The sequence below is a fragment of the Nonomuraea sp. NPDC049309 genome (assembly GCF_043196965.1).
Taxonomy (GTDB): Bacteria; Actinomycetota; Actinomycetes; order Streptosporangiales; family Streptosporangiaceae; genus Nonomuraea; species Nonomuraea fastidiosa.
This window is the reverse complement of record NZ_JBICSH010000005.1, coordinates 1-114606: the sequence shown is the minus strand read 5'-3', so window position 1 is coordinate 114606 and position 114606 is coordinate 1. Positions and strand designations below refer to the sequence as shown.

General features: G+C 73.0%; 93 protein-coding genes and 2 pseudogenes (1 of these 95 only partly in view). 51 read left to right on the top strand and 44 right to left on the bottom strand.

Annotation, left to right across the window (positions count from 1 at the left end; translation table 11 throughout):
* Positions 1 to 641, bottom strand: the 5' portion of a protein-coding gene (locus ACGFIM_RS28910; protein ID WP_393206219.1) for a low temperature requirement protein A. 523 nt of this gene lie to the left of the window's left edge; 641 of the gene's 1164 nt are visible here — the first part of the coding sequence; it begins with the start codon at positions 639 to 641; its stop codon lies beyond the left edge, outside the window.
* Between the two features lie 476 nt (positions 642 to 1117).
* Here ACGFIM_RS28910 and rph point away from each other — a divergent pair, with 476 nt between their 5' ends.
* The 6 genes from rph (at position 1118) to ACGFIM_RS28880 (ending at position 8536) form a co-directional block, all read left to right on the top strand.
* The gene (gene rph / locus ACGFIM_RS28905) at positions 1118 to 3718 is read left to right on the top strand and encodes a rifamycin-inactivating phosphotransferase (RefSeq protein ID WP_393206216.1); all 2601 of its coding nucleotides are present in this window, start codon (positions 1118 to 1120) and stop codon (positions 3716 to 3718) included.
* 86 nt (positions 3719 to 3804) lie between these two features.
* Complete coding sequence (locus ACGFIM_RS28900) at positions 3805 to 4929, top strand: hypothetical protein (protein WP_393206213.1); 1125 nt, start codon at positions 3805 to 3807, stop codon at positions 4927 to 4929.
* Between the two features lie 138 nt (positions 4930 to 5067).
* A complete protein-coding gene (locus ACGFIM_RS28895) occupies positions 5068 to 5709 on the top strand; it encodes a hypothetical protein (protein ID WP_393206210.1) in 642 nt (213 codons plus the stop codon).
* A gap of 517 nt (positions 5710 to 6226) precedes the next feature.
* A complete protein-coding gene (locus ACGFIM_RS28890) occupies positions 6227 to 6970 on the top strand; it encodes a FadR/GntR family transcriptional regulator (protein ID WP_393206207.1) in 744 nt (247 codons plus the stop codon).
* Between the two features lie 28 nt (positions 6971 to 6998).
* Positions 6999 to 7472 carry a hypothetical protein gene (locus ACGFIM_RS28885; RefSeq protein WP_393206204.1) on the top strand — a complete coding sequence of 158 codons (474 nt, stop codon included), beginning with the start codon at positions 6999 to 7001 and terminating at the stop codon, positions 7470 to 7472.
* 95 nt (positions 7473 to 7567) lie between these two features.
* Entirely contained in the window at positions 7568 to 8536 is a 969-nt protein-coding gene (locus ACGFIM_RS28880; protein ID WP_393206202.1) for a U32 family peptidase, read from the top strand.
* 379 nt (positions 8537 to 8915) lie between these two features.
* On the opposite strand, the gene ACGFIM_RS28875 is transcribed toward ACGFIM_RS28880, so the two are convergent.
* Positions 8916 to 9641 carry an MBL fold metallo-hydrolase gene (locus tag ACGFIM_RS28875; protein WP_393206199.1) on the bottom strand — a complete coding sequence of 242 codons (726 nt, stop codon included), beginning with the start codon at positions 9639 to 9641 and terminating at the stop codon, positions 8916 to 8918.
* A 60-nt stretch (positions 9642 to 9701) separates the two neighbouring features.
* Here ACGFIM_RS28875 and ACGFIM_RS28870 point away from each other — a divergent pair, with 60 nt between their 5' ends.
* Positions 9702 to 10319, top strand: a complete 618-nt coding sequence (locus ACGFIM_RS28870; RefSeq protein ID WP_393206196.1) for a WHG domain-containing protein — start codon at positions 9702 to 9704, stop codon at positions 10317 to 10319.
* Between the two features lie 148 nt (positions 10320 to 10467).
* Complete coding sequence (locus ACGFIM_RS28865) at positions 10468 to 11325, top strand: universal stress protein (protein WP_393206193.1); 858 nt, start codon at positions 10468 to 10470, stop codon at positions 11323 to 11325.
* A gap of 49 nt (positions 11326 to 11374) precedes the next feature.
* On the opposite strand, the gene ACGFIM_RS28860 is transcribed toward ACGFIM_RS28865, so the two are convergent.
* Positions 11375 to 12211: a universal stress protein gene (locus ACGFIM_RS28860; protein WP_393206190.1), complete on the bottom strand. Its 837-nt coding sequence runs from the start codon at positions 12209 to 12211 to the stop codon at positions 11375 to 11377.
* 141 nt (positions 12212 to 12352) lie between these two features.
* Between ACGFIM_RS28860 and ACGFIM_RS28855 the strand changes: the two genes are divergently transcribed.
* The 5 genes from ACGFIM_RS28855 to ACGFIM_RS28835 all read left to right on the top strand — a co-directional run bounded on the left by ACGFIM_RS28855 (position 12353) and on the right by ACGFIM_RS28835 (position 16223).
* On the top strand, positions 12353 to 13216 hold the full coding sequence (locus ACGFIM_RS28855) for a universal stress protein (RefSeq protein ID WP_393206187.1): 864 nt from the start codon (positions 12353 to 12355) through the stop codon (positions 13214 to 13216).
* Positions 13213 to 13683: an HPP family protein gene (locus tag ACGFIM_RS28850; protein ID WP_393206184.1), complete on the top strand. Its 471-nt coding sequence runs from the start codon at positions 13213 to 13215 to the stop codon at positions 13681 to 13683. Before ACGFIM_RS28855 ends, ACGFIM_RS28850 begins: the two co-directional genes overlap by 4 nt.
* Before the next feature lie 96 nt (positions 13684 to 13779).
* Positions 13780 to 14436: a CBS domain-containing protein gene (locus tag ACGFIM_RS28845; RefSeq protein WP_393206181.1), complete on the top strand. Its 657-nt coding sequence runs from the start codon at positions 13780 to 13782 to the stop codon at positions 14434 to 14436.
* 19 nt (positions 14437 to 14455) lie between these two features.
* Positions 14456 to 15433, top strand: a complete 978-nt coding sequence (locus ACGFIM_RS28840) for an Acg family FMN-binding oxidoreductase (protein WP_393206178.1) — start codon at positions 14456 to 14458, stop codon at positions 15431 to 15433.
* Between the two features lie 46 nt (positions 15434 to 15479).
* Positions 15480 to 16223, top strand: coding sequence for a universal stress protein (locus ACGFIM_RS28835; RefSeq protein WP_393206175.1), 744 nt, complete (start codon positions 15480 to 15482; stop codon positions 16221 to 16223).
* Here ACGFIM_RS28835 and ACGFIM_RS28830 read toward each other — a convergent pair.
* The 3 genes from ACGFIM_RS28830 to ACGFIM_RS28820 all read right to left on the bottom strand — a co-directional run bounded on the left by ACGFIM_RS28830 (position 16211) and on the right by ACGFIM_RS28820 (position 18750).
* Entirely contained in the window at positions 16211 to 17644 is a 1434-nt protein-coding gene (locus tag ACGFIM_RS28830; protein WP_393206172.1) for an MFS transporter, read from the bottom strand. The two genes, ACGFIM_RS28835 and ACGFIM_RS28830, sit on opposite strands and share 13 nt — an antisense overlap.
* Positions 17645 to 17811: 167 nt before the next feature.
* Positions 17812 to 18393, bottom strand: coding sequence for a TetR/AcrR family transcriptional regulator (locus tag ACGFIM_RS28825; protein WP_393206169.1), 582 nt, complete (start codon positions 18391 to 18393; stop codon positions 17812 to 17814).
* Between the two features lie 9 nt (positions 18394 to 18402).
* Positions 18403 to 18750 carry a hypothetical protein gene (locus ACGFIM_RS28820; RefSeq protein ID WP_393206166.1) on the bottom strand — a complete coding sequence of 116 codons (348 nt, stop codon included), beginning with the start codon at positions 18748 to 18750 and terminating at the stop codon, positions 18403 to 18405.
* An 81-nt stretch (positions 18751 to 18831) separates the two neighbouring features.
* Between ACGFIM_RS28820 and ACGFIM_RS28815 the strand changes: the two genes are divergently transcribed.
* A complete protein-coding gene (locus ACGFIM_RS28815) occupies positions 18832 to 18993 on the top strand; it encodes an NAD(P)-binding protein (RefSeq protein WP_393206162.1) in 162 nt (53 codons plus the stop codon).
* Between the two features lie 409 nt (positions 18994 to 19402).
* Positions 19403 to 19789: an FAD-dependent monooxygenase gene (locus tag ACGFIM_RS28810; RefSeq protein WP_393206159.1), complete on the top strand. Its 387-nt coding sequence runs from the start codon at positions 19403 to 19405 to the stop codon at positions 19787 to 19789.
* A 3-nt stretch (positions 19790 to 19792) separates the two neighbouring features.
* On the opposite strand, the gene ACGFIM_RS28805 is transcribed toward ACGFIM_RS28810, so the two are convergent.
* A complete protein-coding gene (locus ACGFIM_RS28805) occupies positions 19793 to 20671 on the bottom strand; it encodes a TauD/TfdA dioxygenase family protein (RefSeq protein WP_393206156.1) in 879 nt (292 codons plus the stop codon).
* 487 nt (positions 20672 to 21158) lie between these two features.
* Here ACGFIM_RS28805 and ACGFIM_RS28800 point away from each other — a divergent pair, with 487 nt between their 5' ends.
* Positions 21159 to 22493 (top strand): lanthionine synthetase LanC family protein, encoded by a 1335-nt coding sequence (locus tag ACGFIM_RS28800; RefSeq protein ID WP_393206153.1) that lies wholly within the window; start codon positions 21159 to 21161, stop codon positions 22491 to 22493.
* 93 nt (positions 22494 to 22586) lie between these two features.
* On the opposite strand, the gene ACGFIM_RS28795 is transcribed toward ACGFIM_RS28800, so the two are convergent.
* On the bottom strand, positions 22587 to 23891 hold the full coding sequence (locus ACGFIM_RS28795) for an acyl-CoA dehydrogenase family protein (RefSeq protein WP_393206150.1): 1305 nt from the start codon (positions 23889 to 23891) through the stop codon (positions 22587 to 22589).
* On the bottom strand, positions 23888 to 25042 hold the full coding sequence (locus tag ACGFIM_RS28790) for an LLM class flavin-dependent oxidoreductase (protein WP_393206147.1): 1155 nt from the start codon (positions 25040 to 25042) through the stop codon (positions 23888 to 23890). The genes ACGFIM_RS28795 and ACGFIM_RS28790 overlap by 4 nt, the downstream gene beginning before the upstream one ends.
* A 134-nt stretch (positions 25043 to 25176) precedes the next feature.
* Here ACGFIM_RS28790 and ACGFIM_RS28785 point away from each other — a divergent pair, with 134 nt between their 5' ends.
* From ACGFIM_RS28785 to ACGFIM_RS28740, 10 genes are read left to right on the top strand one after another with little or no spacing between them, the layout of a single operon-like run.
* Complete coding sequence (locus tag ACGFIM_RS28785) at positions 25177 to 26787, top strand: ABC transporter substrate-binding protein (protein WP_393206144.1); 1611 nt, start codon at positions 25177 to 25179, stop codon at positions 26785 to 26787.
* A 1-nt stretch (position 26788) separates the two neighbouring features.
* Positions 26789 to 28417, top strand: coding sequence for an ABC transporter substrate-binding protein (locus ACGFIM_RS28780; protein WP_393206141.1), 1629 nt, complete (start codon positions 26789 to 26791; stop codon positions 28415 to 28417).
* The gene (locus ACGFIM_RS28775) at positions 28414 to 29346 is read left to right on the top strand and encodes an ABC transporter permease (RefSeq protein WP_393206138.1); all 933 of its coding nucleotides are present in this window, start codon (positions 28414 to 28416) and stop codon (positions 29344 to 29346) included. Before ACGFIM_RS28780 ends, ACGFIM_RS28775 begins: the two co-directional genes overlap by 4 nt.
* A complete protein-coding gene (locus ACGFIM_RS28770; protein ID WP_393206136.1) occupies positions 29343 to 30146 on the top strand; it encodes an ABC transporter permease in 804 nt (267 codons plus the stop codon). The genes ACGFIM_RS28775 and ACGFIM_RS28770 overlap by 4 nt, the downstream gene beginning before the upstream one ends.
* Complete coding sequence (locus ACGFIM_RS28765) at positions 30143 to 31720, top strand: dipeptide ABC transporter ATP-binding protein (RefSeq protein WP_393206133.1); 1578 nt, start codon at positions 30143 to 30145, stop codon at positions 31718 to 31720. The genes ACGFIM_RS28770 and ACGFIM_RS28765 overlap by 4 nt, the downstream gene beginning before the upstream one ends.
* Position 31721: 1 nt before the next feature.
* The gene (locus ACGFIM_RS28760) at positions 31722 to 32900 is read left to right on the top strand and encodes an SfnB family sulfur acquisition oxidoreductase (RefSeq protein WP_393206130.1); all 1179 of its coding nucleotides are present in this window, start codon (positions 31722 to 31724) and stop codon (positions 32898 to 32900) included.
* Complete coding sequence (locus ACGFIM_RS28755) at positions 32897 to 34267, top strand: LLM class flavin-dependent oxidoreductase (RefSeq protein WP_393206127.1); 1371 nt, start codon at positions 32897 to 32899, stop codon at positions 34265 to 34267. The genes ACGFIM_RS28760 and ACGFIM_RS28755 overlap by 4 nt, the downstream gene beginning before the upstream one ends.
* A gap of 23 nt (positions 34268 to 34290) precedes the next feature.
* Entirely contained in the window at positions 34291 to 35247 is a 957-nt protein-coding gene (locus ACGFIM_RS28750; RefSeq protein ID WP_393206124.1) for an aliphatic sulfonate ABC transporter substrate-binding protein, read from the top strand.
* On the top strand, positions 35244 to 36077 hold the full coding sequence (locus tag ACGFIM_RS28745; protein ID WP_393206121.1) for an ABC transporter permease: 834 nt from the start codon (positions 35244 to 35246) through the stop codon (positions 36075 to 36077). Before ACGFIM_RS28750 ends, ACGFIM_RS28745 begins: the two co-directional genes overlap by 4 nt.
* A complete protein-coding gene (locus ACGFIM_RS28740) occupies positions 36050 to 36892 on the top strand; it encodes an ABC transporter ATP-binding protein (protein WP_393206118.1) in 843 nt (280 codons plus the stop codon). Before ACGFIM_RS28745 ends, ACGFIM_RS28740 begins: the two co-directional genes overlap by 28 nt.
* A gap of 9 nt (positions 36893 to 36901) precedes the next feature.
* On the opposite strand, the gene ACGFIM_RS28735 is transcribed toward ACGFIM_RS28740, so the two are convergent.
* Positions 36902 to 37909: a helix-turn-helix domain-containing protein gene (locus ACGFIM_RS28735; protein WP_393206115.1), complete on the bottom strand. Its 1008-nt coding sequence runs from the start codon at positions 37907 to 37909 to the stop codon at positions 36902 to 36904.
* Positions 37910 to 38013: 104 nt separating this feature from the next.
* On the opposite strand from ACGFIM_RS28735, the gene ACGFIM_RS28730 reads away from it, so the two are divergent.
* Positions 38014 to 38559 carry an OsmC family protein gene (locus ACGFIM_RS28730; RefSeq protein WP_393206112.1) on the top strand — a complete coding sequence of 182 codons (546 nt, stop codon included), beginning with the start codon at positions 38014 to 38016 and terminating at the stop codon, positions 38557 to 38559.
* Here ACGFIM_RS28730 and ACGFIM_RS28725 read toward each other — a convergent pair.
* From ACGFIM_RS28725 to ACGFIM_RS28700, 6 genes are read right to left on the bottom strand one after another with little or no spacing between them, the layout of a single operon-like run.
* Complete coding sequence (locus ACGFIM_RS28725; protein WP_393206109.1) at positions 38519 to 39460, bottom strand: ABC transporter permease; 942 nt, start codon at positions 39458 to 39460, stop codon at positions 38519 to 38521. The two genes, ACGFIM_RS28730 and ACGFIM_RS28725, sit on opposite strands and share 41 nt — an antisense overlap.
* Positions 39448 to 40569: an ABC transporter permease gene (locus tag ACGFIM_RS28720; protein ID WP_393206106.1), complete on the bottom strand. Its 1122-nt coding sequence runs from the start codon at positions 40567 to 40569 to the stop codon at positions 39448 to 39450. Before ACGFIM_RS28720 ends, ACGFIM_RS28725 begins: the two co-directional genes overlap by 13 nt.
* Positions 40566 to 42233, bottom strand: coding sequence for an ABC transporter ATP-binding protein (locus ACGFIM_RS28715; protein ID WP_393206103.1), 1668 nt, complete (start codon positions 42231 to 42233; stop codon positions 40566 to 40568). Before ACGFIM_RS28715 ends, ACGFIM_RS28720 begins: the two co-directional genes overlap by 4 nt.
* 2 nt (positions 42234 to 42235) lie before the next feature.
* The gene (locus ACGFIM_RS28710; protein ID WP_393206100.1) at positions 42236 to 43267 is read right to left on the bottom strand and encodes a BMP family ABC transporter substrate-binding protein; all 1032 of its coding nucleotides are present in this window, start codon (positions 43265 to 43267) and stop codon (positions 42236 to 42238) included.
* Entirely contained in the window at positions 43264 to 44433 is a 1170-nt protein-coding gene (locus ACGFIM_RS28705; RefSeq protein ID WP_393206097.1) for an acyl-CoA dehydrogenase family protein, read from the bottom strand. The genes ACGFIM_RS28710 and ACGFIM_RS28705 overlap by 4 nt, the downstream gene beginning before the upstream one ends.
* Before the next feature lie 13 nt (positions 44434 to 44446).
* The gene (locus ACGFIM_RS28700; protein WP_393206094.1) at positions 44447 to 45649 is read right to left on the bottom strand and encodes an acyl-CoA dehydrogenase family protein; all 1203 of its coding nucleotides are present in this window, start codon (positions 45647 to 45649) and stop codon (positions 44447 to 44449) included.
* 101 nt (positions 45650 to 45750) lie between these two features.
* On the opposite strand from ACGFIM_RS28700, the gene ACGFIM_RS28695 reads away from it, so the two are divergent.
* Positions 45751 to 46557, top strand: a complete 807-nt coding sequence (locus tag ACGFIM_RS28695; protein ID WP_393206091.1) for a nitroreductase family protein — start codon at positions 45751 to 45753, stop codon at positions 46555 to 46557.
* 284 nt (positions 46558 to 46841) lie between these two features.
* Here ACGFIM_RS28695 and ACGFIM_RS28690 read toward each other — a convergent pair whose 3' ends face one another.
* From ACGFIM_RS28690 to ACGFIM_RS28650, 9 genes are read right to left on the bottom strand one after another with little or no spacing between them, the layout of a single operon-like run.
* The gene (locus ACGFIM_RS28690) at positions 46842 to 47978 is read right to left on the bottom strand and encodes an LLM class flavin-dependent oxidoreductase (RefSeq protein ID WP_393206088.1); all 1137 of its coding nucleotides are present in this window, start codon (positions 47976 to 47978) and stop codon (positions 46842 to 46844) included.
* A complete protein-coding gene (locus tag ACGFIM_RS28685) occupies positions 47968 to 48918 on the bottom strand; it encodes a pseudouridine-5'-phosphate glycosidase (RefSeq protein WP_393206085.1) in 951 nt (316 codons plus the stop codon). Before ACGFIM_RS28685 ends, ACGFIM_RS28690 begins: the two co-directional genes overlap by 11 nt.
* The gene (locus tag ACGFIM_RS28680) at positions 48915 to 49145 is read right to left on the bottom strand and encodes a tautomerase family protein (RefSeq protein WP_393206082.1); all 231 of its coding nucleotides are present in this window, start codon (positions 49143 to 49145) and stop codon (positions 48915 to 48917) included. Before ACGFIM_RS28680 ends, ACGFIM_RS28685 begins: the two co-directional genes overlap by 4 nt.
* On the bottom strand, positions 49145 to 52921 hold the full coding sequence (locus tag ACGFIM_RS28675; protein WP_393206079.1) for an amino acid adenylation domain-containing protein: 3777 nt from the start codon (positions 52919 to 52921) through the stop codon (positions 49145 to 49147). The genes ACGFIM_RS28680 and ACGFIM_RS28675 overlap by 1 nt, the downstream gene beginning before the upstream one ends.
* Complete coding sequence (gene upp, locus ACGFIM_RS28670) at positions 52918 to 53580, bottom strand: uracil phosphoribosyltransferase (protein ID WP_393206076.1); 663 nt, start codon at positions 53578 to 53580, stop codon at positions 52918 to 52920. Before upp ends, ACGFIM_RS28675 begins: the two co-directional genes overlap by 4 nt.
* A gap of 5 nt (positions 53581 to 53585) precedes the next feature.
* Positions 53586 to 54737, bottom strand: coding sequence for a questin oxidase family protein (locus tag ACGFIM_RS28665; protein ID WP_393206073.1), 1152 nt, complete (start codon positions 54735 to 54737; stop codon positions 53586 to 53588).
* Positions 54734 to 55243, bottom strand: a complete 510-nt coding sequence (locus ACGFIM_RS28660) for a DMT family transporter (protein ID WP_393207743.1) — start codon at positions 55241 to 55243, stop codon at positions 54734 to 54736. The genes ACGFIM_RS28665 and ACGFIM_RS28660 overlap by 4 nt, the downstream gene beginning before the upstream one ends.
* Positions 55244 to 55245: 2 nt before the next feature.
* Positions 55246 to 55716, bottom strand: coding sequence for a DMT family transporter (locus ACGFIM_RS28655; RefSeq protein ID WP_393206070.1), 471 nt, complete (start codon positions 55714 to 55716; stop codon positions 55246 to 55248).
* The gene (locus ACGFIM_RS28650) at positions 55713 to 56441 is read right to left on the bottom strand and encodes an HAD family hydrolase (protein ID WP_393206067.1); all 729 of its coding nucleotides are present in this window, start codon (positions 56439 to 56441) and stop codon (positions 55713 to 55715) included. The genes ACGFIM_RS28655 and ACGFIM_RS28650 overlap by 4 nt, the downstream gene beginning before the upstream one ends.
* A 550-nt stretch (positions 56442 to 56991) precedes the next feature.
* Here ACGFIM_RS28650 and ACGFIM_RS28645 point away from each other — a divergent pair.
* Positions 56992 to 57741 carry a GNAT family N-acetyltransferase gene (locus ACGFIM_RS28645; RefSeq protein ID WP_393206064.1) on the top strand — a complete coding sequence of 250 codons (750 nt, stop codon included), beginning with the start codon at positions 56992 to 56994 and terminating at the stop codon, positions 57739 to 57741.
* A gap of 214 nt (positions 57742 to 57955) precedes the next feature.
* On the opposite strand, the gene ACGFIM_RS28640 is transcribed toward ACGFIM_RS28645, so the two are convergent.
* Complete coding sequence (locus tag ACGFIM_RS28640) at positions 57956 to 58783, bottom strand: helix-turn-helix domain-containing protein (RefSeq protein ID WP_393206061.1); 828 nt, start codon at positions 58781 to 58783, stop codon at positions 57956 to 57958.
* A 142-nt stretch (positions 58784 to 58925) separates the two neighbouring features.
* On the opposite strand from ACGFIM_RS28640, the gene ACGFIM_RS28635 reads away from it, so the two are divergent.
* Entirely contained in the window at positions 58926 to 59651 is a 726-nt protein-coding gene (locus ACGFIM_RS28635) for an alpha/beta fold hydrolase (RefSeq protein ID WP_393206059.1), read from the top strand.
* A gap of 65 nt (positions 59652 to 59716) precedes the next feature.
* On the opposite strand, the gene ACGFIM_RS28630 is transcribed toward ACGFIM_RS28635, so the two are convergent.
* The 5 genes from ACGFIM_RS28630 to ACGFIM_RS28610 all read right to left on the bottom strand — a co-directional run bounded on the left by ACGFIM_RS28630 (position 59717) and on the right by ACGFIM_RS28610 (position 64476).
* The gene (locus ACGFIM_RS28630) at positions 59717 to 60433 is read right to left on the bottom strand and encodes an HAD family hydrolase (protein ID WP_393206056.1); all 717 of its coding nucleotides are present in this window, start codon (positions 60431 to 60433) and stop codon (positions 59717 to 59719) included.
* Complete coding sequence (locus tag ACGFIM_RS28625) at positions 60433 to 61158, bottom strand: glycerophosphodiester phosphodiesterase (protein ID WP_393206053.1); 726 nt, start codon at positions 61156 to 61158, stop codon at positions 60433 to 60435. Before ACGFIM_RS28625 ends, ACGFIM_RS28630 begins: the two co-directional genes overlap by 1 nt.
* A gap of 84 nt (positions 61159 to 61242) precedes the next feature.
* Positions 61243 to 62580 carry an ABC transporter substrate-binding protein gene (locus tag ACGFIM_RS28620; RefSeq protein WP_393206050.1) on the bottom strand — a complete coding sequence of 446 codons (1338 nt, stop codon included), beginning with the start codon at positions 62578 to 62580 and terminating at the stop codon, positions 61243 to 61245.
* A gap of 43 nt (positions 62581 to 62623) precedes the next feature.
* The gene (locus tag ACGFIM_RS28615) at positions 62624 to 63499 is read right to left on the bottom strand and encodes a carbohydrate ABC transporter permease (RefSeq protein ID WP_393206047.1); all 876 of its coding nucleotides are present in this window, start codon (positions 63497 to 63499) and stop codon (positions 62624 to 62626) included.
* Positions 63499 to 64476, bottom strand: a complete 978-nt coding sequence (locus ACGFIM_RS28610) for a carbohydrate ABC transporter permease (RefSeq protein ID WP_393206044.1) — start codon at positions 64474 to 64476, stop codon at positions 63499 to 63501. Before ACGFIM_RS28610 ends, ACGFIM_RS28615 begins: the two co-directional genes overlap by 1 nt.
* Positions 64477 to 64613: 137 nt before the next feature.
* On the opposite strand from ACGFIM_RS28610, the gene ACGFIM_RS28605 reads away from it, so the two are divergent.
* From ACGFIM_RS28605 to ACGFIM_RS28595, 3 genes and pseudogenes are all read left to right on the top strand, one after another.
* Positions 64614 to 65393 carry a DeoR/GlpR family DNA-binding transcription regulator gene (locus ACGFIM_RS28605; RefSeq protein WP_393206041.1) on the top strand — a complete coding sequence of 260 codons (780 nt, stop codon included), beginning with the start codon at positions 64614 to 64616 and terminating at the stop codon, positions 65391 to 65393.
* 68 nt (positions 65394 to 65461) lie between these two features.
* Positions 65462 to 65914, top strand: a pseudogene (locus ACGFIM_RS28600) (SigE family RNA polymerase sigma factor); the annotation flags it as partial.
* A 225-nt stretch (positions 65915 to 66139) separates the two neighbouring features.
* Entirely contained in the window at positions 66140 to 66796 is a 657-nt protein-coding gene (locus tag ACGFIM_RS28595; protein WP_393206038.1) for a hypothetical protein, read from the top strand.
* 110 nt (positions 66797 to 66906) lie between these two features.
* On the opposite strand, the gene ACGFIM_RS28590 is transcribed toward ACGFIM_RS28595, so the two are convergent.
* Positions 66907 to 68163 (bottom strand): cytochrome P450, encoded by a 1257-nt coding sequence (locus tag ACGFIM_RS28590; RefSeq protein ID WP_393206035.1) that lies wholly within the window; start codon positions 68161 to 68163, stop codon positions 66907 to 66909.
* Between the two features lie 216 nt (positions 68164 to 68379).
* Between ACGFIM_RS28590 and ACGFIM_RS28585 the strand changes: the two genes are divergently transcribed.
* Entirely contained in the window at positions 68380 to 68967 is a 588-nt protein-coding gene (locus ACGFIM_RS28585; RefSeq protein ID WP_393206032.1) for a TetR/AcrR family transcriptional regulator, read from the top strand.
* A gap of 245 nt (positions 68968 to 69212) precedes the next feature.
* Here ACGFIM_RS28585 and ACGFIM_RS28580 read toward each other — a convergent pair whose 3' ends face one another.
* Genes ACGFIM_RS28580 through ACGFIM_RS28565 form a run of 4 tightly spaced genes read right to left on the bottom strand, consistent with a single transcriptional unit; the run spans position 69213 to position 73873 of the window.
* On the bottom strand, positions 69213 to 71399 hold the full coding sequence (locus ACGFIM_RS28580; protein WP_393206029.1) for a xanthine dehydrogenase family protein molybdopterin-binding subunit: 2187 nt from the start codon (positions 71397 to 71399) through the stop codon (positions 69213 to 69215).
* Positions 71400 to 71415: 16 nt separating this feature from the next.
* Entirely contained in the window at positions 71416 to 72387 is a 972-nt protein-coding gene (locus tag ACGFIM_RS28575; protein ID WP_393206026.1) for an FAD binding domain-containing protein, read from the bottom strand.
* A complete protein-coding gene (locus tag ACGFIM_RS28570; RefSeq protein WP_393206023.1) occupies positions 72387 to 72878 on the bottom strand; it encodes a (2Fe-2S)-binding protein in 492 nt (163 codons plus the stop codon). The genes ACGFIM_RS28575 and ACGFIM_RS28570 overlap by 1 nt, the downstream gene beginning before the upstream one ends.
* Positions 72875 to 73873, bottom strand: coding sequence for a Gfo/Idh/MocA family protein (locus ACGFIM_RS28565; protein WP_393206020.1), 999 nt, complete (start codon positions 73871 to 73873; stop codon positions 72875 to 72877). The genes ACGFIM_RS28570 and ACGFIM_RS28565 overlap by 4 nt, the downstream gene beginning before the upstream one ends.
* 78 nt (positions 73874 to 73951) lie before the next feature.
* Here ACGFIM_RS28565 and ACGFIM_RS28560 point away from each other — a divergent pair, with 78 nt between their 5' ends.
* A complete protein-coding gene (locus tag ACGFIM_RS28560) occupies positions 73952 to 74542 on the top strand; it encodes a TetR family transcriptional regulator (RefSeq protein ID WP_393206017.1) in 591 nt (196 codons plus the stop codon).
* A gap of 31 nt (positions 74543 to 74573) precedes the next feature.
* Here the strand turns inward: ACGFIM_RS28560 and ACGFIM_RS28555 are convergent, their stop codons facing one another.
* Complete coding sequence (locus ACGFIM_RS28555) at positions 74574 to 74777, bottom strand: hypothetical protein (protein WP_393206014.1); 204 nt, start codon at positions 74775 to 74777, stop codon at positions 74574 to 74576.
* Positions 74778 to 74875: 98 nt separating this feature from the next.
* Here ACGFIM_RS28555 and ACGFIM_RS28550 point away from each other — a divergent pair, with 98 nt between their 5' ends.
* Positions 74876 to 75139, top strand: a complete 264-nt coding sequence (locus ACGFIM_RS28550) for a hypothetical protein (RefSeq protein ID WP_393206011.1) — start codon at positions 74876 to 74878, stop codon at positions 75137 to 75139.
* Between the two features lie 47 nt (positions 75140 to 75186).
* On the opposite strand, the gene ACGFIM_RS28545 is transcribed toward ACGFIM_RS28550, so the two are convergent.
* A complete protein-coding gene (locus ACGFIM_RS28545; RefSeq protein WP_393206008.1) occupies positions 75187 to 75885 on the bottom strand; it encodes an SDR family oxidoreductase in 699 nt (232 codons plus the stop codon).
* Between the two features lie 69 nt (positions 75886 to 75954).
* Between ACGFIM_RS28545 and ACGFIM_RS28540 the strand changes: the two are divergent.
* A pseudogene (locus ACGFIM_RS28540) lies at positions 75955 to 76491 on the top strand (TetR/AcrR family transcriptional regulator); the annotation flags it as partial.
* Positions 76492 to 76572: 81 nt separating this feature from the next.
* Here ACGFIM_RS28540 and ACGFIM_RS28535 read toward each other — a convergent pair.
* Complete coding sequence (locus tag ACGFIM_RS28535; RefSeq protein ID WP_393206005.1) at positions 76573 to 77439, bottom strand: CPBP family intramembrane glutamic endopeptidase; 867 nt, start codon at positions 77437 to 77439, stop codon at positions 76573 to 76575.
* Positions 77440 to 77747: 308 nt separating this feature from the next.
* Between ACGFIM_RS28535 and ACGFIM_RS28530 the strand changes: the two genes are divergently transcribed.
* The gene (locus ACGFIM_RS28530) at positions 77748 to 79316 is read left to right on the top strand and encodes an OmpA family protein (RefSeq protein ID WP_393206003.1); all 1569 of its coding nucleotides are present in this window, start codon (positions 77748 to 77750) and stop codon (positions 79314 to 79316) included.
* 74 nt (positions 79317 to 79390) lie between these two features.
* Here the strand turns inward: ACGFIM_RS28530 and ACGFIM_RS28525 are convergent, their stop codons facing one another.
* Positions 79391 to 80398, bottom strand: a complete 1008-nt coding sequence (locus ACGFIM_RS28525) for an aldo/keto reductase (protein WP_393206000.1) — start codon at positions 80396 to 80398, stop codon at positions 79391 to 79393.
* Positions 80399 to 80539: 141 nt separating this feature from the next.
* Positions 80540 to 81010 carry an SgcJ/EcaC family oxidoreductase gene (locus tag ACGFIM_RS28520; protein ID WP_393205997.1) on the bottom strand — a complete coding sequence of 157 codons (471 nt, stop codon included), beginning with the start codon at positions 81008 to 81010 and terminating at the stop codon, positions 80540 to 80542.
* A gap of 97 nt (positions 81011 to 81107) precedes the next feature.
* Here ACGFIM_RS28520 and ACGFIM_RS28515 point away from each other — a divergent pair, with 97 nt between their 5' ends.
* The 3 genes from ACGFIM_RS28515 to ACGFIM_RS28505 all read left to right on the top strand — a co-directional run bounded on the left by ACGFIM_RS28515 (position 81108) and on the right by ACGFIM_RS28505 (position 86302).
* Entirely contained in the window at positions 81108 to 81704 is a 597-nt protein-coding gene (locus ACGFIM_RS28515) for an NAD(P)-dependent oxidoreductase (protein WP_393205994.1), read from the top strand.
* Between the two features lie 233 nt (positions 81705 to 81937).
* Positions 81938 to 82624: a hypothetical protein gene (locus ACGFIM_RS28510; protein ID WP_393205991.1), complete on the top strand. Its 687-nt coding sequence runs from the start codon at positions 81938 to 81940 to the stop codon at positions 82622 to 82624.
* 804 nt (positions 82625 to 83428) lie between these two features.
* Positions 83429 to 86302, top strand: coding sequence for an ATP-binding protein (locus ACGFIM_RS28505; protein WP_393205988.1), 2874 nt, complete (start codon positions 83429 to 83431; stop codon positions 86300 to 86302).
* Here the strand turns inward: ACGFIM_RS28505 and ACGFIM_RS28500 are convergent, their stop codons facing one another.
* Positions 86303 to 86623 (bottom strand): hypothetical protein, encoded by a 321-nt coding sequence (locus ACGFIM_RS28500; RefSeq protein ID WP_393205985.1) that lies wholly within the window; start codon positions 86621 to 86623, stop codon positions 86303 to 86305.
* 30 nt (positions 86624 to 86653) lie between these two features.
* Positions 86654 to 87307, bottom strand: coding sequence for a TetR/AcrR family transcriptional regulator (locus ACGFIM_RS28495; RefSeq protein WP_393205983.1), 654 nt, complete (start codon positions 87305 to 87307; stop codon positions 86654 to 86656).
* A gap of 61 nt (positions 87308 to 87368) precedes the next feature.
* Between ACGFIM_RS28495 and ACGFIM_RS28490 the strand changes: the two genes are divergently transcribed.
* From ACGFIM_RS28490 to ACGFIM_RS28460, 7 genes are all read left to right on the top strand, one after another.
* Positions 87369 to 88928, top strand: coding sequence for an MFS transporter (locus ACGFIM_RS28490; RefSeq protein WP_393205980.1), 1560 nt, complete (start codon positions 87369 to 87371; stop codon positions 88926 to 88928).
* A 161-nt stretch (positions 88929 to 89089) separates the two neighbouring features.
* Positions 89090 to 90295: a P450-derived glycosyltransferase activator gene (locus ACGFIM_RS28485; RefSeq protein WP_393205977.1), complete on the top strand. Its 1206-nt coding sequence runs from the start codon at positions 89090 to 89092 to the stop codon at positions 90293 to 90295.
* Positions 90295 to 91590 carry an activator-dependent family glycosyltransferase gene (locus tag ACGFIM_RS28480; RefSeq protein ID WP_393205974.1) on the top strand — a complete coding sequence of 432 codons (1296 nt, stop codon included), beginning with the start codon at positions 90295 to 90297 and terminating at the stop codon, positions 91588 to 91590. The genes ACGFIM_RS28485 and ACGFIM_RS28480 overlap by 1 nt, the downstream gene beginning before the upstream one ends.
* A complete protein-coding gene (locus ACGFIM_RS28475; RefSeq protein WP_393205971.1) occupies positions 91587 to 92549 on the top strand; it encodes a proline iminopeptidase-family hydrolase in 963 nt (320 codons plus the stop codon). The genes ACGFIM_RS28480 and ACGFIM_RS28475 overlap by 4 nt, the downstream gene beginning before the upstream one ends.
* Positions 92550 to 92559: 10 nt before the next feature.
* A complete protein-coding gene (locus tag ACGFIM_RS28470; RefSeq protein WP_393207740.1) occupies positions 92560 to 93051 on the top strand; it encodes a cobalamin B12-binding domain-containing protein in 492 nt (163 codons plus the stop codon).
* 6 nt (positions 93052 to 93057) lie between these two features.
* A complete protein-coding gene (locus ACGFIM_RS28465) occupies positions 93058 to 94308 on the top strand; it encodes a methylaspartate mutase (protein WP_393205968.1) in 1251 nt (416 codons plus the stop codon).
* Between the two features lie 92 nt (positions 94309 to 94400).
* Positions 94401 to 95342 carry an ACP S-malonyltransferase gene (locus ACGFIM_RS28460; RefSeq protein ID WP_393205965.1) on the top strand — a complete coding sequence of 314 codons (942 nt, stop codon included), beginning with the start codon at positions 94401 to 94403 and terminating at the stop codon, positions 95340 to 95342.
* A gap of 51 nt (positions 95343 to 95393) precedes the next feature.
* On the opposite strand, the gene ACGFIM_RS28455 is transcribed toward ACGFIM_RS28460, so the two are convergent.
* Entirely contained in the window at positions 95394 to 95639 is a 246-nt protein-coding gene (locus ACGFIM_RS28455; RefSeq protein WP_364067723.1) for an acyl carrier protein, read from the bottom strand.
* 42 nt (positions 95640 to 95681) lie between these two features.
* Between ACGFIM_RS28455 and ACGFIM_RS28450 the strand changes: the two genes are divergently transcribed.
* From ACGFIM_RS28450 to ACGFIM_RS28440, 3 genes are all read left to right on the top strand, one after another.
* Positions 95682 to 97223, top strand: coding sequence for an AMP-binding protein (locus ACGFIM_RS28450; RefSeq protein ID WP_393205962.1), 1542 nt, complete (start codon positions 95682 to 95684; stop codon positions 97221 to 97223).
* Positions 97224 to 97348: 125 nt separating this feature from the next.
* Positions 97349 to 108940, top strand: a complete 11592-nt coding sequence (locus ACGFIM_RS28445; protein ID WP_393205959.1) for an SDR family NAD(P)-dependent oxidoreductase — start codon at positions 97349 to 97351, stop codon at positions 108938 to 108940.
* 19 nt (positions 108941 to 108959) lie between these two features.
* Positions 108960 to 114606, top strand: a 5647-nt coding sequence (locus ACGFIM_RS28440) for an SDR family NAD(P)-dependent oxidoreductase (RefSeq protein ID WP_393205956.1), incomplete at its 3' end; no start/stop codon positions are given.

Here is a 114606-nt window from a genome sequence, read left to right as displayed (position 1 = left end):
CCGAGCACCACGATGACCAGCAGCCCGTGCCGCTCCACCACGTGCGCGGCGCGCAGCGTGAACCCGCGCTGGCCGATGACGTACGGGCTGCCCCACAGCAGGAGCAGCGCGGCCGTCCACGGCAGGTACGACCAGGGCGTCTCCAGGAACCCGGCGACGCCGACCAGCGCCGCCGCGGCGAGGTTGAACGGCAGCACGCGCACGATCGCGCTGGTGGCCTGCGCGTAGAGCGCGCCGTGCACGAGGATCAGCAGCAGGTAGCCGGCGGCGAACGCCACCCCGCCGCCGTGGAACGCGCTCGGGATGGCCAGCGCCATGAGCAGGAAACCGGCCATGCCGAGCAGCACCAGGATCCGCCGCGCAGGACGGGCGGGCGGCACCGCGTTGAGCAGCCAGACGTAACCGGCGTACATCCACCACAGCACGCCGAAGACCAGCAGCGCCCGCAGCGCGCTCTCACCGACGCCCACCGCGGGATGCCCCGGGCGGGGCTCCTCCATGCCGGTCGTCAGCAGCGCGGTGAGCTGGGTGACGGTGAAGACGAAGACCAGGTCGAAGAAGAGCTCCAGGGTGGAGACGCGCAGGTCGGGCTCGTCGGCGGCGTCGCCGGGCCACTCGCTGAACCAGTGAGGGAGCCGCATGCCGGGCCTTCCAGGGGGTTTGTAATCAAGTAATCGAGCGTTGCGGGCATCGTAAAGGATCGGCCCGCACAGGTCATTATCCGGACGAAGGCCGCGAAGATGCCGCCGTCCTGCGGCCGCTCCCGTTCCGGCGGCGACCGCCGCCAGGACGCCCGCGCGCTGCTCCTCGACGCGGGCGTGCCGGGCGGCTCATCGACGCGCGCGCCGGGCGAGGCGCACCGCGACATGAGGGACCTGCCGGCCGCGCTCGAGGCCTGGCGGAAGACACCGGAGGTATTGCGCGCGACGGGCGCCGGAGGTCGCGAAGGTCGCCGCCCTGCTGGAGCCGCACACCGCTCAACAGCACAAAGAAAGCGGGGGCCACGAGCCCTCCGCCACTTTCACTGTATAGCAGATCGCCGGGCCTCATGAGGAACCGGAATGTGGTCCATACTTGCGCGTTGCCAATCGCCCCGACGAACGAGGGAGCAAGAAACGTGCGGTATGTGCTGGGTTTCGACCAGGCCGGCGCGACGGACGCGGCCCGCACCGGCGGGAAGGGAGCGAACCTGGCCGAGCTCTCCCGCGCCGGCGGCGTACGCGTGCCCGGCGGCTTCTGCGTGACCACCGACGCCTACCAGCGGGTCGTGGCCGGCGCGATCGGGCCGCTGCTCGACCGGCTCGACGGCGCGGGCCCCGGCGACCGCGCCGCGATCGCCGCGCTCAGCGCGGAGGTACGGGAGGCCGTCGAAGGCCTCGAGATCCCCGATGACGTCGCCGCCGAGATCGCCGCCGCGCTCGCCCGGCTCGGCGAGACGGCCCCCTGCGCGGTGCGGTCCAGCGCCACCGCCGAGGACCTGCCCACCGCCTCCTTCGCCGGCCAGCAGGACTCCTACCTCAACGTCGCGGGCCTGCCGGAGATCCTGCGGCACGTCCTGCGCTGCTGGGCCTCGCTGTTCACCGAACGCGCGATCACCTACCGCGTACGCAACGGCTTCGGCCACCGCCAGGTGCGCATGGCCGTGGTCGTGCAGCGCATGATCTTCCCCGACGCGGCCGGCGTGCTGTTCACCGCCGACCCCGTCACCTCCAACCGCAAGGTCGCACAGGTGGAGGCCGTGTGGGGGCTCGGCGACGCCCTCGTCTCCGGCCAGGTCACCGCCGACGTCTACACCGTCGGCGACGACCGCGTGCTCTCCTCCGAGATCGCCGCCAAGACCAGCGCCGTCCAGGCGTCACCGGACGGCGGCATCGAGCACGTGCCGATCGAGCCGGAGCGGCGGAACCTGCCGGTGCTCACCGACGAGCAGGCCGTTCGCCTGGCGCGCCTTGGCCGCCGCATCGAGGCGCACTTCGGCCGCCCCCAGGACATCGAGTGGTGCCTGACCGGCGACGAGCTGTACGTCGTGCAGAGCCGGCCCATCACCACCCTCTTCCCCATCCCCGAGGCCGGCGACGACGGCCACCACGTCTACCTGTCCGTCGGGCACCAGCAGATGATGACCGACGCGATGCGCCCGCTCGGCCTGTCGTTCTGGCAGCTCACCACGCCACGGCCGATGACGGAGGCGGGCGGGCGGCTCTTCGTGGACTGCACGCCGCTGCTGTCCACCCGCTCGGGCCGTGCCGCGCTGCTCAACGCCATGCGGACGGCCGACCCGCTGTTCCGCGACGCCCTCGAAACCGTGCTCGAACGCGATTTCGTCCCGCTGAAGGAGGACGACGGCGCACCGCTGCCGCAGCACCTCGCCCCACGCGGCGAGCCCCTTCCGGCCGACCCGGCCATCGTCACCGAGCTCATCCGGCGCAACGCCGGATCCGTCGCGAAGCTGCGGCGCGAGATCGCCGGGCTGTCGGGCACCGCGCTGATCGACTTCATCCAGGACGACCTCGCCGAGCTGCGCCGCCTGCTGTTCGACCCGCGCAGCGGCCAGGTCATCGCGGCGGGCATGGACGCGGCCGTCTGGCTCAACGAGCACCTCGGCGAGTGGCTCGGCGAGAAGAACGCGGCCAACGTGCTCAGCCAGTCCGTGCCGCACAACGTCACCTCGGAGATGGGGCTCGCGCTCCTCGACGTCGCCGACACCATCCGCCCGCACGCCGAGGTCGTCGCGTTCCTCGACCGGGTGGCGGCCGAGGGCCGGCGCGGCGCCGGTTTCCTGGACGAGCTGGCCGGCCTGCCCGGCGGCACCGAGGCCCGCGACGCCATCCGCGGCTACCTCGACGCGTACGGCATGCGCTGCGCAGGAGAGATCGACATCACCAGGACCCGCTGGGGCGAGAACCCCGCCGAGCTGCTGCCCACCCTCCTCGGCAACGTCAGGAACTTCCCGCCCGGCGCGGGCAAGCAGCGCTTCGAGCGGGGCCTGGAGGAGGCACGGCGCAAGGAGCGGGACGTGCTGGCCCGCCTGCGCGCCCTGCCCGGCGGCGAGCGCAAGGCCGAGGAGACCAAGCAGATGATCGACCGCGTCCGCACCTTCACCGGCTACCGCGAATACCCCAAGTTCGGCATGATCAGCCGCTACTTCGTCTACAAGCAGGCGCTGCTCGGCGAGGCCGAGCGCCTCGTCGCCGCCGGCGCGCTGCGCGAGCCGTCCGACGTGTACTACCTGCGCTTCGACGAGCTGCGCGAGGTCGTCGCCACCGGCCGCGCCGACGCCGCGCTCATCGCCGGGCGGCGCGAGGAGTTCCGCGCCTGCCAGGCGCTCACCCCGCCCCGCGTCATCACCTCCGACGGCGAGACCCTCACCGGCCGCTACCGCCGCGCCGACCTCCCGCCGGGCGCGCTGCCCGGCATGCCGGTCTCCGCCGGCACCGTCGAAGGCCGCGCCCGCGTCGTCACCGACATGGCCGAGGCCCGCCTGGAGACCGGCGACATCCTGGTCACCGCCTACACCGACCCGAGCTGGACCCCGCTGTTCGTGGCCGCCGCCGGGCTGGTGACCGAGGTCGGCGGGCTCATGACGCACGGCGCGGTGGTCGCCCGCGAGTACGGGCTGCCCGCGGTCGTCGCCGTGGACCGCGCCACCCGGCTGATCCGCGACGGCCGGCGCATCCGCGTCCACGGCAGCGACGGCTACGTCGAACTCCTCGACTGATCGCGGAATGCGGGGTGCGGGTCCGGGCCACAGTATGATCAACCGTTTCATGCGCTCCGCAACGTTTTCGCGGGAGGACAAGCGAAATGGTCGATGACTTAAACGCCGGTGCAGAGCAGAACGCGCTGGGCCGCACACCGAGCCGGACCCTCCGTACCAGGATCGCCGCAGGAGCCTGCGGCCTCGTGACGGCCTCGATCCTGACGGCGTCGATCGGGGCCGTGCCGGCGCAGGCGAGGCCGGAGCCCGCAGCCCGCCCTGTCGTGACCGCCGCCGCCGAGCGGCCGATCGAGAAGGTGTGGCCGAAGGCCGTGCACAAGGTGCCGGGCCGCCTGCCCGGCGGCGGGCACGCGCGGCCCGTGGCCATGCTGGGCGCCGGCCGGCTCCTGCTGACCTCCGAGTCCCGTGCCGAACGGGCGAACGCCCTGTACGTCCGCCACCTCCGCGGCGGCAAGACGGTGAAGCTCGCCGGCATCCCCCTGCCCAAGGGCACCACGCTCTTCCCGTCCGGCTTCACCGCGGGCCACGGGAAGATCGCCTGGTGGACGGCGCGCGGCACCAAGGCCAGGACCGCCGACATCTGGACCGTGCCGGAGGGCGGCGGCAAGGCGCGCAAGGTCGCCTCGGTCCCGCTGCCGCCGCCCTCGCCCGCCGGGGACATCACCGGCCTGGCCGTCACGCGGAAGGGCTTCGCCTGGTCGGTGGGCGACCGGGGCGTCTACACCGTCACCGCAGCCGGTGGCAAGCCCAGGCGCGTCGCGGGGACGAAGGGCCTGCACCTGATGCGCTGGCCGTGGGCGGGCTCGCCGGGCCCCCGCGACCCGAGGACGGCTCCGTACCAGTCGATCAGGAACGTCGAGACCGGCGAGACCCGCGCCGCCCCCGCCGGCACCGCCGTGGCCTGCGGCGTCTCCCGCTGCGTCACGCGGTCCGGCGGCTCGTCCACCGGACGCGTGCTGGGCCGCGACGGCCGCCCGCAGGGCACGGTGAACGTGGACGGGATACGTCCGCAGCCGCTGCTGCGCGACCGGTTCGCGGTGGCGCAGACCCCCGGCCGGGCACTGATCCACGACCTGCGGTCGAAGACCACCGTCGTCATCAAGGGCATCGACACGCGCGTCGGCCACGTCACCGCTCCCGCCGACGACTTCGTGCGCTTCGCCCGTCCCGGCGGCGCCTACCTCATCGTCGACCTCGCCTCCGTGCGGTGAGGCCGGGCCGGGCTCGCGCGCTCCTTCTCGCGCGGTAGGCGCGGCTCATCCTTGCGAAGGAGGTCACGGCATACCCCTCGGGGGCATGGTGGAAGGGGCGAAGAACACGACCCGGCCTACGAGGAAAGAGGCGCACGGATGCTGCTCATCGACGTATACGTCCCCAAGGGAGCCTTCACCGAGGAGGAGCGGCAGGCGCTGGGACGCCGGCTCATCGACACGTTCCTGGCCGAGGACGACGGCGGCCACGCCCAGGAGGTGCTCGACGCCCAGCGCACGATCACCCAGGTGCTGGTGCACGAGCCCGCCACCTGGATGCTCGGCGACCGGCCGCCCGCCGACCCCGCCGATCCGCCCCGCTACCTCGTCCGCATCACCGTGCCCGCCTCGTGGCGCAAGGAGATGTGCGAGCCCGTCCCCGGCCTCGTCATGAAGGCGCTCGCGGCGACCGAACGGGCGGCCGGGCGCGACCCCGGCCGCCTGGAGCGCGAGCCCCACGCGGTCATCCTGCTCGAGGGCATCACCGAGGGCGGCATCGGCGTCTTCGGCAGGTCGATGAGCAGCATGGACCTCATGGAGTACGTCTCCCGCCCGTACCGGGACAGCGCCAAGGAGGAGCCGGAGACCACGATCGATCCGATCTGCGGGATGGTCGTGTCACTCGACGGCACCGCACTCACTCTGGAGCACGACGGCGTCCGGTACGGCTTCTGCAGCGGCCTGTGCCGCCGCGCCTACGCCGACGAGCACGGCCTGTCCCTGGCCCGCGAGCGGAGCTGACCGCCAGCCGTGCGGGAGTCCGGGAGCGGGCCGCGGCGGGCCCTGCCGGAACCGGCCTCGCGGGTCCCTCCGTCGCAGGTGAGCGCGGCGGTCCCGGCACGGCCGGGGCATGCGCGGGCGCAGCGTCCACGGCTATCCACCGGAGCGCGTGACCCGCCACGGTCCCGTCGAGCGAGTCAGCCGTCTCCAGCACGCCCCCGGCCTCCCGGCCGCCGGGTGGCTCCGCCCTGATCTCGCCGTGTGGATCTGCCGCCCCCGCCGTCCGTGGTGGCGACGTAAGCGCCGGGGTTCGCGGAGCGGCGAGGTGCGGGGCGGGTGAGTCCGGCTGCCGTGACACTCATCAGATGACATTGCAGGACCCTGATCGCATCGAGCCGGTTCCTGCATGGCTTTGACGTGTGATTTCTCGGTGAGATCGCCGATCGAGCGCCGTTCGGTGTCCGCTGTCCGTTGTGGACATATCTGATATGTGCGAAAGTCCTCATCGGGAAAGGGCCGAGCAGCGGCAGGGGACACGATGGGCGACACGAAGGACGGCGGCAAAGAGCCCAACGGCGAGTCGCGCACCGCGAACGTGGTGCGCCGCCTGGAGGCGCTCATCTTCGACGGCGACCTGCAGCCCGGCCAGCTGCTCCCCTCGGAGGGCGAGCTGGCCGCCGAGATGGGCGTCAGCCGGCTCACCGTACGCGAGGGCGTCCGCACCCTGGAGGCCCGCGGCCTGCTCGAAGTGCGGCGCGGCCGCAGGCCCGCCGTCGCCCACCCCAACGCGGCACCGCTGAGCGGCTTCTTCGCCGCCTCCCTGCGCCGCGACCCCCGCAACCTGCTCGAACTCATCGAGGTGCGGCTCGCGCTGGAGGTCCACGCCGCCACGCTCGCCGCCCGGCACGCCACCCGCACCGCGCTGACCTCGCTTGAGCTGGCCTTCGACACGATGCGCCAGGCCACCGACGAGGAGTCGTTCAACCAGGCGGACGTGCGCTTCCACGCCATGCTCGCCGCCGCGAGCGGCAACCAGATGATCAGCTTCCTCATCGAGGCGATGGACGAGCCCATGCACGAGAGCCGGCTGCGCAGCCTGCGCGGTCACCTCGCGAGGGGCCGTTCGATGGCCGACCTCATGGACGAGCACGCCCGCATCCTGACCGCCGTACGCGAGCGCGACGCCCGCTCCGCCGCCGAGGCCATGCGCGAGCACCTCGTCCAGACCCGCATGGACCTGCGCGCCTTCCTCGCCCTGCCCGCCGCCGCCGGCCGACGCTGACCCGAGCCTCAGTACCGCTGGAGAAAGAGTGAAGATCACCGAAGTCGGCACCGCCGTCGCCGGCACCCCGCGGCGCGAGCTGACCGTCGTCGAGCTCACCACCGGCGACGGGCTCCGCGGCCTCGGCGAGCGCACCCCCGCCTGCGCCAACGGCCGGTACCAGGGCGAGCGCGACCCCGGCAGCACCGCCGAGCAGGCCGCGGGCGTGGTGACGAAGGGCTACCGCGGGCTGAAGACCGACCCGTTCGGCGCGGCCACCGCCGAGCCGCCCGCCGCGCAGCCGCCCAGAACCTGCGACATCCTCACCGCCGTACGCGCGGCCGCCGGCTCCGACATGGAGCCGGCGGCCGGCTGCTTCGCGCCGCCCGCCGAGCCGGGGCGCGGCGTCACACTCGACAGGCAGGCGTGCACCCGGCATCCGCGTACGAACGCGCACTTCACCCTCGTACGCGACGGCTGGGAACGCCGCGACGGCCACAACATGACGGAGGTGGGAGCATGAGCGGCGTCGGCGTCGGCGACGGTGGAGGTGCGGTTGTGAGTGGTACTGAGGGTGGAGGTGCGGTTGTGAGTGGTACTGACGGTGGAGGTGCGGTTGTGAGCGGCGCCGGCGGCGGCATGCCGCGTCCGGCCGAGCTGCTGGCCTCGCTCGGGCTGCCCGCGGGCGACCTCCACGACCTGCCCGCTTCCGCCAAGCGCTTCCCCGACGGGGCGCAGTACCGCGTGGAGATCCCCAGTGTCGAGGGACCCGAGTGCCTGGCCGCGGTGCTGGAGACGGCCCGCACGCTGGGCGTGCCGGTCGCCCGCGTCTCCCAGGGCACGGGCGTCGGCCTGCTCACCGGCGACGAGCTGGCGGAGATGGCCTCGCTCGCCGCCTCGGCCGGGGTCGAGGTCAGCCTGTTCGCCCGGCCCTGCGCGGGCTGGGACGCCTCCGCGATGGCGCGCAGCGCCGCCGGCTCCATCCTCGCGCCGGCCGCGCGCGGCCAGGACCAGGTCGCGGCCGTCATCGACGAGATCCTCCGTGCCGCCGAGTACGGCTTCCGCAGCGTGCTCATCGCCGACATCGGCGTCCTGTCGATCTTCGGCAGGCTCCGGTCGGCCGGGCACCTGCCGTCCGATATGCAGGCCAAGGTCTCCGTCATGCTGCCCGCCGCCAACCCCGAGTCGGCGCGCATCCTCGAGGACCTGGGCGCCGACAGCCTCAACCTGCCCACGGACCTGACGCTCGCCCAGATCGCCGCGATCCGCGCCGCCGTGGACATCCCGCTCGACGTGTACGTCGAGGCGCCCGACAATGTCGGCGGCTTCGTCCGCCACTACGAGCTGCCCACGCTGGTGGAGGTCGCCGCGCCCGTTCACGTGAAGTTCGGCCTGCGCAACGCCCCCGACGTCTACCCTGCGGGCACCCACCTGCTGCCCACCACGGTGGCGCTGTCGCGCGAGCGGGTCCGCCGCGCCCGCCTCGGCCTCGACCTCCTCGCCCGGCACCGCCCCGACGCACGAGGCACCGCCCCCGGCGACGAAACCGCCCACCTCCGCATCCCGGTCCCCACCGCCCACCCCTGACACCCCGCCGATCCGCCTGGCGGGGCGGGCGGCCCGCCGACAACGCACCGAGCCGCTCCGACGGCTCGCGGCGCCGCCCCGCCACCCTGCCGCCACGCGACGCCCGCCGACCCATCAGGACGGCCCGCCTTGGGCCGCCCCGACTCGGGCCGCCTCGCCTCAGGTCACCTGCCGCCGTGGCCGGCAGCCAGTGCTTGTGAGCCGGTGTCGTAAGCCGCGCCTGGCGGGGGCGTGCGCGTGGCCACCGCCTTCGGGGCGCCCTGGCCGCGCTCACAGCGTCGGCCGTGGCTGCGCCCAGAGCGTCGGCCGCCGCTCGTCTCCGGGCGACGGCCGACGCTGCGTTCTGAGGTCTGCGCTCTAAGGTGGGTCGTCGCCGCGGTCAGCGGGCCGCTGCAGCGGCGGCCTTCTTGATGGTTTCCGCAACCTCGTCCGGGGAGACCTGCCAGGGGGCACCGTGGCCGGGCAGGACCCAGGACGCCTTCAGGCCGGCGAGCCGTTCGAGGGAGGACAGCGCCATGGCCGGGTCGTCGGTGAACGGTGCGGGCTGGGGGCCGACGCGGCCGGTGAGGACGTGCCGCGTGGTGAGGTCGTCACCGACGAAGACCGCGTCGGCGATCTCGACGTGGACCGCCACGCTGCCCGGCGAGTGCCCCGGCAGGCCGATGATCTTCGGGCTGCCGGGCAGGTCGAGGACGTCACCGTCGTTGATCTCGGTGACCTCGCGGATGTACTTGGCGCGCAGGCCGTTCTTGCGCAGGCCGTAGGCGAAGAATTGGATCGTCGGGCCGATCCGCAGGGGCGGCGTGGAGACCTTGGGCTTCTCGCCGGTTCGGGCCCGCACGGCGTCACCGGAGTGCACGAACACCGGTACGCCGTGGGTGCTGCGCAGGCGTTCGGCGAAACCGATGTGGTCGGAGTCGCCGTGCGTCAGGATGAGCCCGCGGATGTCGGCCTCGGTCTTGCCGATGGCGCGGAGCTCCTGCTGCAGGTCCTGCCAGTGGCCGGGCAGGCCCGCGTCGATCAGCGTGATGCCCTCGGGCGTGTCGATCAGGTAGCACGCCACGATGTCATTGCCGAGCCGGTGCAGATGAGGTGCGAGTCGCATGGGGGCCTTCTCTTTCGAGCCCTGATCGGGCTAGCTTGATGGCTAAGGTAATTAGCCATCATGGCTAACGTCAATAGCCATCAGAAGGGTTGTATACGGGTGCCCACCCCGGAGAAGACCTCGCTGACCAAGATCGTAGCCGCCGGGCGCGAGCTGCTGGAGGAGGTCGGCCGCCAGGGACTGACCATGCAGAGCGTGGCAGAACGAGTGGGTGTGCGGGCCCCATCCCTGTACAAGCACGTCGGCAACCGCGCCGACCTGCTGCGGGCCGTCGCCGAGGCCATCATCGACGACCTGGCCGCCCAGGGCGAGGCGACCGGCGGATCGCTGGAGGAGCTGCTGCGCTCCTACCGGCGCTTCGCCCGCGCCCGTCCCGAGGGATTCCGGCTGATGTTCGCGCCTGAGGCGCCGCCCGACGCGCTCGTCCGGCTGATCACACCGGTGGTGGAGGCGTCCGGGCGGCTGGCGGGGGAGGAGCACGCCCTGGAGGCCGCGCGTACGGTGACGGCCTGGGCCACCGGCTTCATCGGCATGGAGCTGAACGGCCTGTTCCGGATGGGCGGCGACGTGGACCGCGCCTTCGAGTACGGCCTGGCCGCCATCCTTCGCGCGCTCCGGGACGACCGCGGGCCGGCGGAAGCGGATAGTTGCCCGCCGCCTGGGGAAATGGGCAGGTGAAGGCCGTGCGCGACGCCCGCCATGGCCGGGCCGTCCAGCCGGCGGCAGAGAACGCGCCGGCGCCCGGCGTACGTACCGGACGGTGACGCGCAGAGACGCGGGCGTGCGGGACGCCGCGCACGCACCGCCTCGGGGGAGGAGGCGCAAGATGCCCGCATCGACCGTCGTCGGCTTCGACGGCTCGCGTACGGCGTGGTCTGCGCTGCGCTGGGCGGCCGAGGACGCCGCCCGCCGGGAACTGGGCCTGCGGATCGTCCACGTACGCGAACCCTGGTGCGCCGAACACCCGATGGACGCCTCCGCCGAGACCGACACCCTGACCGCGCGCTGCGAGAAGATGCTCGCCGACGCCGCCGCGCGCGCCCGCGAGGTGGCGCCGCGGACGCCGGTCTCGACGGCGCTGATCACGGGCGCGGTGACGGAACGCCTCGTGACCGAGTCGGAGTCGGCCGACACCGTGGTGGTGGGCAGCAGGGGGCTGGGCGGGTTCGCCGGCCTGGTGCTGGGCTCGGTCGGGCTCGGCCTGGCCGGGCACGCGGCATGCCCGGTGGTCGTGGTCAGGAGGATGCCGCGCGCTCCGGGCGGCGACGTCGTCGTGGGCTACGACGGCTCACCGGCGGCGGAGCGGGCCCTGGAGTACGCCGCCAAGCAGGCCGTCGCCCGCCGGAGCCGCCTGCTCGCGCTGCACGGCCTGCGCTGCCCGCCCGCCGCCCCGCACCCCGCCGGGTTCGGCCCGCTGATGACGGTGGACGACGGCGACGAGATCGCCCGGCGGCTGGGGGAGTGGCGGGACACGCACCCCGGCGTGGAGGCGTCGGTGTCGCTGAGCTTCGAGCACCCGATCGCGGCCCTGTCGGCGGCCTCGCGCACGGCCGAGCTCGTGGTCGTGGGCGCGGTGGGGCTCACCGGGCTGCCTCCGGGGCGGCTCGGCTCGGTGGTGCACAGCGTCCTGCACCGCGCGCACTGCCCGGTGGCGGTGGTCAACGGCCCGAGCCCGTCCGCCTGACCCCGCCATCGCCTTCCCGTCAGGTCGTGTGCAAGCTCATGCGGGAAGGTCACGCCGAACGCGGGCGTACCACCGCGACCGGGCACACCGCGTGGTGCAGCAGGCCATGGCTCACCGAGCCCAGGACGGCGGTGGCGAAGCCGCCCCGCCCCCGCGAGCCGACGACGACGAGCTCGGCCGAGCCGGAGGCGTCGGCGAGCGCGGCGACCGGGTGCGCCCGCACCTGCGACCCCTCGAACCGCACGTCGGGGTATTCACCGGACCAGACGTCCAGGCGCTCCCGCGCGGCGTCGCGGTCCTCGGCGAAGGTGTCGGTGAACAGGTCGGCGAACTGCGGGCCGTAGGTGGCCAGGATCGGCTGCGACCAGGCGTACACGACCAGCACGGTCGCGTCGCGGGCGCGGGCCTGCTCGACGGCGTAGCGCAGGGCCTCGCGGGCGGTGTCGGAGCCGTCGTCGCCGACCACGATCTTGCCGTGCCCCGCGGCGGTCTCGGCGCCCGCGCGTACGACGACGACGGGCCCTTCGGCGTGCCCGGCGACGGCGAGGCTGACCGAGCCGAGCGCGAGCCCCGCGAACCCGCCGACGCCCCGGCTGCCCAGCACCACGCTGTCACCGGTCACCGCCTGGCCGAGCAGCGTCTCCACCACGTTGCCCTCGAGCAGCTCGGTGACCACCTCCTGCGCGCCCGCCGCGCGCGCCCGGTCGGCGGCGGCCTGCAGCGTGCCCTCGCAGTACTTCAGGCCCTCGGCGCTGCCCCGCCGCTGCTCGCACACGTGCACGAGGCGCAGCGGCAGGCGCCTGCGCCGGGCGTCGGCGGCCGCCCATTCCACGGCCGCGTGGGACGGCGTCGAGCCGTCCACGCCCACTACGATCGGTCGGCTCACTCCACTCCTCCTCGCGTGCCCGGTCGAGAAAACGGCTGCCCAGGTACGCGGTCGCGAGCCTCACGGGAGGGTAAAGGCTCGGCCCCGCCATGCTTGCCCCGCGCCGGGTTTGCCGGGACGGCCGCCGGTCAGAGGGTGTCCATGGGGGGACTCGTCATCGCAGGCACCGACGGCTCCGCTCCCGCCACCGCGGCGGTGGAGTGGGCGGCGGACGACGCCCGGCGCAAGGGCGCCGAGCTCCGCATCGTGCACGTGCTGGACCGCGGGCCGTACGCCATCGATGGGGTGGCCGTCCCCATCGAGCCCGAGGACATCCTGATGCGGGCCGCGGAGAAGGTGCTGAAGCAGGCGGAGACGGCCGCGCGCGCCCGGGGGCCCGAGGTGCGGATCACTACGAAGGTCATCGAGGGGGTGCCCGGCGCCGTCCTGCTCGACCAGGCGCGCGAGGCGGACCAGCTCGTCATCGGCGACCGCGGGCTCGGCGGCTTCGCCCGTGCCCTGCTCGGTTCGGTGAGCACCCGATTGGCGGCGCACGCCCCGTGCACGGTGGTCGTGGTGCGCAGCGAGCCGGGCGAGCCGTCGGGCGAGATCGCCGTCGGCGTCGACGACTCCGAGTGCAGCGAGCCGGCGATCGCGTACGCCTTCGAGCAGGCCGCGCTGCGGAGCGCGACCCTTCACCTGGTCCACGCCTGGCAGGTCCCGGTGCACGCCTTCGCGCCCGAGATCTCGTACGAGGCCGACACGGTGCGCGAGAGCGTGCGGGAGATGGTCCGCTCCCGCACCGCCCACTGGCAGGCCGAGCACCCCGAGGTGCGGACCGTGACGGACACTCCGTGCGCGCACCCCGTGGACGCCCTCACCGGTGCCGACTACGACCTGGTGGTCGTCGGCACCCACGGCAGGGGACCGATCGGCGCGTTGCTGCTCGGCTCGGTCAGCAGGGGCGTGCTCCACCACGCGCGCCGCGCCGTCGCAGTGGTGCGCCGCGCCAAGGAGGGGCCGTGAACGTCGAGTCGATGACCGCCGCGCACGCCATGAGCCGGATCCTGGTGGTCGTCTCCCCCGACGAGTCGCCGCTGATGGCCTGGGAGCTGATGCGCCGGGCCGACGTGCACCACCTGCCCGTCGTGGAGGACGGTCACGTGCTGGGCATCCTGACCCGCGAGCGGCTCGCGGCCTCCTGGACGTGCGAGCCGGACCGGCAGTCCGCCCGCCCCGTGCGCTCGCTGCTGGAGCGCGTGCCGCTGCCCCGGGTGCGCGCCGACACGCCGCTGACCAGGATCGCCGCCCTCATGGTCGACACCTGCTGCGACGCGGTGCCGGTGCTGTCGGACGGCGGGCTGATCGGCATGGTCACGGCGCGCGACGTGCTGTCTGCGGTCGCCGGGCGCGTCCGCGACGCCGGGGAACCCGGCGAGCTCATCACCGGGATGTTCCGCCTCGAACCCCTGCTGCCCGGCCGGAATCGTTAGGGGTGCGGGACCTTCGTCCCTTCGACCGGGGTCGTTCGCCGCTCACGGGGCAGGCGAGGACGAGGGAACGTAGGACGTGGAAGCGAGGTGGACGTCATGTCGATCCTGGTCAAGGACGTCATGGGCCGGGTGGCCATCGCCGTGCTCCCCGACGCGACGTTCGCGGAGATCGTGGCCGCGATGCGGCGTTACGCGGTGGGCGCGGTCACCGTGATCGACGAGGAGCGGCGCCCGATCGGCGTGGTGTCGGAGGCCGATCTGCTGCTCAAGGAGATCGACCCGGGGCGGCACGGCGTGTCGATGTTCGAGTCGCGGACGCAGCGCCGCGAGCACGACAAGGCCGCCGGGGTGACGGCGGGCGAGCTGATGAGCGCACCGCCGATCACCGTCACCCCCGAGACCAGGGTGCGGGACGCGGCGGGGCTCATGCACGCCAAGGGCGTCAAGCAGCTCCCGGTCGTCGATCCGCAGACCGGGCGCATCGTCGGCACCTTGCACCAGCGCGACGTGCTGCGCGTCTTCACCCGCCCGGCCGCCGAACTGGAGAGGGAGGTGCGGGCCGTGCTGCCGGAGGACGGCCGGTTCACCGTCAGGATCGACGGGGGCGTGGTGTGGCTGGGCGGCCGGGTGCGCCGCAAATCGCAGGCCATCGCGGCCGCCGAGGCCGTACGCGGCGTCGAAGGCGTGGTGGACGTGGTCTGCGAGGTCAGCTACGACGACGACGACCTCATGGCCATGCCGCCGCTGCTGTAGCGACTCCGGGGAGAAGCCGATGAGAACCCGATCGCCGAAGCAGGCGCTGGAGGCCGCGGTGGACGCGGCCCGCTGGGCGCCGTCCGTGCACAACACCCAGCCCTGGACGTTCGCCGTTTCCGGCGAGGAGATCGCGCTGCGCGCCGACACCGCCAGGCGGCTGACCGCCGAGGACGCCTCCGGCAGGGAGCTGGCGATCAGCTGCGGCGCCGCGCTGTTCACGATCCGCACGGTGCTGCGCTGCGAGGGCTACGAGCCCGTCGTGCGGATCCTGCCCGACCCCGACCGCCCGGCCCTGCTGGCCACGATCGCGCTGGGCGGGGAGATCGAGGTGGACGAGCACACCCGGATGCTCTGCGGCGAGATCGAGCGCCGCCGCACCCACCGGGCCGGCTTCGCCGCCATGCCGGTGCCTGACCGGCTGATGGACGCGCTGGCCAGGAGCGCCGCGGAGGAGGGCGCGCGGCTGACGCCCGTACGCGACCCCGAGGCGATCCGCGTCATCGCCGGGCTCACCCAGGCGGCCCAGGGCGTGCAGCGGCGGGAGCAGCGCTTCGACCTGGAGGTCATCGCGTGGGCACGCCCGCCGGGCAGCAGCCGCCCCGACGGCGTGCCCGCCACCGCCTACCCGCGCGAACCCGCCCGCACCGAGCCCGAGTTCCCGCAGCGCCACTACGCCTGGCGGCACGGCTGGGGCGCGGAGGGCGGGCACACCGAGACGGAGACGGGCGTGGTGGCGGTGCTCACCACCCGGGCCGACGGCCGAGCCGACTGGCTCGCCGCAGGCCAGGCGCTGCAGCACGTCCTGCTGCACGCCTCCGCGTACGGGGTGAGTGCCGCCTTCCACACGCAGGCGCTGGAGATGGACCCGCTGCGGGACTTCCTCCGCGACGAGCTGCTGTCGGGGGAGCACCCGCAGATGATCATGAGGCTCGGTGTCACCTTCGACGACGTCGGGGAGATGCCGCGCCGCCCGCTCTCCGACGTATTGACATGACCCCGCCGGCGAGACGACCCGCGCGGCGCCGCGGAGGAGGTGCGTGATGGCCGGACACGTCGTGCTGGGCTACGACGGCTCGGACTTCTCCATGCAGGCCCTGGACTGGGCACTCGACGAGGCCGAGCTGCGCAAGCTGCCGCTGCTGGTCGTGCACGCCTGGCAGTGGCCGTACGGCGAGGCGGACGAGGAGGCCAAGTCCCACCTGGGCAAGGCGGCGGAGCACGTGATGTGGCACGGCGCGGAGTGCGCCAGGCAGACCAGCCAGGGCCTGCAGGTCGACACCGACCTGTACGAGGGGCCGGCCGCCGAGCGCCTGGTCGAGCTCTCCGAGGGCGCCGAGCTGATCGTGGTCGGCTCGCGCGGGCTCGGCGCGCTGCCCCGCGCGGTCGTCGGGTCGGTCGCCGACTACACCGCCGCGCACGCCGCCTGCCCCGTCATCGTCGTACGCGGGCCGGGCCCGCTGCCGCTGCCGCAGAACCCCGGGCCGATCGAGGTCACCGACCCCGACCCGAGCCCCGCCGTCCTGGAGTTCGCCTACCGCGAGGCGCAGCTGCGCCAGGTCGGCCTCGCCGCCCGGACCGACCTCACGGAGTGGGCCCGCAGCCATCCCGGCGTGCGGATCGAGACCGCCGCCGACCACCCGCCCGCCACGCTCATGGTGGTCGGCCGCGCCCCGGCCGGCCGGCCCGGCATCGCCCGCCACCTGCTCCAGAGCGCGCCCTGCCCGGTCGCCGTCGTGGGCACCGCGGATCAGGCCCCGGATCAGGATCCGGATCAGGAAGACTGAGCCGGTCGCCGGACGACGACGATCGCGACGGCCAGCGCGCAGACCGCGAACGCGCTCGCCGCCCCGAACGAGGTCGCGATGACGCCCGCCAGACCCGCGGGTGAGCCGGGGGCGGCGTCGCGGGCTGCCGCGCCGAACACCGTGACGAGGACGGCCAGCCCGAGCGAGCTGCCCGCCTGCTGCATGGTCTGCACGGTCGCGGCGGCCGCGCCCGTCTGGTGCGGGCGCAGCCCGGCGAGGATGAAGGAGTTCAGCGGCACGAAGGTCACGCCGATGCCGATGCCGACGAGGATCAGCGGGCCGAGGACGCCGGTGGCGTACCCGGACGTCGCCGAGAGCCGGGTGAGCCAGAGCAGGCCCGCCGCGATCGCCACCGTGCCCGACGCCGTGACGGCCTTGGGACCCAGCCGAAGCAGCAGCCACGGCACCGCACGTGCGGTGACCAGCGCGGTGAGCGCCAGCGGCAGGAACGCGATCCCGGTCGCCAGCGGGGTGAAGCCTTTGACGGTCTGCAGGTACTGGGTGAGGAAGAAGAACATCCCCAGCATGGTCGCCGCGATCAGCAGCATGTTGAGGTACGCGGCGGCGCGGTTGCGGTCGCGGAACAGCCCGAGCGGCAGCAGCGGGTGCGCCGCGCGCGCCTCGGCGAGCAGGAAGAGGGCCAGCGCGGCGAGCGCGGCGGCGAGCGCGGCCGGCGCGGTCCGATCGCCCCACCCCGCCTCGCCGGTGCGGACGAGGCCATAGACCATCGCCGTCATGCCGGCCGTGCCGAGGACCGCACCGGCCACGTCGAGCCCGGTCCGGTGCTTCGGGACGGGGCGTACGTACCGGAGCGCGAGCGCCACGATCACCACGCCGACCGGCACGTTGACGAACATGACCCAGCGCCAGGACGCCAGCGAGGTGAGCAGCCCGCCGAGGATCAGCCCGGCCGACAGGCTCAGGCCGGACACCGACGAGTAGACCGCGAGCGCCCGGGTCCGTGGCGCGCCCTCCGCGAAGTTCGCCGCGATCAGCGCCATCATGTTCGGCGCGGCGAGCGCCGCCCCCACTCCCTGCACGGCCCGTGCGGCGAGGAGCACGCCGGGCGCCGTCGCCAGCCCGCCGGCCAGCGACGCGACGGTGAACAGGGCGACGCCGCCGATGAAGACCTCGCGCCGGCCGAGCGCGTCGCTGATCCTGCCGCCGAGCAGCAGCAGGCCGCCGAAGGCGAGGGTGTAGGCGCTCACCACCCATGACTGGGCGATCGCGGACATCCCGAGCGCGAGCCTGATCTCCGGCAGCGCCACGTTCACCACGGTGATGTCCAGGCCGATCATGAGCTGGCAGGTCACGATCGCCGCCAGTGTGAACCCCAGGTGCCTGTCGCCTGCCGTCTCGGCCGCGGGCGCCTGCCCGGTTTGACGGACGTGTTCTGGCATGTCGCTTCCTCGCATTGCTGTCGAGTAACCGGAGGGGTGCTCCGATTGGCGAGCATATGGAGGCCCCCTCCGATTCGCAAGGGTGGAGGAGCGGCGGCCCGCGGTCTCGGCACGCGAAGGAGCGGGCCGCTCGTACGTCAGGCGGGAGGGTGCGGGCCGCTCGCGCGTCAGGCGGGAAGGCGCAGGCCGCTCATGAGGAGGTCGAGCATGCGGTCGGCATCGTCGGCGGCGCGCGGCGACCGCTCGGTGGCGAGCGCGATCGCGTTGGCGAAGCGCAGCAGGTCGCTGACGGTCACGGTGTCGCGGACGACACCGTGGACGCGGGCGTGCGTGAGCAGGTCGTCCGCGGTCCTGCGCAGGCCCGCGCAGGAGTCGGCGAGATCGGGGCTCATGCCGTCGAGACTCGCCGCGACCGAGGCCCCGAGGCCGCGGAAGCTGGTCAGCTCGGAGACGACCAGGCGCAGCCAGTCGAGCAGCGCGGCCTCAGGTGAGCGCGTCTCCAGCAGCTCGGCGCCCTTCGCGCTGAGCCGGTCGAACCGCTCGCGCAGCACCGCGTCGATCAGTGCCTCGCGGGTGGGGAAGTGCCGGTACAGCGTGCCGATGCCGACGCCGGCGCGCCTTGCGACCTCGGTGAGCGAGGCGTTGACGCCCTGCCTGGCGAAGGCGTCCTGGGCCACGTGCAGGAGCCGCTCGTAGTTGCGGCGCGCGTCGCTGCGCATGGCGGGCGTTCCCGGGGCGGAATCGTTCATCACGGAGCCTCAGCCGTTCTTGCGGGCGTCGATGCGGCGCTTCATGCACTCCCACGCCGACGGTTCGGAGATGCCCAGCCGGCGTCCGATCTGCTCCAGGCCGGCTCCTGCGGCCTGGGCGAGACGCATGGCGATCCAGCGCTGGGCGGTGAGCATGCCCATGAGGTCGGCGTTGGCCCGCAGCGCCTCCAGCGGGCTGATCTCCGGCAGCTCGGTGAGCCGCGCCTCCAGCCGAGCCGCCTCGTCACTCCGCCCTGCCGCACGCGCGCTCTCCAGGGCGTCCTTGACCTGGATCCGCTCCGGGAACGCTGACCGTTTCTCCCACAACCCGGTGCCGCAATCGGTGTTGGCGCTCACGCCCGTCACCTTAGCCGAGCGGGAACGCCGCTGACGGACGTCAGGTTGACCGGCCGATGGCGTCAGGTCAACCTGACGGCGATGAAAGCCATGAGCACCGAGCGGTCACCGCTCCACGTCATCGTGGCCGGCGGCGGGATCGCCGGCCTCTGCCTCGCCCAGGGCCTGCGCGCCCCGGGCATCGACGTCCAGATCCACGAACGCGACGGCTCCCCGGCGGCCCGCGCCCAGGGGACCGGTTGAGGATCAAGGGGACCGGAGCGCGGGCCCTGCGCGCGTACCTGCCCGGGCGACCTCTACCGGTGGTGCCGCGCCACCGCGCTCGAACGCTGCGAACCGGCCCCTGACGGCCGGGTCCGCGCCCTGTTCTCGGAGTTCTCGGACGGTTCTGAGGCCCGTCGGCGACCTGCTGGCCGGCGCCGACGGCACGGGTTCGGCGGTACGGCGGCAGCTCGTCCCGCCTGACCGGCATCCCCGGCTACCTCTCCTGGACCGTCACCCCACCTGCCGGCGGCCCGCGCCCGTCCACGCCCCGCGAGCTGCACCGGCCGGCCGCCCGTACGGTCAAGCCCTGGCATCCGGCGATCGGCGAGATGGTCGCCGCCGCCGACGTGCCCGCACGTTCGGCGTCCCCATCACCTCGGCCCGCCCCGTGCGGGCCTGGACGGAGCCCGCCGTCACCCTGCTCGGCGATGCGATCCACACCATGTCGCCCGGCCGGGGCGACGGCGCCAACGTCGCGCTCGGGCACGCGGCCCTGCTGCCGAGCCTGCTCGGCGCGCGCTCCAGCCTGGCCGAGGCCGAGCTCGCGTACGAGAGGCGCACGCTGCGCGACGGCTTCGCCGCCGTCGAACGCTCCCGCGAGGGCCCCCTTCGCGCCCGGGCCCGGCGGCGGGCCCTGAGCCTCGGCCGCACGCCCCGGCCGTGGCGGGCGGCAGGGTCGGTGGCAGGGTCGGCGGCCCGGACGTGCTCACCGCCGAGGACGCGTCCGCGCCCCGGACACCGGCCACCTCCAGGGCGCGCGCGTCTCACCCCCTGAACATCACTCGGGCGCCGACGACGGCCCGAACGGGCGGTCGCCCCGCAGCGTGATGCGGTGCATGACCCGGCGGGCGGTGCCGTAGTCGCGGTTGGCGTAGTGGATCGTGCTGCGGTTGTCCCACATGGCGACGTCGCCGAGGCTCCAGCGGTGGCGGACGATGTGCTCGGGCTTGGTCAGGTGGGCGTAGAACAGGTCGAGGAGGTACCGGCTCTCGGCCTCGGAGACGCCGACGATGTGCGAGGTGAAGCCGGGGTTGACGAACAGCCCCTTGCGCCCGGTCTCCGGATGCACGCGGACGACCGGGTGCTCCACCGGGTCCAGCCGGGTCACGACCTCGCCGTCCCACTCGTTGCCCTTGCCGCCGCGCCGCTGGGCCAGGTAGTAGCCGAACGCGCGGTTGCCGTCGTGCACGGCGGTGAGCCGGTCGGCCAGCCGCTGGACGGGCGCGGACAGCGAGTCGTAGGCGAGCTGGCTGTCGGCCCAGCTCGTGTCGCCGCCGGTGGGCGGCAGGACCACGGCCCGCAGGATCGAGCCGAGCGGCGGCCTGGGCATGAACGTGACGTCGGTGTGCCAGACGTCGGCGAAGCCGTCGTCGGCGCTGTCGAGCGCGTAGATCTCCGGGTGCGCCTCGTCCACGCCGCCGACCACCGGGTGCGAGGCGGTCAGCTCGCCGAGCCGGCGGCCGAGCGCGACCTGGGCGTCCTCGTCGAGGTTCTGGCCGGAGAAGAAGAGCACCTTGCGCTCCACGAGCGCGGCGCGTACGGCGGCCAGCTCCTCGTCGGAGGCGGTCGCCAGGTCGAGTCCTTCGACGCGGGCGCCGAAGTGCGGCCCGAGAGGCAGCAGGTTCAGCTTGACGTCGGTGCCGGTCGGAGTGGTCATGGGGCGCTCCTGTTCTGTGACGGTCGTCCGGCGGCTTCCCGGACGGTGTGGCTGACGGCGTGGCTCGAGGCGATGAGGATGCGCGGCAGGCCGACGCCCAGGTGCTCGATGAGCGGGCCGCCGCCGGGTGGAGGGCTCGGGTCCGCCGCCGGGGACCGTCGTCCGCGGCGGCGCCGCCGTGGTCACCACGCCGGACGCCTGGTCGGAGGCTTCATGACCGCGAAGCTACGGCGGCCTCCGAGCAAAGTCAACAATTCCTACTAGGTTTATAGGTTATACTCCGGATACCGGGTGCTGAAGCCCGCTCAGGACTCGACCGAGGCTCACGGGCGCGGGCCGGCGATCGATGCGCCTGCGGCCGCCGACCACCCTCCGGCGGTTCTTTCGAACGCGTGCGGCCGCGACGAACCGCCACCTTCTCCATCAAACCTACGGAAATAATCGGAAAAGCCTGCGAAATGTGTTCTATGTGTGCCAGAGTCCGGTCATGAGCCTGGACGAGCTGCGACCCATGAGTGCTCGTGCCCACTCTCCGATGACGGCCGCCCTCTCCACGGCGCGCTGGATCAGATCCGCCGCCGTGGACGACGAGGACGGCAGGCACTGGCGGGCCAACCCCGACCGGCACGGCAGGTCGGCGGTGCCCCCGCGACCGCGATCCCTGTACTCGGGAGCTGCCGGGATCGTGCTGTTCTTCCTGGAACTGGCCGCCGCCACCGGCAGCGACTCCTACCTGGAGGACGCCCGGCGCGGCGCGCAGTGGCTCGCGGCCACCTGGCGGCGCGACGACGACCTGACCCTGCACCACGGGCGCACCGGCATCATGGTCGCGCTCATGGAGGCCGGATGGGCGCTCGGCGACGAACGCCTCGACGCCGAGGCGGCGGCCATCGCCGAGACGATCGCCGCCGGCCGGCGCACCCGCGTGGACGGCCCCGGCTGGACGTTCGACCCCGCGCTGAGCGGTGACGGCGGCATCGTGCTCGGCCTGCTGCGCGCCGCCGCCCGGTTCGGCGAGCCCGCGTACGAGGCCGCCGCCGTCGAGGCCGGCCTGCGCATCGCCGGACTGCCGGTCCCGGCGAGCCGGCACGGCGGCCTCGACGGCCTGCCCTCCGACGCGATCTCCCCCGGCTTCCTCACCGGATCCGCCGGGATCGCCTTCCTCCTCGCCCGCCTGTACGGCGTGAGCGGCGACGAGCGCTTCCTGCGCGCCGCCCGCAGCGGCGCCGCCTTCATCCGCGAGGTGAGCGTCACCGGCGAGGGGCGGGCGCTGGTCCCGCACCACGTGCCGAGGACGGGGGAGCTGTTCTACGCCGGGTTCTGCTCCGGCGCGGCCGGCGTGGCCAGGATGTTCTACGAGCTGCACCGGGTGACCGGCGACCTCGACGACCTCGACTGGATGGAACGGCTCGCGCTCGGCGTCGTCGACAGCGCCGCCCCGCCGCGCCGCACCCCCGGCTACTGGAACTCGGCCTGCCAGTGCTGCGGCACGGCGGGCCTGATCGAGCTGTTCGTGGGGCTCTGGGCGGTCACCGGGCGCGCCTCCTGCCTGGAGTTCGCCCGTACGCTCGCCGCCGACCTGGTGGCCAGGGCCGACGACCACGACGGGGGCGGCTACCGCTGGTACCAGGCCTACCGCCGGGTGCGTCCCGGCGAGGTGAGCGCGGACACCGGCTACATGGTCGGCGCGGCCGGCATCGGCGCCGCCCTGCTCCACCTCGACGCGGCCGGCCAGCCCGACCAGGCTCGCCGGGTGCTCCTCCTGCCCGACAACCCGTTCCCGGTCCTGGCGTTCCCGAGCGTCGCCGCCGGCCACGCCTGACCGGGCCAGGGAGCCCGCGCCTTCGCACGCGTGACCGGCGGGTGATGGCCTGCCGTGGGGACCATCACCCGCCGGAGCTCATGGGCGGGCGGGTCAGAACAGGCCGTTGACCGGCGGCTGCTCGCCCGTGAGGTGGTAGGCGCCGACCACGGCCGCCTTCCAGGCGCGCGGGTTGTGATTGGTGACCGTCCTGGCGTTGCGCCAGTGCCGGTCGAGGTTGTGCTTGCGCGCGACCGCCGAGCCGCCGCCCACGTCGAACACCAGCTCGGACGCCTTCAGCGCCGACTCCGCCGCGATGAACTGCGCCTGAGCGACCTGCACGGCCGCGTCGGTGAGCAGATCGGCGTCCAGCCCGCCCGCCCACGCCCGGTCGATCGCGGACGCCGCGTGCAGGACCGCGGACTCGGCGGCGTAGGCGCGGGCGGAGATCTCGCCGACGGTGTGCCGCACGTACGGATCGTCCACCGACCGGGAGACGCCGCTGTGCTGGATCGGCCGGGCCCGCTCGCGGGTGAAGGCGACGGCGTCGGCCAGCGCGCCCCTCGCGATCCCGGCCAGCACACCGGCCAGGTAGAGCTGCATGAACGCGCTGACGGGGGAGCGGCCTCCGCCGCCGGCGGGACGCGCGGCGATCTCCTCGGGCGCCACCTTGACGCCGTTCAGCAGGGTCGTGCCGCTGGCCGTGAGCCGCTGCCCGATCCCGTCGAAGTCGTCGAGCAGCTCGAGCCCCTCGCGGTCGCGCGGCACCGTGAAGAACACCCGCTCGCCCGCGTCGTCCACCGCCGACGCGCTGATCCAGTCGGAGTACAGCGCTCCCGTGCTGTAGTACTTGCTGCCGTTGACGACGCCGTCGCCGTCGATGCGGGTGCGCACCTCGCCGTTGGCGCCGCCGATCTCCCAGCCCGCGTTGCCGAACACGTCCCCGGCCAGGAAGCGCGGGAACCAGCGCTCGCGGTCGGCCTCCGAGGCGGCGAGCAGGTGCTCGACCCGGCCGTAGCTGGGGCGCAGCGCCTGGGCGATGTTGGAGTCGGCGGCGGCCAGCGCGATGAGGAAGCCGAACACCTCGGCCACACTCGCGCCGCCACCGCCGTACGCGGCGGGGATGCGGAAGGTGAGCAGGCCGGCATCGGCCAGCGCGCGGATCTCCCGGTGCGGCAGCTCGCGCTCCAGCTCCCGCCGCGCGGCACCCGCCGCCAGCTCGGGAAGCAGCTCATCCGCCCGCTTGCGCAGCTCGGACAGCGTCCCCTCGCCCGGCGCGCCCGCGCCCGAGGGGCTCGGGGCCGGCGCGTTCTCGGGAGGCGTGCCCGTAGGCGGCGCGCCCGCGTCCGATGCGCTCCCGGCCGTCGCGCCCTGTGCCGGCGTGTCCTGTCCTGTCACGTTCTGTGCTGTCGCACTCATTGCGCCCCCGCCGTGGCGAACGGGACCGAGACGGGCTCGGCGCTCCCGGGCTCTGCCGGATGCCGCCACAGGCCGCGCTCGCGCAGGATCGGCAGCACGCCCTCGCCGAACCAGTACGCCTCCTCCAGGTGCGGGTACCCCGACAGCACGAACTCGGTCAGACCGAGCCGGTGATACTCCTCGATGCGGTCGGCGACCTCGGTGTGGCTGCCGACCAGCGCCGTGCCCGCGCCGCCGCGCACCAGCCCGACGCCCGCCCACAGGTTCGGATAGATCTCCAGGCGGTCTCGCTTGCCGCCGTGCAGGGCGAGCATGCGCTTCTGCCCCTCGGACTCGCTGCGGTGCAGGCCCGCCTGCACCTTCTCCACGGTCGCCTCGTCGATGCCGTCGAGCAGCCTGCGGGCCTGCGCCCACGCCTGCTCGCTGGTGTCGCGGGTGATCACGTGCAGGCGGATGCCGTGCCGGACCGTACGGCCTTCCGCGGCGGCCAGCCCGTTGATCCAGGCGATCTTCTCGGCGACCGCGTCCGGCGGCTCACCCCAGGTGAGGTACGCGTCCACGTGCCGCGCCGCCACCCGGCCCGCGGCGGGGGACGAGCCGCCGAAGTACACCTGCGGCACGGGGTCGGGCAGGCGTGCCAGCCGCGCGTCCTCCACCCGCAGGTGCTCGCCGGTGAAGGTGACGCTCTCGCCCCGCCACAACGCCCGCACGATGTGCAGGAACTCGTCGGTACGGGCATAGCGGGAGTCCTTGTCGAGGAAGTCGCCGTAGGCGCGCTGCTCGTGCGCTTCACCGCCGGTCACCACGTTGAGCAGGAGCCGCCCGCCCGACTGCCACTGGAACGTGGCCGACATCTGTGCGGCGAGCGTGGGGGAGACCAGCCCGGGGCGGAAGGCCACCAGGAACTTCAGCCGCTCGGTGGTGCCGGCCAGCATCGCGGTGGTCAGCCAGGCGTCCTCGCACCAGGCGCCGGTGGGCGTCAGCGCGCCGGTGAAGCCGGTCTGCTCGGCGGCCGCCACGATCTGGCGCAGGTACGACAGGGTCGCGGGCCGGGCGCCCGAGGCCGCGCCCGCGGGAAGCCCGTGACCGCCGCCCACGATGTCACGGCTGTCGCCGTAGGTGGGCAGGAACCAGTGGAACGTCAAAGTCATCGTCTCTCCTCCGCGAGCACCTCGGTGCCGACGGCGATCACGTGGGTCATGTTGTTTCGCCCGTTCTGCGTGTTACGTTAGGGTTCACCGTAATCCCTGCAATGCAGGTAGGCAATGCATGTTTAAGGACTTTCATGCTCACCCGCTCCACAACGCTCCTCGTCACAGCCCTGGCCATGGCGGTATTGGCCGGTTGCGGCGCCGGCGCCACCCCGGCACCGGCGGCCGCCGGCTCGGGCCCGAAGCCCGGAGGCACGCTCGTGCTCGCGGAGAACGCCGACGAACCCTCCTGTCTGGACCCCCACCAGCTGTCCACCACGAACACCACGGTCGTCAGCCGCCCGATCTTCGACTCGCTGCTGTGGCAGGACGCGGAGGGGAACATCAAGCCCTGGCTGGCCGAGAGCTGGAAGGTGTCCGGCGACGGCCTGACCTACACCTTCACGCTCCGCCAGGGCGTGACGTTCCACGACGGGTCGGCATGGAACGCCGAGGCCCTGAAGCTCAACCTGGAGCACATGCGGGACCCGGCGACCAAGTCGCCGCTCGCCGCCTCGTACATCGCGCCCTACAAGGACGCGAAGGTCCTCGACGAGCACACGCTCGAAGTGCGGCTCGGCTCGCCGTACTCGGCGCTGCCGAACGTGCTCGCGCAGTCGTACCTGGCCATGCTCTCCCCCAAGCAGCTCAAGGAGGCCCCGGAGAGCACCTGCGAGCACCCGATCGGCTCAGGTCCCTTCGTCTTCGACAAGTGGACCAGGGGCCAGAGCATCACCTACACGAAGAACCCCGCCTACGCCTGGGGGCCGACCGGCCGCACCGGGCCCGCGTACCTCGACCGGCTGGAGATCCGCTTCCTCGCCGAGGACGCCACCCGCTACAACGCGCTGCTCTCCGGCGAGGTGGACGTGATCGACAACACCCCGCCGGCCAACGTCGAGGACGTCAAGGCCGACCCCGACCTGACCTTCATCACCGTCGACCGGCCGGGACACCCGTTCTCGGTCTGGCTCAACACCGGCCGCGCCCCGTTCGGCGACCGCAGGGTGCGCCAGGCGCTCACGCTGGCCGTGGACCGCAAGGCCATCATCGACAGCGTCTCCTTCGGCCAGTGGAACGTGGCCACGAGCTTCGTCACCGCCGCGACCCCCGACCACGCCGAGGGCCGGATCGGCTACGACCCGGCCCGCGCCAACGCCCTGCTCGACGAGGCCGGCTGGACCGCCAGGGACCAGGACGGCATCCGCGTCAAGGACGGCAAGCGGCTGAGCGCCGTCGCCATCGACACCGGCGTGAACCCGCAGAACACGCAGATCCTCGTGCAGACCCAGGCCGCCGCCGCCAAGGCCGGCATCGAAATCGAGATCCAGAACGTCACCGCGCAGGAGTCGCAGGACCGCACCGGCAAGGGCGACTTCGACGTCTCCGTCGGCATCTGGACCACCAACACCGCCGACGTGCTGTGGATCCAGTACTCCTCCAAGAACATCACCACGCCGCAGCGGCGCGGCCAGAACATCACCAGGCTCAAGGACGCCGAGCTCGACAAGCTGCTCGAGCAGGCAAGAGCCGCCGAGGACCCGACCGAGCTGTACGCCGAGGCGCAGGCCAGGCTGCTCGATCTGGCGCCCGCCATCCCGCTGTACGACCGGCCCAGCCTCGTCTCGGCGCGGTCCCGGGTGCACGGCCTGACCTGGGACTACGCCTACGGCGCTGTCATCTTCCACGACGCATGGGTGAGCTGACATGACCAAGACCCCCCTCGCCGCGCTCGCGCTCGCGCTGCTGCTCGCCGGTTGCGGCAGCGCGGCCGGGACCTCCGGCGGCACGAACGACGACCCCGGCACCCCCAAGTCCGGCGGCACCCTGATCCTGGGCGAGAACGGCCAGGAGCCGCCCTGCCTCGACCCGCACGGCAACGCCAGCTCCGACGGCCCGGTGACCACGGTCCCGGTGTCCGACTCGCTGGTGTGGTTCGACGCCGACGGGACGATCCAGCCGTGGCTGGCCGAAAGCTGGGAGGTCTCCGACGACGGCCTGACTTACACCTTCAAGCTCCGCAAAGGCGTGAAATTTCATGACGGAGCGGCCTGGAACGCCGAAGCGCTGAAGATCAACTTCGAGCACATGCGGGACCCGGCGACCAAGTCGCCGCTGGCCGCCTCCTACATCGCGCCCTACAAGGACGCGAAGGTGCTGGACGAGTACACGCTCCAGGTGAGGCTCCGCTCGCCGTACCGGCCGTTCCTGGACATCCTCGCCCAGGGCTACCTCGGCATGATCTCGCCCAAGCAGATCAAGGAGGCGCCGGAGAGCATCTGCACGCACCCCATCGGCTCGGGCCCGTTCATCTTCGAGAAGTGGACCAAGGGCCAGAGCATCACGTACCGGAGGAACCCCGACTACAACTGGGGCCCGAAGAGCGCCAAGCACACCGGCCCCGCCTACCTCGACCGGCTGGAGATCCGCTTCCTCGCCGAGGACGGCACCCGCTACAACGCGCTCGCCTCCGGCGAGGTGCACGCCATCGACTTCACCCCGCCGCAGAACGTCGAGGACGTCAAGGCCAACCCCGACCTCGGCTTCCTCACCGCGATCCGGCCGGGACACCCCATGTCGTTCTGGCTCAACACCTCGCGCCCGCCCTTCGACGACGTCCGCGTGCGCCGCGCGCTGCTCGCCGCCGTGGACCGCGAGGCCATCATCAAGGGCATCTCCTTCGGCCAGTACCAGGTGGCGCAGGGCTTCGTCACCACCTCGACGCCCGGCTACGCGCAAGGGCTGAGCGGCAGCATCAAGCACGACGAGGCGCTGGCGAACAAGCTGCTCGACGAGGCCGGCTGGACCCGGCGCGACAAGGACGGCATCCGGCTCAAGGACGGCAAGCGGCTGACCGCGTACTTCCCGATCGCCGCGAACTTCCCCGCCCAGCGCATGCAGATCGCCGTGCAGACGCAGGCCGCCGCGCGGAAGATCGGCCTGGACATCCAGATCCAGACGCCGCCCGAGCAGGAGCTCACCGACCGCTCCATCAAGGGCGACTACGACCTCAGCTCCGGCCTGTGGGCGACGAACACGGCCGACGTGCTGTGGATCCAGTACTCCTCTGAGAACATCACCACCCCCGAGCGGCGCGGCCAGAACGTCGCCAGGGTCAAGGACGCCGAGCTCGACGAGCTGCTGGAGAAGGCGAGGGCGGCCGAGGACCCGGCAGAGCTGTACAACAAGGCGCAGGCCAGGCTCCTGGAGCTGGTCCCCGCCATCCCCTTCTACGACGACCCGCGCCCGGTCGCCTACCAGAAGAAGGTCCGCGACCTCGCCTTCACGCCCGCCTACCCGTCGCCGTACTTCTACGACACCTGGCTGGACGGATGAAGACGCTGACGTTCATCGGATGGCGCCTGCTGGCCGGGCTCGGCGTGCTGTGGGGCGCGGCCACCCTGACCTTCCTCGTGGTGCACTTCACCCCCGGCGACCCGGCCGAGGCCGTCGTCGGGGGCGAGGGCGCCGCGCCCACCCCTGAGGTGCTCGCCCAGGTCAGAGCCGAGTACGGCCTCGACCGCCCCTGGTACGAGCAGTACCTGTCCCACCTGTGGCGCATCGCGCACGGCGACTTCGGCACCTCCTACCGCCTGCACACCCCGGTCACCCAGGCCATCGGCGAGCAGGCCGCCGCCACCGTCGAGCTGGCCGTGGCGGCCGCCGTCACCGGGCTGTTCCTGGCCATCGCCATCGCCCTGGTCACCGCGGGCCGCCGCCGCTGGCGCGGCCTGGCCTCGGTGGTGGAGCTGGTGGCGGCCTCGACGCCGACGTTCTGGCTCGGCATCGTGCTGCTCACCGTCTTCTCGTTCGGGCTGCGGCTGCTGCCCTCCACCGGCGGCCAGGGCTTCGCCTCCCTGGTGCTGCCCGCGCTCTGCCTGGCGCTGCCCATCGCGGGCGTGCTCGGCCACGTGCTGCGCGAGGCCCTGGAGGAGGTGCTGGAGGAGCCGTTCATCGTCAGCGCCCGCGCCCGCGGGCTCAGCGACACCGTCGTACGCCTGCGCCACGCGCTCAGGCACGCTCTCACCCCGCTGGTCACGATGACCGGCTTCTGGGTGGGCGCGCTGCTCGGCGGCGCCGTGGTCACCGAGACGCTGTTCACCCGGCAGGGCATCGGCCGCCTGCTCGTCTCGGCGGTCAACGCCAAGGACCTGCCGCTCGTGCTCGGCGTGGTGCTGCTGTCGGCGCTGGTCTACGTCCTGGTCAACCTCCTGGTCGACCTGCTCTACCTGGTCATCGACCCCCGGCTGAAGGAGGCGGCGTGAACCGGATCGGCGTGTGGCTCGCCGCGGCGGTCCTGACCGTGCTCGTGCTGGCGGCGCTCGTGCCCGGCCTGTTCACCGGGCAGGACCCGCTCGCCGTGGACAGCGGCGCCACCCTGCAGCCGCCCAGCGCCGCGCACCTGCTCGGCACCGACGAGAACGGCCGCGACGTGTTCGCCCGCATCGTGCACGGCACCCGCGCCTCGCTGCTGCTCGGCTTCGGCGCGATCGCCGTCGCCCTGGTCTTCGGCGGGCTGCTCGGCCTGGCCGCAGGGCTCGGCAACCGGATCGTCGAGAACGTCATCATGCGCCTGTCGGACGTCGGCATGGCCTTTCCCGAGCTGCTGCTCGCCCTGGTCGTCATCACGGTGGCGGGCGGCGGCACCGGCAACGCCATCCTCGCCATCGGCGTGGCCAACATCCCGTCGTACGCCAGGCTCGTCCGCGCCCAGACGCTGGCGATCCGCCGGGCGGGCTACGTCGAGGCGGCGTACGCGCTGGGCCTGCCCGGTCCGCGCGTGATCTTCCGGCACGTGCTGCCGAACGCCGTCAAACCGGTGCTCATCCTGGCCACCATCGGCGTCGGCACCGCCCTCGTGGCCGGCTCCGCGCTGAGCTTCCTCGGCCTCGGCACGCCGCCGCCGGAGCCCGAATGGGGCTCCATGCTGTCCACCGCCCGCAACTTCATCTCGCGGGCCTGGTGGTACGGCGTCTTCCCCGGCCTGGCCATCACGCTGACCGTGATCAGCGTGACCGTGGTCGGCAGGGCGCTCAGATTGCGATCGGAAGGGAGGACCGGATGAGCCTGGTCACGGTGGACGACCTGCGCGTCGCCTTCGGCGGGACACCCGTCGTGCACGGTGTGTCGTTCGAGATCGGGGCGGGGGAGTGCCTGGCCCTGGTGGGGGAGTCCGGCTCCGGCAAGAGCGTCACCGCCCGCACGCTGGTCGGGCTCACCGGCGCGGGCTCCCGCGTCACCGCCGCCGAGCTGACCTTCGGTGGCCAGGACCTGACCCGGCTGCGCGAGCGCGGCTGGCGGAGACTGCGCGGCGGCCGCATCGGCTTCGTCCTCCAGGACGCCCTGGTCTCGCTCGACCCGCTGCGCAAGGTCGGCAAGGAGATCGAGGAGGTGCTGGCCGCACACACCGACCTGTCCGGCCCGGCGCGCAAGGCCAGGGTGGTGGAGCTGCTCGCGTCCGTGGGCGTGCCCGAGCCCGAGCTGCGCGCCGGGCAGCTCCCGCACGAGCTGTCGGGCGGCCTGCGCCAGCGGGCGCTGATCGCCACCGCCCTGGCCGCCGGCCCCGAGCTGATCATCGCCGACGAGCCCACCACCGCCCTGGACGTCACGATCCAGGCGCAGGTGCTCGACCTGCTCGCCGGGATCAAGGCCGAGGGCAGGTCGCTGCTGGTGATCAGCCACGATCTCGCGGTAGTGGCCCGGCTGGCCGACCGGGTGGCCGTCATGAAGGACGGCGTGATCGTCGAGCAGGGGCCGAGCGGCGAGGTGCTCACCCGGCCCGAGCACGAGTACACCAAGAAGCTGCTGCGGGCCATCCCCGCCGAGCACACCAAGGGCACCCGCCTGTCCGGCACCGCCCCGCGCGCGGCCGGGCCGCGGCGGCCCCGCGACGAGGTCGTGCTGCGCGCCAGGGACATCGGCAAGTCCTTCGGCGACCGGGTGGCCGTGAACGGGGTGTCGTTCGAGCTGCGCGCCGCCGAGACGCTCGGCATCGTCGGCGAGTCCGGCTCGGGCAAGACCACCACGGCCAGGATCGCGCTCGGCCTGACGCCGCCCGACACCGGCACGGTCGAGGTGCACGGCCGGCCGTGGACGCGGGGCGACCGCGCCCAGCGCCGCGACGTCCAGGTCGTCTACCAGGACACCTTGGCCTCCTTCGACCCCCGCCACACGGTGGCGAAGATCCTCGCCGAGGCGCTGGACGTGGCCGGCGTGCCGCGCGAGCGGCGCCGCGCCCGCTCGATCGAGCTGCTGGAGCTCGTGGGGCTCGGCGAGGAGCACCTGGCGCGGCGGCCGCTGAAGCTGTCCGGCGGGCAGCGGCAGCGGGTGGCCATCGCGCGGGCCCTGGCGCCGTCCCCCTCGGTGATCGTGTGCGACGAGCCGGTCTCCGCGCTCGACGTGTCGGTCCAGGCGCAGGTCCTCGACCTGCTGGAGGACGTGCAGCGGGAGACCGGCGTGGCCTACCTGTTCATCTCCCACGACCTGGGCGTGGTCCACCACCTGTGCGACCGGGTGCTGGTCATGAAGGACGGGAGCGTGGTCGAGGAGGGGCCGGTGGAGACGGTCTTCCGCGAGCCCGCGCACCCGTACACGAAGGAGCTGGTGGCGGCGATTCCACGACTGACGACGGCGGTGTGACATGGCACATGTAATCAAGACCGATGACGAGGCGATCGCGATCGCCCGCGAGCTGGCGGCGACCTTCGCCGAGGGAGCGGCACGGCGCGACGCCGAACGCATCCTGCCCGTGGCCGAGCTGGAGGCGCTGTCCGACAGCGGCCTGCTCGGCATCACCGTCCCGGCCGAGCACGGCGGGCCCGGAGTGCGCACCGCCACGCTGGGCGCGGTCATCAGGGAGCTGTCGGCGGCCGATGCCAGCATCGGGCAGATCCCGCAGAACCACTTCTGGTACCTCGACTCGCTGCGCGAGCACGGCAGCCCCGAGCAGCAGGCGTTCTTCTACGCCGAAGCTCTGGCCGGACGCCGCTTCGGCAACGCCGCCGTGGACGCCCGCGGCCCCGGCGGCGAGCGCGAGCGCGCCACCCTGCGCCCGCACGAGGACGGCTACCTCATCTCCGGCCGCAAGATCTACTCGACCGGCGCGCTGTTCGCCCACTGGATCCCGGTCACCGCGCTGGAGGAGGACTCCCACCGCGTGGCGTTCGTCCCGAGCGACGCGCCGGGCGTCACCGTCGTCGACGACTGGGACGGCTTCGGCCAGCGCACCACGGCCAGCGGCACCGTCCTGCTCGACGACGTCTTCGTGCCCGCCGAGCACGTGATGCAGGTCAAGCGGTCCGAGGTCAGCACGTTCCGCACCTTCGGCCTGCTCATCCACGCGGCCATCGACACCGGCATCGCCGAAGGCGCGCTCGCCGACGCCGCCGCCTTCCTGCGCGGCTACAGAAGGGGCGGCCGGCCCGGCGTGCAGCCGGAGAAGGTGGTCGAGGATCCGGTCGTCATCCAGCTCTTCGGCGAGCTGGCGGTGCTCACCAGGGCCGCACGCGCGCTGCTGGAGAGCGCCGGCGACGCCGTGGACCGGGCCAGATCGGCGCCGCCCGAGGACTTCCCCGAGCTCGCGGCGGAGGCGGCCGTCGCCATGGCCGCCGCCCGCGCGCAGGCCGATCGCGCCGCCAACCGGGTGAGCGCCGAGTGGTTCGAGCTGGCCGGCGCCTCCGCCGTACGCGAGCCGCTCGGCCTGAGCCGGCACTGGCGCAACGCGCGCACCCACACCGTGCACGACCCGCGCCGGGCCAAGGTGCACGACGTCGGCAACTACCACCTCAACGGCATCGCCCCCAGGAGCTATCCCCGATGAGCCGCATCATCCACTTCAACCTCTTCGAGATGAACTGCGTCGGGCACATCCAGCACGGACTGTGGACCCACCCCGACAACAACCGCCACCGCTACACCGACCTGGAGTACTGGACGGACCTGGCGAAGCTGCTGGAACGCGGCCTGTTCGACGCCGTGTTCCTGGCCGACGTGGTCGGCGTCTACGACCGCTACCGCGGCGGTCCCGAGACCGCCATCCGCGAGGCGGTGCAGATCCCCGCCAACGACCCGCTGCTCGTCGTGCCCGCCATGGCCGCGGTGACGAAGCATCTGGGGTTCGCGGTGACGTTCTCCACCACGTACGAGCCGCCGTTCGCGCACGCCCGCCGCATGTCCACCCTCGACCACCTGACCAAGGGGCGCGTCGCCTGGAACATCGTCACCTCCTACCTGCGCAACGCCGCGCGCAACTTCGGCCTGGACGACGAGATCGAGCACGACCTGCGTTACGAGATCGCCGAGGAGTACCTGGAGGTGCTCTACAAGCTGTGGGAGGGCAGCTGGGAGGACGGCGCGGTGCTGCGCGACCGGGAGCGGCACATCTATACAGACCCGTCCAAGGTGCACGCCATCGACCACGTCGGCAAGCACTTCAGGGTGGCCGGCCCGCACCTGTCGGAGCCGTCGCCGCAGCGCACGCCCGTGCTCTACCAGGCGGGCAACTCCGACCGGGGCAAGGAGTTCGCGGCCAGGCACGCCGAGGCCGTCTTCACCGGCGCGGCGTCCCTGGAGGCGCTGCGCGAGGACATCGCCGACACCCGCCGCCGCGCCGCCGCCTACGGCCGCGACCCGAACCACATCACGTTCTTCCCCAGCGCCTCGGTCATCGTCGGGCGCACGCAGGCCGAGGTGGACGCCAAGGTCGCCGACCTGCAGCGGCACATCCGGGTCGAGGGCTTCCTCGCGCAGCGCGGCAGCGGCATCGACCTCGCCGCCTACGACCCGGAGGAGTTCATCGACGACATCGTGGCGCGCGGCGGCGACTTCACCGAGCGCGCCGTGCGGCAGCTCGTGGGGCGCGGCCTGCGGGTGCGCGACGTGCTGGAGTCCATCGGCCGCATCGGGCGCGGCCCGTTCTTCGTCGCCGGCACCCCGGAACGGGTCGCCGACGAGATCGAGCGCTGGGCCGACGAGACCGGCGCGACCGGGTTCAACCTCATGCAGTACCTGTCGCCGGGCACCGCGGAGGACTTCATCGAGCTGGTCGTGCCCGAGCTGCAGCGCCGGGGCCGCTACCGCACCTCGTACGAGGACTCGACGCTGCGCGAACGCCTGCTCGGCCCCGGCATCCACCGGCTTCCCGACAGCCATCCGGGAGCCGCCTATCGAAACCTAGTAAATCAGTAGGTTTTGTAGGTAGTATGCGGTGCATGCGCAATCGGCCCTCACGGTTGTTCCTGAATGTCATGGGCGTGCTCGTCCTTCTGATCGGCCTGGCGGCCTGTGGCGGCGAGCCGTCGCAGGCCGCGGGCCGCGACGAGCCGCTACGGGTCGGCTACCAGCGGTTCGGCGCCCTCACCCTGGTCAAGGCCAGGGGCGTGGCGCCGGATGTGTCGTGGTCGCTCTTCGAAAGCGGCCCGGCGGCGACCGAGGCTCTCAAAGCCGGCTCGATCGACCTCGCCTACACCGGCGAAGCGCCGCCCATCTTCGCTGCGGCGGGCAGGATCGACTTCAAGATCATCAGTACGTCGGAGGAAGTGCCGCAGGGCGAGGCCGTCCTGGTCAAGGAGAACAGCGGCATCGACGGCTTCGATGACCTCAAGGGCAAGTCGATAGCGCTGAACAAGGGCTCCAACGTCCACTGGCTGCTCGTCCGGCTCCTCGAAAAGCACGGCATGTCGATCGACGACGTCAACGTGAAGTACCTCAAGCCGGCCGAGGGCCGCCCCGCCTTCGACAGCGGGCAGGTCGACGCGTGGATCATCTGGGACCCGTACTTCGCGCTCGCCGAACAGCCCGGCGTCAAGGTGCTCGCCGACGCGACCGGGCTGGCCGGCAACCGCGAGTACCTGCTCGCCTCGCCCAAGGCGCTGGAGACCAAGTCCGCGCAGATCGAGAAGCTGCTCAAGCAGCTCCGCGAGACCACCGACTGGGGCATCGCCCATCCCAAGGAGCGGGCCCAGGCGATGGCGCCCGAGCTGAAGATCCCCGAAGACGTCGCCGAGCGCGCCCTGGCCCGCAGCGCCAGGCCCATCGCCCCCGTCAACGCCGGCATCGGGGCGGAGCTGCAGCGCATCGCCGACGGCTTCACCGCGCTGAAGCTCATCCCCGGAAAGGTGGACATCGCCGGGCGGGTGGACGACAGGTTCAGCGAGGTGCTCACATGACGGCCACATCCGTACGGGCCCCGCGCACGCAAGGCGAGCGCGCCCGCGTGCAACGCATCAGGAAAGCGCCGCGCGCCGCCCGCTGGCGGCGGGCCGTCACCCCGGTGCTCCTCGTCGTGATCTGGGAGGCGTGCTCGCGGGCCGGGATCCTGCCGCCGGACAAGCTGTCGGCCCCCAGCGACGTGCTGGCCGCGGGCTGGCGGCTGGCCGCCGAGGGGACGCTGTGGACCAACCTGTTCGACTCGCTGCTCAGGGCCGTCATCGGCCTGGCCGTCGGCGGCGGGCTCGGGCTCGCGCTCGGCGCGATCGCCGGGCTGCTGCGCATCGGCGACGACCTCGTGGACCCGCCGGTGCAGATGGCCCGCATGCTGCCCCATCTCGGCCTAGTCCCGCTGCTGCTCATCTGGGTCGGCATCGGCGAGCCGCTGAAGATCACGCTGGTCGCGCTCGGTGCGTTCTTCCCCGTCTACCTCAACACCTACAGCGGCATCAGGGGCATCGACGAGCGGCTGGTGGAGGCGGCGCGGACCTGCGGGCTGAACGCGGCCGCCCGGCTGCGCCACGTCGTGCTGCCCGGCGCGCTGCCGTCGCTCTTCCTCGGCCTGCGGCTGGCGTTCGGCGCGGGCTGGCTCAGCCTGGTGGTCGGCGAGCAGGTCAACGCCGACAGCGGGCTCGGCTTCATGATGATGGAGGCCCGCGAGTTCGCCCAGACCGAGGTGGTCGTGCTGGGGCTGCTCATCTACGCCCTGCTCGGCCTGCTGTCCGATCTGGCTCTGCGCACGTTGGAAGGGAGGGCGCTGGCATGGCGGCGCGGTCTGGAGGCGAGCTGAGCACGGCCGCACCCGCGGCGGACACCGTGGGCGAGACGGCGGCGGACACCGTGAGCGACACGGCGGCGGACACTGTGAGCGACACGGCGGCGGACACCGTGGGCGACACGGCGGTGGTCGACGCGCGGGGCATCACCCGCGCCTACGGCGACAGGCTGATCCTCGACGGCATCGACCTGCGCATCGGCAAGGGCGAGGTGGTCGCGCTGCTCGGCGCGAGCGGCTCGGGCAAGAGCACGCTGCTGCGCATCATCGCGGGCCTCGACGCGGGCGCCGACGGCGAGGTGCACACCAGCGGCCACATCGCCGTGGTGTTCCAGGAGCACCGGCTGCTGCCGTGGAAACGGGTCGCTGACAACATCGCGCTCGGGCTGCGCGGACCCGACCTGGACCGGCGCACGGCCGCCGCACTGGCCGAGGTCGGGCTGGCCGACCGCGGGAGGGCCTGGCCCGCGGAGCTGTCGGGCGGGCAGGCGCAGCGGGTGGCCCACGCCCGAGCGCTGGTCCGCGAGCCCGACCTGCTGCTGCTCGACGAGCCGTTCGCGGCCCTGGACGCGCTCAACCGGCTCAGGATGCAGGCGCTGTTCTTCCGGCTGCGCGACGAGCACGACTTCGCCGCCCTCCTGGTGACGCACGACGTGAACGAGGCGCTGCTGCTCGCCGACCGCCTGCTCGTCCTGGAGGACGGGCGCATCGCCGAGGACACCGCCGTGACGCTCCCGCACCCGCGCGCCCAGGACGACCCGGCCTTCGGCGCGCTGCGCCGCCACCTGCTCACCCGCCTGCGCGTGCCCCTGCTCCCCGACCAGTCCTGACCTGGGGGATCACCGGTAGGAGAGGTGGAAGACCAGCGCGTCCACGTCGCCGATGTTCCTGATGCTCCGCACGCTGCCGCTCGCCACCCGCAACGCGTCTCCTTGCCGCAGCACGACCCTGGAGGACGAATGCACGACGCGGACGAACCCCGCACCGACGAGCAGCATGCCGCGATCGTGACCGGGCGGCGCGGACGGGGTGGCCGAGCCGCGCGGCGGGATCGCCATGCTCGTCATCCTGACGCCGCGCTGCGCGTCGTCCACCAGGACACCGGGCGAGTCCGCCTCGCGCGGCCGGTGCACGTGGATCTCCGCCGGGGTCGTGCCGCGCAGCAGCTGGTCGAGCGGGAGGCCGGTCTTCTCCGACAGCTCCAGCACGCTCTCCAGGGACAGCGCGTGCTGGCCGCGCTCGGCCTGCGAGATGGCCGAGCCCGACACCCCGATGAGGGTGCCGACCTGCGCCTGGCTCCAGTTGCGGTCCTTGCGCAGGGCGCGGATCCCCCGGCCCAGCAGGGACGCGGCGGTGGCGGAGCCGACGTGCAGCAGCCCGTCCGCGTCGATGTGGAACGGCAGCAGCACGCCCTGGACGGAGCCGGGGCGGGCGTCGGCCCGGTCGACGCGCAGGTGGTCCTTCTCCACCGAGATCACGCACTGGGCCAGGCCGTCGCTCGGGTCGCCGGGGCCGGAGACGAACCAATGGGCGACCGCCTGCCCCTTGAAGACCTGCCCGGCCACGTCCCTGACCAGGCTCCTCATGTCGTCGCCCGCCGCGCCTGACAGGTCGATGAGGTGGACCGCCCGCCGTGTGGGCTCCAGCTCGCCTTCCCGCGCGATCAGGCGCCCGCCGTCGCAGCCGAGGACGCGCACGTCGTCGTTGGCGGCGCGCGCCGCCTGCACCACCGCCGAGACGAAGGCGGAGTCGGGGCCGTCCGCCAGCGTCCAGACGATGTTCTCGCCCCAGACCAGCCCGTGGAACAGGTCGTCGAGCCGGCCGATGCCGAACTGGGCTGAACTCACCTGGCCAACCTTCGCCGTCATGGATCGTCCGGACGGCAGCCGCCCGGGCTCGTCGTGCAGGCTATCAAGCACCGGGGCCGGGCATATCCGACGATTGGAGCACCGTGAACGGCATAGACTCCCGGCTCCGCACCGAGCTCGGCGCCAAGCTGACCGACGCGCTGCGCGTCCAGCCGGTCACCCGCCCCTGGACCACGGTCACCACCTGGGACGACGGCTTCCACACCGTCACCACCGCCAGGGGGCACCGGGTCGACACCGACGAGACCGCCGACCTCGGCGCGGCCGACAGCGCGCCGACCGCGTACGAGCACGTGCTCGCCGCCTTGGGCTCCTGTATCGCCGCCGGCATGGTGCTGCAGGTCACGCTGCGCGGCATCGTGCTGCGCCACCTCAGCGTCGAGGTGTCGGGCGGCTTCGACAACCTGCTGCAGCCGGGCGAGCCCGCGGGGGAGGCCCCGGCCGGGTACACGGCGCTGCGCGTGGTCGGGTCGATCAGCGCGGAGGCGGACGACGAGGTGCTCAGGGACCTGTGGGACCGCGTGGTCAGCGGCTCGCCCGTCGCCAACACCATCCGGCGGCCCACGCCGGTGGTCGCCGGCCTGCGCATCATCGATCACGGGCAGGAGCCCCGGCAGGCCGTGCGGTGAGCGCGCGCCGCCGCCTGACGCCCACGATGACGATCACCGCCAGCGTGGCGAGATAGGGCGCCGCGTCCGACAGCTGCACGGGGAAGCCGTACGTCTGCAGCCGCAGCCCCACGGCGTCGGCCAGCGCGAACACCGCGAGCACGCCCACCAGCGGCCAGATCCGCCCGCCCGTCAGCAGCAGCGCCAGCACCACCACCCAGCCGCGCCCGGCGGACATGTTCTCGGTGAACAGCGCCACCGACCCGAGCGAGAGCTGCGCCCCCGACCAGCCGCCCAGCACGCCCGCGAGCACGATCACCCAGAACCGGTAGCGGCGCGGATCGACGCCCAGCGACTCGGCGGCCTCGGCGTCCAGCCCGACGCCGCGCAGCCGCAGTCCCCACACCGTGCGTTCGAGGAAGACGTGCGTGGCGGGCAGCCCCGCGATCGCGAGCAGGCCGAGCACGCTGAGCGTGCCCAGCGCGGGACCGACGACCGGCAGCTCCGCCACGAACCCTCCGGCGAGCCGGGGCAGCGGTGCGATCTGCGGGCTCTGGAACGTGCCCCGCACCCCGAACACCGCCCACAGCGCGTACGCCGTCAGCCCCGACACCAGCAGGTTCACCGCGATGCCGAGCACCATGGGGTCGCCGCGCCGCCGGATGACCCCGTACGCGAAGGCCGTGGCCACCAGCCCGCCGCCCGCGCCCGCCGCGAGCACGCCGAGGTACGGCTGTCCGGTGAGGGCGCTGCCCGCGACCGCGGCGAAGGCGCCCATCAGCATGAACCCTTCGAGCGCGATGTTGAACACGCCCACCCGGTGGCAGAGCAGGCCGCTCAGGCCGAGCAGCAGCAGCGGGACCAGCGCCCGCACCAGCGACGCCGCCGTCCCCTCGGACAGCAGCGCGGTCAGGACGTCCACCGGGCACTCCGAGCACGTGTCGGACGCAGGGTCACCAGGAAGATCACCAGGGCTTGAATGATGATCGACAGGTGGGACGACAGGCCGTACTCGCGCTCCATCGCCTGCCCGCCCACCGTCAGGGCGCTGAAGAAGAAGCCCGCGACCACGACGCCCCAGGGTCCGCTGCGGCCCAGCAGGACGACCAGCAGGGCCGTGACGGCGTAACCGGTGCCGTCGAGACCGCCGTCGATGAAGCGGTAGTGGCTGCTCAGCACCACGCACGTGCCCACGACGCCGGCGATCGCGCCGCCGATCACCATGTGCGAGCGGATCACCCGCGCGACGTTCACGCCGGTGTGCCGGGCGAGCAGCGGGTTCAGCCCGAGGATGCGGGCCTCCAGGCCGACCGGCAGCCGGGCCCCGGCGAACAGCGTGAGCGCCAGCACGGCGGCCACCACGACCAGCGACCAGCTCAGGCCTGAGGTGATGAGGGCGGGAGCGCTGTCGGGGCCGAACAGCCCGGCGACGGTGCGGCCGGGACCGGACCCGGCGGGGATCAGCGGCCCGATCCTGCGGCTCTCCGCCACGCGCCGGGTGGCCATCAGCGAGCTGGCCGGATCCTTCAGCCAGGTCTTCACCGCATACGACGTCAGCGCGATGGCGGGGTAGTTCAGCAGCAGGCTCGTGACGAAGATGGGCGCGTCCAGCCGCTCCTGCAGCAGCGGCGGTACGGCCGCCCACGCCGCGGCGACCAGCGCGGCCACCGCCATGGCGGCGACGATCACCACGATGCCAGGACCGGGCAGGGCGAGCGCGGCGACCGTGCCGGCGCAGCCGCCCAGCACGAACTGGCCCTCACCGCCCAGGTTGAACACCCCGGCGCGGAAGGAGAAGCACAGCGCGAGCGCCAGGCCGATGACGGGGACCGCCTGCTGCAGCGTGGTGACCAGGCCGGCTCCGGTGAGCGAGCCCTCGACCATGGTCGCGTAGACCTGGAGCGGGTCGTACCCGGTCGCGAGCAGCAGGACGGCGACGAGCACCGCGGTCAGCGCGACGGCGGCGACCGTGCCCTCGGACAGCACGGCCGCCACGACGCCTCCGGCGCGGCGGACCGGCCGCGCGCTCACGACGGCGCTCCGCGCCGCTCGGCGGAGCGCGGCTCCGGCGGCGGGGACGGCGGCCGGGCCGGAACCGGGGGAGGCGACAGGGAGGGCGGCGAGGGCGGCGGGGACGGCGGCGGCGTCACGGCGGCGTCCAGGGCGGCGGGCAGGGCGGCGTCCAGGGCGGCGGGCAGCGGCCGGCCCGCCATGAGCAGCCCGAGGTCGGCGTCGCCCAGCGCGTCCACGGGAACGTCGGCCATGACGCGCCCCTCGAACATCACCACGACCCGGTCGCACAGGTTGCGGATCTCCGACAGCTCGCTGGAGACGAGCAGGACGCCGCCGCCGCGCCGCCGGTAGGCGTCGAGCTCGTCGTGGATCGCCTCGATCGCGCCGATGTCCACGCCGCGCGTGGGCTGCTCGGCCAGCAGGAACCCGGTGGGGCGGGCCAGCTCGCGGGCCACCACGAGCTTCTGCGCGTTGCCGCCGGACAGCGTCCCCGCGAGGGTCGAGGGGCCGGCGGCTCTGACGCCGAAGCGGGCCATGAGACGTTCGGCGTGCGCCCGCAGCTCCCGGGGGCGCAGCAGGCCCGACCGCCGCAGCGGCGGCAGCCGGTGGTGGCCGATGGCGAGGTTGGCGACGATGTCGCCCTGCGCGGCGGTCCCCGTCCTGTCGCGGTCCTCGGGGATGTGGCGCAGCCCGGCGGCCCGCCGCTCCGCGTTGCCCGCATGGGTGACGTCCCGGCCGAGCAGCTCGACGCGGCCGCCGGTCACGGGCGTGTGCCCGGCCAGGGCGGCGGCCAGCACGTCCTGGCCGTTGCCCGCCACCCCGGCGACGCCCACGATCTCCCCGGCGCGCACCCGGAACGAGACGCCGCCGAGCAGGGTCCTGTCCCGCGACGTCACCCGCAGGTCCGACACCGCCAGCACCACCTCGCCGGGGTCGCGCTCTGCGCGCCGCCGCCTCAGCTCGACCTGCCGCCCCGTCATCTGGGCGGAGATCTCCCGCTCGGACGTGGCGGCCACATCGTGCGTGGCGATCACCCGGCCGTCGCGCAGCACGGTCACCCGGTCGGCGACCGCCATCACCTCGTCCAGCTTGTGCGTGATGAAGATGACGGACTTGCCGGCATCGGCCAGCGTCCGCAGCACCGCGAAAAGCGCCTGCGCCTCCTGGGGCGTCAGCACCGCGGTCGGCTCGTCGAGGATCAGCACCTCGGCCCGGCGGTAGAGGGCCTTGACGATCTCCACGCGCTGCAGCACGCCGACCGGCAGATCGTCCACCCGGGCATCGAGCGGCAGGTCGAACCCGAACGTCCGGCTGATCTCGCCGACCTCGCGGCGGGCCCGGCGCAGGTCCAGGAACCAGCCGCGCCGCGGCTCCGCCCCGTAGATCACGTTCTCCAGCACCGTGTGCTCGGGGAAGAGCTTGAACGACTGGAACACCATGCCGAGACCCGCGCGGATGGCGTCCTGCGAGGAGGAGAACGAGCGCGGCACGCCGTCCAGCAGCACCTGCCCCGAGTCCGGGCGGACGAGCCCGAACAGGATGGACATCAGCGTCGACTTGCCCGCGCCGTTCTCGCCGATGAGCGCGTGCACCTGCCCGGCGGGCACGCTCAGCGAGATCCGGTCGTTCGCGAGCACCCCGGGGAACCGCTTGGTGATGTCCCGCACGTCGAGAGCGACCATGCTCAGCCGGCCTTCACCGGGTCGGGCACGACGATCTCCCCGCTCGCGATCTTGTCGCGGGCCTCGCGGACCTTCTCCAGCACGTCCGGATGCTTCATGACCACGCACTGGCCGTTCTCGGCGCCCTCGGTCAGGCTCGTCACCGTCGAGCCGTTCTCGGCCAGCCCGTACGCGACGCTCGTCCCGCCCGGCCGGCCCTGCACCACGGCGGAGAGCAGGTCCTTGATCGCGACGTCGACCCGCTTGATCGCGTTGTCCACGACGGTGCCCGGCGCCTGACCGCACTGGTCGACGTCCACGCCGTACGCCAGCGCGCCGCTCTCCCCGGCCGCCTCGAACACGCCGCCGTTGCCGCCGCCGGTGACGGCGAAGACCTGGTCGGCGCCCGCCTGTGTGATGGTCAGCGCCAGCTCCTTGGCCCGCGCGGGATCGCCCACCGGGTTGTCGCCGCCGACGAAGAGCTGCTGGTCCTTCACCTCGGGGCGCACGCTCGCCGCGCCCAGCGCGAAGGAGTCCGACCAGCGGTGGAAGAACGGGATGTCGCGCGCGGCGACCGTCCCGATCCGGCCGCTCCTCGTCAGCAGCCCGGCCTCCACGCCCAGCAGGTACGCCGCCTCGTGCTCCTTGAACACCCCGCAGCGCAGGTTGGCCGGGATGCGGCCGTCCGGGCACGAGTCGATGAGCACGAACTGCTGGTCGGGGTGGGCTTGCGCGTACTCGACCGACAGGTCGTCGAACTCGTACGTGATGAGCACGATGGCCTTCGGCCTGGCCGCCACGGCCGCCTCGATGTTGGCCCGGCGCGTCTGGTCGGTGTCGTCGCTCTCGAACGTCCTGGCGGTGCCGCCGAGCGCCTTGGCGGCGGCCTCGGTGCCGGTCTTGCCCAGCTCCAGGAACTGGTTGACGCCGATGAGCGCGTCGGTGATGTAGATGAAATCGGGGCCGGCCGCGCCCTGCGGGGCCTTCGTCGTGCCGCCGCAGCCGCAGAGCACGAGGGCCAGCGCGAGCACCACCGCCGGCATGCGGTTCCTCATGAGGGTTCCTCGTCGCGGGAGTTCAGGAAGCCACCCGGCAGGGCGCCGTTGACGGCGTACTGGCCGATGAGGGCGGCCTTGTAGATGGCGGGGTTGTGGGAGGAGACCGTACGGGCGTTGCGCCAGTGCCGGTCCAGGGCGAGCGAGCTCTTCAGCGCCGACGCGCTGGCCGCGTCGAAGAAGATCCACGATGCCTCGCCCGCCAGCCGCGTGTTGAGCACCTGGGCCGAGGCGGAGTGCAACACCGCCGTCTCCAGCAGCGCGGGATCGCGCTCGGCCGCGTCCGCCCAGGCGCCGAGCGCGTCGGCCACCGACAGCACGGCGGCGCGCGCGGCGAAGGCGTGGCTGTGCACCTGTCCCACCACGGCCAGCACCTGCGGGTCCGAGCGGGGGGACGGCACCGGCGCCAGCGGATAGCTGCGCACCCGCCCGCGCACCAGCGCGGCCAGGTCTTCGGCGAGCCGCCGGATGATGCCGGCCTGGGTCGCCGAGTGCACGAACTGGTAGAAGGCGTCCAGGTAGTCGTTGGCGGCGGCGTCCTCGTGCGGGAACAGCAGCTCGGGATCCACCGGTACGCGGGTGAAGACCGCCGTGCCGCTGGCGGTCAGCCGCTGGCCGAAACCGTCCCAGTCGTCGATGATCTCCACGCCGGGGGCGTGCCGGGGGACGACCGCCGAGGCGTACCCGTTGCGGTAGGGGACGAGCACGTTGAGCCGGTCGGCGAACAGGCTGCCGGTGGTGTAGTACTTCTCGCCGTGCAGGTAGAGGGCGTCTCCCTCGCCCGCCAGGTAGGCCGACAGCGAGCGCAGGTCCCTGCCCGTGCGCTCGGCGCCCGCCGGGCCGAAGAACTCGCCCGCGGCGGCGGCGCGCAGCAGCCGGTCCCGCCCAGCGCCTGCGGGCCGCAGCCGCAGCGCCTCCACCAGCCCGAGGTGCCCGCGCAGGATCTGGCTGAGGTTGGAGTCGGCGGCGGCCAGGTCGATGAGGACCTCGGCCAGCGCACGGACGCCGAGCCCCGGCCCGCCGTACGCCTGCGGCACCCGCAGCGCCCCGGCTCCGGCCTTGATCAGCTCGCGCACCGCCTCGGCGGGCGACTCGCGCTCGTTCTCCCGCCGTACGGCGCCGTCGTAGAGGTCGCGGATCACCGCGTCGATCGCGTCGAGGTGCACGCCGGCCGCTTGCTCAGTTGAGCGGGTTGCGGGGCGGGCGGACGTCGTTGAGGAGGAAGTTGCCAAGGTGGTACTCCTTCCAGCGGACCGGATCGTGCAGGGTGTGCGTCCTGGCGTTGCGCCAGTGCCTGTCGAGCCCGTGCGCGGCGTCGGTGGCCCGGGTGCCGGCCAGCTCGAAGACGTCGCTGGAGGTGTCCACGGCCACCCGCGCGGCCTGCACCTTGAGCGCGGCGACCTGCGCCGACAGCGACGCCGTGTTGGCGTCGTCAGGCCCCGCGGCGACGACCTCGTCCAGCAGCCGGGCCGCGCGCTGCAGAGCCAGCTCCGTGACGATCACCTGCCCGGCGATCTGCCCGAACCGCACCAGCACGCTCTGCTCGTCGGTGACGCGCTCGACGTCCGACTCGAACCAGGGCCGGCTGTGCGTGCGGACGAACGCGCCGCCCGCCTCCAGCGCCGCGCGGGCGATGCCGGTGTCGATCGCGATGTGCAGGAGCTGGTCGAACGCGCCACCGACGGTCGGCCCCGCGAACGCCCGATGCAGCGGCACGACGTGGGATGCGGGGACGCGCACGCCGTCCAGCACGGCGCTGCCGCTGACCGTGGCGCGCTGACCGAACGACGTCCAATCGCCGGTCAGCTCCAGCCCCTTGGCATCGCGCGGCACGAACACCGAGACCAGGCGGTCCTGCTCGTCCTTGGCCAGCACCGACACCCAGCGGGAGCTGAGCGCGCCGGTCGCGTAGTACTTGCGCCCGTTGACCACCACGTCGCCGCCGTCGGGCGTCACGGTCGTGCGCGGGTCCCAGGCGTGCTTGGTGCCGCGTTCCGAGGTCGCGTTGCCGATCAGCGCGCCGCCGAGCACGTCCCGCACGACCTGGGCGCGCAGCTCCTCCTCGGCGAGCCCGGTCACCGCCCCGATGAGCACGAAGTGCGGCAGCAGGGTCTGCGCCACGGAGGAGTCGGCGACCGCGAGGATCCTGAGGATCTCGACCACGTCGGCGTTCGGCAGCCCCGAGCCGCCGAGCTCGCGCGGGATCGAGACGCCCAGCAGGCCGCGCCGCGCGATGAGCGCGAGCGCCTCGGCCGGCGGCTCGGCCCGCCTGTCCCGCTCCGCCGCGCCGGGAGCCAGCTCGGCGGCCACCGCGCGGGCGGCCTCGAGGGCCTCCTCTGTGGAGGCGAGCACGGGTACGGAAGCCCCGTTGATCTTTACCATGCCGTTCTCCTGTCATAAAGTACAGCTTTAGATAGTGCGGCATTGGTAGCGATCAGACAAGTGCAACTTTAGGGAGAGGCATGTCAGGGGAGCGGCGCACGGTGAAAGAGCTGCTTGAACGGAGATTCGGAACGCCCGGGGACGTCGACGTCAGTCTCGGCAACGGCGTGGTGGAGCTGCTGCTCGACCATCGGACGGTGCGCACGTTCCGGCCCGAGCCCATCGACGAGCGGGTGGTGCGGCTCATCGTCGCCGCCGCCCAGTCGGCATCGACCTCGGCGAACTTCCAGTTCACCAGCGTGATCAGCATCAGGGACCCGGCACGGCGCGACCGCCTGGCCCACTACGCGGGCGACCAGCAGCTCGTCCGCGACGCCGGCGCGTTCCTCGTGTGGGTCGCCGACTGGTCGCGCTCGGTGTCGATCGCGCGTGAGCACGGGCTGCCGACCCGTGGCGCGAACTACCTCGACTCCACGATCTCCAGCGTCGTGGACGTGGCGCTCGCCGCGCAGAACGCCGCCGTCGCCGCGGAATCACTCGGGTACGGCATCACCTTCGTCGGCGCGCTGCGCAACCGCGTGGACGAGGTCTGCGCCGAGCTGGAGCTGCCCGAGTGGACGTTCCCGCTCTTCGGCCTGGCGATCGGCGTGCCCGCGCCGGACGACCCCGCCGACGTCAAGCCGCGGCTCGGGCAGGACGTCGTGCTGCACCAGGAGACCTACCGGCGGCCCGACCCCGCCGCGATCGCCGACTACCGCGAGCGGATCGGGCGCTACTACACCGAGCAGGAGAAGCCCGCCGACTGGGTGCTCGACCGCCTCGCCTGGCGCATCGCGGACAAGACGGGACTGCACGGCCGCCACACCATCCGCCAGTCGTTCCACCGCCAGGGCTTCCCGCTCGCCTGAAGCCATGTCCCCGGGCCCACCCCACGGGGCGCCCCAGGGGCTTCCCCTCGCCCGAAGCCGCCTGAGACGCCGCGCCGGCGCCCGCCTGAGGCCGGGCGCCGGGTCGCCCGGCCCCAACACCTGACGGGCGCTCGCACCCCCTCGGCGCGAGCCTTCCGGCCGGTCGGATCCAGGCGCGCCCGCGCCCGCCTCTGGACGCGCCCGCGCCTGCCTCTGGGCGCGCCTGTCTCTGGGCGCGCCTGTCTCTGGGCGCGCCTGTCTCTGGACGTGGGCGCGCCGGCTCGTCAGATACTCGCGGTGATCTTCTCCAGCAGGTGCGGGCCGCGCTCCGCACCCTCGCGGTCCCGCTTGGCCACCTCCTCCCTGATGATCGGAATGACGTACCGGCCGAAGTCGATGGCGTCGCCGAGCAGGTCGTAGCCGCGCGCGGAGATGATGTCCACGCCCAGGTCGTAGTAGTCGAGCAGCGCCTTGGCCACGGTCTCGGGTGTGCCGACCAGCGCGTTGGAGTTGCCCTCGCCGCCGGTCGCGGCGGACGTGGGCGTCCACAACGCCCGGTCGAAGCGCTCACCCCTGGCGGCGATCGCGATCAGCCGCTGCGCGCCGGTGTTCTCCGGCCCCTCGGGCGCGTGGCCGCGCGGCGGCTTCCTCGTGGCCCGCCGTGCCTTGATGGCCTCGACCGTGCGGTGCGCCTTCTCCCAGGCCAGCTCCTCGGTGGGGGCGATGATCGGCCGGAAGGCGGCCTGGATGCGCGGCCGGTCCGTACGGCCGGCCGCCCGCGCCGCCGCCCACACCGACTCGATCTGCTGGGCGGTGTCGGCCAGCGGCTCGCCCCACAGGCAGTAGATGTCGGCCTCCGCGCCGCCGGCGGCGTACGCGGCTGGAGATGAGCCGCCGAAGGAGACGCCGGGGTGCGGCTGCTGCACGGGGAAGATGTCGCTGACGTAGTCGTAGAAGCGGTAGTGCTCCCCCTCGTGGTCGAACGGTTCCTTGCTGGTCCACACCTTCTTGACGATCTGGATGTACTCCTCGGTCCGGCTGTAGCGCTCGTCCTTGGTGAGCGTGTCGCCCTCGCGGCGCTGCTCGTGGTCGTTGCCGCCGGTGATGAAGTGGATCGTCAGCCGCCCGTCGCTGATGTGGTCGAGCGTCGCGAACGAGCGCGCCGCGTAGGTCGGGTAGGACACGTTCGGCCGGTGCGCGAGCAGGATCTGCAGCCGCTCCACCTTCGACGCCAGCCAGGCCGCGGCCGGCGTGGGGATCGGCGTGTCGGACCCGTAGGCGAACAGGACCCGGTCCCACCCGTGGTCCTCGTGGGCGCGGGCGAGCTTGAGCGTGTAGTCCTTGTCGAACGACGGGCCGGAGCGGGCGGTGGTCTCCGAGGAGTTGTTGGTGTAGGCGATGCCGAGGAACTCAACGGGCATGGGTGCGTCCTTGTCGGAGAGCGGATCGATGGCGGGCGTACGCGGCCGCGAGCTCGCCGCCGACCTCGGCCGTGCTGATGAGCACCGCCATGTTGGCCTGCGAGGTCCGCCCACCGGTGACCTCGTCGACGGCTCGCATGAGATAGCGGGTGATGGCGTTGCCGGTGACGCCGTCGCGCTCCGCGGCGGCCAGCGCCTCGCGCACGGCGGCCTCGGCCACGGCGGAGTCCACGGCGTCCTCCGGACGGGGCGGGGTGGTGATGACGACGGACCCGCGGGCGCCGGTCGCCCAGTGGGTGTCGACGACGCGGGCGAGCAGGACGGGGTCGTCGATGCGGTGCGGGCTGCGCAGCCCGCTGGAGGCGCAGTAGAAGGCGGGGAAGTCGTCCGACCGGTACGACACCAGCGGCACGCCCTGCGTCTCCAGGTACTCCAGCGTCAGCCGGAGGTCGAGGATGTTCTTGGCCCCCGCGCAGACCACCGCGACCTTGGAGCGGGTGAACTGGATGAGGTCGGCGGAGACGTCCATCGTCTTCTCCGCGCCCCTGTGCACCCCGCCGATGCCCGCGGAGGCGAAGAACGGGATGCCCGCCAGCTCGGCGGCGACCAGCGAGGAGGCCACGGTGGTGGCGCCGAGCCCGCCGCGCGCCAGCACCACGGGCAGGTCCCGGGTGCTGGCCTTCGGGATGCCGGGGGTGGCGGCGAAGCGCTCGATGTCCGCCTCGCCCATGCCGATGAGCAGCCGCCCCGAGTCGATGCCGATGGTCGCCGGGACCGCGCCGCCGGCCCGCACCGCGGACTCCACCTTCACGGCGGTGGCGGCGTTGTCGGGGTAGGGCAGGCCGTGGGTGATGACGTTCGACTCCAGCGCGACCACCGCCCGCCCTTCGGCCAGGGCGTCGGCCACCTCCTCGGCCACCACCAGGGGGATGCCGCTCACGTGCGGTACTCCGGAGCCTTGATCAGCGTCTCCGGGCGGCCGGCGATCAGCGGCTCGTAGACGGTGGCCGTCCAGTCGCCGGGATCGACCGGTTCGAGCGCGATGGACACGGCTCCCGCGTAGGTCCCGAACTCCTTGACGATCGTCTCGGTCAGCGCGGAGGCAAGGCGCCGCCTCGCCTCCTCATCGAGATCGGCGGGGAAGTGCCGGATGGTGACGTGCGGCATCACGACTCCTTCGCGTTCGTGCGGATGACGTGGGCGAGCTCGGCGACGCCGGGCTCGCGCAGCGCGCCGTAGTGGTCGGTGACCAGCTCGAACACCTTCCCGTCGACGTTCGGCTGCGCGTCGCCCGCGGCCCTGATCACGGTCACCGGCGCGGCGAGCCCTTCGAACGCGTACGGGAAGGCGTAGGTCCTGGCCACCAGGCGCGCGATCCGGCGGATGAGCGGCCGGTCCAGCTCGGGCAGCAGCTCGTGCACGAAGCCGGTGAAGCTCTCCTCGTCCCCGGCCTGCCGCAGGCAGCGCTCCAGATCGGGGCCCGAGGTCGCGCCGGTGAAGACGGAGTAGAGGATCGTCACGTACTCGGGGTTGGCGAAGGACGCCTCGCGCGGCCTGCGTCCCGCCCCCACCCGGGGGTTGCCGGGGCAGATCAGCACGACCTGCGCCACGCGCTCGCCGTCCGTCTCGAGCTGCTTGGCCGCCTCGAAGGCGACCCGCGCGCCGAAGGAGTACCCCCACAGCGTGTACGGCCCCTCCGGTTGCACGCGTCTGATCTCGGCCACGTCCGCCGCGGCCATCTCCTGGATCGACGGGTAGGGCTCCTCGCCCGGGTTCAGCCCGTACGCCTGCACGCCGTGGAACGGCCGGTCGGGCGCGGCGTGGCGGGCCAGCAGGCGCAGGTTCATCGGATACCCGCCGAGCCCCGGCCAGCAGAACACCGGCCTGCCCCCGGCGACGCTCCCGAGCGGCACCAGCCGCGACGACGGCGCCGCCTGCCCCGCGTCCACCCGGGCCGCCAGCTCCGCCAGCCGGGGCGACTCGAACAGCGCCTGGAACGGCAGCCGCGTGCCGAACCGCCGGTTGATGCGGTTGATCAGCGCCACCGCGGTCAGCGAGTCACCGCCGCAGGCGAAGAAGTCGTCCGCCGCCGAGACCTCGTCGTACTTCAGCACCCGGCCCCACTCGGCGGCCAGCCACCGCTCCGTCGCGGTCGCGGGCGGCACGTGCGGGGTGGCCGGTCGCGGCCTGGCCAGGGCGCGCAGCGCTTCGGCGTCCACCTTGCCGTTGGCCGTCAGCGGCAGCCGGTCCACGATCAGCACGCGGTTGGGCAGCATGTAGTCGGGCAGCAGCCGGGCCAGCTCGTCCTTGATCAGTTCGGCGGGGCCCTTCATGTGGACCGTGTCCTCGCGCATGTCCTCGCCGGCGATCTGCTCGGCGCTCACCCGGCCGCCCAGGGCGAAGTACATCGCCTGCGGGGCCGGCAGGCCCGCGCCCGCGAGGATCTCCTCCACCCGCAGCGCCGCGGGCGTCGGGTGGCCGCTCTTGGAGCTGTAGCCCGACGACATCAGGCCGAGGCCCAGGCCGTTGCGCTGCAGGCGGTGCAGCCGGGCGCCCAGCTTCACGTACGCCAGCCACGGCCGGGCGTCCCTGGCCAGCAGGGCGACGCCGAAGGACGCGCGGTCGTGCACCTGCTGGTTGATCGCCACCACGTGCCTGCGCAGGACCAGCCGGTCGGACACCCGCTCTAAAGCGCCGTCGCGGTACCGGTACCACCCCTCGGGCAGGCCCTCCACCCGATCGGGGTGCGCCTGGACGAAGACCTCGATCTCCGCGTCGCGCGGCGCGCCCTCGTACGGGCCGATCTCGAACGTGCCGATGTAGTGGTCGTCGGGGTCCACGCCGAGCCGGATCGGCACCGAGGCGATGCGGTCCACCGGGCGGATGTCCAGCCCGTACGCGGGCAGCACGTCCTCGAACACGCCCACCATGTGACCGGCCTCGAACTCCAGCACCTCGTGCAGGTTCTCCCGGTAGACCGGCTCGATCGCCGCCCGCCGGCCCGACAGGTGCACCCGCAGCCCGCCGTGCCGGGGCAGCCGGTGCCCGCCGATGCGCACCAGGGCGTGCTCGGCCGGGTCGTAGTAGTACAGGCCGGGCGCGAGGCCGGCCACGCCCGAGGTCTCCAGGTAGAGCTGGGTCGCGTACAGGGCGCCCGGCGAGGCGTAGGCGTACTTGGGCAGCAGCCGCTGCTCGCTGCGGAACCGGCCGAACCAGCGCAGGATCCGGCCGAGGTCACCGAAGCCGAGGTCGCTCACCTGACGGGCGCGCGCCGGGACCGGCTCGGACGACAGCAGGGCCCGCAGGTCCGCGCGCGTGACCGGTCCGCCCTCATAGAACCGGTAGGTCTTGCGGGCGAAGACCGCACGCCGCAGCTCGGCGGGCTCGTCGCGGTGCGGCAGCTGCACCGCGGGCAGGCCGGCCAGGTCCCGCCTGAGCCCGGCGTCGGAGAGCTGCGCCCGCACCTGCAGCCGGTCGGCCTTGGAGCGGTGGTGCGCCGCATGGTGGCTCTGATCCATGAGGGCCGCCTCCGCGGGGTCCAGCTCCGCGCACACGACCAGGTGCGGCGCGCGGGTCCGCTCGTCGGTGACGACGACCGCCGCCGCCTTGCGCACCCAGGTGTGCCGTTCGGCGGCGCGCGCCACCTCGCCGAGCTCGATCCGGTGCCCGCGCAGCTTGACCTGGTCGTCCGCGCGCCCGGCGAACTGCAGCGTCCCGTCGGGGTTCCAGTACGCCAGGTCGCCCGTGCGATACAGCCGCTGCGTCGGGACGAACGGCGAGGGGACGAACCGCTCGCGGGTCTGCTCGGGCCGGTTGAGGTAGCCGCGGGCGAGCTGGGCGCCGCCGATGTACAGCTCGCCCGTCTCCCCGATGTCCACCGGGGCCAGGTTCGCGTCGAGGACGAAGCAGTGCGTGTTGTCCACCGGCACGCCGATCGGGAGCGTTCCATCCCCGTCGGCGGCCTGCCAGGGATCGACGACGTGGGCGGTGGCGTTGATCGTGCACTCGGTGGGGCCGTACAAATTGATCAGCGACACACCGGGCAGCGCGGCGAGCACGTCCCTGGCCAGGCGCTTGGTCAGGGCCTCACCGCCGGAGAAGATCCGGGTCAGCGAGGTGCAGCGGCCCAGCCGCCCTGTGTCCACCAGCGCCTCCAGCAGGGTCGGCACACCCTGCAGCGTCGTCACGTCGTAGGCGGTCATGGTGTCGATGAGCGCCTCGGGATCGCGATGGCCGCCCTGCGGCGCCGTCACCACCCGGCTGCCGAAGGCCGGCGCGAGGATCTCCCACTGGGCGGCGTCGAAGCTCGCCGGCGTCTTCTGCAGCACCGTGGTGTGCGGCCCGATGTGGCCGCACGTGTGCAGCCAGCGCAGCTGGGAGGCGATACTGCGGTGCTCGATCATCACGCCCTTGGGCCGGCCCGTGCTGCCGGAGGTGTAGATGACGTACGCGAGGGCGTCGGGCCGCCAGGCCGCCTCGCCCGGCCACGGATCTTCGTCGTCGCCGTCACCCAGGACGACGATGCGGGTGCCCGGCGGCGCCAGCTCCGACACCGCACGCACGAGGTGCGGCTGGACGACCACCACGGTGGTGCCGCTGTCCTCGATCATGAAGCGGAGGCGGTCGGGCGGATAGCCGGGGGAGAGCGGCAGGTACGCGGCCCCCGCCATGAGGATGCCCCAGACGCCGGTCAGCAGGCCCGCCGACGGCTCGGCGTACAGGCCGACGCACTGGTCGGGGCCGGTGGACAGGCGGCGCAGGAGCGCCGCGAGCCGGGCGGCGTCGCGTACCAGCTCGGCGAAGGTGAGGCCGCCGCCGGCGCCGGTGACCGCCACGGCGTCCGGACGCAGCTCGGCCTGCTGGAGCAGCAGGTCCGGCAGGCACGCGCCGACGCCGACGGACGTCCGAGGCCCTGCGGGCCGCGAAGACGGAATGGTGATCATGATGCCCCCGAGTCGGTGGTACCGAAGTAGCGGTCGCCGAAGTCGCCGATGCCCGGGACCATGTAGGCGCGCTCGTTCAGCCGCTCCTCGATCGAGGAGACGACGAGCTTCACGTGCGGATGCGCCTCGGAGACGGCGCGGATGCCCTCGGGTGCGGCGATGAAGTCGATCAGAACGATGCGCTCCTCCCGCACACCGGCCTTGAGCAGCACGTCGATGGCGGCGTTGGCGGAGCCGCCGGTGGCCAGCATGGGCTCGAGGAGGAGGACGTGGCTGCGTGCGATGCCGGGCGGCAGGTGCGAGTAGTACAGATGCGGCAGCGCGGTCTGCCTGTCCCGCTGGATGAGGATCTTGCCGATGCGGATGCCGGGCTGGATGTCGCGTAACTCGGCCTCCATGCTCTCCCCGGCCCTGACCACGGCCACGGCGCACACGTCGCCCGCGAGCCGCAGCCCCCGGTAGGTCGCGCCCACCGGCGTGGTCACCTCATGCTCGGTGAACGGCAGCAGGTCGAGCCCGGCCTCCAGCAGCAGCCGGATGATCCGGCGGGAGTGCAGGACGAAGGCGTCGAGCGCGGCGTCGCGGTCGCGGACGACCGTGTGCAGCGCGCGCAGCTGGCGCGTCTGCGGAAGCAGATGCACGTTCGGCGGGGTCGGCATGGCGGTCACTCGGCCGGCGGCTCGTCGAACGAGGGCGGCAGCTCCGGCGTTGCGGTGAACTGCCCGGCGGCCACCCGGTAGATCGAGCGGCGGCCGCTGCGCTCCCACACCCGCTGCAGCACGTACACGAGCTTGGGGTTGTGCTCCTCTTCCTCCAGCACCGCCCGGCCCACGATCGTGTCCCAGTCGGCGGCGCCCTCGTCCACCGCATCGGAGAAGATCCGGTGCAGTGCGGTGAGCTTGGCGCGGTGCGGGAACTCGCCGCCGGAGAAGACCGTGCCGAGCATCCCGATCCAGAAGCACACGACGGCCCTGCGCCGCTCCTCGGCGGGCAGGCGCTCGGCGATGCGCTCCACCGCGTACAGGGAGGTGATCATGTGCAGCAGCACGAAGTCGCCGGGACGCGACAGGTAGAGCAGGGTGACCGCGTAGTACAGCGGCTCCCATGCGTCGTCGTCGTGCGTCCACGCCGGCGTGTCGTAGAACAGCGGATGGCCCTCGATCAGCGTGCGCGCGATCCGGAACTGCAGGCCGGAGCGGAGCAGCTCGGGGTGGATGCGGCCGTCGTCGACGGGGGAGGTGTCGGCGAGCACGCCGCTGACCCAGTGGGTGAGCTCGTCGCGGTGCTCGTCCCACACGCCGGCCAGCCGCAGCAGCGAGTCCACGGGCGCGCCGTCGTCCCGCGGCGGGCGGGCGCGCTCCGGATGGCAGGTCGCGTACGAGTACGCCAGGTAGGCGAGCCCCTCGATCGCCATCCACCGGTGGCCGGCGTCGAGCGCCCAGCCCAGGTGGATGGTGGCGTGCGTGAACGAGCCGGTCCAGCCGGGCAGCAGCTCGGGCACGTAGCGGCGCAGCACCTCCGGCAGGCCCAGCTCCCGCTCCTTCCGGTCGAAGAAGTCGCAGTAGGACCAGAAGCTGGTGCGCTGCCCCAGGTGATCGCGCCAGTTCTCCTCGGTGATGACGTACCGGTCCGGCTTGGGCGGCTCCAGGCCGAAGCCGTACGAGGTCAGCTTCGCGTACGCCTCGTAGTACGCCTTGATGTCGTCGGCGGGCACGCCCAGCCCGGCCAGGGCCACCACGGCGTGCTTGGCGTGGTTGGTGAGATGGCCGTTGAACTCGATGTGGTACGTGCGGTCATCGAGCAGGGCGTCGATCACCGCTTGTCCGTCGGGCTTTGTGGCGGGCGTTCTGTCGGGCTGTCTGTCGGGCTTTCTGTCGGGCACGGATGGATCTCCTTCTTGCGGAGACGGGAGGACAATCCGGGCAGGGTGAGGCCCAGGAGCACGAGCACCACGCCGGCCAGCCTGATCGGCGCCGGCAGCGCGCCCTGCTGTAGGCAGTCGATGACCACGGCGGACAGCACCTGCCCGCTGATCACCAGCACGGAGGCGCTCATCGCGCCGAGCCGGGGGAAGACGTAGCTGTTGACCGCGACGAACAACGCGCCGAACACGCCGCCCGCGTACGCGGCGATCGGCGTGTCCGTGACGTCCGGCCAGGTGCGCAGCACGAGCAGCACCGCGCTGAGGAAGACGAAGCCGACCACGTGGTTCCAGACGGACGCGCGGAACGCGCCCTTGCGGGTGCTGAGCCGGCCGTTGATCGTGCGGCTGGTGCCGATGAGGACGCCGTTGAACAGCGCCAGGGCGACGAGGAAGAGCATGGTCACGCCCCTCCCGCGACGATGAGGACGCTGCCCGCGAGCACGCAGGCGGCCACCGCCAGGTCCATGAGCGTGATCCGGCGCTGCGGCGTGTGCAGCAGGCCGAACCGGTCGGAGACCGTGCCGAAGATGATCTGGCCGGTGAGCATCAGCGCGACGGTGCCCGCCAGGGCCAGCTCGCTGTTGACCGCGATGGCCGACAGGATGACGACGACAGCTCCGGGGATGCCGCCCAGGTAGTACCAGAGCGGCGCGCGGGCTCCGTGGTCGTCGGCTGGGTCAGGAGCCGGTGCACGGCGAGCGAGCGCCAGCACCAGCAGCGCGGCCACCACCGCCCCGAGCCCGTGCGCGGCCCACGAGGCGTAAAGGGCGTCGGTGTACCCCGCGAGCACGGCGTTCGCCTGCGTCATCAGCGTGAGCAGCACCCCGCCGGCGATCGCGAGCGCCCAGTCGAGCGCGCGTCCCCCGCTCATCGGCCCTCCTCCCCGGCACCCCGCGGCGACCCGACGGCCTGAGGGGTCTCCTCGCTGACCGCTTCCCCGCCTGCCAGGTCGGCCTCGATCAGGGCGACGACCTCGCCGAAGGTGGCGGCGAACCGGGTCGGAGCGGCGGCGGCCAGCTCGTCGGTGCTGTGGACGCCGTACGTGACCGCGATGGAGCGCATGCCCGCGGCGCTCGCCATGTGGATGTCGTGCGAGGTGTCGCCCACCATCACGGCACGCCGCGCGGGCACGCCGAGCGTGCGCAGGACCAGCAGCCCGGACTCGGGATCGGGTTTCGGTCTGGTGACCTGGTCCGCGCCCACCACGAGCGCGAACTCCTCCCGCAGCCTGGACGCCCGCAGCAGCGCCTCGGCGCTGGCGGAGACCTTGCTGGTGGCCACGGCCAGGACGCTGCCGCGGGCGCGCAGCTCCGCCAGCCCCTCGGCCACGCCCGGGAAGACCAGCTCGCGGGCGCGCGGCAGCACGGTCTCCTTGAACAGGCGCTGATAGTGCCGGATGGCCTCGGTCACCAGATCACCGTCGGGGTCCGCGCCGAGGAGGCCGCCGAAGGCGCGCTGGAGCGGGAGCCCGATGGTGGCGCGGATGGCCGCGGGGGCGGGGGCGGGCGCGTTGAGCGCGCCGAACGCGGCGGTGAAGGTCTCGACGATGGCGCGTGGCGTGTCGACGAGCGTCCCGTCGAGATCGAACACGGTCACGTGAGGCATGGCATCCTCTCCGGCTGCTGGAGCTTCAACGTAAGAAGGAATTCTCGATAAATCAAGTGGGTTATGCATGGAATCAAAATCCCTCATAACAAGTAGACCTTGACGGATTTTCGCAGCCCGTGTTGAGCTGAGCGCGGATCATGGAGGTGAAGGAAAGCCATGCACGGCAGGACCACGGGAACCGGGGCGACGGCCGACCGGACCGAAGCCGAGGCGACGGTCCGCCGGCTGGGCCACCACTCGGACGGAAAGCCGAGACAACGGCCTGCCGGCTGGGGCGCCGCTTGGTCGGAAAGCCGAGACAACGGCCTGCCGGCTGGGGTGCCGCTTGGTCGGAAAGCGCGGCGACGGCCTGTCTGCTGGGGGACCGCCCGGACGGATGGAGCAGGGCCGACAGCCGCAACCGGGGTGGCGGCGGTCGGTCGGCCGGGGGCGGGCGGCGGTCGGCCGCTTGGGGCCGAGTGCTTGTCGGTCCGGCTCGGGGCGAGGTGGCGGGGGGTTGCTGGGGCGTGATGGATGGCGTGATGGATAAGGTCGGGGCATGACCGCATCGATCTCCTGCGCCGCCCACGGTGACGCCCTCGATGCTGCTGTCGCGGAGGCGCTGGACGACCCGGTACGCGCCGCCCTGCTCGGGCCGCAGGCGCGCTTCGCCGAACGGCGCGGCCGGGTGCTGCGCTACGGGTTCGACGTCTCGCCGTTCGTGTCCCTGCCGCCCGAGCCCGGCCCGGCCGACTGGCAGGACGCGGCGGCGCTGGCGAGCGCGGACGGCACCCTCTTGCTGACCGGCCCGATGCCGGCACCGCCCGACGGCCTGGCCGAGCTGACCGACATCGCCGGCTACCAGCTCACCGGCGAGGACGTCGCGGGGCAGCACGACGACGAGGCGGTGCGGCTGGGGCCGGCCGACGTGCCGGAGATGCTCGACCTCGTCCGCCGCACCCAGCCGGGGCCGTTCCTGCCGCGCACCGTCGAGCTGGGTGCCTACCTCGGCATCCGCCGGGGCGGCGCGCTGGTCGCGATGGCCGGCGAGCGGATGCGCCCGCCGGGCTGGACCGAGATCAGCGCCGTCTGCACCGACCCCGCCCACCAGGGCCAGGGGCTGGCCGGACGGCTGATCCGCGCCGTGGTCGCGGGCGTCAGGGAGCGCGGTGAGCGGCCGTTCCTGCACGTCGCCGACGGCAACCCCGCGATCCACCTGTACGAGCGGCTGGGCTTCCGGATCCGCCGGCCCGTCACCTTCCGCATCGCCCGCCTGACGGCGCCCGCCAGGGTCGAGCCCGGCTCGTAGCCTCCGGAGCCTCAGGCGGGAGCGTTTGATCGGTGCCGGGTTCCTGAGCGGGAGCCGGATTCTCTCGTGGGCACGCGTCTCATGGACGCCGACGCCCAGGCCCTCACTTGCAGCCACTTGCAGCGCGCGTGATGAGCGCCGAGGGCTCAGGAAGGGGCGTGCGGGCGGAACGCGGGGGCCTCAGGCGGAGGCGTGTGAGTGGCACGCCGCGGCCTCAGGTGGAGGTGTGCGTGATCGACGCGAGCAGCGCCAGCTTCTCGGCGCTGCCGGTGCCCGGGTCGGGGTGCATGATGACGAGCGTCAGGCCCGGCGCGCCCTGGACGCCCAGCCGCTCCCGGTTCAGCCGCAGCTCGCCGACCTGGGGATGGTCGAGCCGCTTGGTCGTGCCCTCGCAGGTGCCGACGTCGTGCCGCGCCCACAGCCGGGCGAAGCGCGGGCTGGCCAGCGACAGCTCCCCGACCAGCTCGATGAGGCGGGGATCGTCGATGTCGGTGCCCACGGACGCGCGGAACCCGGCGACCATGCCCGGCGCGGCGTCCTCCCAGCCGGGGTGCAGGGCCTGCTCGGCGGGGTCGAGGAACATGTCGCGCAGCCGGTTGCGGCCCGCCGCGAGCCGCGGCGACAGGGCCGTCGCCAGGGCGTTGGCGGCCCGCACGTCGAGGTGGCGGCCCTCCACGTACGCGGGCAGCTCCAGCGCGGCGAGCAGCTTGGCGACGCCCTCGGGGACGGTCTCCCCGCGCGATCGGCGCCGTCGCCTGCGCGGCCGCTGCGCGCCGAGGCGGAGCAGGTAGGCCGTCGCGTCGTCGTCGAGCTGCAGCGCCCGCGCGAGGGCTTCGAGCACCTGCGGTGAGGGGTTGCGGTCGCGTCCCTGCTCCAGGCGCAGGTAGTAGTCGGCGCTGATGCCGGCGAGCAGCGCCACCTCCTCACGGCGCAGCCCGCGCACCCGCCGCACGCCCGATGCGGGGATGCCCGCCTGCTCGGGGGTGACGAGCTCCCGCCGCGCGCGCACGTAGTCGCCGAGAAGGTTGGCTCCGTCGCTCATGCGGCCCACGGTACGCCGTGCCCCGGGAACGTGCCTGGTCCTGCCGCCCCCAGGATCGCGGGGGCGCTGGCCCGGCCACCGCGGGCCGGGAAGCCTCGTGTCCCGCACGGACACCGTTCTCACACGAGGTTGGAGCGTCATCATGCCGACGTACGTTTTGATCCACGGGGCCTGGCACGGCGGGCGATGCTGGGACCGGGTGGTCCCCCTGCTGGAAGAGGCCGGGCACCGGGTGCTCACGCCCTCGCTGACCGGCTGCGGCGACCGGGCTCACCTGCTCGGCCCGCACGTGGGGCTGGACACCCACGTCGCCGACGTCGCGGGGCTGCTCGCCGAGGAGGACCTCACCGGCGTGATCCTCGTCGGCCACAGCTACGCCGGGCTGGTCATCACGGGGGCGGCGGGCCGGGTGCCGGGGCGCGTCGGCCGGCTCGTCTACCTGGACGCGATGGTCCCCGAGGACGGCGAGTGCGCGGTGGACGTCCAGCCCATGACCCAGGCGCTGCTCGACGCCGCGGCCGCGTCCGGGGAGGGCTGGCGGGTGCCGCCGATGCCCGAGCTGCCGCCGCCCGCCGGCCTGTTCGGGGTCACCGACCCGGCCGACACGGCGTGGCTGCGGGGGATGCTGTCGGACATGCCGCTGCGCTGCTTCCAGCAGCCGGTCAGCCTGGGCGACCCGGCCGCGCGCGACATCCCGCGCACGCACATCCACTGCGTGGCCGGCGTGCCCGAGGGCATCGTGCGGCGGCCCGTTCCCGAGGATCGTCCCGGCGGGAGCCCCGCGCAGGTGTGGGAGCTCCCGACGGGCCACGACTGCATGATCACCATGCCGGACGAGCTGGCCGGGCTGCTGCTCAAGCTCGCCTGACCCCAGCGGACGAGCTCGCCTGAGCGGGGTCAGCGGTCAGGCTCGCCTGAGCAGCGCCCCGCGGGTCAGCCGGCTCTGGCGGCCAGCAGCGCGGAGAGGCGGCCGACGGTGACGTCCGCCAGCTCCATCACCACCGCGCCGTGACCGTCACCCGTCGTGCTGCCTTCGGGAACGGCCACGACCAGGCAGCCCGCGGCCACCGCCGCCGCGATGCCCGGTGGCGAGTCCTCCAGCGCCACGCAGCGACGCGGATCGACGCCCAGCCGCCGGGCCGCCGTCAGGTACGCCTCGGGATCCGGCTTGGGCCGGCTCACCTCGTCGCCGCACACCACGGTGTCGAACGTGCCGGGCTCGAGCTGGGCCAGCACCTCGTCCACCAGGACGCGGTGGCTCGACGTCACCAGCGCGGTGGGAACGCCGCTGCGGCGTACCGAGGCCACCACCTCCTGGGCGCCGGGCCGCCACGGCACCCCGAGCGCGAACAGCTCCCTGGTACGTTCCAGCAGCCACGCCGCCGACGCCTCGGCGTCGGCCACGACGCCGAGGTCGTCCTGCACGAGCTGGGCGGAGTCGCGCAGGTTGCAGCCGACCACCCGGCGGCGGATCTCGGGGCGCAGCCTGCCGCCGAGCTTCTCCGCCAGGTCGGCGAGGCTGACATCCCAGAGCGGCTCGCTGTCGAACAGGGTGCCGTCCATGTCGAACAGCACCGCCGCCATGAGCGGGCGGCCCTCAGGACGAGGCCCGCCGCCCGCCGGATGAGGGCCGCCGTCCGGGCTTACCATCAACCCAGCTCCTCGGCGAGCCAGCGCCGCACCGTGCGCGGGTCGTCGCCGGTCGTGCCGTCCACGCCCAGCTCGATCCAGTGGCGCAGGTCGTCCTGGGTCCGGGTGGGCCAGCCGTGCACGGGGACGCCCTCCTCGTGCAGCCGCTCGACGATCTCGGCGGTCAGGCCCTCGCCGCCGCTGTGGATCCGGCTCGACCCGGTGTCCTTGAGGAGCTGAAGGTAGCCGCCCGGGTGCTTCTCGGCGTCGGTCCACTTGGAGACGATGATGCCGCGGGGGATGTGCGGCAGCTTCTGCGCCACCGTCGCCATCGCCTCGACCGAGAACCCGGTGAGGATCGTCCGCTCGGCGTAGTCCGCGTGCCGGTGGAAGAAGTCCGTCAGGGCCTCGATGGCGGCCAGGTCCTTGATCTCGAGCTGCACGAACCTGGTCGTCGCCCGATACATCTGCTCCAGCGTGGGGACCCGCTCGCCGCCGCCCACGTCCACCGCGCTGATCTGCGACCAGGGCAGCCGCGCGACCGGCCCGAGGTCCTTGCCGGCCGCGTCGGCCGCGGTCCTGTCCAGCGTCGCGTCGTGCAGCATGAACAGCTGCCCGTCGGAGCTGATGCGGACGTCGGTCTCCAGCTCGTCGACGCCGACCTCCTCGGCCACGCGGTAGGACGCGATGGTGTTCTCGGGTGCCTCGGCCATGGCGCCTCGGTGCCCGACGATGGCAAATGCCACGATCTTCCTTTCTCAGTGGTGTGTGTGGTGTCCATGACGTCCCGTGTGGGGGTGGCCGGGGAGCGGCGGCACGAGAGGTCCAGGTCAGGGTGCGACCAGCCGGTGGTACTTCGGCAGCACGCGCTGGACGGCCGGGTCGAGGTTCCTGACCGCTTCGCGCAGCGTCTCGCCCGGATCGGCGTTGGCCGAGTACACCTTCTGCAGCACGATCAGCATCTCGGAGATCAGCTCGTTGACGTACCGGCGCATGACGTCCGGCGGACGCGCCAGGCTGAGCTGGTCTTGGGCGACCTGGTACTGCGGGTTCTTGGCGTTGCGTTCCTGGATCTTCGGCGAGTTGAGCGCGCTGGTGGTCACCGGCAGATAGCCGGTGTTGAGGCTCCACTCGGGCGCGCCCGTCTGGGCCAGGTACTTGACCAGCTCCCAGGTCGCCTGCTTGCGGGTCTTCGACGCGTTGCGCATGATCGCCAGCCCGCTGCCGCCGGTCGGCACGCCCGGCTGCACCTCTTCGGGCAGGAAGGCCGCGCCGATCTCGAACTTGGCGGCCTTGAGCAGGGAGGTGAGCGCGCCGGTCGAGGTGCACATGCTGGCCGCCACGCCGGCCGCGAAGTCACCGTTCACGTCGGAGGCCAGGTAGGCCATCTGGTCGTCGTGGATGAACGCCCGGTCGAACTCCAGGGCCGCGATGGTCTCCTCGGAGGCCAGCTTCGAGGTCATGCCGTCGGAGTAGGAGCCGCCGAAGGCCCAGGCCGAGCCCTGGAAGTACCAGTCGTCCTTGCCGTTGTAGGCGCGCATCTTCACCGGCGAGCCGTTGTGCTTGTAGCCCTTGAGCTGCCGGCCCCACTCACGCAGCTCGGTGAACGTCTTCGGCCCCCGGTCGGGCAGCCCCGCCCCGGCGAAGATCTCCTTGTTGTAGTAGAACAGCGGCGTCGAGCGGGCCCAGGGCAGCCAGTAGATCTCGTTCCTGATGGTGCCTTCCTTCAGGAACGTCGGGTGGTAGAAGTCCGGGCGGAAACTCGCGTCGAAGTAGCCGCTCAGCGGCTCCAGCGCCTCGGCGAGGAAGTAGCGGTTCCAGTTCACGTCGCTGAGCGTGACGAGGTCGGGAACCTGCGACACCACGAAGCTGGCGGCCAGCTTCGAGTCCAGCGCGTTGTACCCGGGGAACAGCTGGATCTCGCAGTAGATGTCGCTCTGCGAGGCGTTGAACCCGTCGACGATGGTCTGCAGCACCTCGGCGTTGTGCGAGGTGAACGCGCTCCACAGCACCACCCGCTGGCGGCGGGCGAACTTGTCCGGCACCTCGCCGCTCACCTGGGCGTAGTCGCCGAGGCTGCGGCCCGCGCAGGCGTTCAGTGCCAAGCCGGCCGCGGCCGCGGTGGCGGCGGTCAGGAGCCGGCGCCGGCTGAAACTCGTCCCCGTCACGCTGGTTCCTTTCTGATCGAGCCGGATCGCGAATACGTGGTCGTCATCGGCGTAGCGCGCTCCCGGCCAGGCCGGCGACGATGTAGCGCTGCGCCAGCAGGAAGACGATGGTCACGGGCAGGATGACGATGAGGGTCCCGGCCATCAGGGCGCCCCAGTCGTTGATGCCGTCGTTCTCCTTGAGGTAGAGCAGCCCGATCGGCAGCGTCCGCATGTTGACCGAGTTGGTCACGATCAGCGGCCAGACGAAGTTGTTCCACTCGTCGATCACGGCGATCAGCCCGACCGTGATGATCGCCGGCCGGGACATCGGCAGGATGAACGACCAGATCGTCCGCAGGTGCCCGGCACCATCGATCTGCGCCGCCTCCAGCACCGCGTACGGCAGCGAGCGGAAGAACTGGTGGAGCAGGAACGTGCCGAACGCCGATGCCACGCCCGGCAGGATGAGACCGGCGTAGGTGTTCAGCAGGCTGAGCTTGCCGATGGTGATGTAGTTCACCAGCAGCGTCACGTGGCCGGGCACCATCAGCGCGCCCAGCATGAAGATGAACAGCCAGCGCTTGCCGGGGAACGGCAGGAAGGCGAAGGCGTACGCGGTGAAGACCGCCAGGACGACCTTGATCACCGTACCGATCGCCGCCACCACGACCGAGTTGACCAGGAACTGCCCGAACGGGGCCAGCTCCCAGGCGGTGGCGAAGTTCTCCAGAGTCAGCGACTCCGGGATGAGGTGCATCGGCCAGCTGTTGATGTCGGTGTTCGTCTTGAACGCCGTGGTGACGAACAGGTAGATCGGAATGAAGAAGATCAGGGCGGCGGCCACCAGGCCGAGCACGCCCCACCAGGGCGTCCGCCGGGAGCTCTGCGGCTTGGGCGGGGCGGGCTCGGTCGCGGCCGCGGTCGGCATGACCGTCATCAGTAGTGAACCCTCCGCTCGACGAATCGGAACTGCAGGACGGTGATCGCCATCAGCACCACGAACATGATCATCGAGGCCGCGCTGGAGCCGCCGACGTTGCTGCGGTTGAACGCTTCGTCGTAGATGTACCAGCTCAGCGTCGTGGTGGAGCGGGCGGGACCGCCGCCGGTCATCATGGCGATCACGTCGAACGCCTGGAAGGCCGAGATCGTCTGCGTGATGACCAGGAAGAACGTGGTGGGCGAGAGCAGCGGGAAGATGATCCGCGCGAACTGCGTCCACCGGGTCGCGCCGTCGATCCTGGCCGCTTCCAGCACCTCCGAGGGGATCTGCTGGATGCCCACCAGGTAGACGATCGCGACGAAGCCGAGGCCCTTCCAGATCGAGACGATGATGAGCGCCCACAAAGCCCAGGCGTCATCGGTGATCCAGTTCGGCGAGCTGGATCCGAACGCCTCGAACACCAGCCGGCTGAGGCCGTGGTTGGGGTCGAAGACGAACAGCCAGATCGTCGCGATCGCCGCCCCGGACAGGACGTGCGGGGCGAAGGCCAGCGTCTGGACCGCGTTGGTGCCTCGTATGCGCTGGGCGAACAGCATCGCCAGCGCGAGGCCGAGCACCAGCGTCACGACCACCACGACGACGACCCACACCAGGGTGCGCAGCAGCACCGAGGGGAACGTCCAGTTGCTGAAGAGCGCCTGGTAGTTGAGGAGGCCGGACCACTCGGCCGTGGGTGAGATGAAGTCCCACGTGGTGAAGCTCAGGTAGACGTTCTGGATGATCGGCCAGTACGCGAAGATCGCGATCAACGCCAGGTTGGGAAACGCGAACGCGGCGAACAGCAGATAGCCGCGCCGGCGCCGTCGTGCCGCACTGAGCGATCCGGAAGTCTCCTTCGCGGTGCCGGTCGGCCGGCCGGCGCTGACGGAGCGTGCCGATCCCACTTCGAGATCGCTGACTCCACTGCTCACGGGCTACCACCCATCCGCGTCGGGAACGAACGTGTGCCGACTAGAACGGCGGTTTTGTTCTCGGATCTGGTCATTTGGTGGCGAATCTGTGACCATTGCGCGAACGTTTCATTCAGATGTGCAAGGGTGTCCGCGAGATGTCAAGCATGTTTCAAGGCCGTGCCTTCGATCGCCAGCAGCGGATCCTCGCCTACGTACGCAGTGAGGGGCGCGCGGTCGTCTCCGAGATCGCCGACATGTTCGCGATCTCGCCCGCCACGCTGCGCAGGGACCTGCGGGCGCTGGAGTCGCAGCGGCTGATCGCCCGCTCGTACGGTGTCTTCTATCCCACCGACAGCGGCCGCTACGAGACGCCGCTCGAGCACCGGCACAAGGCCAAGACCGCCGAGCGCCTGGCGATCGCCGAGGCCGCCGTCGCCATGATCGCCGAGGTCGGCACCGTGCTCATCGACGAGGGGGCGCTGCTCGAGGACCTGATCGGGCCCATGCGCCGGCTGAGCAGGATGACCGTGGTGACCCGGTCGCTGACCGTCGCCGCCGAGCTCGGCCGGCACACCGACCACGATGTCATCATCGTCGGCGGCCGGCTGCGCCCGACCACCATGGGCACCGTCGACCGGTGGGCCACGTCGATGCTCAGCGAGGTGAACGTCGACCTCACGGTCATGGGCACCAACGGCGTCTCGCTCGAGCGCGGGCTGACCACGCCCGACCCGGCCGTGGCGCAGGCCAAGACGGCGGCGCTGGAGGCGGCCAGGCAGTGCGTGCTGGTGTGCGAGCACACTAAGTTCGGCGTGGCCAGCTTCGCCAAGTTCGCCGACCTCAAGCAGGTGACCTGGATCGTCACCGGCAAGCAGCTCCCCAGGGCGGCCGCCCAGCGCTACAGCGAGGCCGGCCCCAAGATCCTGCGCGTCTGACGGCCTCAGCGGCACGAACCCGGGTGACGCCGAGCTCGGCCTGAGGCGGGCGGAGCGCGGCAGACGCCCACCAGGCCGAGGACCTGCTGCAGAGCGTGCTGTCCAAGGTCGTGAGACATTGGGGCAAGCCGGCCAGGGACGGCAACCCCGAGGCGTACATCCGCAAGTCGCTGGTCAACCAGTACACGTCCTGGCGGCGCCGGTCGCGCCCCGAGCAGCCGAGCGCCGCGCCGACCGATCACGGTGCCTCCCATGACGACGCCACGCTCGACCGCATCGTGCTGCGCCAGGCGCTCGCCAGGCTCGGCCCCAGGCAGCGCGCGGTGATCGTGCTGCGCTTCTGCGAGGACCTGACCGAGGCGCAGACGGCCGAAGCGCTCGGCTGCTCCGTCGGCATCGTCAAGAGCCAGACCCATCACGCGCTGAACCGCGGCGGCGGCCACCGGCGTGGTCATGACGGCGCCCTGGCGGGCGGTCACCCAGCCGGCCGTGCAGGCCGTGGAGCCTGCCGGGCCGGATGAGGAGCACAGCGTACGGGGAGAGGGCCGGGCCGACGGGGCGCCCGACCTGCCGGACGGGCCGGTGGGCAGGCTGAGTCACGCGTACCGGACCCTCTGCGAGCAGCGCTGCGAGGAAGAGGGGTGGCGGGTGGTGACCACCGCCGGCACGACCTACCGCCTGCGGCAGGCCGTCGCCAGAACCGCCAAGGGAAGGAGCGTGCCCATCGCGATCAGCAGGAACGGGGCGTGCTCGCCTGCTACAGCCGCAAGGAGCAGGCGTACGTCGTCCGCGACATGGAGACCGGCGTCGAGGAGGTCTCACCGGTCAAGGTGCCGGAGAAGAAGATCCCGGTCGGCGCCCCGCTCCTGGTCTCCGACGACGGCCGGTACCTCGTCGTCGACGATCCGATGGAGTTCGACGACCACCCCGGCGCGATCATCGACATGCGGACCGGCGAGCGTACGCCGCTGCGCGGCGACTTCGAGCCGGTCATTCTCAAGGACGGCGTGCTCCAGCTCGTCAGGTACATCAAGACCGACCTGTGGCTGATGCCCGTGACCGGCGGGGGCGAGCCGGTGCGCTTCGCCGGCAGGTTGATCGCGTTCAGCGAAGTCGCGCCGGACGGCCGGACGGTGGTGGCCATGGACAAGACACCGGAAGATGCGCCGGTGCTCACCGTGCTCGACGCCAAGACCGGAGAGATCGTGCGGCGGCTGCCCACCCCCACCACGTCCGGAGGGCCCGAGCCGCTCTGGTGGCTCGACGACAGGGAGGCCGTCGTCAAGGAACACGTCAAGAGCGACAAGCTGTTCGCGCTGGACATCACGACCGGCGACCTGCGGCCGCTGAGCGAATACCGCGAGGTCCACGGCCTGACGCTGCCCGGCCGCGCGGCCAAGTAGGCGACCAGGCCGGACGGGGGCCCGGCCGGCCTGGTCACCTGAGGAGCCGTCCCCGGGGGCCGTTGTGAAGCCGTCCCCGGGGCCGTTCTTGGGACGTCCTTCCGAAGCCGTCACGCCGCCGCCGGGCCGTCCGCGGCACCGGGCGTCCAGGCGACGGGAACGCTCACCGGCCCCGCGATGACCTGGCCGGGCTTGCGCTGGATCTCCTCCGCGGGGACCGCGAGCCGTAGCGCCGGCAGCTCGCGCAGCAGCAGGCGCACGGCCGCCACCACCTCGGCGTGCCTGAGATGCCTGCCGATGCAGTGGTGGGCGCCGTGGCCGAACGACAGGTGGCGGTTCGGCGTGCGGCCGAAGTCCATCCGGCGCGGTTCGGGGAACGCCCGCGGATCGTAATTGGCGGTGACGTGCGACGGGATGACGAGATCGCCCTCCCGTAAACGCGCCCCGCTCGGCAGCGTGGTGTCGCGAACGGCGCGGCGCGGCAGCGCGTCCGCCGCGGCCGTGGTGAACATGCGTTCCAATTCCGTGACCGCGCTCTCCACATTCTCCGGATGATCGACCAGATACGCGTAAGCGGTCGGGTAATCGCCGTACGGATGGGAGAGCAGCACCTGAGTGAATGTGCCGATGCTGCTCGCGGTCGTTTCCCAGCCGCCCACGAGCAGGGCCAGCGGCAATTTGATCAATCGGTCGGGAGGAATGCCATCGCCGCGCGCGGCGATCGTGGACAGAAGATCGTCACCCGGTTCCGCGCGCCGTTTCTCGATCAGGCCCGCCAGATATCCGACCATCGCCACGTGGGCCTCGGCGGCCTCCGCCCGGCTGAGCGTGCTGGTGGCCAGGAACGCCTCGCCCCAGGCGCGGAACGGCTCCCTGTCCTGCGGCGGCAGGTCGAACAGGTCGCTGATGACGTTCAGCGCGAGCGGCAGCGCGAACGCCTCCATCAGGTCGGCCGGCTCGCCGGCCTGCAGCATGTGCTCGAGCTGCGCCTTCGCGCGGGTCTCGATCCGCCCGGCGAGCCTCCCCACCGCGCGCGGCGTGAAATGATCGGCCACCACGCCGCGCACCGCGGCGTGCTCGGCCTTGTCGAGGCTGAGAATCGTGCCCTCGAGATCGATGTCGTCGTCGCCGAGCGCCCGCTGCCTGGAAAAAGCGTCCTGGTCGCGGAAAACGGTGACCACGTCGTCGTATCGGGTCACCAGATGAGCGGGGGAGCCGTTCGGCCGGACGACTTCGTGCACGCCGGTCCCGGCCGCGCACAGCTCGTGGTAAAGCGGATTGATGTAAAGGCCTGGCCGGTTCACCCCGTCGTCGCCGAGATCCAGCGGATGGATGATCGGGCAGGAAGGAGCGTTCTCTGCGGTCATCGCGAAAGTCCCCTGTTCTCCGAGATGGCCGCTATGGCGAGGTTTCTCGGCTGCGGCCAAACCTCTGAGCGTCCGGCCCAGAATAAGAAAGTGATCGCGAAGACGCATGTGTCGTCACGGATGTATCACGTGCACCTGGTTTCCGCGCCGCCCCGAAAAGCCGCGGAAAATCGCGTACCGAAACCGGCGGTTCCCGCAAGTGTTAGGCTCGGCCGCGTGAGTCCCGACCCCGAGCCACGCCCGCACACCGGACGGCGGCGCAACCCGGCCGTCCGCCAGGCCATCCTCGACCACGCCGCGGACCTGCTGATCGCCAACGACTACGCGGCCGTCCCGATCGACGCCATCGCCAAGGCCGCAGGGGTCAGCAAGCACACCATCTACCGCTGGTGGCCGTCCAAGGGCGCGGTCCTGCTCGAGGCCATGGCCGAACGCGCCAGGCAGCAGACGCCCGGCCTCGACACCGGCGTGTTCGCCGACGACCTGGAGACCTTCCTCGCGGCCACCTTCGCCACCGCCGAGAAGGTCTCCGGGCTGCTGCGCGGCATCATGGCCGAGGCCCAGCGCGACCCGGTGGCCGCCGAAGGCCTGCGCCGCTTCGTCTCCGGCCGCAGGGACGAGCTGCGCGCCCTGCTCGCCCGCGGCGTCGAGCAGGGCGACCTGCCCTCGGACACCGACCTCGACCTGCTGGTCGACCAGCTCCTCGGCCTGATGTGGTACCGCCTGCTCATCGGCCACGCCCCGATGAACGCCGAGGTCGCCATCCGGCTGGCCCGCACCCTGACCGGCCGCAAGGACGGCTGATCTCCGCGCCGCCCTTCAGCGCGCCGCGGACGCGCTCCAGGCCGGCCCGAGCGGTCCTGGTCAGGGCCTGCTCAGGCCCCATCACGTCGTCGAACCGCGCGGCCACCCGTGCCCAGGCCGTCCGTCCCGCATGACCGGTGCGGCATCGTCGTCCTTCCCTGGCGCCGTGATGAGGTGGGGAGACGGCGTGCTCGACCCCGAGTGTGGCATTCAGGCGACGGCCTGTCGCCAGGGAGGAGCCTGCCTCACGTGAGCAGCTTGTCCACGGTGATCGGGAGGGCGCGGACGCGGATGCCGGTGGCGTTGTAGACGGCGTTGGCGAAGGCGGCGGCGGCGCCGACCGTGCCCAGCTCGCCGATGCCGCGCGCGCCCGTCCCGCCGAGCCCGGTGTCGGGACGGTCGAGGAAGTGCACGTCGATGTCCACGGCGTCGGCGTTGACCGGCAGCAGGTAGTCGGCCAGGTTGGCGTTCGCGATCCGGCCGGTGGCGGGCTCGACCCTGCCCGCCTCGCACAGGGCCGCCGCCAGCCCGAACAGCACGCCGCCGGTGATCTGGTTGCGGGCGGTCGTGGCGTTCAGGATCGTCCCGGCGTCCACCACGGTGGTGAAGCGTGACAGGCGGGGCTCGCGGGTCCACCGGTCGACTCTCACCTCGCAGAAGTGGGCGGCGTACGAGGCGTGCGCGTGACCGTCGTCCGCGGCCGTGCTGGTGCCGTCCGCGCCGATCTCGCCCGCCCCGGTCAGCGCCAGCAGCTCGCCGAAGTCCACGGACGTGCCACCGCCGAGGAGCCGGCCCTGGTCGTAGCGGATGTCGCCCGCCCCGCGCAGCGGCGAGCCCTCGGCGGTGGCGGCATGCCTGATCAACGTGTCGATCGCCTCCTGGGCGGCGGCGAGTACCCCGCCCGACACGGTCGCCGCGGCGGCCGAGCCGATGGCGCCGTAGACGTCCTCGCTGCCGGCGACCGGCAGCCGGGAGTCGCCGAGCAGGGGCGTGATCCGGTCGGCGGGCAGGCCCAGCGCTCGGGCGGCCGTCATCGCCATCGCCGTCGCCATGCCGGTGCCGGGATCGGAGGTCGCGCAGCCCACCGTGACCGTGCCGTCGAGGCGGAAGGCCACCCGCGCGGTGGTGGCGGCCCGGCCCGCGTCCAGAATGGCGGTGGCCATGCCCATGCCGACCAGGTCGTCGCCGTCGGTCACCGCGCCCGGCCTGGGGCTGCGGCGCGCCCAGCCGAACCGCTCGGCGCCCACCCGGTAGCACTCCTCCAGGTGCTTGCCCGCGTACGGGACGCCGCCGATCAGCGTGCTCGTCAGGTAGTTCTTCAGCCGCAGCTCGACGGGGTCCATGCCGAGCCGGTCGGCCAGCTCGTCCATGGCGCTCTCGAGAGCGAAGCTGCCGGCCTCGTCACCGGGGGCGCGCATGATCGTGGCGGGCGGCAGGTTCATGCCGGGGGTGATGGAGAGCCGGATGTGCGCGTTCGGGGTGGCGTAGTACTTCTGGGTGGCGCGGTAGCCGGGGTCCTCCACCAGGCTCTCGCTGACCGTGTGGTGCTTGATCGCGTACAGCCGCCCGTCCCGGTGCGCGCCGAGCCCGATCGTCTGCGACGTCGCCGCCCGATGGCCGGTCACCGTGAACAGCTGCTCCCTGGCGGTCACCAGCTTGACCGGGCGGCCGAGCGCGCGGGCGGCGGCCGCGACCAGCATGATCGGCGTCCAGGTGAACGCCTTCCCGCCGAACGCGCCCCCCACGTACGGGCTGACGACGTGCACGTCCGAGGGCGGGACCCCGAGCACGGTGGCCAGCTCGATCGCGTGCGCCGCCGGGCCCTGCGTGCCGCTGTGGATCGTCAGCCGGCCGTCCTCCCAGAAGGCGACGGCCGCGTGCGGCTCCATCATCATGTGGTGCCGGGGCGGAACGTCGTAGGTCTCCTCCACCCTGACCTCGCTCGCGGCCAGCGCGGCCTCGATGTCCACGCCCGCCGGCTTCTCGATCACCTGGCCGAGCGGGAGGTCGAGGACCGGGGGCGGCGGCACGGCGTGCTCCTTGGCCCGATCGAAGTCGGCGTTCGGCGGCCGCGTCTCGTAGGTGACCTCGACCAGCGCCGCGGCGTCGCGGGCCTGCTCCAGGGTCTCGGCGACGACCATGGCGACGATCTGGCCGTGGTGGCGGATGTCGTGATCGGACAGCGGGTGGCGGGGGTCGGCGAAGAAGCCCCCGATCCCGGGCAGCGTCGCGGCGAAGGGCAGCGGGTCGTCCGGGGTGAAGATCTCGACCACGCCGCCGGCCTTGACCGCCGCGTCGAGGTTCATCGAGGTGATCCGGCCCGCGCCGATCGTGCTGGTCACCAGGTGCGCGTACGCCATGCCGTCGAGGTGGTGGTCGGCGGCGTACGCGGCCTCCCCGGTGACCTTGGCCAGGGCGTCGATCCTGCTCATCGAAGGTGGTGTCATGTCAGCCTGCCAGGTGGACGAGGGCGCGGACGATGGTGCGGCGCAGCAGCGCCGCCTTGAAGGCGTTGCCGTGCAGCGGCCTGGCGCCGTCGGCGGCGCGGGCGGCGGCCGCCTCGAACGTCTCCACCTCCGGCGGCCCGCCCTTCAGCGCCTCCTCGACGGCGGGCAGCCGCCACGGCCGGGTGCCGACGCCGCCCGCCGCGACCCGGGCGTCCCTGATGACGCCGCCGCTCACGTCCAGGGCCACGGCGGCGGAGACCAGCGCGAACTCGTACGACCGCCGGTCGCGCACCTTCACGTACACCGACCTGCGCGCCCACGGCAGCTCGGGCACCGTCACCCGGGTGATCAGCTCGTCCCGCCGCAGCTCGTTCTCCAGGTGCGGCGTGCCGCCCGGCAGCCGGTAGAAGCCGGCCAGCGGCAGCGTGCGGGTGCCGGAGCGGCCGAGCAGCGACAGCCGGGCGCCCAGTGCGACGAGCGCGACGGCCAGGTCGCTGGGGTGGGCGGCCACGCAGGCGTCGCTGGTGCCGAGGATGGCGTGGGAGCGGTTGTCCCCCTCGACGGCGGGGCAGCCGGAGCCGGGCTCCCGTTTGTTGCACGGCGTCGCCGGGTCGCGGAAGTAGCCGCAGCGGGTGCACTGCAGCAGGTTGCCGCCGATGGTGGCCATGTTCCTGATCTGCGGGGACGCGCTCGCCAGCAGCGCCTGGGCCAGCATCGGGTACGCCTGCGCGACCAGCTCGTGCTCCGCCACGTCGCTCATGCGTTCCATGGCGCCGATGTGCAGGCCCTCGCGGTCGGCGTGCACGCCCGTCAGCGGCACCGCGCCGATGTCCACGACCCGGTGCGGCGTCATGACCTCCAGCTTCATCAGGTCCACCAGCGTCGTGCCGCCCGCCAGGTAGGCCGCGCCGGGGCCCGACCGCTCCAGCGCCTCGGCGGCCGTGCGGACCGCGGTGTACGCGTAGGGTCGCATCACATCTCTTCCTTCGCCATCCGTACGGCCGCCACGATCTGCTGATATGCACCGCAGCGACAGATATTTCCGGACATGTGGTCGCGGATCTCGGCGTCCGAGCCCGCATGCCCCTCCTCGATCAGCCCCACCGCCGACATGATCTGGCCCGGCGTGCAGAACCCGCACTGCATCCCGTCGCACGCCACGAACGCCCGCTGCACCGGATGCGGCCGCTCGCCGCCGCCCAGCCCCTCGATCGTCGTCACGGACCTCCCTTGCACGGCGACGGCCGGTATGAGGCACGACAGCACGCGACGCCCGTCCACATGCACGGTGCAGGCACCACACTGTCCCCGGTCGCAGCCCTTCTTGGTGCCGGTGAGCCGCAGCCGCTCGCGCAGGGCGTCCAGCAGCGTGACGCGCGGGTCCAGGCGGAGCACCCGTGGCCGCCCGTTCACCTCGAACTCCACCTCGGCCTCCGCGGCCGCCGTGATCTGGTGATCGCTCATGTCGCCTCCTGGCGAAGAGTGGTGACGCCGCGGGGCGGCAGCCCCGCGGCCCGGTAGACGTCGTCGAGCAGGCCCGCCGTGACGACCGCGTCCGCGGCGCCGGTGAGCGGGGGCGTGCCGGTCGTGACCGCCGCGTGGAAGGCCCGGAGCTGGGCGGTGTAGGTGGGCTCCCCGTCCACCCGCTCCACCCGCGCACCGCCGGGGCCGCGCACCTTCAGGCGGTGCCACACGTGCGGGACGAGGAAGTTCGCCACGCTGACCGCGCCGCGCTCGCCCGTCACGTGGGCGGAGATCGACAGCGGCGGGCGCCCCCACAGCGACACCCGGATCTCGCCGCGCGCGCCGCCGGGGAAGACCAGCTCGGCCCGCATGGCCCGGTCGATCAGGGGTCGCGAGCGCAGCACGCGGGCCCGCGCCGCCGCCACCCGCGGCGAATCGCCGCCCAGCAGGCGGGCCAGGTGGACGGCGTAGCAGCCGAGGTCCATGGTGGCGCCGCCGCCGAGCTCGTAGGAGTAGCGGATGTCGGCGGAGGGCGGCAGCGGAACGCCCAGCGTCACGCGTAACCGGCGGACCGGGCCGATCTCCTCGCGCACCACGGCGCGCAGGCGCTCGGCCAGCGGGTGGTGCCGGTAGTGCAGGGCCTCCATGACCACCCGGTCGCCGGCCGCCGCCGCGACCTGCCGGGCCTCGTCCCGGTTGGCCGCCAGCGGCTTCTCGCACAGCACGTGCTTGCCCGCATCCAGCGCGCGCAGCGTCCACGGCGCGTGCAGGGCGTTGGGCAGCGCGATGTAGACGGCGTCGATGGCGGGGTCGGCGAGCAGGTCGTCGTAGGAGCCGTACGCCGTGCCGACCCCGTGCCGGGCCGCGAACCGCTCGGCCCGTGCCCTGTCCCTGGCCGCGACCGCCGTCACCGTGACGCCCGGCACCTGTCTGGCGGGCCTGATGAGCGCGGCCGGCGCGATGGCCGCCGCGCCCAGCACGCCGATTCTCAGCACCCCGTCCTCCTTGGACTCGATACCGTTTGGTACTTAGTACCATAAGGCATCGAGTTCCATTGCGATAGACTTCTCGCCATGTCGGCCGAATCGCTCCAGGAACGCAAGCGGCAGAAGGCGCGCAACGCGATCATCACGGCCGCGTACGAGCTGTTCGGCGAGCGCGGGTTCGACGACGTCACGGTCACCGAGATCGCCGAGCGCGCGGAGGTCGGGCGCACGACGTTCTTCCGCTACTTCGGCGACAAGCAGGAGGTCGTCTTCGCCGACGACGAGCGCACGCTCGCCACCCTCATCGACGCGCTCACCAGGGAGGCCGCCAAGCGCCGGCCGATCGGCGACTCGCTGGCCACGGCGCTGGCGGTGGTCAAGACGGCCACGGTGGAGGGCATGTCGCGGTGGACCGCCGCGCCCGAGCGGTCGGCGGTGCACGCCCGGCTGCTGCGCGACCACCCCGACCTCATGGCGCGCATGCTCCTCAAGCAGCAGCAAGAGGCCGCCATGATCGCAGACGTCCTGCTCGCGCACGACGCCACGCCCATGGCGGCCACGCTCGCCACACAGGTGTCGCTGGCCTGCCTCCATGCCGCCATGCGGCTCGCGGAGGACCCGGCCGACCTGCCCGCGCAGGTGGAGGCCGCTTTCCGTCGCTTCGACGGTCTCGCCTGACGGGCGCGACCCCGGCGATCTCGCCCCGCCGTCAGGCGCCGGGGTGCGCGGTGGCCCAGCCGTGTCCGAGCAAGCCGAAGATCGCGTCGGCGGCCCGCTCGGGGTCCGGGTGGGCGTGGACGAGATGCGCCGCTTCGAGGGTGAAGCGGGCGAACGCGGCGCAGGTGACGTCGTCGTGGCCGGCGCCGACCTCATCGGCGATGGCCCGGGCGAGCGCGGTCTCGTGGCGTACCACATGCGGCGCGCGTGGTCGCGCAGGGCCGGGGTGCTCTCCACCGGCCGGGCGAGCGATGCGGCTTCGGGGGAGGCCGCGACGGCGGCCCGCGTGAGGATGTGATCGCGCAGGGCGACCTCATGCCGCCCTTCGGCATCGGCGCCGACCTCGCCCCGTTCGACGGCAGCGACCTGGCCGCCGCCATCGCCACGCGGTCCGGCCTCGACCAGGCGGTCTCCGCCTACGAAGCGAAGATGCCGCCCAGGGCGGAGGTCGCCGCCCGCGTCTGCGCCGAGCTCGTGGAAGGACTGGCCGGGGAGGCCGCCGTCGACGCCGGCGGCGTCCGCGGCGCGCACAACGACGGCATGCGCAGGGCCGGATGATGCGGCGGCCCCGGCCGCCCGGCCATCGGCGGCCGGGGCCGCACCGGTCAGGCGACGGTGAAGCCGCCGTCCACCGGCAGGACCTTGCCGGTCACGTACGTCGCCCCGATCAGGTAGCGGATGGCGCCGGCCACGTCCTCGGCCGTGCCCACCCGGCGGGCGGGGATCGTCTGCGCGGCCGCCTCGAACTGGGCCCGCCGCTGCTCCTCCGGCAGGAACGACCACCAGTTGGTGTCCACGACGCCCGGGGAGACGGCGTTGACCCGGACCGGGGCCAGCTCGGCCGCGAGCGGCGAGACCATCCGCTCGATCGCGCCGTTCACCGCGGCGAAGGTGAACGTGCCGGGCAGGCCGGCGCGGGCGCTGGCCGCCGACACCATGGTCACCGAGCCGGTCACCTGCGCCTGCTTGATCGCGTACAGGTAGGGGAAGAGCTTGCCGTCGAACGCCGCCCTGACGTGGGCCAGGTCGGTCTCCGCCAGCGTCCCTGCGCCGACCGGGCCGGGGCTGAAGGCGAGCACCAGGTGGTCGAACGTCCCGACCCGCTCAAGAAAGGCGGCCACCTCGGGCTCGGACGTCCCGTCCACCTGCTCGGCCCCCGCCAGCCCGCTCGGCACCGCGTTCTTGGCCGCGGCCAGCCGCTCGGGGTCGCGTCCCGTGACGATCACCTCGGCGCCCTCGCCCGCCAGAAGCGCGGCGGTCGCCAGCCCGATGCCCGACGTGCCGCCCATGATCACTACGCGCACTGTCGTCTCCTTTTCTAGACGTTTCGTCTCGTTTCTATTCGAGACGTCGCGTCTTGTAAAGTCGGTTCCATGACAGGCGAGCGACGGCTGGGACGCCCACGCAGCCAGGCCACGCGGGCGGCGATCCTCGCCGCTGCGCTGGCCGAGCTGGACGAACGCGGTTACGCCGCGCTGACGGTCGACGGCATCGCACGGCGCGCGGGATGCGGGAAACAGACCATCTACCGCTGGTGGTCGTCGAAGGCCGATGTGGTCCTGGAATCGCTGCTGGAGCGCGCCGAGACGGCGATCAGGATCCCGGACGAGGGGTCGCTGCCCGACGACCTCATGGCGTTCCTCAAGGCCACGTTCGCGCAGCGCGGGCAGCGGCCCACGCTGATCGGGCTCCTGGCGCACGCGCTGCTCGACCCCGCGTTCGCGGCCGAGTTCAAGAACAAGTTCCTGTTCAAGCGGCGCGATGCGCTGCGGGTGCTGTTCGACCGGGCGGTGGCGCGCGGCGAGATCGCCGCGGACGCCGACGTCGAGCTGCTCATCGACATCGTGTACGGCGTCCTGTGGTACCGGTTCATCCTGGAACACGCGCCTGTGGACGACGAGCTGGGCGAGCGGCTCACGACTCTGCTGATCAAGGTGACCGCTGACCCTCACGACGGCTCGCAAAGCGGCCACGACACCGCGATCGCCCGGTCACAGCAGCGAAAGCAGCACGGAGACCGGGACGAGGTTCGTCAGCGCGTGGATGAAGACGATCACCCAGATGTTGCGGTAACGCGACCACAGATAGCCGAGCATCAGGCCGAACACGCCCTGGAAGGCCACGATCGTGCACAGACCGGTGAGCAGGGAGCCCGCGCTCAGGCGGGATGAGTGCATGAGCGCGAACAGCAGGGCCTGCACGACGATCGCCGGCCACCTGCCGTACAGGGCCTCCAGCCTGGTCTGCAGCCAGGCCCGGTAGAACACCTCCTCCAGGACGCTCGCCGTGAGCAGCGTCGCCAGCGAGCCGGCGATCAGCGTCACCGGGTCGGGCGGCTCCTGCGTGAACGGCATCGTGAACGGCCCCACCTGCGTCAGCACGACCCAGACGAGCACCGCGGGCAGCGGCGCAAGCCAGGCGGCCGGGGCCGGGATCGCCCTGGCCCTGGCCTCCCGCCCGCTGATCAGCCGGAAGGCGGCCAGCGGGACGATCAGCAGGAAGAGCACCTTGGCCAGCAGATAGAGCAGGCCGCCGGCCACGGGCAGCACCGCCGCGAGCAGCACCGCCGCGCCGGCCAGCGTCCACGCCTCCCTCAGCAGCCTGTCCCTGGACGGCCCGGCTGGCGGCTGGGGCGCCGGCCGCCGCGGCGCGACCAGGGCGGCGAGCACGAGCGCGGCCAGCGGCGGGACCGCGGCCGCCCACAGGGAGACCCGCGGCGCGCCGGGATCGCGCGACGGGACGATCTCGGTGGTCCCCGTCGCCAGAAGGCAGCCGTACGCGAGCACGAAGATCGCGATGCCCGCGCCCACGATGAGGCGACGGGTGACGGCCGGGGCAAGCAGCGACTCCGTGGTCACGACGAGCACCCGCGGGTCCGGGAACGCTGCGTCGCCCAGGTCCGGGGCGGCACCCGGCTCAGCAGCGGAGGGGGAAGCTCTTCGTCGTGATCGGCCACGGCTTCGACGCTAGTCGCGGCGGCCCGGCCGGCGCATCGGCCGCGAGACGGATATGCAGGTCCGGCGATGGAGGGAGCGCCGCGATGCGCCGCGGGTGCCGTTCGACCGCGCGGTGGCGCGCGGCTCACGACTTCGCCGATCAAGGAGAGCCGCTGAGCGAAGCCCGATAGCATACCGGCGCGAACGATCCCGTTCTGGGGGAGGTTGTGGTGCGCAGCGCTCTGGTGGCGGCATCTCTCGCCGTCGTGGCAACGATCACCGGATGCGCCCCATCCGAGCAGGCCCCGCCCGACGCCGAGCGGACGACCACCGCGCCCTCGGCGCCGCCGACACCCCCGACGCCCGCGGTCCCGGCGCAGACGTTCTCCCGTACGGGAGAGGTCGGCACGGCGGCCCCGGTGGACCTCACGGTCAACGCCGTCGAACGGCACCGCCACCTGACCGCGCTGAAGCTCGAGCTGTCGGTCCCCACGGCCGACTACCAGACGCCGACCTTCGGCTACGGCACGCTGAACAGCGACTTCGCCCGCTTCTGGCTGCTGGACCCGGTCGGCAGAAAGGTGTACTTCACCCTCCGCGAGCAGGACGGCGAGACCGCCTACGGCACCAGGAAGCACAACCCCACGGAGTCCTTCAGAAAGGGCACCCGCTACCCGGTCGAGGTCTACTTCCCGCCACTGCCCGCCGGCGTGCGCCAGGTCACCGTGCTCGCCGGCGGGCTCGGCGAGCTGACCGGCATCCCGGTCACCGACGGCGCGCCCGAGCCCTCCGCCGAGCCCGGCGACGACGGCAAACCCGAGCCCGGCTCGGTGTACCGGTGGCCGGTCACGCCGCCCCCGTCCGATGCCTGGTCGTACGTCGCCGACGTGCGAGAGTACGTGGAGACGCCCGAGAAGTCCCGCACCCAGGAGGGCGCCGACGAGACCGTCGCCCTGCGGACCGACGTGCTCTTCGCCTTCGACAAGGCGACCCTGTCGGACAAGGCCGCGGCCGTGCTCGACGACGTGGCCCGCGAGACCCGCGAGCGCGCCGACCCGGCCAGGCCGCCGATCCTCATCGAGGGCCACACCGACAGCAAGGGCTCCGACGCCTACAACCAGAAGCTGTCAGAACGCCGCGCCCAGGCGGTCCTCGACCACCTCCGGCGCCTGCTCGGCACCGAGTACGAGTACCGCGCCGCGGGCAAGGGCGAGAGCGAGCCCATCGCCCCCAACACCAAGAAGGACGGCAGCGACAACCCCGAGGGCCGCGCCCGCAACCGCCGCGTCGAGATCTCCTACAAGCTGAAGACCCAGACGCCGGACGTCACCCGGACGACGACGGCGAGCCCGGGCACGGCGCGCGCCGCGGGACCCGCGCCCTTCCGCCCCGATCTCGGGCCGGAGGCCGGCACACTGACCCGCGACAAGTTGAAGCTGCACGTCCACCCGCTCTACCGGGACGGCGCCTTCCTCGTCGCCCCCTTCGAGATCGAGAACACCGACACCGATGGCATCGCGGTGCCCGTGCCGCAGCCGTTCAGGGCCGACACTCCGCACGAGTTCGTCACCGGTGCCGCCTACAGCGGCATCACGCTCGTGGACGAGTCGAGCAAGGCCCGCTACTACGGCACCAGGGCGGGGAAGGGGTTCTACGTCCAGAACGCCGTGACGACGATCCGCCCGGGCGGCGTCCAGCGCGGCTACATCTACTTCCCCGCGCCGCCGCCCGACGTCACCGCGATGACGTTCGAGGTGGACGGCCTCGGCAAGGTCCAGAACGTGCCGATCGCGCGCTGAAGGCCCCCCTGGGGAGACTCGCGCCCCCGTCCTCTCGCGAGCCTCCCCGCCCGTGCCGCCGAGCGGCCGCGAGCTCAGGCGCCGGCGGTGTCGAGGCGCTTGAGCTGGTCGTCGGTGAGCTTGACGTCGAGGGCCGGCAGCGCCGCCTCGTACTGCTGCAGGGTGCGCGGCCCGATCAGCGGCACGATCGCCGGCGAGGTCTGGTGCATCAGCCAGGCGAGCACCAGGGCGTTCGGGGTGACGCCGACCTCCTCGGCCACCTCGGTGAGCACGGCGATCCTGGCCTCGGCGTCCGGCCCCTCGTACGGGATCATCGCGCCGTGCCCGCGCCGCTTCTCCGGGTCGTCGTAGATGCCCTTGAGGATGGGGGAGTAGGCCACGAGCGTCAGGTCGTCGTGCGTCTCCAGGTAGTCGAGCTGCTCGTCGTCCACGATCGAGATGTGCCGGACCCCGGCGCGGCGCCGCAGGTAGGAGTGCTGCTGCTGGAGCGCGACGGGCGCCGGCCAGCCGTAGCGGTCGCAGAGCCGGCGGATCCGCTCCAGCCGCCAGGTCCGCACGTTCGACCAGCCGATGTAGCGGGCCTTGCCCGCCTGGACGATGCCGGCCAGCGCTTCGAGCGTCTCCTCCAGCGGCGTGGCACGGTCGTCGACGTGCACGTAGTAGAGGTCCACGTGGTCGGTGCCGAGCCGCCGCAGGCTGCCGTCGATCGCGTCGCGCAACGTATCGGCCCCCGCGCCGACGAACGTGCGGTAGGCGGCGTCCCAGTCCGCCTTCCCGTCCTTCCATACGGCGTCGAGATCGCGTACGACGGCGCTGCCCTTGGTGGCGAGGAACACCTTGTCACGCTTGCCCGACCTCTTCAGCCAGCGGCCGAGCAGCTCCTCGCTCTCCCCGCCGTAACTTCCAGGACGCTCCCACCAGCAGTAGCAGTCGGCGGTGTCGAGGAAGTTGCCGCCCGCGTCCACGTACCGGTCGAGCATCGTGACGGCTTCGTCCTCCGGAGTGACGGTCCCCATGATCATGCAGCCCAGGGCGAGCTGGCTGACCTGCTCGCCGGTACGGCCCAGCTGTACGGTCTTCATGCGGCATCTCCCGTAGGGGATGAGGGGTCGAATGATCCGTCCGACCAGAACGAGGCGTCGGCGGTGAGACCGAGGCTAGGAGCTGGAGCGCGCTCCAGGTCAAGGTGAGATCGGGGCCCCTGACCTGGAGCGCACTCCGGGTCAGGACTCGGAGGCCGGACGGAGCTGCTGCCGCCTGGTGTTCTGGAACGACGCGAAGCGCCACCCCTGCGGGGTGCGGACGGCGGTGAAGGAGACCGTCGAGGTGCGCAGCTCGCCGTTCAGCGTGGTGCCGCCCGTGGAGATCACCAGGACGGCGCCGTCGGCCAGCCTCTTGAACCGGGTGTCGGCGGGGGCGGCCATGGTGGAGCCCTTGAGCGGTCCCTCGAACAGCCACCGATGCGAGGACTCGATGGCGTCGCGGCCCTGCGTGAGGTTGCCGTCGAAGGTGATGTAGTCGGCGTCCTCGGTGAAGAGGGCGGCGTAGGCGGTCGCGTCGCCCGCGTTCCACGCCTCGGCCAGCCGGGTGAGGAGGGCGGCGATCTCGGCGTACTCGCCGGTCGATGAGGCGTCCTGGCCGGAGGACGGGGTCTGGGCGGACGCGGCGTGCTGGGTCCTGAGCATGTCGGACATCGCGTAACTCCTTAGAGCGACCTTCACTAGTGCAATCTGCACTATAGTCTGCTTCCATACTTATAGTGCAAACAGCCATATAGGAAGGTGCAACTCCATGAAGATCCTGGTCATCGGCGCGACCGGCCGTACCGGCAAGCACGTCCTGACCCAAGGCGTCCAGCGCGGGCACGAGATCACCGCGTTCGCCCGCCGCCCCGAACTGCTCACCGACCGCGGCGCCCTCGCGGCGGTGCACCAGGGCGACGCGCACGACCTGGACGCCGTACGCGCGGCGGTCCAGGGACAGGACGCCGTCATCTCAGCCGTCGGCGGCAGCGGCATCGCGCGTACGCTCATCACCGCCATGCGCGAGGCCGGCGTGCGCAGGGTGGTGATGACGAGCAGCCGCTCGGTCCCCGCCACCCGCCCCCGGCTCCCGGTCACGCTGGCGTGGCTGTTCTTCCGCCAGGCGTACGTGGACCTGGCCCGCGCCGAGGGCATGCTGCAGGTCAGCGACCTCGACTGGACCATCGCCCGAGCGACCATGCTGAACGACAAGCCGCCCGCGGGCCGGGTGCACATCGACTTCGAGGACAACGCGACGGGTGGCGCCATGCAGCTCTCCCGTGCCGACTACGCGATGGCGCTCCTCGACGCGGCCGAAGACCCCAAGCTGATCGGCAAGGCCATGGGCATCTGCGGCCCGAAGTGAGCAGACCGCCACATCCGGCGCTCGAGGAGAGCAGGCGGACACCGGCCGGCCGCGTCCGATGCCGAGACGGCGGCGAGCCGGGCGGTCGCCGGTGAGCCGAGCGACCGAAGGGGAGGGGGGCGAGGCCGTTCGCCGGGTGCGGGCCGAGGCAGGGGGAGCGGGTGGTCGTCGCGGGCCGGTTGCCATAAACTGCGGCCGACCAGACTGATGAAGGCCCCCACCCGCTCCGGCGCGTGGGGGCTTTCTTCGCGTTCGCCAGGCCGGCGCGCTGCCGCGCAGGCGGTGAACACCACGACCCCGGGAAGGTGCGCCGCCGGCTCGCCCACCTGGCCCGCCGCCTGGACTGGCAGGCGCGCTACAGCAGCACGCACGCCGCCCCGGACGGCATGTCGCCGGCGGACATCGTGCCGCACCTGCTGTGGCCGATCGGCGGCCGGCGATCACCCCGCCTCCTGCACGCCGCCACCGTTTTCTGCATCCTGCTCGCGGCGGTCCTCATCGAGTTCGGTCCCTGCCACAGAGGGATCCTGGTGTTCGTGCTGAAGCTGTACGTCTACTGGAACGGGGGCTACGCCACCGCGCTGGCGCTGTGCCTCGCCGGCAGCGGCTATGTGATCTTCCGGGTGAGCGCTCGGTGGCCCACGCCCATCATCGGCTCGCGGGCGAAGAGCTCGGTCCGTGGCCTCTTCGGCAGGCTGGGCTTCGGGCTCGTGTCCGGGTTCGTCGTCTACAAAGCCGGGCTGCGGTACGTGTTCGGCGTCGCCTGCGCGGCGGCGCGCGGGCGGCTGCCGTGGCGGCCCGCGGCGTTCTGCCGGTGGGCGTGTGACGCCGGACTGCTGCGCGTCGCCGGGGCCACGTACCAGTTCCGGCACGACGAACTCCGCAGATGGCTGACCGATCCCGACCGGTCGCACCCGTGATGGCCATGGCTTCGACACCCTGAGGACGGCGGGTGGGTCAACGGGGTGCAAGGTGTCGTGAAGCCGGTGGAAAGCGCACAGTCAAGGGTGCGAATGGTGAACATTGTGTACCGATCGCTGAACGCGAACGCTTTCCTGGCGCGCACCCCTTAACCACGGCTTGTCTTACATGACCCCCTGAATCGAGGGGATATAGGGGGGTCGTTAGGGGTCGAAAAGTGATCTATCCACATATACTGCCGTCATGTCCGACACATCCCCCTTCGAGCAATCTGTCAGTAATGCCGACAGATTGTCAGGGGTGGTGTCTGAAGTGGAGGGGTGATCCGCGACGGTGACGGGGGACGTGTGGCGATACGTACGGTGACGTCGTCGAATGCCGGAGGACCAGATGCTCCGGCGAATATCGAACTTCTTGCTCGCCCTTCAGCATGACATGCTGAAGGGCGCGGTTTGCGGGGGCGCGCGCGTACGGCATGAAGACCGGCGTGCCGTCAAGGGGGCCGCGGCCATCGCGGCAGGTCTCGTGGCCGAGTTCACACTCGCGGCGGCCAGGGCAGGAGCCGCCGCTGTACCGGCGGGCAGCCCGTCGTGCCCCGCATCGCCCACGAGGGCCATAGGGCACACCATTGTCCCGAAATCAGAATCCGGGCGGCCGGATAATGACGTTCCCCCTGCGCGTCACCCTGCCCCGCAACCCTTCTCCCGGACGAAGGGCGCCGAGGGGATCACAGAAATTCAGTTGAAAAGGAAACTAAACAGGTCGAGTACGACGACCAGGGTGGCCGGCTGGAGGCATGGGCCATGCAGCTCATCGAACGTGCAGAGGCACTGGCGAACTTCCGAAACCTGATAGACAAGGCGTTGGCCGGGACCGGTGGAATCATTGTCATGACCGGGCCCGGCGCCACTGGTAAGAGTGCATTACTGCAGGCGTGCGCCGGAGAGGCCGGTGCCGCCGGATTCCTTGTGATGAAAGCCGCCGGGTCGCGTGCGGAGCGCATGTTCCCCTTGGGAACCCTCGGGCAGTTGTTTCGTTCCGCCGAGTTGCCTCAGGAGCTGGCCGACGAGGTGGAGCAGACCCTGGCGCCGGGCCCGGTCAACGGCATCTCCGGGGTGCCCGACCCGGTGGCGCTGGGGCAGAACCTCACGAACGTCGCGGCGCGGCTGTGCGGGGTCCTGGTGGAACTGGCCAAACGGCAGCCGATCCTGCTGTCCGTCGACGACGTGCACAACGTCGACGGCCCCAGCCTGCAGGCTCTGCTCTACATCCAGCGGCGGATGGCCAACGCCCCGCTGCTGCTCGCGGTGACCGCGCTGGCGCAGCGCCGGCCGGTGAACTCCCTGTTCAACGCCGAGCTCACCGGCCGCCCCAACTGTGTGCAGGTCCGGGTCAACCGCCTGTCGCCCGCGGGGGTGGAGGAGCTGCTGCGGGACAAGGTGGGCAGCGAGCCCGCCGCCCGGCTGGCCCCCGAATATCACCGGCTGAGCGGCGGCAACCCGCTGCTGCTGCACGCCATGGTGCAGGACTACTGGGACGTGGCGCACGGCGGCTGGACGCCCGAGGGCTCGCAGGTGGGCGTCGGCCGGCACCTGCACCAGGCGGTGCTGTCCTGCCTGCACCGATGGGATCCGCGGATACTCGACGCGGCCCGCGGCGTCGCGCTGCTCGGGCGCTCGGCCAGCACCGGCTCGGTGGCGCAGCTGCTCGGCGTGAAGCCCGCGTACGTGCTGCCCGCGCTGGAGGCGCTGGAAGCGGCGGGCCTGCTCAACGGCTGCCAGTTCCGCTACCCGACGATGCGCAAGGCCGTGCTCAGAGATCTCAGCCCTGACCGGCAGTCCGTCATGTACATGCGGGCGGCGCGGATCATGTACCAGCTCGGGGCCGAGCCCGGCGACATCGCCGACCACCTGCTGGCGGCCAGCCCGGCCACCCCGGCGGAGGCGGACCCGTGGATGGTGACGGTGCTGCGCGAGGCCGCCGAGGCGGCGCTCGTCCACGACGACCAGGGCCGGGCGATCAGCTGCCTGGAGCTCGGCCGGCTCATCTGCGACGACGAGGCGACGCGGGCGGCGATGCTGACCGAGCTGGCCCGGGCGAACTGGTGCCACCGCCCGGCCGCCGCGCTGCGCTTCCTCGCGCCGCTCGAGGACGCGCACGCGCGCGGCCGGCTCGCCCCCGACGACGCCCGCGCGCTCAGCCGTTACCTGCTGTGGCACGGCTGGCCCCGCCGCGCGGCCGTCGTCTACGACTGGACGGCGGCGCCGGAGCGCGGCGTGCCGCCGCGGGAGCAGATGAGGCTCTGCTTCACCAGGGAGTGGATCCGGCTCATCTTCCCCGCGATGTTCGTGAAGCGGGAGGACGGCGGGTTCGCGAAGCGGGAGGACGGCGGGTTCGCGAAACGGGAGGACGGCGGCCGGAAGACGTCGGACACCCGGGAGTTCTCGCTGAGCAACCTGCTGCTGGGCAAGTCGGAGGAGGACATCGTCGGCGCCGCCCAGGAGCTGCTGGAAAGCTGCAACCTGGCCGAGGCGGAGCTGGAGGCGGTCTTCGGCGCGCTGCTGACGCTGGGCCAGACCGGCCGCTACCAGGAGGCGGTGCGCTGGTGCGAGATGCTCGGCACCGAGGGGGCGGCGCGCGGATTCACCAGGTGGACGGCGGCGCTGGCCGGCATGCGGTCGTGGCTGGCCGTGCAGCACGGCGAGCTGGGCGAGGCCCGGCGCTACGCCCAGCAGGCGCTGAGCGGCATGTCGCGCACGGGATGGGGCGTGCTCCTCGGCCTGCCGCTGACGGTGCTGCTGCGCGCCACCGTCGCCATGGGCGACCTGGACGAGGCGGCCGAGATCATCAAGCGGGGCGTGCCCGGCGACATGCCGCAGACCATGCTGTGGCCGCTGTTCCTGCAGGCCAGGGGCGACTACTACCTCGCCACCAACCGCACCAGGGCGGCGCTCAGCGACTTCCACGAGTGCGGCGCGCTGCTGCGCGGCTGGGACCTCGACATCCCGGCGCTCGTGGACTGGCGCTACGCCATCGCCAAGACGTACCTGCACATCGGCGCGGCCGAGGAGGCCCGGCAGAAGATCACCGAGCAGCTGTCCATCCCCGGCGGCACGCACCCGCGGGTGCACGGCAGGGCGCTGCGGCTGCTCGCGTCGGTCACCGAGCTGCGGCAGCGACCGGCGCGGCTGCAGGAGGCGATGACCCTGCTGCAGCGCTCGGGCGACCTGCTGGAGCTCGGCTGGGCGTACGCGGATCTCAGCGACGCCTACCAGGAGCTCGGCGACATCACCCGGGCGCGGCTGATGGTCAGGCGGGCCAAGCAGATCGCCAAGGCGTGCGAGGCCGGGCCGCTCCTCGCGCGGTTGCAGCCACGCGAAGAGGACGGCGTCGAGGGTCTCGGCGAGGCGGCCGCACTGAGCGACGCCGAGCGGCGCGTCGCCGCGCTCGCGGCCTTCGGCTACACCAACAGGGAGATCAGCGAGCGCCTGTTCATCACGGTCAGTACCGTCGAGCAGCACCTTACGCGGGTCTATCGCAAGCTGAACGTGAAGCGCCGCGCCGACCTGCCGACCGAGCTGTCGCTCGGCACCGGGTTCGCGGAGGCGGACGTCTCTCGCATGACCCGGCGCGGCGCGGGGCACATGCGGCGCGCTGCGGGGAGATCGGCACGCTGATCACGCGCTCATCCAGGACTGCGGCGGCGACCCGGCATCGCTCAGCAGGGCGCCGACCGCACGGGGCTGCGGCTCCGGCAAGAGGGTGATCAGCAGGCTGAACTTCTTCATCATCGCGGGGGAGTATTCACGCACCGGGGTGATCTCCGCCTCTGCCAGATCCCACGGGCCGAGCAGCTCTTCCGCGCGCTGAGCGGCGAGCACGGGGTCGAGCCCGTACCAGGAGATCACCGAGGTCAGCAGGTCACGTCCGGTCCAGTGCTCCGGAACGTCCGAGTAGTCAACGAATGCGGGTGGGGCAGTGACCGACGAAAGGAGCATTTGGAACACAGGAGTCCCCCAAGAATCAACTCAACTGTTGTTCGCCGAAGATGCGGTGCCGAGTGCCTCGCGTGCCGGGCGCGAATCCCCCTCTCCCTGGTCGTCCTCGCGCCGGTCGGCCGAAGGCCGGCCCAGGAGCACGCGCAGGCCGTCGGCCAGGTCGCTCACGGACACCAGCTCGGGGTTGATCAGCCACTGGGCCATCAGTCCCTGGAGCAGGGTGAGGTAGAGCCGGCCGACCGCGCGTGTTTCCTGCTCGTCCAGCGACTCGTCCGCGCCGAGCAGCTTGGGGAGCCCGTCGGGTGCGGCGGCGGAAGCGAGCGCCTCGCCGAGCCGCTCGCGCAGGTCGGGCGCGTGCTCGGCGGCGGTGAGCGCCTCGAAGTTGGCGGCCAGCAGCGGGCGGTTGTCCTTGAAGCTGTCGACGATCTGCTGCCAGGTCTCCTCGAAGCCCACCAGCGGGTCCGTCGCGCCGGTGGGCGTCATGACCTGCCACAGGTCGGTCCAGTCCTGAACCATGTCGATGAGGGCCTCGCGGAGCAGCGCCTCTTTCGAGCCGAAGTGGTAGCCGATGGAGGCGAGGTTGGCTCCCGACGCGGCGGTGATGTGCCGGGCGGTGGTGTGGGCGTAACCGCGCTCCACGATGCACCGCTTCGCCCCCTCGAGGAGCTGCTCTCGTTGTCCCATACCGGCCACCTTACCATGATTTCAATCATACGTCCGTCCAAGACGCTTGTATGATTCGGGCATGGCGCAGACAACTCGCCCCACCGCGGGCCGACGCGAATGGCTCGGCCTCGCCGTACTGACGCTCCCCGTGATCTTGCTGTCCAACTCGATCACCATCCTTTTCCTGGCGGTCCCTTGGATCACCGCAGGGCTCCGGCCCAGCGCCACCGAGCTGCTGTGGATCATGGACATCTACACGTTCGTGCTGGCCGGGCTGCTGATACCGATGGGCGCCCTGGGCGATCGCATCGGCCGGCGCCGGGTGCTGCTCGGCGGTGCGGTGGTCTTCGGCGTGGGCTCCGCCGCCGCGGCGTACGCCACCTCGCCCGAGCTGCTGATCGCCGCGCGGGTGCTGCTCGGCATCGGCGCCGCCACGTTGATGCCGTCCACGCTGGCGCTCATCAGGACGTTGTTCGCCGACCCCGGGCAGCGCAAGATGGCGGTCGGCATCTGGACCGCCGGGTCGTCCGGCGGCGTGGTGCTCGGCCCGCCGCTCGGCGGCCTGCTGCTTGAGTACTTCTGGTGGGGCTCGGTGTTCCTGCTGAACGTGCCGTTCATGGTGCTGCTGCTGATCGCGGGACCGCTGCTGCTGCCGGAGTCGCGAGACCCCAAGAAGGGCGGCTTCGACCTGCTCGGCGTGCTGTTGTCGCTGGCCGCCGTGCTGCCGCTCATCTACGGGCTCAAGCAGGTCGCGCTGGAGGAGCCGTCGATCTGGTCGGTCGGCGCGCTCGTCGTGGGCGTCGCCTTCGGTGTGGCCTTCGTCTACCAGCAGCGCCGCAAGGCCGACCCGATGGTCGACGTCGACCTCTTCCGCCGGCCGGTCTTCACGACCGCCGTGGGCGGCTACGCGCTGGTCATGTTCGCGCTCACCGGCGGCACCTACCTCGCCTCGCCGTACCTGCAGCAGGTGCTGGGCTTCAGCCCGCTGCCCGCTGCGCTGTGGCAGATGCCCGCGGGAGTAGGGGTGATCGTCGCCGCCGTGGTCGCCGGCTACCTCGCCCAGCGCCTGCGGCCCGGCCCCATTTTCGCCGCCGGTCCCCTCATCATGGCCGCCGGCCTGCTCATCATGTCGCAGGTCCAGGTGGACGCCGGGCTGACGGCGCTGGTGCCGGGCATGATCCTGGTGGGCGCGGGCACCGGCATCGTGGCCACCGTCGCGGTGGACATCGTGCTCGGCAGCGTGCCGCCCGAACGCTCCGCGCGGGCCTCCGCGCTGTCGGAGACCAGCCTCGAGCTCGGCACCGCCCTGGGCATCGCGCTCATGGGCCTCATCAGCACCGTCGTCTACAGCCGTACGCTGCTCGACACCGCCCCGCAGGGGGTGCCGCAGGCCGAGACGGCGGCGGCGTCCGAGACCCTCGCGGCGGCGCTCGCCATCGCCGCGGACCTTCCGGGGGAGATCGGCGCGCAGCTCGCCGACGCGGCCAGGGCCGCCTTCACCCTCGGCATGCAGGTCCCGCTCTACGTGACCGCCGCGCTCATGCTGGCGCTCGGCGCCATCGCGCTGTTCGCGCTGCGCCGGGCCGAGATCAAGCCCGCCGAGGCCGTCGAGGAGCCCGGCATGTCCGAGGCGCGCTGAGCCGCCCCTCACCTGCGGCGACCCGCGTTCCCCCGGCGAACCGCCCCGGCCCCCTATGTGGTTCGGGGGCCCGGGCGAGGCCCATTAGGGGTTGATCTAGGGGGAACGTCCGCCTCTACCGTGGCCATCGTCGATCCGATCGCCGGCAAGGTGGAGGCACCATGCCCGAAGGCGCCAACCCGGCAGCCGATTACGAACTGGGGCTGCGCCTGCTCAACGCCCGCGCCACGCAGCGGGTGCTGGGCATCATGGGCGACCCGTTCGCCCTGGTGCTGCGCGGCACCGATGATCCCTACCCGCTCTACGCCGCGATCCGCGAGCGCGGCCCGATCCACCGCAGCACCACGGGAAGCTGGGTGACCGCGGACCCGGACGTGACGGCCGAGGCCCTGGCGGACCCGGTGTGGCGGATGTCGGACCGGGACGGCTCCCCGGCCGCCGAGCAGCTGCTGCCCTTCTACGGGCACGGCACGCTGGGCGGCGAGGCCGGCGAGCACGAGCGGCTGCGCCCCCACTGGCAGGCCCTGCTCGACCCGGAGCCGCTGGCCGCGCACCGCAAGACCGTCGAGCGGGAGTGCCTGGCCCGCCTCGACCGCGTCACCGGCGGCGACCTCATGACCGGCTACGCCTGGCCGGTCGCGACCGCCGCCACCGCCGCGCTGCTCGAGCTCCCGGCGGCCGGCCTGCCGCGCTACGCCCGGCTCTGCCAGGACGCCGCCGCGCTGCCCGACTCCCTGCTCGCCGCCCAGCCGCTCGCCCTCGTCCGCCGCATCGAGGACGCGGTGGCCGGGCTCGACGAGCTGTTCGGTGGCACGCCGGGGGAGGAGGACCACGACCCCGCCAGAGCCGTACGGGTGCTGCTGTCCACCGCAGCCGTCCCGGCCACCGCCCACCTCATCGGCAACGCGGTCCGCGCGCTGCTGGCGGAGCCGGACGCATGGCGGGAGCTGTCCCGCGACCCCGGCCTCGCGCCCGCCGCCGTGGCCGAGACGCTGCGCCACGACCCGCCGGTGCAGATGGAGGCGCGGGTGGCCGCCGAACCCGCCGTCCTGGCGGGCACCCGGCTGGAGCCCGGCAGCCACCTGGTGCTCATCACCGCCGCCGCCGGCCGGGACGAGACCCGCCACCCGGAGCCCGGCCGCTTCCGCCTCGACCGGCGGGGCGAGCCGGAGCCGCTCGCCTTCGCCGGCGGCCTCCACCACCTCCCCGTCGCCCCGCTGGCCCGCGCCCAGGCCGAGGTGGCGCTGCGGATCCTCGCCGAGACCCGGCCGGAGCTGCGGCCGTCCGGCGCGCCGGTGTACCGGCGGCGCGCCCCCGTGGTGCGCGGCCCCGTCGAGCTGCCCGTGCTCGGGCTTGGAGAGAGCTGATGCGTGTCCTGCTGACCTCGTTCGCCCTCGCCTCGCACTACAACTGCCTGGTGCCGCTCGGCTGGGCGCTGACCGCCGCCGGACACGAGGTCCGGGTGGCCAGCCAGCCCTCGCTGACCGACGCCATCACCGCGTCGGGGCTCACCGCCGTCCCCGTCGGCACCGACCCGGAGCTCGAGGAGGTGCGCGAGCAGCCGGGCGCGGCCATGGGACCGCCCCGGGTGCACGAGGACCGCGACGAGCCGGTCACCTGGGAGCAGGCGCTCGACTTCGACACGGTGATCGCGCCGCTGCTGCTCGCCGCCACCAACAACACCGAGATGGTGGACGAGCTGGTCGGCTTCGCCCGCGGCTGGCGGCCCGACCTGGTGATCTGGGAGCCGTTCACGCTGGCCGGCGCGATCGCGGCCGAGGCGTGCGGCGCGGTCCACGTACGGGCCCTGTGGGGCCTGGACGTGCTGGGCAGCGCCCGCCGCACCTTTCTCGACCTGCGCGCACAGCAGCCGGAGGCGCACTGGGAGGACCCGGTGGGGGAGTGGCTGACGCTGACCCTCGCCCGCTACGGCCGCTCGTTCACCGAGGAGGCCGTCACCGGGCGGCTCACCATCGACACCACGATGCCCGCGAGCCTGCGCCTCCCCGTCGGGGTGCCGATCGTGGGCATGCGGACGCTGCCGTACAACGGCCGCTCCGTGCAGCCCGAATGGCTCAGCGAGCCGCCGGACCGCCCCCGCGTGTGCTTCACGCTCGGCGGCACCGGCGCGGGCTTCCTGCACGACTGGGCGCTCGGCCCCGCCGAGCTGGTACGGGCGGCGGCCGAACTCGACATCGAGGTCGTGGCCACGCTCGACGCCGAGCAGCGCGCCGGCCTCGGCGAGGTGCCGGACAACGTCCGCATCGTCGACTTCGTCCCCATGAACCTGCTCATGCCGACCTGCGCGGCGGTCGTGCACCACGGCGGCGCCGGCACGTTCAGCGCCGCGCTGCTCAACGGCGTGCCGCAACTCATGATCGCTAACACCTGGGACACCCCGGTCAAAGCCAAGCGGCTGGCCGCCGCCGGCGCCGGCGCCTACATCCCGCCGCCCGGCCTCGACCCCCGCGGCTTCCGCGACGCGCTCGCCGCGCTCGTGCACGAGCCGGGCCCGCGCGCCGCCGCCGAACGGCTGCGGCAGGAGATGCTCACCGAGCCCACCCCCGCCGAGCTCGTCCCCCGCCTGGAACGCCTGGTCGCCGAGCACCGCGCCGGCGCGCCCGCGCCGCAGCCCGCCCTGGCCGAAGGAGCGCTGCGGTGAGCGGGACGGCCACGACGACCCGGCGGCCCTCCGCCAAGGGCACCGTGCCGTTCGGCGAGTACCGCACCTGGTACCGCGTGACCGGCGACCTGACCGGCGGCCGCCCGCCCCTGGTCGTGCTGCACGGCGGCCCCGGCAGCACCCACGACTACCTGCTGCCGCTCGCCGAGCTGAGCGACACCGGCCAGCCGGTCATCCACTACGACCAGCTCGGCAACGGCGGCTCCACCCACCTGCCCGGCAAGGGCGCCGACTTCTGGACCGTGCGGCTCTTCCTCGACGAGCTGGACAACCTGCTCAGCAGGCTCGGCGTGGCCGGCGGCTACGTGCTCTTCGGCCACTCCTGGGGCGGTATGCTCGCCGCCGCGCACGCCGCCACCCGCCCCAGCGGGCTGCGCGGGCTCGTCATCGCCAACTCGCCCGCCTCGATGGTCACCTGGCGGGCCGAGATGGAACGGCTGCGCGCCACCCTCCCGCCCGAGGTGCAGCAGACACTCGCCCGCCACGAGGCCGCCGGCACCACCGCCACCCGCGAGTACTTCGACGCCATGCGCGTCTTCTTCGCCCGATACGTCTGCCTGCTCGACCCGTGGCCGCGCGAGTACCAGGCGTCCTTCATGGAGATGCACAACAACCCGACCGTCTACTACACGATGAACGGGCCGACCGAGTTCCACGTCGTCGGCACGCTGCGCGACTGGTCGGTCGAAGAGCTGCTGCCCGCCATCGAGGTGCCCACCCTGATCATCTCAGGGCGGCACGACGAGGCGACACCGGAGACCGTACGCCCGTTCGACGAGCTCATCCCGGACTCCCGCTGGGAGATCCTCGAGCACTCCAGCCACCTCCCGCACCTGGAGGAACCCGACCGGTTCAGGGACGTGCTGCTGGACTATCTCGCCACCGTCACGGGGACCCGACCGGGACCCCGCGCAAGCGACGCCGCGACAGGGAGTTGACGTGACCCGCATGTTCCCCGACCAGAACCCGGCCCGCACGGAGGGCCGCCGCCCGCGCGCCCTGGTGAGCGGCGTGGCATCGGACTCGCACACCTGGAACCTCGTCTACCTGCAGCTCGTCTGCGAAGAGGAGGGCCTGGACGTGGTCAACCTCGGCCCGTGCGTCCCCGACGAGCTGCTCGTCTCCGAGTGCGTGGACCAGCGGCCCGACCTCGTGGTGCTCAGCACCGTCAACGGCCACGGCTACCGTGAGGGCCTGAGGGTCGTCCCCAAGCTGCGCGCCAGGCCCGAGCTGGCCGGCGTCCCCATCGTCATGGGCGGCCGCCTCGGGGTCAACGGACGGCGCGAAGACGACCTCGCGAGCCGGCTCGAGGCGGCCGGCTGCGACCGCGTCTTCGACCGCGGCGGCCCCGAGGACATCGACGAGTTCAGGACGCTGGCCGCCGCGCTCACCTGGAAGACGGACGGCGCCGCCGCGCGTACCCCGGTCCGGTCCGGCTGAGGCGGCATGGCCGCTGGATTCGGCGGTTACGTGACCGCCACGGCCGCGGCCGGCGAGCTGGTGGTGCAGCCCCGCATGGGATTCGGCGACGTGGCGACCATGCGCGCCGGGCTGCTCGCCACGAAACGGGCCCGCGCGGCCACCGCCGGGACGATCACCGTGGACAGCTACACCCGGGTCGGCGACCTGGCCTCTGCCGCCGCCGCGCTCGCCTCGGGCGCCGCGCTCAACGGCTACCCCCTGGTCAGCCACGGCGTCGTCGTCAACAGGGCGCTGCTGCACGGCGTCCGCGACGACGGCTTCCCCGTGCAGGTGCGCCACGGCTCCGCCGACCCGGTGAAGGTCTTCGAGGCGCTGCTGGACGCCGGGCTGGACGCCACCGAGGGCGGCCCGGTCTCCTACTGCCTGCCCTACAGCAGGATCCCGCTCAGCCAGGCGGTCGACCACTGGGCGCGCGGCTGCGAGCTACTGGTCGCCCGCGGGCAGGAGGAGGGGCGCGAGCCGCACCTGGAGACGTTCGGCGGCTGCGTGCTCGGCCAGCTCTGCCCACCCGGCCAGCTCGTCGCGCTCAGCGTCCTCGAGGGCCTGTTCTTCCGGGCGCACGGCCTGCGCGACATCTCGCTCAGCTACGCCCAGCAGACCAGCCCGCAGCAGGACGTCGAGGCGGTGCTCGCGCTGCGCGCGCTGGCCGAGGAGTTCCTGTCCGGCGTGCGCTGGCACGTCGTCGTCTACGCGTACATGGGCGTCTACCCCGAGACGCCGCGCGGTGCCGCCGCCCTGCTGACCTCCGCGGCCGAGCTGGCCGTGCGCACGGGAGCCGAGCGGCTCATCGTCAAGACCGAGGCCGAGTCCCGGCGCATCCCCACGATCGCGGAGAACGTCGCCGCACTGGAGCTGGCGGGGCGGGCCGCCCGCGCGGCCCGCCCCGCCGCGCCGCCGCCGAGCAGCACCGACTCGCAGGTGTACGCCGAGGCGCGGCGCCTCGTCGAGGCCACCCTGGAGCTGCACGAGGACGTGGGCCGCGCGCTGCTGCGCGCGTTCAAGCTCGGCTACCTCGACATCCCCTACTGCCTGCACCCCGACAACAGGGGTGCCGCGCGCAGCCGCATCGACGCCGACGGCAGGCTGCTGTGGGCCGACGTCGGCGCGCTGCCGCTCGACGGAGTGGCAGAACGCCACCGCCCGCGCCCGGTCGGCTCCGCCGAGCTGCTGCACGCGCTCCACTATGTGCAGCGCAAATTCGACGGCGCCGCCTGAACGGCGGGGCCGCAGAATGTGGGGGCCGCGCGGATCACGAGCAGGGGTACTAGGGGTGGGGCAGGCCCGCCGTCCGCGGTTAGCGTGCCGGGGTGGACAACTCATCGAGTCACGAGATCGCCATGGTCTTCCCGGGGATGGGGCCCACCGCGTACGCCGACATCGAGCGGTTCGCCGCCGAGGTGCCGTCGGCGTGGCGGCTGTTCGCCGAGGCCGACGAAGCGCTCGGATACCCGGTGCTCGAGCGGTTCCGCGACACGGAGGGCGACTACTCCGAGTACGCCCAGGTGGCCTTCCTCGTCACCTGCCTGGCTCTGGCCGAGTGGGCCGAGCGCGAGGCGCTGCCCGCGCTCCCCGGGGTGTGCGCGGGGCCGAGCTTCGGCGGCAAGCCGGCCGCGGCGTACGCGGGGTCGCTGAGCTTCGCCGACGCGGTGTGGATGACCGCCCGGCTGGCCCGCTGCGTCGCCGACTACTTCAGCAGGGAGCACAGCGGCCTGGTCACCCACTCGTTCGTCCGCGTGCCGCCCGAGGTGGTGGAGGAGATGCTCGGCGAGCTGACCGCGCGCGGCCGCATCGCCGACGTCGCCTGCCGGGTCGACCGCGACTTCTTCATGATCACACTGTCCGCCGACGACCTGCCGGGGCTGGAGAAGGGCATCCGCGCCGCCGGCGGCCTGTCGCTCTACACGATGCGCCCGCCGATGCACTCGCCGGCCTTCTCCTGGCTGCGCGAACGCGCAGAGAAGGAGGTGCTGGACGAGCTGGACTTCACCGAGCCGCGGCTACCGGTGATCTCCGACCACGACGGCTCCCTGCTGACCACCGGCGAGCAGGTGCGGAACCTGCTCCTCGACGGCTTCGTCAAGCAGATGCACTGGCCGGGGACGGTCGAGGCGCTGCGCGCCCACGGCGTGCGCACGGTCTGCGTGGCCGGGCCGGACGCGCTCTTCAGCCGGGTGCCCGCCACCACCAAGAGCTTCACGGTGGTGCCGGTCGGCCCCAAGCGGCCGCTGCTCGCCGCACGCAACAGATGAGCCCCGCCCAGCGGTCGCTGAACGGGGCTCGGCGGCCAGGTGCGTGCGGGCTCAGGAGACCGGACGGGCCGAGCTGAGCGCCGTCCACAAAGCCCCGGGGGTGGCGAAGGTGTCAAGAACAAGTGCCTGCTCGTCGAACTGCACGGAGTAATCGGCTTCCAGCGCGCTGAGCAGTTCCACCGCGCCCATGGAATCCAAACCGAATTCCCGGAGGTTCGTGTCCGCGGTGAGCTCGTCGTCGGAAGACAGCAAGGGAAGCCGGTGCCGGAGCAACTCCTCGAACTTTTCATCCCACATGGCTCGCATTATGCCTCATATTCTCGCGCTGGGGAAAAGAAAATGGGCGAAGAAATTCAGCGGAACCTGCACGGGCGATTTCTGAACGGTCTCGCCGCCGCGCCGCAAGGAGCCGCGCTCCGCCTCGGCGGCCGCACGGTCACCTTCGAGGAGCTGCACGAGCTCGCCCTGCTGTGGGCCGGGTCGCTGCTCCACGCCGGCGTCACCGGGCCGGTCGGCGTGCTCGCCGAGAAGGGCGTCACGGCCTACGCCGGGCTGCTCGCGACCCTGTACGCCGGGACCACCGTGGTGCCGCTGCACGCCGACTTCCCGCCAGACCGGACGGCGCGGATGATGTCGGCGGCCGGCGTCACCGCCGTGATCGCCGACGAGCGCGGCGCGCGCCTGCTGCCCGAGCTGCGCGAACGCGGCTTCTACGGCTCCGTGCTGCTGCCCGAGGGCGGCGGCGAGGGCAGCGTCGCCGTCTCGGCCGCGCACACCCTGGCGGAACCGGTCGCGGCGCCGGCCGACGCGCCCGCGTACATCCTGTTCACCTCCGGCTCCACCGGCCGGCCCAAGGGCGTCACGCTCACCCACGCCAACCTGACCCACTACTTCGGGGTGCTGGACGGACGCTACGACTTCACCCCCGGCGACGCCTTCTCGCAGACCTTCGACCTGACCTTCGACTGCGCCATCTTCGACCTGTTCTGCGCCTGGGGCGCGGGCGCACCCGCCGTGCCGGTGCCGCCGCGCGGCCACGCCGACCTGCCCGCCTTCCTGGAACGCCACCAGGTCACCGTCTGGTTCTCCACCCCCAGCGGCATCAGCCTGGCCCGCCGGCTCGGCGCCCTGCGCCCCGGCGCGCTGCCCGGCCTGCGCTGGAGCTTCTTCGCCGGAGAGGCGCTGCGCTGCCAGGACGTCGAGGACTGGATCGCGGCCGCGCCGCACGCCACCGTGGAGAACCTGTACGGCCCCACCGAGCTGACCGTCACCATCGCGGGCCACCGCTGGTCCGGCGACTCGGCCAAGCTCGCGGTCAACGGCGTGGTGCCGATCGGCGCCGTGCACCCCGGGCACCGGATGCTGCTCGTCACCGAGGACGGCGAGGTGACCGACGAGGAGGAAGGCGAGCTGTGCATCGCAGGACCCCAGCTCACCCCCGGATACCTCGACCCCCGCGACGGCGAGGGCCGCTTCCTCCGGCACGGCGGCCACACCTTCTACCGCACCGGCGACCGCGTACGGCGGCTCCCCGGCGACGAGCTCGCCTACCTGGGCAGACGCGACGCCCAGGTGCAGGTGCAGGGCTGGCGGGTCGAGCTCGCCGAGATCGAGCACGCGCTGCTGGCCGGCGAGGACGGCGTCGCCGAGGCCGCCGCGGTAGGGGTCGAAGGCCCCGCGGGAACCGAGCTGGTGGTCTTCTACACCGGCCGGCCGCGGCCTCCCGTCGAGCTCGCCAACCGGCTGCGCCGGACGCTGCCGCACGGCATGGTCCCCAAGCGATATCACCACCTCGCGGAACTGCCGCTGAACGCCAACCGCAAGGTCGACAGAAAGGCGCTGGCCGAACGCGCCGGCGAACTCCTGAGCCCGCACAATTAATTGGTCTTAGGGGGCGCATAGGGGTTAGTGCGGCTCCGAACTTTTCGTAGTTTGGTGGCGGCACCGAAAGGGTCAGAACGTGCAAGCCCGGTGAGCTCAACGCTCCTCATAATCCTAGGTTGGTAATGGACAACGAAGAGAGACTTGTCAATTACCTGAAAAGAGCGACGGCGGATCTGCGGGAATCCCGGCGGCGGTTGCGCGCGGCCGAGGACCGCCTGCGCGAGCTGGGCGCCGGCCCTGACGGCGCCGTGCCGATCGCGATCGTCGGCATGGCCTGCCGCTTCCCAGGCGGGGTCACCACGCCCGAGGACCTGTGGCGGCTCATCACCGACGAGGTCGACGCCGTCACCCCCATGCCCGCCGACCGCGGCTGGGACATCGACGCCATCTACGACCCGGAGCGCGGCAAACCGGGCAAGACCTACACCCGCGAGGGCGGCTTCCTGCGCGACGTGGCCGGCTTCGAACCGGAGTTCTTCGGCATCAGCCCCAACGAGGCCACCGCCATGGACCCGCAGCAGCGGCTGCTGCTGGAGACCACCTGGGAGGCGGTCGAGCGCGCCGGCATCGACCCCACGGCACTGCGCGGCAGCCGTACCGGCGTGTTCGTCGGCGTCATGTACGGCGACTACGGCTCGCGCAGCGACCGGATACCCCGCGGCGTCCAGGGCTTCATCGCGCACGGCAGCCACCGCAGCGTGGCCTCGGGGCGCATCTCCTACCTGTACGGCTTCGAAGGACCCGCGGTCACCGTGGACACCGCCTGCTCCTCGTCGCTGGTCGCCCTCCACCTGGCGGCGCAGGCGCTGCGCGGCGGCGAGTGCGAGCTGGCCCTGGCCGGCGGCGCCACCGTGCTGTCCACCACCGAGCTGTTCGTCGACTCCGGCCGCCAGGGCGTGCTCTCGCCCGACGGCCGCTGCAAGTCCTTCGCCGCCGCGGCCGACGGGGTCGGCTGGGGCGAGGGCGTCGGACTGCTGCTGCTCGAACGCCTCTCCGACGCCCAGCGCAACGGCCACCCCGTGCTCGCCGTCATCCGCGGCTCCGCCGTCAACCAGGACGGCGCGAGCAGCGGCCTGACCGCGCCGAACGGCCCCTCCCAGGAGCGGGTGATCGGCGCCGCGCTGTCGGCGGCCGGGCTCTCGCCGTCGGACGTGGACGTCGTCGAAGGCCACGGATCCGGCACCAGGCTGGGCGACCCCATCGAGGCACAGGCGCTGCTCGCCACGTACGGGCAGGGCCGCGACCGGCCCCTGTGGCTGGGCTCGGTCAAGTCGAACATCGGCCACGCCCAGGCGGCCTCAGGCGCGGCGGGCGTCATCAAGATGGTGCTGGCCATGCGGCACGGCACGCTCCCGAAGACGCTGCACGTGGACGCCCCCAGCCACGAGGTCGACTGGACGGCCGGCAACGTGGAGCTGCTCACCGAGCCCCGGCCGTGGACCCGCGCCGGGCACCCGCGCAGGGCCGCCGTCTCCGCGTTCGGGGTCAGCGGCACCAACGCCCACGTCATCCTCGAAGAGGCCCCCGAGGAGACCGCCGAGCCTTCGGCCGCCGAGGACTCCCCGGCGCTGCCGATCGTGGTGTCGGCCAAGTCCGAGGCCGCGCTGCGCGCCCAGGCGGACCGGCTGGCCGGCTTCCTCACCGGCGACGGCGCGGACGCCGGCCTGCCCGGCGTGACCTGGACGCTGACCCGCCGCGCTGCGCTCGCTCACCGCGCCGCCCTGGTGGCCCACGACAAGGACGGCCTGATCGCCGCGCTGCGCGGCATCGCCGCGGGGGATACCCCGCCCGGCGTCACGGTCGGAGAGGCCAGGAGCGGGCGGCTCGGCCTGGTGTTCTCCGGGCAGGGCGCGCAGCGGCCCGGCATGGGCCGCGGACTGTACGAGCGCTTCGGCGTGTTCGCGCGCGCCTTCGACGAAGCCTGCGAGCTGCTGCAGGCCGAACTCGCCGGGACTGACGTGGTCGCAGAGCTGGCCGGTGGGCTGAGCGTGCGCGACATCATCCTCGGCGACCAGGCCCCTGACGGAGTGCTGGATCAGACCGTCTTCGCCCAAGCCGGGCTCTTCGCCTTCGAGACCGCGCTGTACCGGCTGCTGGAGTCGTTCGGGGTGCGTCCGGACGTTGTGGCGGGGCACTCGTTGGGCGAGATCACCGCCGCACACGTCGCCGGTGTGCTGGACCTGGCGGATGCGTGCCGTCTGGTGGCCGCGCGTGGGCGGTTGATGCAGGCGTTGCCGTCCGGTGGGGCGATGGCGGCGATCGGCTGTGGCGAGGGCGAGATCGCCTCTGTGCTGGCCGGTCACGATCAGGTGGCCATCGCCGCGGTGAACGCGCCGGGCGCCATCGTGGTCTCCGGTGCCGCCGGCCAGGTCGATGAGGTCGTGGCGTGGGCGCGGGAGCAGGGCTTCCGTACGCGGCTGCTGCGGGTGTCGCATGCGTTTCATTCGCCGTTGATGGAGCCGATGCTGGCCGAGTTCGAGCAGGTCGTCGCCGGGCTGACGCTGCGCCGCCCGCAACTGGCGCTGATCTCGAACGTCTCCGGTGACCTGGCGGGCGAGGAGGTCACCGAGCCCGGTTACTGGGTGGAGCACGTCCGCCGCCCGGTGCGCTTCGCCGACGGCGTCGAGGTGATGCGGCGGCGCGGGGTCACCCACTTCCTGGAGGCCGGCCCCGACTCCCAGCTCGCCCCCATGATCGAGCAGACCCTGGCCGAGGGCGTCTCCGTGGTGGCCCTGCAGCGCCGCGACCACGACGAGGAGGCCCGCTTCGCCGAAGCGCTCGGTGCGGCCTGGGCCGGTGGCGTGAGTGTGGACTGGAGCGCCTGGTTCGCCGGCCGCGAGACCCCGCCGCGCACCGTCACGCTGCCCACGTACCCGTTCCAGCGGCGCCGCTTCTGGCTCGAAGCTCACAAGTCGGGCGACGTGTCGGCGGCCGGCCAGTCGCCCGTCGAGCACGCGCTGCTCGCCGCCGCCGTGACCCACCCGGACGGCGCCGTCACCCTCACCGGTCAGCTGTCCCCGCGTACGCAGCCGTGGCTCGCCGACCACACGATGAACGGCACCGTGATCTTCCCCGGCACGGGCTTCGTGGAGCTGGCGCTGCGCGCCGGCGACGAGGTGGACTGCGGCAGGCTGGACGAGCTCGTCCTGGAGACCCCGCTGGCCATCCCCACGGGTGAGGACGCGGCCGGCGTGGCCGTCCAGGTCGCGGTCGCCGCCCCGGACGGCGACGGCCGCCGTACCGTGGAGATCCACTCCGCCGCCGGTGAGGGCTGGATCCGGCACGCCCAGGGCACCCTCGCCCCCGCCACGGCCGAGGGCGCCGACCTCACCGCGTGGCCGCCCCCCGAGGCCACGGCCGTGGACATCGACGGGCTGGACGACCGGCTGGCCGAGCGCGGCTACGACTACGGTCCCGCGTTCCGCGCGCTGCGCGCCGCCTGGCGCAAGGGCGAGGAGTTCTACGCCGAGGTGGCGCTGCCCGAAGGCGTGGACGCCACCGGCTACGACGCGCACCCCGCGCTGCTCGACGCCGCGCTGCGCGTGGGCCTGGTGCCCGAGGCGGACGAGAAGGCGGACGAGAGCACGCGGCCGGTGGTCCCCTTCGCCTGGCGAGGGGTCGAGCTGCACGCGACCGGCGCCGCCGCGGCACGGGTGCGCCTGCGACCCGCCGACGGCGCGGGCGCGGTGCGGCTGGACCTCGCCGATGCGACGGGCCGCCCCTTGGCCACCGTGACGTCGCTGGAATCCCGCCCGCTCGCCGACCCTCTCCCGACGGGCGGAGCGGCGGCGCCGCCCCTGTACGAGGTGGAATGGCGCCCGCTGGCCACGCAGGACGGCGAGACGCCGTCACGGGACGCCGAGGTCCACCTGGCCTGGGACGACACCGCCACCTCCGCATCCACGCCCGAGCGGGTACGCCGCACCGTGGCGGCCGCGCTGGAGCGCGTCCAGCGCTGGCTGGCCACCGACCCTTCGACCGACGACACCCTCGTGATCGTGACCAGGGGAGCGGTCGCCATCGGCGGCGCGGCCCCGGACGTGGCGCAGGCGGCGGTCTGGGGACTCGCCAGGGCCGCCAGGGAGGAGAGCCAGGGACGCATCCTGCTGGTCGACCTGGACCCCGGGCAGGACCAGGACCGCTCCGCGATCGACTCGGCCACGGCCGCCGCGCTGCGCGCGGGAGAGCCGGAGACGGCCGTACGCGCGGGAAGGCTGCACATCCCCAGACTGGCCCGCCGCGCACCGGAGCACGGCGCCGCCGCATGGCCCGCCGAGGGCGCCACGCTGATCACCGGCGGCACCGGCGGCCTGGGCGCGCTGCTGGCCAGGCACCTGGTCACCGAGCACGGCGTACGGCGCCTGGTGCTGACCGGCCGCCGCGGCCTCGACGCGCCCGGCGCGGCCGAGCTGCGCGACGAGCTGGCCGGGCTCGGCGCGGAGGTGACGGTGGCCGCCTGCGACGTGGCCGACCGCGCCGCGCTCGCGGCCCTCCTGGAGGAGACGCGGCCGCTCGCGGCGGTGGTGCACGCGGCCGGTGTGCTGGCCGACGGCACCATCCCGACCCTCGACGACGAGCGCCTGGCGCGGGTGCTGCGGCCCAAGGTGGACGGCGCGTGGCACCTCCACGAGCTGACCCGCGACCTGGACCTGCGCGCGTTCGTGCTGTTCTCCTCGACGACCGGCCTCATGGACGGCGCGGGACAGGGCAACTACGCCGCCGCCAACGCCGCCCTCGACGCGCTCGCCGCCGAGCGCGCCGCCGCCGGGCTCCCGGCCGTCTCGATCGCCTGGGGCGCGTGGGAGGCGGGGAGCGGCATGGCCGGCCGGCTGGACGACCGCCAGACCGCCCGGCTCGCCGCCTCCGGCATGCGGCCGCTCACCTCAGAGGAAGGGCTTGCCCTGTTCGACGCGGCGCTCGCCGCCGGGCACCCCGCGCCGGTCGCCTGCCGGCTCGACCTCGCCGCACTGCGCGGCCGCGACACGGAACCGCCCGCGCTGCTGCGCGCCCTCGCCGGCCGCCGTCCCGCCCGCGCCGCCGCGGCGGGACCCGGCTCGCTCGCCGACCGGCTCGGCGCGATGTCCCCCGTCGAGCGGCGCGAGCTGCTCCTGGGCGTGGTACGCGCGGAGGCCGCCGGCGTGCTCGGGTACGGCTCGCCCGACGCGGTGCCGGTGGACCGGGCCTTCCAGGAGCTGGGCTTCGACTCGCTGTCCGGCGTGGAGCTGCGCAACAGGCTGGGCCGCAGGGTCGGCATGGCGCTCCCCGCGACCCTCGTCTTCGACCACCCGACGGTGACCGCGCTGGCCGGCTTCCTGGCCGACCGGTTCGGCGGCACACCGGAGCCCGCGCAGGCACCGGCGGTGGCGGCGGCTCCGGCCGAGACCGACCCGATCGTGATCGTCGGGCTCGCCTGCCGGTACCCGGGCGGCGTGGAGACGCCGGAGGACTTCTGGCGGCTGGTGACCGAGGGCGTCGACGCGGTGGGCGACTTCCCCGCCGACCGCGGCTGGGACCTCGGCTCGCTGTTCCACCCCGACCCCGAGCACGAGGGCACCTCGTACACGCGGCAGGCCGCCTTCCTGCACGGCGCCGCCGAGTTCGACCCGGACTTCTTCGGCATCAGCCCCCGCGAGGCGGCGGAGATGGACCCGCAGGAACGGCAGTTCCTGGAGGTCAGCTGGACCGCGCTGGAGCGGGCCGGGATCGACCCGACGTCGCTGCGCGAGACCAGCGCCGGGGTGTTCGCGGGCGTGATGTACCACGACTACGTCCCGGCGGGCGCGGGCGGCGCGACGGTCTCCGGACGCGTCTCCTACACGCTCGGCCTGCGCGGTCCCGCGATCAGCGTGGACACCGCCTGCTCGTCCTCGCTGGTGGCGCTGCACCTCGCCGCGGACGCGCTGCGGCGCGGCGAGTGCGACCTGGCCCTCGCCGGCGGCGTGACCGTGATGTCCACGCCGGGGGCGTTCATCGAGTTCTCCCGGCAGCGCGGGCTGGCCGCCGACGGCCGGTGCAAGGCGTTCTCCGAGGCCGCCGACGGCGTCGGCTGGGGCGAAGGCGTCGGCGTCCTGGTGGTCGAGCGTTTGTCGGATGCTCGTCGGCGCGGGCACCGGGTGCTGGCCGTCGTGCGCGGCAGCGCGGTCAACCAGGACGGCGCCTCCAACGGCATCACCGCCCCCAACGGCCCCTCCCAGGAGCGGGTGATCGCCCAGGCGCTGGCGTCGGCCGGCATCGGCCCTGACCAGGTGGACGTGGTCGAAGGCCACGGCACCGGCACCTCCCTCGGCGACCCGATCGAGGCCCAAGCCCTGCTGGCCACCTACGGCCAGGACCGCAAGGAGCCGCTGTGGTTGGGGTCGGTGAAGTCGAACCTGGGCCACACCCAGGCCGCAGCGGGCGTGGCGGGTGTGATCAAGATGATTCTCGCGATGCGGCACGAGCTGCTGCCCAGGACGCTGCACGTGGACGCGCCGTCCTCGAAGGTGGACTGGTCGGCCGGTGCGGTGGAGCTGCTGACCGAGCCGAAGCCCTGGCCCAAGCACCCGGACCGGCCGCGCAGGGCGGGCGTGTCGTCGTTCGGCATCTCCGGCACGAACGCCCACGTCATCATCGAGGAACCGCCCGCCGAGGAAGCCCCGGCCCCGGCGGCCCCCACGGTCGTGGACGGCGACCGCGCCGTGCTGCCGGTGCTGATCTCCGCCAAGACCGAGCCCGCGCTCCGCGCCCAGGCCGACCGGCTCGCCGCCTTCATGGCCGAACACGACGAGACCGGGCTGCCGGACATCGCCGCCGAGCTGACCCGCAGGGCCGGACTGCCCAAGCGCGCCGCCGTCCTGAGCGGCTCCCGCGAGGCCGCGCTGGCCGGACTGCGCGCGCTGGCGGCAGGAGAGCAGGACCCCGGGCTCGTCCGCGGCCAGGTGCACGAGGGCGCGGACCAGCCGGTGTTCGTCTTCCCAGGGCAGGGCGGCCAGTGGCCGGGCATGGCGCTCGAACTGCTGGACTCCTCGCCCGCCTTCGCCGCCGCACTCGACCGCTGCGCCGCCGAGATCGAGCGGCTGGTGGACTGGCGGGTCCGTGACGCGCTCGGCGACGCCGGGATGCTCGAACGCGTCGACGTGGTCCAGCCGGTCCTCTGGGCGGTGATGGTCGCGCTGGCCGAGACCTGGCGCGCCGCCGGAGTCGAACCGGCCGCCGTGGTCGGCCACTCCCAGGGCGAGATCGCCGCCGCCTGCGTGGCCGGGGCGCTGTCACTCGCCGACGGCGCGCGGGTCGTGGTGCTGCGCTCCCGCGCGGTCGCCGAGCGCCTGTCCGGCCTGAACGGCGGCATGATGTCCGTGGCGCTGCCCGCGGAACGCATGCCCGAGCTGCTCGCCGAGTACGGCGACGCGATCTCCGTGGCCGTGGTGAACGGCCCAGGATCGGTCGTGCTGGCCGGCGACTCCGACGCGCTGGACGCCCTGGAGGCCCGGCTGCGCGCCGACGGCACCCGCGTCAAGCGCCTGGCCGTGGACTACGCATCCCACGGCGCGCAGGTGGAGGTGCTGCGCGAGCCGCTGCTGCGCGACCTCGCCGGGCTGCGCCCGCAGGCCGCCGCCGTGCCGTTCTACTCCACGGTGGAGGCGGCCGAGCTGGACACGACCAGGCTCGACGCCGAGTACTGGTACACGAACCTGCGCAGGACCGTACGGTTCGCCGAGACCACCCGGGCGCTGCTGGCCCGCGGACGCCGGCTCTTCCTGGAGATGAGCCCCCACCCGATGCTCACCCCGGCGATCGAGGAGACCGCCGCCGCCGACGGCGTGGACGTCGCCGCCCTGGGCACGCTGCGCCGCGACGAGGGCGGCAGGTTCACCACGGCGCTGGCCGAGGCCTGGCTGCGCGGAGCGCGGGTGGACTGGTCGAAGGTCGTGCCCGCCGCGCCGCGCGTGGACCTGCCCACCTACCCGTTCCAGCACGACAAGTACTGGAAGCCGAGCACGCTCGGCGGACCCGCCGGGCTCAGCGCCGCCGGCCTCGACGCCGCCGGCCACCCGCTGCTCGCCGCGGTGCTGGACGAGCCGGACGGCGACGGACTGGTCTTCTCCGGCCGGCTGTCCGTCGCGGGCCAGCCGTGGCTCGCCGACCACCGCGTGGCCGAGCGGATCATGGTGCCCGGCGCGGCGCTGGTCGAGATGGCGCTGCACGCCGCCGACCGCGCCGGCTGCGACGCGCTGGAAGAACTGATCCTGGAACGTCCGCTCGTCCTGCCCGACGACGGCGCCGCCCGCATCCGCGTGGTGGTCGGCGCCGCCGAGGACGGCCACCGCCCGATCTCCGTGTACGCCGCCCCGGACGCTCCGGACGCGGAGACCCCCGCGTGGACCAGGCACGCCATCGGCAGCCTGGCCAAGACGGCGGGCGAAGGCCCGGCCCCGCAGGGAACCGGCCCGGCCTGGCCGCCGGCGGACGCCCGCCCGGTGGACACCGGCGACCTGTACGAGACCATGGCCGCCGGCGGCTACGGATACGGCCCGGCCTTCCGCGGGCTGCGCCGCGCCTGGCGCGGCGGCGACGACATCTACGCCGAGATCGCCCTGCCCGAGCCGGCCGCCGGCGACGCCGACCGGTACGGCATCCACCCGGCCCTGCTCGACGCCGCCCTGCACGCCGCCGGGCTCATCGACGGCGACGGCTCCGGCACGCCCGAGCTCCCGTTCACCTGGCGCGGCGTGCGCCTGCACACCACCGGCGCCACCACGGCACGGGTACGGCTGCGCGCCGCCGGCGGCCCGGCCTCCGACCGCTACACCCTCGAGCTGGCCGACTCGGCGGGCGCCCCGCTGGCCTCGGTGGACGCCATGGTGGTGCGGCCGATCACCGACGGCGAGCTGGCCGGCGCGGCGGTGCACGTCGCGCTGCCCCGGCTCGCCTGGACGCCGCTGCCCCAGGCGGACGCCCCGCCCGCCGCGGTGGACCCGGGCGTCGAGACGTTCCACGTGCCGCGAGACTCCGCAGCGGACCCGGCAGCCGCCGCGCACGCGGCGACCGAGGCCACCCTCGCAGCGCTGCGCACGTGGCTGTCCGGCGAGCAGCGGGACGGCGTCCGCCTGGCCGTGATCGTGCGCCGCGCGGCGGCGGTCCTGCCGGGCGAGGACGCCGATCCCGCCCACGCGGCGGCCGCCGGCCTGGTGCGCGCCGCCCAGGCCGAGCACCCCGACCGCATCGTGCTCCTCGACACCGGCACCGACGGCGACAGTGAGGACGACCTGCCGTGGGCGGCGATCCGCTCGGCGATCGACGCGGGCGAGCCGGAGCTGGCCGTACGCGCGGGCACCGTGCACGTGCCGCGCCTGGTGCGCGACGGCGACGCGCTCGTCCCGCCGCCAGGGCCGTGGCGGCTGGCCACCACCGGCAAGGGCACGCTGTCCAACCTCGCGCTGCTGCCCGCCCCGGAGGCGACGCGCCCGCTGCGCCCCACCGAGGTACGGCTCGCGCCCCGCGTCGCCGGCATCAACTTCCACGACCTGGTCGTCGCCCTCGGCATGATCACCGAGGAGGACGACGGCCTCATCGGCGAGGCCGCCGGCGTGGTGCTGGAGGTCGGCTCGGCCGTCACCGACCTGCGGCCGGGCGACCGGGTGACCGGGCTGGTGGACGGCGGCGCGGGCAGCGTGGCGATCACCGACAGGCGGCTGCTCGTCCCGATGCCGCGCGGCTGGTCGTTCACGTCCGCCGCGGTGCTGCCGATCGTCAACCTCACCGCCTACTACGGCCTGGTGGACCTGGCCGGGGTGATCGCGGGCGACCGGGTGCTGGTGCACGCGGGCGCCGGCGGCGTCGGCCTGGCCGCGATCCAGCTCGCCCAGCACCTGGGCGCGGAGGTCTTCGCGACCGCCTCGCCCGCCAAGTGGCCGGTGCTGCGCAGGCTCGGCCTCGACGACGACCACCTGGCCTCCTCCAGGGACCTCGGCTTCCGCGACAAGTTCCTCGCCGTCACCGGCGGGCAGGGCATGGACGTCGTGCTCAACTCCCTCGCCAGGGAGTTCGTGGACGCCTCGCTGGAGCTGCTGCCGCGCGGCGGTCACTTCCTGGAGATGGGCAAGACCGACATCCGGCGGGCGGACGAGGTGGCCGCCGCCCACCCGGGCGTCGTCTACCAGGCGTACGACATGGTCGCCCAGTCCCGCACCGAGCACCCGGAGGGCACCCCGGAACGCGTCCAGGAGATCCTCGCCGAGGTCGTCCGCCTCTACGAGGAGGGGGTGCTGCGCTCCGCACCCGTCACCGTCTGGGACGCCCGGCGCGCCAGGGACGCCTTCCGCCACCTCCAGCAGGCCCGCCACGTCGGCAAGCTCGCCCTGGCCGTGCCGCGCGAACTCGACCCGGACGGCACCGTCCTGATCACCGGCGGCACCGGCGTCATCGCCGGGCACGTCGCCCGCCACCTGGTGACCAGGTACAGCGCCCGGCACCTGCTGCTGGTCACCCGGCGCGGCGCCGGCGCGCCCGGAGCCGCCGAGCTCCGCGACGAGCTGGCCGGGCTGGGCGCGTCCGTCCGCGTGGCGGCGTGCGACGTGTCCGACCGCGCCGCGCTCGCCGCGCTGCTCGCAGGCATCCCCGCCGAGCACCCGCTGACCGGCGTGGTGCACGCGGCCGGCGTGCTCGACGACGCCACGATCGCCTCGCTCACCCCCGAGCAGCTCGACAGGGTGCTGCGGCCCAAGGCCGACAGCGCCTGGCACCTGCACGACCTGACCAGGGACGACGACCTCGCGCTGTTCGTCATGTTCTCCTCGGCGGCCGGGCTGCTCGGCTCGCCGGGACAGGGCAACTACGCCGCGGGCAACGCGTTCATGGACGCGCTCGCCCAGCACCGGCGCCACCTCGGCCTGCCCGGCCACTCGCTGGCCTGGGGCCTGTGGGCCGAGCGCAGCGCCATGACCGCCCACGTGGGCGCCGGCGAGTCCGCCCGGCTGTCCGCGAGCGGCCTGCGCGAACTCGACACCGAGTCCGGCCTGCGCCGCTTCGACGCCGCCGTCTCCGGTGACGCCCCCGTGGTGCTCGCCGCGGACGTGGACGCCGGTGCGCTGTCCGCCGGGCCCGTACCGCCCGTGCTGCGTGAGCTGGTGACCGCGCCGTCGCGGCGCCGCGCGGCGGACAGCGCACCGGCGGCGGAGGAGTCGCTGACCGACCGGCTGTCGGGGCTGCTGCCCGCCGAGCAGCGCCGCATCCTCCTCGACCTGGTCCGCTCGCACGTCGCCGCGGTGCTCGGGCACTCCGGCGTCGAGGCGATCGGCCCTGACCGCGCCTTCGCCGAGCTGGGCTTCGACTCGCTGACCGCGGTCGAGCTGCGCAACCGGCTCGGCGCCGCCGCGGGGATGCGGCTCCCGGCGACGCTGATCTTCGACCACCCGAACCCGGAGGCGCTGGTCGAGTTCCTCCTGGAAGAGCTCGACCCGGAGCACGCCGACCCGGCGCGCGCCGTACTCGACGAGATCGAGCGGCTGGAGGCCACCATGGCCGAGCCGATCGCCGACGCCCCGCCCGAGCCCGCCGACGTGGAGGCCGTCGCGGCCCGGCTGGAGGCGCTGGCCCGCCGCTGGCGGGAGGCGCACGGCCGCGCCGCCGGCAACGGCGCCGCACCCGGCCGGGTGGCGGACCTCGCGTCGGCTTCCGACGAGGAGCTGTTCGCGGTGCTGGACAGCGAGCTGGGCGGCTCGGACGCAACGTCCTGAACGACGGGGGAGATGACTGATGTCGGGCGATGACCGCCTGCGCGACTACCTGCGCAGGGCCACCGCGGACCTCCAGGAGACCCGCAGGCGGCTGCGCGATGTGACGGAACGGGCCAGGGAGCCGATCGCGATCGTCGGCATGGCCTGCCGGTACCCGGGCGGCGTGGCCACACCGGAGGAGCTGTGGGACCTCGTGGCCGCCGGCCGGGAGGGCATCTCCGGCTTCCCGGACGACCGCGGCTGGGACGTGGACGCGCTCTACGACCCCGAGCTGGCCCGGCCCGGCACCACGTACGTGAACCGCGGCGGGTTCCTGCACGGCTCCGGCGAGTTCGACGCCGACTTCTTCGGCATGAGCCCGCGCGAGGCCACCGCCACCGACCCGCAGCAGCGGCTCGTCCTGGAGACCTCGTGGGAGGCCCTGGAGCACGCCGGCATCGACCCGACGGGGCTGCGCCGCAGCCGCACCGGCGTCTACCTCGGCGTCATGGCCCCCGACTACGCCATCGGCTACGGCCGGGACGTGCCCGAGGCCGAGGGCCTGCTCAGCACCGGGTCGCACGGCAGCGTGGTGTCCGGGCGGGTGGCGTACACGCTCGGCCTGGAAGGGCCCGCCGTCTCGGTGGACACGGCCTGCTCGTCCTCGCTGGTGGCGCTGCACCTCGCGGCGCACGCGCTGCGCGCCGGCGAGTGCGACCTCGCGCTGGTGGGCGGCGTGACCGTGATGTCCACGCCGGAGACCTTCACCGAGTTCGCCCGGCAGCGGGGCCTCGCGCCCGACGGGCGGGTGAAGGCGTTCGCCGACGGCGCGGACGGCACCGCCTGGGGCGAGGGCGTCGGCATGCTGGTCGTCGAACGGCTCTCGGACGCCCGCCGCCGCGGCCACCGCGTGCTGGCCGTGATCCGGGGGAGCGCCGTCAACCAGGACGGCGCCTCCAACGGCCTGACCGCGCCCAACGGCCCCTCCCAGGAACGGGTCATCCAGCAGGCGCTGGCCGCCGCCGGGCTCGTGGCGGCGGACGTCGACGCGGTCGAGGCCCACGGCACCGGCACCTCCCTGGGCGACCCGATCGAGGCGCAGGCGCTGCTCGCCACCTACGGGCGGGGGCGGCGCACGCCGCTGTGGCTGGGCTCGGTGAAGTCGAACCTGGGCCACACCCAGGCGGCGGCGGGCGTGGCCGGCGTGATCAAGATGGTCATGGCGATGCGGCACGAGCTGCTGCCCAAGACCCTGCACGTGGACGCGCCGTCGTCCAAGGTGGACTGGTCGTCCGGCGCGGTGGAGCTGCTGACCGAGGCGCGGTCGTGGCCCCAGGTGGAGGGGCGGTCGCGCCGGGCGGGCGTGTCGTCGTTCGGGTTCAGCGGGACCAACGCGCACGTGATCCTCGAAGAGGCGCCGGCGCTCGAGGAGGCGCCCGCCGATGCCGGATCCGGTGACTCTTCCGGGCCGGCGGTGCCCGTGGTGGTGTCGGCCAGGTCCGAGGCGGCGCTGCGGGCGCAGGCCGAGCGGCTGGCCGGCTTCGTGGAGTCCCACCCCTCGGCCGGGGTCCCGGAGGTGGCGGCCGCTTTGACCCGGCGGGCCGCTTTGGAGCATCGGGCCGTGCTGCCGGTCTCCGATCGCGACGGGCTGCTCGCCGGGCTGCGTTCACTGGCGGCCGGCGAGCCCTCGCCGGTCACCGGCCGGGTCCGCCCTGGCCGGCTGGCCGTCGTGTTCTCCGGTCAGGGAGCGCAGCGGCCGGGGATGGGGCGGGAGCTCCATGCGGCGTTCCCCGTCTTCGCGCGGGCCTTCGACGAGGCGTGTGAGCTGCTGCAGGCCGAGCTGGCCGGTGACTCTGCGGTGGCGGGGATCGCCGGTGGGCTGAGCGTCCGGGACGTCATCGTCGGCGACGCCGCGCCTGACGGGGTGCTCGATCAGACGGTGTTCGCGCAGGCCGGGCTGTTCGCCTTCGAGGTCGCGCTGTTCCGGCTGCTGGAGTCGTTCGGTGTGCGGCCCGACTTCGTGGGCGGGCACTCGCTCGGTGAGATCACGGCCGCCCACGTGGCGGGTGTGCTGGACCTGGCGGATGCCTGCCGCCTGGTGGCCGCCCGTGGGCGGCTCATGCAGGCGCTGCCGTCCGGTGGCGCGATGGCCGCGATCGGCTGCGGCGAGGACGAGATCGCCTCCGTGCTGGCCCGGTACGACCGGGTGGCCGTCGCCGCGGTGAACGCGCCCGGCGCCGTGGTGGTCTCAGGGGCCGCCGCTCAGGTCGACGAGGTGGTCGCGTGGGCGCGCGAGCAGGGCTTCCGTACGCGGCCGCTGCGGGTGTCGCATGCCTTCCACTCGCCCCTGATGGAGCCGATGCTGGACGAGTTCGCCCAGGTGGCGGCGTCGCTCACGTTCAGCCCGCCCTCGCTGGCGCTCGTCTCGGGCGTGAGCGGGCGGCCGGCCGGCTCGCAGATCACCGAGCCCGGCTACTGGGTGGAGCACGTGCACCGGCCGGTGCGGTTCGCGGACGTCGTCACCACCCTGCGCGAGAACGGCGCCGGCTGCTTCCTGGAGATCGGCCCTGACGCCCAGCTCGCCCCCATGATCGAGCAGACCCTCGCGTACCACGACGACCCCGTCGTCTCCGGCGCGGACGCGGCCCGCGCGCCCGCCGCGGTGGTCGCCCTGCTGCGGCGCGACCGGGAGGAGACCGCCCAGCTCCTCGCCGGGGTGGGCCACGCCTGGGCGTCCGGCGTCGCCGTGAACTGGATGACCTGGCCCTCGCTGGCCGCCGCCCGGCCCCGCCACCTCGACCTGCCCACCTACGCCTTCCAGCGGAGGCACTACTGGCTGCTCCCGCCGGGCGGCTCGCGATCGCGGGCCTCCGGCGTCACCAGCCGGCCCTCCACCTTCGAGATCGCCTGGCGGCGGCTCGAACCGGCCCCTGCGGCCGCCGCCGGGGGCGACCCCCTCGTCATCGACGTCACCGGCACCGAGGACGCCCACGTACTCGACCGGGTGCGGGACGCTCTGCGTACGGCGCTCACCGGCCTGCAGGGCTGGTCGGCCGAAGGGGACGCGCGGCCGGTCGTGGTGGTGACGCGGGGCGCGGTGTCCGTGGGCGATGAGGAGGCGCCGGACCCGGCGCAGGCCGCTGTCCGGGGTCTGGTACGGGCGGCGCAGGCCGAGGAGCCGGGCCGGATCACGCTCGTCGATGTCGAGGCGGCCGGTGCTGATGTGGCCGCGGCGCTGGCCTCCGGCGAGCCGGAGGTGGCGCTGCGCCAGGGAGCGTTGTGGGTGCCCCGGCTGTCCCACGTCGAGTCCGTGGAGCCTGGTGGCGAGGCCGACGACTTGTGGCCCGTTGACGGGACGACGCTGATCACGGGTGGTACGGGTGGTCTGGGTGCCGTGGTGGCGCGGCATCTGGTCGCCGAGCATGGCGTGCGCGATCTGCTGCTGGTCTCTCGCCGGGGGCTGGAGGCTCCTGGCGCCGCCGAACTCCGTGATGAGCTGGCCGGGCTCGGCGCCGAGGTGGCGGTCGCGGCCTGTGACGTGGCCGATCGCGATGCTCTTTCCGCTGTGCTGGCGGGGATTTCTGCGGAGCGGCCGTTGCGTGCGGTGGTGCATGCGGCGGGTGTCGTGGACGATGGCGTGATCTCGTCGTTGTCGGCGGAGCGTGTGGATGCGGTGCTGCGGCCGAAGGCGGATGCGTTGTGGCATCTGCACGAGCTGACGCAGGACGGTCGTGTTGCGCGCTTCGTGGTGTTCTCGTCGGTGGCCGGGGTGGTGGACGGCGCGGGTCAGGGCAATTACGCCGCCGCGAACGCGTTCGCCGATGCCGTTGCCGCGGTGCGGGCTGCTCGCGGGCTGCCGGGCGTGTCGCTGGCGTGGGGGCCGTGGGCCGAAGAGCGGGGCATGGTCGGCCGGATCGGCTCCAAGGATGAGGCGCGGATGCGCGCCGCCGGGCTGTTCGCACTGACCACCGAGGAAGGGCTCGCGCTGCTGGACGCCGGTGTGCGGTCGCAGCGGCCGTTCCTGGTCTCTGCTCGCTTCGACGCGGTGGCGCTGGGACGGCGCGGGGCCGAGCTGCCGCCCATCCTGCGCGAGCTGGCCGCCGACATCGGCAAGCCCGCCGCCGCCCCAGCGGAGCGCGGCGCGGGCGGCTCGGCGCTCGTCGCGGAGCTGATGGACTTGCCGGGAGCGCAGCGGCAGCGGCGGTTGCTGGAGGTGGTGTCCGCTCAGGCGGCGGCCACGTTGGGGCACGACAGCGCGCAGGCGATCGATGCGGATCGGCCGTTCCAGGACCTGGGCTTCGACTCGCTGACCGCGGTGGAGCTGCGTAACCGGCTGCATCAGGTGACCGGGCTGCGGCTGACGCCCACGCTGGTCTTCGACCATCCCACGCCGCGCGCCCTGGCGGCGCATCTGGAGCGGACGCTGTCCGGTACGCGCCGTGCCGCCCCCGCCGTCACCGTGAGGCGGAGGGGCGATCGCGATGATGATCTGATCGCGGTGGTCGGCATGGCCTGCCGCTTCCCCGGCCAGGTCACCAACCCCGAAGAGCTGTGGCGGCTCCTGGTCGAGGACCGCGACGGCATCACCGGCTTCCCCACCGACCGAGGCTGGAACCTGGCATCGCTGTTCCACCCCGACCCCGACCACCCGGGCACGTCGTACGTCCGTACCGGCGGATTCCTGTCCGGCGCCGCCGGCTTCGACCCGGAGTTCTTCGCGCTCAGCCCGCGCGAGGCGGTGGCGATGGATCCCCAGCAGCGGCTCATCCTGGAGGCGTCCTGGGAGGCCCTGGAGCACGCCGGCATCGACCCGTCCCGGCTGCGCGGCACTCCCACCGGGGTGTTCACCGGCGTCATGGCCAACGACTACGGCTCGGGCGCGGCCGCCTCACCCGAGGCCGAAGGCCTGGTGGCCACCGGAACGCAGGGCAGCGTGGTGTCGGGGCGGGTGGCGTACGCGCTGGGCCTTGAGGGTCCAGCGGTGTCGGTGGACACCGCGTGCTCGTCCTCGCTGGTGGCGCTGCACCTCGCCGCGCAGGCCCTGCGCAACGGCGAGTGTGATCTTGCGCTGGCCGGTGGGGTGACGGTGATGGCCACGCCGGATGCGTTCGTGGAGTTCTCCCGGCAGCGCGGGCTGGCCGCCGACGGCCGGTGCAAGGCGTTCTCCGAGGCCGCCGACGGCGTCGGCTGGGGCGAGGGCGTCGGCGTCCTGGTGGTCGAGCGTTTGTCGGATGCTCGCCGTCGCGGGCACCGGGTGCTGGCCGTCGTGCGCGGCAGCGCGGTCAATCAGGACGGCGCCTCCAACGGCCTGACCGCCCCCAACGGCCCCTCCCAGGAGCGGGTCATCGGTCAGGCGCTGGCGGCCGCCGGACTCACCCCCGGTGACGTGGACGCCGTCGAGGCGCATGGCACGGGAACGGCACTCGGCGACCCGATCGAGGCCCAAGCCCTGCTGGCCACTTACGGTCAGGATCGGGAGCAGCCGTTGTGGTTGGGGTCGGTGAAGTCGAATCTGGGCCACACGCAGGCGGCCGCCGGTGTCGCCGGCATCATCAAGATGATCCTCGCGATGCGGCACGAGCTGCTGCCTAGGACGCTGCACGTGGACGCGCCGTCCTCGAAGGTGGACTGGTCGGCCGGTGCGGTGGAGCTGCTGACCGAGCCGAAGCCCTGGCCCAAGCAGGCCG

What these genes read in the sequence shown, in the direction of transcription:
- ACGFIM_RS28900 (WP_393206213.1), top strand. Translation starts at nt 3,805, where the DNA reads ATGGTCGATGACTTAAACGCCGGTGCAGAGCAGAACGCGCTGGGCCGC.
- ACGFIM_RS28895 (WP_393206210.1), top strand. Translation starts at nt 5,068, where the DNA reads ATGCTGCTCATCGACGTATACGTCCCCAAGGGAGCCTTCACCGAGGAG.
- ACGFIM_RS28890 (WP_393206207.1), top strand. Translation starts at nt 6,227, where the DNA reads ATGGGCGACACGAAGGACGGCGGCAAAGAGCCCAACGGCGAGTCGCGC.
- ACGFIM_RS28875 (WP_393206199.1), bottom strand. Translation starts at nt 9,641, where the DNA reads ATGCGACTCGCACCTCATCTGCACCGGCTCGGCAATGACATCGTGGCG.
- ACGFIM_RS28870 (WP_393206196.1), top strand. Translation starts at nt 9,702, where the DNA reads ATGGCTAACGTCAATAGCCATCAGAAGGGTTGTATACGGGTGCCCACC.
- ACGFIM_RS28865 (WP_393206193.1), top strand. Translation starts at nt 10,468, where the DNA reads ATGCCCGCATCGACCGTCGTCGGCTTCGACGGCTCGCGTACGGCGTGG.
- ACGFIM_RS28855 (WP_393206187.1), top strand. Translation starts at nt 12,353, where the DNA reads ATGGGGGGACTCGTCATCGCAGGCACCGACGGCTCCGCTCCCGCCACC.
- ACGFIM_RS28845 (WP_393206181.1), top strand. Translation starts at nt 13,780, where the DNA reads ATGTCGATCCTGGTCAAGGACGTCATGGGCCGGGTGGCCATCGCCGTG.
- ACGFIM_RS28840 (WP_393206178.1), top strand. Translation starts at nt 14,456, where the DNA reads ATGAGAACCCGATCGCCGAAGCAGGCGCTGGAGGCCGCGGTGGACGCG.
- ACGFIM_RS28835 (WP_393206175.1), top strand. Translation starts at nt 15,480, where the DNA reads ATGGCCGGACACGTCGTGCTGGGCTACGACGGCTCGGACTTCTCCATG.
- ACGFIM_RS28830 (WP_393206172.1), bottom strand. Translation starts at nt 17,644, where the DNA reads ATGCCAGAACACGTCCGTCAAACCGGGCAGGCGCCCGCGGCCGAGACG.
- ACGFIM_RS28825 (WP_393206169.1), bottom strand. Translation starts at nt 18,393, where the DNA reads ATGAACGATTCCGCCCCGGGAACGCCCGCCATGCGCAGCGACGCGCGC.
- ACGFIM_RS28815 (WP_393206162.1), top strand. Translation starts at nt 18,832, where the DNA reads ATGAAAGCCATGAGCACCGAGCGGTCACCGCTCCACGTCATCGTGGCC.
- ACGFIM_RS28805 (WP_393206156.1), bottom strand. Translation starts at nt 20,671, where the DNA reads ATGACCACTCCGACCGGCACCGACGTCAAGCTGAACCTGCTGCCTCTC.
- ACGFIM_RS28800 (WP_393206153.1), top strand. Translation starts at nt 21,159, where the DNA reads ATGAGCCTGGACGAGCTGCGACCCATGAGTGCTCGTGCCCACTCTCCG.
- ACGFIM_RS28795 (WP_393206150.1), bottom strand. Translation starts at nt 23,891, where the DNA reads ATGAGTGCGACAGCACAGAACGTGACAGGACAGGACACGCCGGCACAG.
- ACGFIM_RS28790 (WP_393206147.1), bottom strand. Translation starts at nt 25,042, where the DNA reads ATGACTTTGACGTTCCACTGGTTCCTGCCCACCTACGGCGACAGCCGT.
- ACGFIM_RS28785 (WP_393206144.1), top strand. Translation starts at nt 25,177, where the DNA reads ATGCTCACCCGCTCCACAACGCTCCTCGTCACAGCCCTGGCCATGGCG.
- ACGFIM_RS28780 (WP_393206141.1), top strand. Translation starts at nt 26,789, where the DNA reads ATGACCAAGACCCCCCTCGCCGCGCTCGCGCTCGCGCTGCTGCTCGCC.
- ACGFIM_RS28775 (WP_393206138.1), top strand. Translation starts at nt 28,414, where the DNA reads ATGAAGACGCTGACGTTCATCGGATGGCGCCTGCTGGCCGGGCTCGGC.
- ACGFIM_RS28765 (WP_393206133.1), top strand. Translation starts at nt 30,143, where the DNA reads ATGAGCCTGGTCACGGTGGACGACCTGCGCGTCGCCTTCGGCGGGACA.
- ACGFIM_RS28760 (WP_393206130.1), top strand. Translation starts at nt 31,722, where the DNA reads ATGGCACATGTAATCAAGACCGATGACGAGGCGATCGCGATCGCCCGC.
- ACGFIM_RS28755 (WP_393206127.1), top strand. Translation starts at nt 32,897, where the DNA reads ATGAGCCGCATCATCCACTTCAACCTCTTCGAGATGAACTGCGTCGGG.
- ACGFIM_RS28750 (WP_393206124.1), top strand. Translation starts at nt 34,291, where the DNA reads ATGCGCAATCGGCCCTCACGGTTGTTCCTGAATGTCATGGGCGTGCTC.
- ACGFIM_RS28745 (WP_393206121.1), top strand. Translation starts at nt 35,244, where the DNA reads ATGACGGCCACATCCGTACGGGCCCCGCGCACGCAAGGCGAGCGCGCC.
- ACGFIM_RS28740 (WP_393206118.1), top strand. Translation starts at nt 36,050, where the DNA reads ATGGCGGCGCGGTCTGGAGGCGAGCTGAGCACGGCCGCACCCGCGGCG.
- ACGFIM_RS28715 (WP_393206103.1), bottom strand. Translation starts at nt 42,233, where the DNA reads ATGGTCGCTCTCGACGTGCGGGACATCACCAAGCGGTTCCCCGGGGTG.
- ACGFIM_RS28710 (WP_393206100.1), bottom strand. Translation starts at nt 43,267, where the DNA reads ATGAGGAACCGCATGCCGGCGGTGGTGCTCGCGCTGGCCCTCGTGCTC.
- ACGFIM_RS28700 (WP_393206094.1), bottom strand. Translation starts at nt 45,649, where the DNA reads ATGGTAAAGATCAACGGGGCTTCCGTACCCGTGCTCGCCTCCACAGAG.
- ACGFIM_RS28690 (WP_393206088.1), bottom strand. Translation starts at nt 47,978, where the DNA reads ATGCCCGTTGAGTTCCTCGGCATCGCCTACACCAACAACTCCTCGGAG.
- ACGFIM_RS28680 (WP_393206082.1), bottom strand. Translation starts at nt 49,145, where the DNA reads ATGCCGCACGTCACCATCCGGCACTTCCCCGCCGATCTCGATGAGGAG.
- ACGFIM_RS28675 (WP_393206079.1), bottom strand. Translation starts at nt 52,921, where the DNA reads ATGATCACCATTCCGTCTTCGCGGCCCGCAGGGCCTCGGACGTCCGTC.
- upp (WP_393206076.1), bottom strand. Translation starts at nt 53,580, where the DNA reads ATGCCGACCCCGCCGAACGTGCATCTGCTTCCGCAGACGCGCCAGCTG.
- ACGFIM_RS28660 (WP_393207743.1), bottom strand. Translation starts at nt 55,243, where the DNA reads ATGCTCTTCCTCGTCGCCCTGGCGCTGTTCAACGGCGTCCTCATCGGC.
- ACGFIM_RS28655 (WP_393206070.1), bottom strand. Translation starts at nt 55,716, where the DNA reads ATGAGCGGGGGACGCGCGCTCGACTGGGCGCTCGCGATCGCCGGCGGG.
- ACGFIM_RS28645 (WP_393206064.1), top strand. Translation starts at nt 56,992, where the DNA reads ATGACCGCATCGATCTCCTGCGCCGCCCACGGTGACGCCCTCGATGCT.
- ACGFIM_RS28640 (WP_393206061.1), bottom strand. Translation starts at nt 58,783, where the DNA reads ATGAGCGACGGAGCCAACCTTCTCGGCGACTACGTGCGCGCGCGGCGG.
- ACGFIM_RS28635 (WP_393206059.1), top strand. Translation starts at nt 58,926, where the DNA reads ATGCCGACGTACGTTTTGATCCACGGGGCCTGGCACGGCGGGCGATGC.
- ACGFIM_RS28630 (WP_393206056.1), bottom strand. Translation starts at nt 60,433, where the DNA reads ATGGTAAGCCCGGACGGCGGCCCTCATCCGGCGGGCGGCGGGCCTCGT.
- ACGFIM_RS28615 (WP_393206047.1), bottom strand. Translation starts at nt 63,499, where the DNA reads ATGACGGTCATGCCGACCGCGGCCGCGACCGAGCCCGCCCCGCCCAAG.
- ACGFIM_RS28605 (WP_393206041.1), top strand. Translation starts at nt 64,614, where the DNA reads ATGTCAAGCATGTTTCAAGGCCGTGCCTTCGATCGCCAGCAGCGGATC.
- ACGFIM_RS28590 (WP_393206035.1), bottom strand. Translation starts at nt 68,163, where the DNA reads ATGACCGCAGAGAACGCTCCTTCCTGCCCGATCATCCATCCGCTGGAT.
- ACGFIM_RS28580 (WP_393206029.1), bottom strand. Translation starts at nt 71,399, where the DNA reads ATGAGCAGGATCGACGCCCTGGCCAAGGTCACCGGGGAGGCCGCGTAC.
- ACGFIM_RS28575 (WP_393206026.1), bottom strand. Translation starts at nt 72,387, where the DNA reads ATGCGACCCTACGCGTACACCGCGGTCCGCACGGCCGCCGAGGCGCTG.
- ACGFIM_RS28570 (WP_393206023.1), bottom strand. Translation starts at nt 72,878, where the DNA reads ATGAGCGATCACCAGATCACGGCGGCCGCGGAGGCCGAGGTGGAGTTC.
- ACGFIM_RS28560 (WP_393206017.1), top strand. Translation starts at nt 73,952, where the DNA reads ATGTCGGCCGAATCGCTCCAGGAACGCAAGCGGCAGAAGGCGCGCAAC.
- ACGFIM_RS28525 (WP_393206000.1), bottom strand. Translation starts at nt 80,398, where the DNA reads ATGAAGACCGTACAGCTGGGCCGTACCGGCGAGCAGGTCAGCCAGCTC.
- ACGFIM_RS28520 (WP_393205997.1), bottom strand. Translation starts at nt 81,010, where the DNA reads ATGTCCGACATGCTCAGGACCCAGCACGCCGCGTCCGCCCAGACCCCG.
- ACGFIM_RS28515 (WP_393205994.1), top strand. Translation starts at nt 81,108, where the DNA reads ATGAAGATCCTGGTCATCGGCGCGACCGGCCGTACCGGCAAGCACGTC.
- ACGFIM_RS28505 (WP_393205988.1), top strand. Translation starts at nt 83,429, where the DNA reads ATGCAGCTCATCGAACGTGCAGAGGCACTGGCGAACTTCCGAAACCTG.
- ACGFIM_RS28500 (WP_393205985.1), bottom strand. Translation starts at nt 86,623, where the DNA reads ATGCTCCTTTCGTCGGTCACTGCCCCACCCGCATTCGTTGACTACTCG.
- ACGFIM_RS28495 (WP_393205983.1), bottom strand. Translation starts at nt 87,307, where the DNA reads ATGGGACAACGAGAGCAGCTCCTCGAGGGGGCGAAGCGGTGCATCGTG.
- ACGFIM_RS28490 (WP_393205980.1), top strand. Translation starts at nt 87,369, where the DNA reads ATGGCGCAGACAACTCGCCCCACCGCGGGCCGACGCGAATGGCTCGGC.
- ACGFIM_RS28485 (WP_393205977.1), top strand. Translation starts at nt 89,090, where the DNA reads ATGCCCGAAGGCGCCAACCCGGCAGCCGATTACGAACTGGGGCTGCGC.
- ACGFIM_RS28480 (WP_393205974.1), top strand. Translation starts at nt 90,295, where the DNA reads ATGCGTGTCCTGCTGACCTCGTTCGCCCTCGCCTCGCACTACAACTGC.
- ACGFIM_RS28470 (WP_393207740.1), top strand. Translation starts at nt 92,560, where the DNA reads ATGTTCCCCGACCAGAACCCGGCCCGCACGGAGGGCCGCCGCCCGCGC.
- ACGFIM_RS28465 (WP_393205968.1), top strand. Translation starts at nt 93,058, where the DNA reads ATGGCCGCTGGATTCGGCGGTTACGTGACCGCCACGGCCGCGGCCGGC.
- ACGFIM_RS28455 (WP_364067723.1), bottom strand. Translation starts at nt 95,639, where the DNA reads ATGTGGGATGAAAAGTTCGAGGAGTTGCTCCGGCACCGGCTTCCCTTG.
- ACGFIM_RS28450 (WP_393205962.1), top strand. Translation starts at nt 95,682, where the DNA reads ATGGGCGAAGAAATTCAGCGGAACCTGCACGGGCGATTTCTGAACGGT.
- ACGFIM_RS28445 (WP_393205959.1), top strand. Translation starts at nt 97,349, where the DNA reads ATGGACAACGAAGAGAGACTTGTCAATTACCTGAAAAGAGCGACGGCG.